102 protein-coding genes and 1 tRNA gene are annotated in these 115,343 nt (G+C 34.8%); 43 read left to right on the forward strand and 60 right to left on the reverse strand.

Going from position 1 to position 115,343, the window contains the following annotated elements; all coding sequences use genetic code 11:
- Window positions 1-301: 301 nt before the first annotated feature.
- On the forward strand, window positions 302-1,804 hold the full coding sequence (locus EGI24_RS16210; protein WP_255049181.1) for a sodium:solute symporter: 1,503 nt from the start codon (window positions 302-304) through the stop codon (window positions 1,802-1,804).
- A gap of 65 nt (window positions 1,805-1,869) precedes the next feature.
- Here EGI24_RS16210 and EGI24_RS16215 read toward each other — a convergent pair whose 3' ends face one another.
- Window positions 1,870-2,430 carry a hypothetical protein gene (locus EGI24_RS16215; RefSeq protein WP_255049578.1) on the reverse strand — a complete coding sequence of 187 codons (561 nt, stop codon included), beginning with the start codon at window positions 2,428-2,430 and terminating at the stop codon, window positions 1,870-1,872.
- Between the two features lie 157 nt (window positions 2,431-2,587).
- Between EGI24_RS16215 and EGI24_RS16220 the strand changes: the two genes are divergently transcribed.
- The 3 genes from EGI24_RS16220 to EGI24_RS16230 are packed head-to-tail and all read left to right on the forward strand — an operon-like array spanning window position 2,588 to window position 5,976.
- Entirely contained in the window at window positions 2,588-3,217 is a 630-nt protein-coding gene (locus EGI24_RS16220) for a DUF6134 family protein (RefSeq protein WP_255049579.1), read from the forward strand.
- Between the two features lie 11 nt (window positions 3,218-3,228).
- Window positions 3,229-4,506: an NAD(P)/FAD-dependent oxidoreductase gene (locus EGI24_RS16225; RefSeq protein ID WP_255049580.1), complete on the forward strand. Its 1,278-nt coding sequence runs from the start codon at window positions 3,229-3,231 to the stop codon at window positions 4,504-4,506.
- A gap of 6 nt (window positions 4,507-4,512) precedes the next feature.
- Entirely contained in the window at window positions 4,513-5,976 is a 1,464-nt protein-coding gene (locus tag EGI24_RS16230; protein ID WP_255049581.1) for a 4Fe-4S dicluster domain-containing protein, read from the forward strand.
- 11 nt (window positions 5,977-5,987) lie between these two features.
- Here the strand turns inward: EGI24_RS16230 and EGI24_RS16235 are convergent, their stop codons facing one another.
- The 4 genes from EGI24_RS16235 to EGI24_RS16250 all read right to left on the reverse strand — a co-directional run bounded on the left by EGI24_RS16235 (window position 5,988) and on the right by EGI24_RS16250 (window position 9,154).
- Complete coding sequence (locus EGI24_RS16235; RefSeq protein ID WP_255049582.1) at window positions 5,988-6,347, reverse strand: helix-turn-helix transcriptional regulator; 360 nt, start codon at window positions 6,345-6,347, stop codon at window positions 5,988-5,990.
- Complete coding sequence (locus EGI24_RS16240) at window positions 6,340-6,831, reverse strand: hypothetical protein (RefSeq protein WP_255049583.1); 492 nt, start codon at window positions 6,829-6,831, stop codon at window positions 6,340-6,342. Before EGI24_RS16240 ends, EGI24_RS16235 begins: the two co-directional genes overlap by 8 nt.
- 110 nt (window positions 6,832-6,941) lie before the next feature.
- On the reverse strand, window positions 6,942-8,657 hold the full coding sequence (locus tag EGI24_RS16245; protein WP_255049584.1) for a GMC oxidoreductase: 1,716 nt from the start codon (window positions 8,655-8,657) through the stop codon (window positions 6,942-6,944).
- An 8-nt stretch (window positions 8,658-8,665) separates the two neighbouring features.
- On the reverse strand, window positions 8,666-9,154 hold the full coding sequence (locus EGI24_RS16250; protein ID WP_255049585.1) for a gluconate 2-dehydrogenase subunit 3 family protein: 489 nt from the start codon (window positions 9,152-9,154) through the stop codon (window positions 8,666-8,668).
- Window positions 9,155-9,300: 146 nt separating this feature from the next.
- Between EGI24_RS16250 and EGI24_RS16255 the strand changes: the two genes are divergently transcribed.
- The 3 genes from EGI24_RS16255 to EGI24_RS16265 are packed head-to-tail and all read left to right on the forward strand — an operon-like array spanning window position 9,301 to window position 12,723.
- A complete protein-coding gene (locus EGI24_RS16255; protein ID WP_255049586.1) occupies window positions 9,301-9,993 on the forward strand; it encodes a glycosyltransferase family 2 protein in 693 nt (230 codons plus the stop codon).
- Window positions 9,990-11,435, forward strand: coding sequence for a cellulose synthase family protein (locus tag EGI24_RS16260; protein ID WP_255049587.1), 1,446 nt, complete (start codon window positions 9,990-9,992; stop codon window positions 11,433-11,435). Before EGI24_RS16255 ends, EGI24_RS16260 begins: the two co-directional genes overlap by 4 nt.
- Before the next feature lie 28 nt (window positions 11,436-11,463).
- Complete coding sequence (locus EGI24_RS16265) at window positions 11,464-12,723, forward strand: hypothetical protein (RefSeq protein ID WP_255049588.1); 1,260 nt, start codon at window positions 11,464-11,466, stop codon at window positions 12,721-12,723.
- Here EGI24_RS16265 and EGI24_RS16270 read toward each other — a convergent pair.
- The 3 genes from EGI24_RS16270 to EGI24_RS16280 are packed head-to-tail and all read right to left on the reverse strand — an operon-like array spanning window position 12,710 to window position 17,094.
- Complete coding sequence (locus EGI24_RS16270) at window positions 12,710-13,921, reverse strand: hypothetical protein (protein ID WP_255049589.1); 1,212 nt, start codon at window positions 13,919-13,921, stop codon at window positions 12,710-12,712. The genes EGI24_RS16265 and EGI24_RS16270 overlap by 14 nt on opposite strands.
- The gene (locus EGI24_RS16275) at window positions 13,918-15,285 is read right to left on the reverse strand and encodes an MFS transporter (protein ID WP_255049590.1); all 1,368 of its coding nucleotides are present in this window, start codon (window positions 15,283-15,285) and stop codon (window positions 13,918-13,920) included. The genes EGI24_RS16270 and EGI24_RS16275 overlap by 4 nt, the downstream gene beginning before the upstream one ends.
- A 33-nt stretch (window positions 15,286-15,318) precedes the next feature.
- A complete protein-coding gene (locus EGI24_RS16280) occupies window positions 15,319-17,094 on the reverse strand; it encodes an alpha-amylase family protein (protein ID WP_310586101.1) in 1,776 nt (591 codons plus the stop codon).
- A gap of 94 nt (window positions 17,095-17,188) precedes the next feature.
- Here EGI24_RS16280 and EGI24_RS16285 point away from each other — a divergent pair, with 94 nt between their 5' ends.
- The 4 genes from EGI24_RS16285 to EGI24_RS16300 all read left to right on the forward strand — a co-directional run bounded on the left by EGI24_RS16285 (window position 17,189) and on the right by EGI24_RS16300 (window position 22,669).
- On the forward strand, window positions 17,189-19,054 hold the full coding sequence (locus EGI24_RS16285) for a glycoside hydrolase family 13 protein (RefSeq protein WP_255049591.1): 1,866 nt from the start codon (window positions 17,189-17,191) through the stop codon (window positions 19,052-19,054).
- Window positions 19,055-19,065: 11 nt separating this feature from the next.
- Complete coding sequence (gene pgmB, locus EGI24_RS16290) at window positions 19,066-19,716, forward strand: beta-phosphoglucomutase (protein WP_255049592.1); 651 nt, start codon at window positions 19,066-19,068, stop codon at window positions 19,714-19,716.
- A gap of 18 nt (window positions 19,717-19,734) precedes the next feature.
- Complete coding sequence (locus EGI24_RS16295; protein ID WP_255049593.1) at window positions 19,735-22,044, forward strand: family 65 glycosyl hydrolase domain-containing protein; 2,310 nt, start codon at window positions 19,735-19,737, stop codon at window positions 22,042-22,044.
- A gap of 76 nt (window positions 22,045-22,120) precedes the next feature.
- Window positions 22,121-22,669 (forward strand): NUDIX hydrolase, encoded by a 549-nt coding sequence (locus EGI24_RS16300; RefSeq protein ID WP_255049594.1) that lies wholly within the window; start codon window positions 22,121-22,123, stop codon window positions 22,667-22,669.
- Here the strand turns inward: EGI24_RS16300 and surE are convergent, their stop codons facing one another.
- Window positions 22,670-23,446: a 5'/3'-nucleotidase SurE gene (gene surE, locus EGI24_RS16305; RefSeq protein ID WP_255049595.1), complete on the reverse strand. Its 777-nt coding sequence runs from the start codon at window positions 23,444-23,446 to the stop codon at window positions 22,670-22,672.
- 184 nt (window positions 23,447-23,630) lie between these two features.
- Between surE and EGI24_RS16310 the strand changes: the two genes are divergently transcribed.
- From EGI24_RS16310 to EGI24_RS16330, 5 genes are all read left to right on the forward strand, one after another.
- The gene (locus tag EGI24_RS16310; RefSeq protein ID WP_255049597.1) at window positions 23,631-24,260 is read left to right on the forward strand and encodes a deoxynucleoside kinase; all 630 of its coding nucleotides are present in this window, start codon (window positions 23,631-23,633) and stop codon (window positions 24,258-24,260) included.
- A gap of 111 nt (window positions 24,261-24,371) precedes the next feature.
- Complete coding sequence (locus EGI24_RS16315) at window positions 24,372-27,362, forward strand: protein O-mannosyl-transferase family (RefSeq protein WP_255049598.1); 2,991 nt, start codon at window positions 24,372-24,374, stop codon at window positions 27,360-27,362.
- A 127-nt stretch (window positions 27,363-27,489) separates the two neighbouring features.
- Window positions 27,490-29,823, forward strand: coding sequence for a TonB-dependent receptor (locus EGI24_RS16320; protein WP_255049599.1), 2,334 nt, complete (start codon window positions 27,490-27,492; stop codon window positions 29,821-29,823).
- Between the two features lie 46 nt (window positions 29,824-29,869).
- Entirely contained in the window at window positions 29,870-30,409 is a 540-nt protein-coding gene (locus EGI24_RS16325; protein WP_255049600.1) for a hypothetical protein, read from the forward strand.
- 100 nt (window positions 30,410-30,509) lie between these two features.
- The gene (locus tag EGI24_RS16330; protein WP_255049601.1) at window positions 30,510-31,802 is read left to right on the forward strand and encodes a hypothetical protein; all 1,293 of its coding nucleotides are present in this window, start codon (window positions 30,510-30,512) and stop codon (window positions 31,800-31,802) included.
- 1 nt (window position 31,803) lies between these two features.
- On the opposite strand, the gene EGI24_RS16335 is transcribed toward EGI24_RS16330, so the two are convergent.
- On the reverse strand, window positions 31,804-32,703 hold the full coding sequence (locus tag EGI24_RS16335) for a glycosyltransferase family 2 protein (protein ID WP_255049602.1): 900 nt from the start codon (window positions 32,701-32,703) through the stop codon (window positions 31,804-31,806).
- A 315-nt stretch (window positions 32,704-33,018) separates the two neighbouring features.
- Between EGI24_RS16335 and EGI24_RS16340 the strand changes: the two genes are divergently transcribed.
- From EGI24_RS16340 to EGI24_RS16350, 3 genes are read left to right on the forward strand one after another with little or no spacing between them, the layout of a single operon-like run.
- Window positions 33,019-34,143 carry an acyltransferase gene (locus EGI24_RS16340; protein WP_255049604.1) on the forward strand — a complete coding sequence of 375 codons (1,125 nt, stop codon included), beginning with the start codon at window positions 33,019-33,021 and terminating at the stop codon, window positions 34,141-34,143.
- Between the two features lie 37 nt (window positions 34,144-34,180).
- Entirely contained in the window at window positions 34,181-35,323 is a 1,143-nt protein-coding gene (locus EGI24_RS16345) for a glycosyltransferase (RefSeq protein WP_255049606.1), read from the forward strand.
- Window positions 35,292-36,434, forward strand: a complete 1,143-nt coding sequence (locus EGI24_RS16350) for a glycosyltransferase (protein WP_255049607.1) — start codon at window positions 35,292-35,294, stop codon at window positions 36,432-36,434. The genes EGI24_RS16345 and EGI24_RS16350 overlap by 32 nt, the downstream gene beginning before the upstream one ends.
- Here the strand turns inward: EGI24_RS16350 and EGI24_RS16355 are convergent.
- Entirely contained in the window at window positions 36,431-37,696 is a 1,266-nt protein-coding gene (locus tag EGI24_RS16355; RefSeq protein ID WP_255049608.1) for a hypothetical protein, read from the reverse strand. The two genes, EGI24_RS16350 and EGI24_RS16355, sit on opposite strands and share 4 nt — an antisense overlap.
- A gap of 242 nt (window positions 37,697-37,938) precedes the next feature.
- Here EGI24_RS16355 and EGI24_RS16360 point away from each other — a divergent pair, with 242 nt between their 5' ends.
- The 4 genes from EGI24_RS16360 to EGI24_RS16375 all read left to right on the forward strand — a co-directional run bounded on the left by EGI24_RS16360 (window position 37,939) and on the right by EGI24_RS16375 (window position 40,433).
- A complete protein-coding gene (locus EGI24_RS16360) occupies window positions 37,939-39,009 on the forward strand; it encodes an SGNH/GDSL hydrolase family protein (RefSeq protein WP_255049609.1) in 1,071 nt (356 codons plus the stop codon).
- Window positions 39,010-39,116: 107 nt separating this feature from the next.
- Window positions 39,117-39,431, forward strand: a complete 315-nt coding sequence (gene rplU, locus EGI24_RS16365; RefSeq protein ID WP_255049610.1) for a 50S ribosomal protein L21 — start codon at window positions 39,117-39,119, stop codon at window positions 39,429-39,431.
- Window positions 39,432-39,460: 29 nt separating this feature from the next.
- Window positions 39,461-39,727 carry a 50S ribosomal protein L27 gene (gene rpmA / locus EGI24_RS16370; protein ID WP_255049611.1) on the forward strand — a complete coding sequence of 89 codons (267 nt, stop codon included), beginning with the start codon at window positions 39,461-39,463 and terminating at the stop codon, window positions 39,725-39,727.
- Between the two features lie 109 nt (window positions 39,728-39,836).
- Complete coding sequence (locus EGI24_RS16375; RefSeq protein ID WP_255049612.1) at window positions 39,837-40,433, forward strand: NifU family protein; 597 nt, start codon at window positions 39,837-39,839, stop codon at window positions 40,431-40,433.
- 4 nt (window positions 40,434-40,437) lie between these two features.
- Here EGI24_RS16375 and EGI24_RS16380 read toward each other — a convergent pair whose 3' ends face one another.
- Together EGI24_RS16380 and EGI24_RS16385 are read right to left on the reverse strand one after the other, a co-directional pair.
- Entirely contained in the window at window positions 40,438-41,916 is a 1,479-nt protein-coding gene (locus EGI24_RS16380) for a helix-turn-helix domain-containing protein (RefSeq protein WP_255049614.1), read from the reverse strand.
- A 37-nt stretch (window positions 41,917-41,953) separates the two neighbouring features.
- Entirely contained in the window at window positions 41,954-42,400 is a 447-nt protein-coding gene (locus EGI24_RS16385; protein WP_255049615.1) for a hypothetical protein, read from the reverse strand.
- A gap of 36 nt (window positions 42,401-42,436) precedes the next feature.
- Between EGI24_RS16385 and EGI24_RS16390 the strand changes: the two genes are divergently transcribed.
- From EGI24_RS16390 to EGI24_RS16410, 5 genes are read left to right on the forward strand one after another with little or no spacing between them, the layout of a single operon-like run.
- Complete coding sequence (locus EGI24_RS16390; protein WP_255049616.1) at window positions 42,437-44,101, forward strand: T9SS type A sorting domain-containing protein; 1,665 nt, start codon at window positions 42,437-42,439, stop codon at window positions 44,099-44,101.
- A complete protein-coding gene (locus tag EGI24_RS16395) occupies window positions 44,098-44,292 on the forward strand; it encodes a DUF255 domain-containing protein (RefSeq protein WP_310586102.1) in 195 nt (64 codons plus the stop codon). The genes EGI24_RS16390 and EGI24_RS16395 overlap by 4 nt, the downstream gene beginning before the upstream one ends.
- Before the next feature lie 2 nt (window positions 44,293-44,294).
- Complete coding sequence (gene pxpB / locus EGI24_RS16400; RefSeq protein ID WP_255049617.1) at window positions 44,295-44,948, forward strand: 5-oxoprolinase subunit PxpB; 654 nt, start codon at window positions 44,295-44,297, stop codon at window positions 44,946-44,948.
- A gap of 6 nt (window positions 44,949-44,954) precedes the next feature.
- Entirely contained in the window at window positions 44,955-45,884 is a 930-nt protein-coding gene (locus EGI24_RS16405) for a biotin-dependent carboxyltransferase family protein (protein ID WP_255049618.1), read from the forward strand.
- Window positions 45,868-46,599, forward strand: a complete 732-nt coding sequence (locus EGI24_RS16410; RefSeq protein WP_255049619.1) for a 5-oxoprolinase subunit PxpA — start codon at window positions 45,868-45,870, stop codon at window positions 46,597-46,599. The genes EGI24_RS16405 and EGI24_RS16410 overlap by 17 nt, the downstream gene beginning before the upstream one ends.
- Window positions 46,600-46,604: 5 nt before the next feature.
- Here the strand turns inward: EGI24_RS16410 and EGI24_RS16415 are convergent, their stop codons facing one another.
- From EGI24_RS16415 to EGI24_RS16425, 3 genes are read right to left on the reverse strand one after another with little or no spacing between them, the layout of a single operon-like run.
- Complete coding sequence (locus tag EGI24_RS16415) at window positions 46,605-47,906, reverse strand: TolC family protein (protein ID WP_255049621.1); 1,302 nt, start codon at window positions 47,904-47,906, stop codon at window positions 46,605-46,607.
- Window positions 47,907-47,914: 8 nt separating this feature from the next.
- Entirely contained in the window at window positions 47,915-51,001 is a 3,087-nt protein-coding gene (locus EGI24_RS16420; RefSeq protein WP_255049622.1) for an efflux RND transporter permease subunit, read from the reverse strand.
- 2 nt (window positions 51,002-51,003) lie between these two features.
- Window positions 51,004-52,089: an efflux RND transporter periplasmic adaptor subunit gene (locus EGI24_RS16425; protein WP_255049623.1), complete on the reverse strand. Its 1,086-nt coding sequence runs from the start codon at window positions 52,087-52,089 to the stop codon at window positions 51,004-51,006.
- Window positions 52,090-52,274: 185 nt separating this feature from the next.
- On the opposite strand from EGI24_RS16425, the gene EGI24_RS16430 reads away from it, so the two are divergent.
- Together EGI24_RS16430 and EGI24_RS16435 are read left to right on the forward strand one after the other, a co-directional pair.
- Window positions 52,275-53,438: an NRAMP family divalent metal transporter gene (locus EGI24_RS16430; protein WP_255049624.1), complete on the forward strand. Its 1,164-nt coding sequence runs from the start codon at window positions 52,275-52,277 to the stop codon at window positions 53,436-53,438.
- A 72-nt stretch (window positions 53,439-53,510) separates the two neighbouring features.
- Entirely contained in the window at window positions 53,511-53,639 is a 129-nt protein-coding gene (locus EGI24_RS16435; RefSeq protein ID WP_255049625.1) for a hypothetical protein, read from the forward strand.
- A gap of 12 nt (window positions 53,640-53,651) precedes the next feature.
- Here EGI24_RS16435 and EGI24_RS16440 read toward each other — a convergent pair whose 3' ends face one another.
- From EGI24_RS16440 to rpsT, 3 genes are all read right to left on the reverse strand, one after another.
- A complete protein-coding gene (locus tag EGI24_RS16440) occupies window positions 53,652-53,930 on the reverse strand; it encodes a rhodanese-like domain-containing protein (RefSeq protein WP_255049626.1) in 279 nt (92 codons plus the stop codon).
- The gene (gene radC, locus EGI24_RS16445; protein ID WP_255049627.1) at window positions 53,930-54,625 is read right to left on the reverse strand and encodes a RadC family protein; all 696 of its coding nucleotides are present in this window, start codon (window positions 54,623-54,625) and stop codon (window positions 53,930-53,932) included. The genes EGI24_RS16440 and radC overlap by 1 nt, the downstream gene beginning before the upstream one ends.
- 83 nt (window positions 54,626-54,708) lie before the next feature.
- On the reverse strand, window positions 54,709-54,966 hold the full coding sequence (gene rpsT, locus EGI24_RS16450) for a 30S ribosomal protein S20 (RefSeq protein WP_255049628.1): 258 nt from the start codon (window positions 54,964-54,966) through the stop codon (window positions 54,709-54,711).
- Between the two features lie 203 nt (window positions 54,967-55,169).
- On the opposite strand from rpsT, the gene EGI24_RS16455 reads away from it, so the two are divergent.
- Genes EGI24_RS16455 through EGI24_RS16465 form a run of 3 tightly spaced genes read left to right on the forward strand, consistent with a single transcriptional unit; the run spans window position 55,170 to window position 58,022 of the window.
- The gene (locus tag EGI24_RS16455; RefSeq protein ID WP_255049629.1) at window positions 55,170-56,042 is read left to right on the forward strand and encodes a glycerophosphodiester phosphodiesterase family protein; all 873 of its coding nucleotides are present in this window, start codon (window positions 55,170-55,172) and stop codon (window positions 56,040-56,042) included.
- 3 nt (window positions 56,043-56,045) lie between these two features.
- Window positions 56,046-57,392: an amidohydrolase gene (locus EGI24_RS16460; protein ID WP_255049630.1), complete on the forward strand. Its 1,347-nt coding sequence runs from the start codon at window positions 56,046-56,048 to the stop codon at window positions 57,390-57,392.
- On the forward strand, window positions 57,393-58,022 hold the full coding sequence (locus EGI24_RS16465) for an L-threonylcarbamoyladenylate synthase (RefSeq protein WP_255049631.1): 630 nt from the start codon (window positions 57,393-57,395) through the stop codon (window positions 58,020-58,022).
- Here EGI24_RS16465 and EGI24_RS16470 read toward each other — a convergent pair.
- Window positions 58,019-60,145, reverse strand: a complete 2,127-nt coding sequence (locus EGI24_RS16470) for a Tex family protein (RefSeq protein ID WP_255049632.1) — start codon at window positions 60,143-60,145, stop codon at window positions 58,019-58,021. The two genes, EGI24_RS16465 and EGI24_RS16470, sit on opposite strands and share 4 nt — an antisense overlap.
- Before the next feature lie 137 nt (window positions 60,146-60,282).
- On the opposite strand from EGI24_RS16470, the gene EGI24_RS16475 reads away from it, so the two are divergent.
- Entirely contained in the window at window positions 60,283-60,780 is a 498-nt protein-coding gene (locus EGI24_RS16475) for a hypothetical protein (protein ID WP_255049633.1), read from the forward strand.
- A gap of 3 nt (window positions 60,781-60,783) precedes the next feature.
- Window positions 60,784-61,995 (forward strand): NAD(P)/FAD-dependent oxidoreductase, encoded by a 1,212-nt coding sequence (locus EGI24_RS16480; protein WP_255049634.1) that lies wholly within the window; start codon window positions 60,784-60,786, stop codon window positions 61,993-61,995.
- Here the strand turns inward: EGI24_RS16480 and EGI24_RS16485 are convergent.
- Window positions 61,984-63,357, reverse strand: coding sequence for a sodium:solute symporter family protein (locus tag EGI24_RS16485; protein ID WP_255049635.1), 1,374 nt, complete (start codon window positions 63,355-63,357; stop codon window positions 61,984-61,986). The genes EGI24_RS16480 and EGI24_RS16485 overlap by 12 nt on opposite strands.
- A gap of 81 nt (window positions 63,358-63,438) precedes the next feature.
- Here EGI24_RS16485 and EGI24_RS16490 point away from each other — a divergent pair, with 81 nt between their 5' ends.
- Entirely contained in the window at window positions 63,439-64,278 is an 840-nt protein-coding gene (locus tag EGI24_RS16490; protein WP_255049636.1) for a tyrosine-type recombinase/integrase, read from the forward strand.
- On the opposite strand, the gene pdxA is transcribed toward EGI24_RS16490, so the two are convergent.
- The 3 genes from pdxA to EGI24_RS16505 all read right to left on the reverse strand — a co-directional run bounded on the left by pdxA (window position 64,275) and on the right by EGI24_RS16505 (window position 67,343).
- Complete coding sequence (pdxA, locus tag EGI24_RS16495) at window positions 64,275-65,354, reverse strand: 4-hydroxythreonine-4-phosphate dehydrogenase PdxA (RefSeq protein WP_255049637.1); 1,080 nt, start codon at window positions 65,352-65,354, stop codon at window positions 64,275-64,277. The genes EGI24_RS16490 and pdxA overlap by 4 nt on opposite strands.
- A gap of 187 nt (window positions 65,355-65,541) precedes the next feature.
- Window positions 65,542-66,180: a Crp/Fnr family transcriptional regulator gene (locus tag EGI24_RS16500; protein ID WP_255049638.1), complete on the reverse strand. Its 639-nt coding sequence runs from the start codon at window positions 66,178-66,180 to the stop codon at window positions 65,542-65,544.
- 68 nt (window positions 66,181-66,248) lie between these two features.
- Window positions 66,249-67,343 (reverse strand): chorismate mutase, encoded by a 1,095-nt coding sequence (locus tag EGI24_RS16505; RefSeq protein WP_255049639.1) that lies wholly within the window; start codon window positions 67,341-67,343, stop codon window positions 66,249-66,251.
- 110 nt (window positions 67,344-67,453) lie between these two features.
- On the opposite strand from EGI24_RS16505, the gene EGI24_RS16510 reads away from it, so the two are divergent.
- The 3 genes from EGI24_RS16510 to EGI24_RS16520 are packed head-to-tail and all read left to right on the forward strand — an operon-like array spanning window position 67,454 to window position 69,563.
- The gene (locus tag EGI24_RS16510; protein WP_255049640.1) at window positions 67,454-68,647 is read left to right on the forward strand and encodes a proline dehydrogenase family protein; all 1,194 of its coding nucleotides are present in this window, start codon (window positions 67,454-67,456) and stop codon (window positions 68,645-68,647) included.
- The gene (locus EGI24_RS16515; RefSeq protein ID WP_255049641.1) at window positions 68,644-69,309 is read left to right on the forward strand and encodes a lipoprotein signal peptidase; all 666 of its coding nucleotides are present in this window, start codon (window positions 68,644-68,646) and stop codon (window positions 69,307-69,309) included. The genes EGI24_RS16510 and EGI24_RS16515 overlap by 4 nt, the downstream gene beginning before the upstream one ends.
- Window positions 69,306-69,563, forward strand: coding sequence for a hypothetical protein (locus tag EGI24_RS16520; RefSeq protein ID WP_255049642.1), 258 nt, complete (start codon window positions 69,306-69,308; stop codon window positions 69,561-69,563). Before EGI24_RS16515 ends, EGI24_RS16520 begins: the two co-directional genes overlap by 4 nt.
- Before the next feature lie 71 nt (window positions 69,564-69,634).
- Here EGI24_RS16520 and EGI24_RS16525 read toward each other — a convergent pair whose 3' ends face one another.
- The 4 genes from EGI24_RS16525 to EGI24_RS16540 are packed head-to-tail and all read right to left on the reverse strand — an operon-like array spanning window position 69,635 to window position 72,594.
- On the reverse strand, window positions 69,635-70,258 hold the full coding sequence (locus EGI24_RS16525) for a LysM peptidoglycan-binding domain-containing protein (RefSeq protein WP_255049643.1): 624 nt from the start codon (window positions 70,256-70,258) through the stop codon (window positions 69,635-69,637).
- Window positions 70,258-70,743, reverse strand: coding sequence for a 5-(carboxyamino)imidazole ribonucleotide mutase (gene purE, locus EGI24_RS16530; RefSeq protein WP_255049645.1), 486 nt, complete (start codon window positions 70,741-70,743; stop codon window positions 70,258-70,260). The genes EGI24_RS16525 and purE overlap by 1 nt, the downstream gene beginning before the upstream one ends.
- Before the next feature lie 4 nt (window positions 70,744-70,747).
- A complete protein-coding gene (locus tag EGI24_RS16535; RefSeq protein ID WP_255049646.1) occupies window positions 70,748-71,890 on the reverse strand; it encodes a 5-(carboxyamino)imidazole ribonucleotide synthase in 1,143 nt (380 codons plus the stop codon).
- Window positions 71,887-72,594, reverse strand: coding sequence for a hypothetical protein (locus EGI24_RS16540; RefSeq protein ID WP_255049647.1), 708 nt, complete (start codon window positions 72,592-72,594; stop codon window positions 71,887-71,889). Before EGI24_RS16540 ends, EGI24_RS16535 begins: the two co-directional genes overlap by 4 nt.
- 64 nt (window positions 72,595-72,658) lie before the next feature.
- On the opposite strand from EGI24_RS16540, the gene EGI24_RS16545 reads away from it, so the two are divergent.
- The 3 genes from EGI24_RS16545 to EGI24_RS16555 all read left to right on the forward strand — a co-directional run bounded on the left by EGI24_RS16545 (window position 72,659) and on the right by EGI24_RS16555 (window position 77,109).
- Window positions 72,659-73,972: a deoxyribodipyrimidine photo-lyase gene (locus tag EGI24_RS16545; protein WP_255049648.1), complete on the forward strand. Its 1,314-nt coding sequence runs from the start codon at window positions 72,659-72,661 to the stop codon at window positions 73,970-73,972.
- A 26-nt stretch (window positions 73,973-73,998) separates the two neighbouring features.
- The gene (locus EGI24_RS16550) at window positions 73,999-76,797 is read left to right on the forward strand and encodes a PD-(D/E)XK nuclease family protein (RefSeq protein ID WP_255049649.1); all 2,799 of its coding nucleotides are present in this window, start codon (window positions 73,999-74,001) and stop codon (window positions 76,795-76,797) included.
- Window positions 76,798-77,024: 227 nt separating this feature from the next.
- A tRNA-Ser gene (locus EGI24_RS16555) sits at window positions 77,025-77,109 on the forward strand.
- 154 nt (window positions 77,110-77,263) lie between these two features.
- Here EGI24_RS16555 and EGI24_RS16560 read toward each other — a convergent pair.
- From EGI24_RS16560 to EGI24_RS16665, 21 genes are all read right to left on the reverse strand, one after another.
- Window positions 77,264-77,419, reverse strand: coding sequence for a DUF4113 domain-containing protein (locus EGI24_RS16560; RefSeq protein ID WP_255049650.1), 156 nt, complete (start codon window positions 77,417-77,419; stop codon window positions 77,264-77,266).
- 282 nt (window positions 77,420-77,701) lie between these two features.
- Window positions 77,702-78,928, reverse strand: a complete 1,227-nt coding sequence (locus EGI24_RS16565; RefSeq protein WP_255049652.1) for a hypothetical protein — start codon at window positions 78,926-78,928, stop codon at window positions 77,702-77,704.
- Between the two features lie 5 nt (window positions 78,929-78,933).
- Window positions 78,934-79,377: a ubiquinol-cytochrome c reductase iron-sulfur subunit gene (locus tag EGI24_RS16570; protein WP_255049653.1), complete on the reverse strand. Its 444-nt coding sequence runs from the start codon at window positions 79,375-79,377 to the stop codon at window positions 78,934-78,936.
- A gap of 1 nt (window position 79,378) precedes the next feature.
- Window positions 79,379-80,590: a di-heme oxidoredictase family protein gene (locus EGI24_RS16575; protein ID WP_255049654.1), complete on the reverse strand. Its 1,212-nt coding sequence runs from the start codon at window positions 80,588-80,590 to the stop codon at window positions 79,379-79,381.
- Between the two features lie 362 nt (window positions 80,591-80,952).
- On the reverse strand, window positions 80,953-83,193 hold the full coding sequence (locus tag EGI24_RS16580; protein ID WP_255049655.1) for a multicopper oxidase domain-containing protein: 2,241 nt from the start codon (window positions 83,191-83,193) through the stop codon (window positions 80,953-80,955).
- 3 nt (window positions 83,194-83,196) lie between these two features.
- Window positions 83,197-83,403: a heavy metal-binding domain-containing protein gene (locus tag EGI24_RS16585; RefSeq protein ID WP_255049656.1), complete on the reverse strand. Its 207-nt coding sequence runs from the start codon at window positions 83,401-83,403 to the stop codon at window positions 83,197-83,199.
- Window positions 83,404-83,473: 70 nt separating this feature from the next.
- Window positions 83,474-84,037, reverse strand: a complete 564-nt coding sequence (locus tag EGI24_RS16590) for a DUF2911 domain-containing protein (protein WP_255049657.1) — start codon at window positions 84,035-84,037, stop codon at window positions 83,474-83,476.
- A gap of 19 nt (window positions 84,038-84,056) precedes the next feature.
- Complete coding sequence (locus tag EGI24_RS16595; protein ID WP_255049658.1) at window positions 84,057-84,788, reverse strand: hypothetical protein; 732 nt, start codon at window positions 84,786-84,788, stop codon at window positions 84,057-84,059.
- A 34-nt stretch (window positions 84,789-84,822) separates the two neighbouring features.
- Window positions 84,823-87,333 (reverse strand): heavy metal translocating P-type ATPase, encoded by a 2,511-nt coding sequence (locus EGI24_RS16600; RefSeq protein ID WP_255049659.1) that lies wholly within the window; start codon window positions 87,331-87,333, stop codon window positions 84,823-84,825.
- 4 nt (window positions 87,334-87,337) lie between these two features.
- Window positions 87,338-87,895: a 5-fold beta-flower protein gene (locus EGI24_RS16610; RefSeq protein WP_310586103.1), complete on the reverse strand. Its 558-nt coding sequence runs from the start codon at window positions 87,893-87,895 to the stop codon at window positions 87,338-87,340.
- Between the two features lie 99 nt (window positions 87,896-87,994).
- Window positions 87,995-88,555 carry an AraC family transcriptional regulator gene (locus EGI24_RS16615; protein ID WP_255049660.1) on the reverse strand — a complete coding sequence of 187 codons (561 nt, stop codon included), beginning with the start codon at window positions 88,553-88,555 and terminating at the stop codon, window positions 87,995-87,997.
- Window positions 88,552-90,003 (reverse strand): multicopper oxidase family protein, encoded by a 1,452-nt coding sequence (locus EGI24_RS16620; protein ID WP_255049661.1) that lies wholly within the window; start codon window positions 90,001-90,003, stop codon window positions 88,552-88,554. The genes EGI24_RS16615 and EGI24_RS16620 overlap by 4 nt, the downstream gene beginning before the upstream one ends.
- Entirely contained in the window at window positions 90,000-90,842 is an 843-nt protein-coding gene (locus tag EGI24_RS16625) for a DUF3347 domain-containing protein (RefSeq protein ID WP_255049662.1), read from the reverse strand. The genes EGI24_RS16620 and EGI24_RS16625 overlap by 4 nt, the downstream gene beginning before the upstream one ends.
- Window positions 90,843-90,943: 101 nt before the next feature.
- The gene (locus tag EGI24_RS16630; protein WP_255049663.1) at window positions 90,944-91,324 is read right to left on the reverse strand and encodes a hypothetical protein; all 381 of its coding nucleotides are present in this window, start codon (window positions 91,322-91,324) and stop codon (window positions 90,944-90,946) included.
- A 68-nt stretch (window positions 91,325-91,392) separates the two neighbouring features.
- Window positions 91,393-91,578 carry a hypothetical protein gene (locus EGI24_RS16635; RefSeq protein ID WP_255049664.1) on the reverse strand — a complete coding sequence of 62 codons (186 nt, stop codon included), beginning with the start codon at window positions 91,576-91,578 and terminating at the stop codon, window positions 91,393-91,395.
- Between the two features lie 180 nt (window positions 91,579-91,758).
- Window positions 91,759-93,807, reverse strand: coding sequence for a heavy metal translocating P-type ATPase (locus EGI24_RS16640; protein WP_255049665.1), 2,049 nt, complete (start codon window positions 93,805-93,807; stop codon window positions 91,759-91,761).
- An 8-nt stretch (window positions 93,808-93,815) separates the two neighbouring features.
- On the reverse strand, window positions 93,816-94,331 hold the full coding sequence (locus tag EGI24_RS16645) for a hypothetical protein (protein WP_255049666.1): 516 nt from the start codon (window positions 94,329-94,331) through the stop codon (window positions 93,816-93,818).
- Complete coding sequence (locus tag EGI24_RS16650) at window positions 94,321-94,704, reverse strand: DUF3703 domain-containing protein (protein ID WP_255049667.1); 384 nt, start codon at window positions 94,702-94,704, stop codon at window positions 94,321-94,323. Before EGI24_RS16650 ends, EGI24_RS16645 begins: the two co-directional genes overlap by 11 nt.
- Window positions 94,705-94,731: 27 nt before the next feature.
- Window positions 94,732-95,979 (reverse strand): efflux RND transporter periplasmic adaptor subunit, encoded by a 1,248-nt coding sequence (locus tag EGI24_RS16655; protein WP_255049668.1) that lies wholly within the window; start codon window positions 95,977-95,979, stop codon window positions 94,732-94,734.
- Between the two features lie 10 nt (window positions 95,980-95,989).
- On the reverse strand, window positions 95,990-100,330 hold the full coding sequence (locus EGI24_RS16660) for a CusA/CzcA family heavy metal efflux RND transporter (protein WP_255049669.1): 4,341 nt from the start codon (window positions 100,328-100,330) through the stop codon (window positions 95,990-95,992).
- Window positions 100,331-100,427: 97 nt separating this feature from the next.
- Window positions 100,428-100,751, reverse strand: a complete 324-nt coding sequence (locus tag EGI24_RS16665) for a DUF6660 family protein (RefSeq protein ID WP_255049670.1) — start codon at window positions 100,749-100,751, stop codon at window positions 100,428-100,430.
- A 470-nt stretch (window positions 100,752-101,221) separates the two neighbouring features.
- Between EGI24_RS16665 and EGI24_RS16670 the strand changes: the two genes are divergently transcribed.
- Window positions 101,222-102,244, forward strand: coding sequence for a YncE family protein (locus EGI24_RS16670; protein ID WP_255049671.1), 1,023 nt, complete (start codon window positions 101,222-101,224; stop codon window positions 102,242-102,244).
- Window positions 102,245-102,513: 269 nt separating this feature from the next.
- Here the strand turns inward: EGI24_RS16670 and EGI24_RS16675 are convergent, their stop codons facing one another.
- From EGI24_RS16675 to EGI24_RS16725, 11 genes are all read right to left on the reverse strand, one after another.
- On the reverse strand, window positions 102,514-102,852 hold the full coding sequence (locus EGI24_RS16675; protein ID WP_255049672.1) for a VOC family protein: 339 nt from the start codon (window positions 102,850-102,852) through the stop codon (window positions 102,514-102,516).
- A gap of 48 nt (window positions 102,853-102,900) precedes the next feature.
- Window positions 102,901-103,119 carry a GDCCVxC domain-containing (seleno)protein gene (locus EGI24_RS16680; protein ID WP_255049673.1) on the reverse strand — a complete coding sequence of 73 codons (219 nt, stop codon included), beginning with the start codon at window positions 103,117-103,119 and terminating at the stop codon, window positions 102,901-102,903.
- The gene (merTP, locus tag EGI24_RS16685) at window positions 103,119-103,736 is read right to left on the reverse strand and encodes a mercuric transport protein MerTP (RefSeq protein WP_255049675.1); all 618 of its coding nucleotides are present in this window, start codon (window positions 103,734-103,736) and stop codon (window positions 103,119-103,121) included. The genes EGI24_RS16680 and merTP overlap by 1 nt, the downstream gene beginning before the upstream one ends.
- Window positions 103,733-104,107, reverse strand: a complete 375-nt coding sequence (locus EGI24_RS16690) for a metalloregulator ArsR/SmtB family transcription factor (RefSeq protein ID WP_255049676.1) — start codon at window positions 104,105-104,107, stop codon at window positions 103,733-103,735. The genes merTP and EGI24_RS16690 overlap by 4 nt, the downstream gene beginning before the upstream one ends.
- Window positions 104,108-104,217: 110 nt before the next feature.
- Entirely contained in the window at window positions 104,218-104,421 is a 204-nt protein-coding gene (locus EGI24_RS16695; RefSeq protein ID WP_255049677.1) for a hypothetical protein, read from the reverse strand.
- 1,709 nt (window positions 104,422-106,130) lie between these two features.
- On the reverse strand, window positions 106,131-108,542 hold the full coding sequence (locus EGI24_RS16700; RefSeq protein ID WP_255049678.1) for an outer membrane beta-barrel family protein: 2,412 nt from the start codon (window positions 108,540-108,542) through the stop codon (window positions 106,131-106,133).
- A gap of 683 nt (window positions 108,543-109,225) precedes the next feature.
- Complete coding sequence (locus EGI24_RS16705; protein ID WP_255049679.1) at window positions 109,226-110,659, reverse strand: type I restriction endonuclease subunit R, EcoR124 family; 1,434 nt, start codon at window positions 110,657-110,659, stop codon at window positions 109,226-109,228.
- Between the two features lie 26 nt (window positions 110,660-110,685).
- The gene (locus tag EGI24_RS16710; protein WP_255049680.1) at window positions 110,686-111,309 is read right to left on the reverse strand and encodes a hypothetical protein; all 624 of its coding nucleotides are present in this window, start codon (window positions 111,307-111,309) and stop codon (window positions 110,686-110,688) included.
- On the reverse strand, window positions 111,309-112,574 hold the full coding sequence (locus EGI24_RS16715) for a DNA cytosine methyltransferase (RefSeq protein WP_255049681.1): 1,266 nt from the start codon (window positions 112,572-112,574) through the stop codon (window positions 111,309-111,311). The genes EGI24_RS16710 and EGI24_RS16715 overlap by 1 nt, the downstream gene beginning before the upstream one ends.
- A gap of 285 nt (window positions 112,575-112,859) precedes the next feature.
- On the reverse strand, window positions 112,860-113,873 hold the full coding sequence (locus EGI24_RS16720; RefSeq protein WP_255049682.1) for a serine/threonine-protein kinase: 1,014 nt from the start codon (window positions 113,871-113,873) through the stop codon (window positions 112,860-112,862).
- A gap of 1 nt (window position 113,874) precedes the next feature.
- Complete coding sequence (locus tag EGI24_RS16725; RefSeq protein ID WP_255049683.1) at window positions 113,875-114,330, reverse strand: hypothetical protein; 456 nt, start codon at window positions 114,328-114,330, stop codon at window positions 113,875-113,877.
- Window positions 114,331-115,343: the final 1,013 nt, after the last annotated feature.

A 115,343-nucleotide genomic window follows, 5' to 3' on the forward strand; every position in this document is an offset into this window, starting at 1 on the left:
CGACATTTGATTCTGTTGTCTGAGCGGAGTCGAAGACAAAAACGTCACTTCGGCTCCGCTCAGTGACCGTGGCGACATTTGATTCTGTTGTCTGAGCGGAGTCGAAGACAAAAACGTCACTTCGGCTCCGCTCAGTGACCGTGGCGACATTTGATTCTGTTGTCTGAGCGGAGTCGAAGACAAAAACGTCACTTCGGCTCCGCTCAGTGTCCAATGCGTTGTCTTAGCGATGGCCATTGAGCTTGCCGAAATGAGTCGAAGACAAACCCAAATTTAATATTCAACCCTATAAAAATAAAAAATGGCCCTCTTAGACATTTCCATAATTGTACTTTATCTGCTTGCCATGGTGGGTATTGGTGTATATTTTTCTAGAAAAAACAAGAGTACAGCTCAATTTACCACAGCCTCCAGCACCATTCCAGGTTGGGCGATTGGTATGAGTTTTTACGCTACTTTTTTAAGTGCAATAACTTTTTTGGGCGATCCTGGAAAATCATTCGGAAGCAACTGGAATCCCTTCGTATTTAGTATTTCAATGCCTTTTGCGGCTTATTTCTCTTCCAAGTTTTTCGTAAGTTTTTATCGAAATTCTGGTGAAATCAGTGCATATACACATCTCGAAAAACGTTTTGGGTCTTGGGCAAGAAGTTATGTCATGCTCTGTTTTATCCTTACACAATTGGCAAGAATGGGAACCATTTTTTATGCAATTGCCATCGCTATCAATGCTTTGACAGGTTTTGAAATACCTTTGATTATCGTTTTTTCGGGTGTTTGTGTGATTGTTTATACCGTTTTTGGAGGGATGGAAGCAGTTATTTGGACGGAAGTGGTACAAGCCGTTCTGAAAACTATGGGAGCGTTACTTATTTTAGGAATAATTTTGTATGCCATTGATATTCAAACAATTGTAAATGAGGGACTTGCAAAAGACAAATTTAGCCTAGGTTCCTTTAAGCCAGATTTTACTCAAAGTTCGTTTTGGGTGGTTTTTGTGTATGGATTTTTTATAAACTTGGTTAATTTCGGAGTGGATCAAAACTACATTCAACGCTACCACACTGCTCAAAATACCAAAGACGCACAGAAAAGCATTTGGCAATGTGTGATTTATTATGTGCCAGTTTCGTTCTTGTTTTTCTTCGTAGGTACTGCTTTGTTTGTTTATTATCAGCACTTTCCTGAGCAAATTCAAAGTTTGAAAGAATTGGTTTCTATCGAAAAAAGTATAGCATTTACTGATTTACAACCAGCAGATTATGGTGACAGAGTTTTGCCTCATTTTATCAAAACCAAAATCCCGACGGGTCTTTTGGGATTGTTGATGGCGGCTTTACTTTCAGCAGCCATGAGTACCATGAGCAGCAGTATGAACAGCTCGGCCACAGTTTTTTTGAAGGATTTTTACACACGATATTTCCATAAAAACTTAAATGATTTACAGCAACTCAAAGTTTTAAGAATTGCTACAGTTTGTTTTGGTTTGCTGGGAATCAGTTTCGGAATAGCCATGATAGGAGCCAAAAGTATTTTAGATATTTGGTGGAAACTCTCTGGAATATTCGCAGGAGGCATGTTGGGTATATTTTTGCTGGGTTTTTTGGTGAAAAATGCTGGAAAGGTGGCCGCTATTGGAGGAACTTTGGTAGGAGTGGTCGTAATCGCTTATTTATCCCTTCAAACCTATTTGCCAGAAAGCTTCAAAACCAATTTGGAACCTAAAATGACTGTAGCATTTGGCACGTTAACGATTGTTGGAGTTGGCTGGTTGATTACCAAACTTCAAAGCAATAAGTCTTAACATTTTCTCTTTAAGACGCTAATTCGTTATAATTTTTTAAAGTAGAAAGAACTCCCCTTTATGTTTCATTTCCAACCCCAAGGTTTCCAGGCTATAAGGATTGGATTTTTTAGGTCAAATTTTACGGTAAAAAGCCTATCTGAGCCAATTCTTCTAAGATTGTAGCTAAAAAAATCATCGTTTAGTTCAACCCACCAAACGTTTGTTGCAGCCAAGGGAAGCATTTTGGTAGTTTCATCATCTGCTGGAAACATTTGTAGGCCAATTTGGCCAATGTTCGAACTTGTGCCGCCATACATCGTCACTTTGTCTGGTTCACCATTTTCGTGTCTATGGTCGTGTTTGAGCTCAATTTTATCACCTTTCAAAGTGAAAACCCACGTTCTAGATTTGTCATCACCTACATAAAATGGAATTTTAATAACGTTTTCCTCGCAGCTAATGACTTGCATTACGAGCCTTTTGTTTTTGAAAGTATCATTATCGGCTCCAGCAATAGCTGTTCCTTCATAAGATTTTCCGCAATGTTTTTGCAAATTTTGCCAAAAGGCCAAACTATTTGTTTGGGCTTGGGATTTTCCCAAAATGGGAATTAGTAGCATGAATATAAATGTAACGCGTTTCATCCGAAAAGTTTTTCTTGGCAAATTATGATTTAATTGAGTAAAATAAGTGTTTAGTAAATAAATTATTCTGTTTTGTAACAAAGATGACAATCCTTTATTGTCTCAATTGCGTACTTTGATGAAAATTAATTATTTGCCATACCGTATTTCAAAGAAAATGAATCGATTGTTTTTTATTCTTTACCTCTTTTATAATATTCCTGTTTTTTCACAAGAAACTGTTGAAATGAAGAAGTATGCGATAGAAATGGCCGGTTTAAAAGTTGGAGAAATGTATGCTACGAAACACCAAGTGAGCAAAGATGTCGTAAATTATAAGGTCAAAAGTGATGTAAAAGTTAATTTGTTGGTTTTTACGTTAAAAATCAAATATGAAGTAAATAGTCAATTTGATAAAAACGGTCTGGTTTTTTCTGAGGCCAAGGTAAATTCAAACAAAGGTTATTTTTATACGACAACAACTTTTAAAAATGGGCATTATGAGGTGAAATCTAAACAAGAAAAAAAAGAGTTTGAAAAAATGTTGACTTCTTACATTACTTGGACTTCAAGTCGATTGTTTTTCGATGAACCCTCTCATAATCAGAAGTTTTATGCAGAATATTATGCTCTTTTCAACAACGTAAAGAAGAATAAAGATGGTACATTTACATGCCAAATAGAAAACAATATCGACAAATACGTTTACGAGAGTGGTAAATTGATAAAAGTTATAAAAAAGAACCCGATTAAAAACATAGAATTGAGGCTTATTTCAGCAAAAATGCAAGCCGATATTGGATTATAATTATTGAATTGATGTCAAAAAAAGTAGTAATTATAGGAAATGGTATAGCAGGAATAACCACTGCTATTGAACTCAGAAAACTAACGGACTTTGAGATTTCGGTGGTTTCCGACGAATCCGATTTTTTCTTCTCACGCACCGCTCTCATGTATGTTTTCATGGGTCACATGAAGTTTGAGCATACCCAGCCTTATGAAAATAGTTTTTGGGAAAAGAATAAAATTTCATTGGTAAATGGCCGAGCAAACGAAGTTTTGCCAGAGAAAAATACTGTTTCTTTGGAAAATGGTGACAAGCTGGATTACGAGTATTTGGTTATAGCAACAGGCTCTAAACCAAATAAATATAATTGGCCAGGACAAAATTTGGAAGGCGTTTCGGCTTTATATCATAAGCAAGATTTGGAATATTTGGAGAAATATTCTTCAAAAATCAAAAAGGCTGTGGTGGTTGGAGGTGGTTTGATAGGCGTGGAGTTGGCCGAAATGCTACATTCTAGGGGAATACAGGTTACTTTTTTGGTCAGAGAAAATAGTTTTTGGAGTATGGTTTTGTCAGAAAATGAAGGCCGTATGCTTGAAAAACATATTTTAGAACATGGAATAAACCTTAAACTAAATGCAGAACTTAAAGAAATAAATGGGAAAGAGGCGGTTGAATCTGTAATAACTTCTACCGGAGAAACCATTGAATGTCAGTTTGTTGGATTAACTGTCGGTGTAAGTCCCAATGTTGGTTTTCTTCAAAATTCAAGCTTAAAAATCAATAAAGGGATTTTGGTCAATGAATATTTACAAACTAATGTTCCCAATATCTTCGCAATAGGCGACTGTGCGGAAATTCAGCAGCCACAATATGGTAGAAGGCCTATTGAAGCGGTTTGGTACACTGGAAAAATTATGGGGCAAACTCTTGCAAAAACATTGAATGGTCAAAATACAGCTTATCATCCAGGGCATTGGTTCAACTCCGCCAAGTTTTTCGATATAGAGTACCAAACGTATGGTTTGGCTCCGTCCAACTTGAGCGATAATCAGGATGAATTTTATTGGGAAAAAGAAAATAAAGCAGTTAGAATAGTTTTTAACAAAGAAAATCAAGTTTTTGAAGGAATAAATACATTCGGGATTCGTATGCGTCAGGATTTCTTTGAAAAGGTGTTGGACAGAAAAGAAAGCTTAAGTTTTGTAATAAAAAACCTTGAAAAGGCGAATTTTGATCCTGAGTTTTTTAAGAAGTTTGAGAAAGAAATAAAACAAGAATTTTCAATGCAAATTACTCAAATATAAATATTTATGAAATTGGAAATTAACAAAAGCATCGGTTTAAGTTTGGGTTTTGGCGGAATGATAATTCTTGTTGCTACTCTTTTTAATGCATTGGGCGGTTCAGTTTTGTTATACCTCTCTTTGTGCATGATCTTAACAGGGATAGTAGTGTATTCATTTGGTGAATATTCGGGTGAATTGTCTGGAATAAAAAACAATGAAGTTTGGTTTAAAAGTGTTTCTTCAAAAGGAATTGTGGCTTGGATTCTGGGTTTTGTGCTTACTGCTTTCTATGTAGTAATCTATTGGTTTCCACAGTATTTGGGTCTTCATAAAGAAGGAAATACGGGTTTAGTTGCTTTTTTTGATCCTCTAAGCTTTGCTTTGAACGGACATGGTGCTAGTCAGTGGTTTGTTTATGGTACATTGTACACCGTGGCTATTTTAGGTTTTGGAGTGAAATTTATTCTCAAATATAAACATAACACCTACCAAATTGTAAGAACTTGCTCAGTCATGTTTTTCCAGTTGGCATTTGCATTTTTGTTGCCAGAGTTTTTGGCGAAACTCAATCCAGAATTGGATTATTTTGCAAAAGATCTTAAAAATATGTGGCCGCTCAACTACTATTTCTTCGAAGATTGGCATTTGAAGGCCATGTTGGGCGGCGGAAATCTCGGGATGTTTATGCTATTTTTTGGTATAGGCATGATATTTTTGGTTTCCCCGATTCTCACTTACTTTTTTGGTAAAAGGTGGTATTGCTCGTGGGTTTGTGGCTGCGGTGGTTTGGCCGAAACTGCTGGAGACTCCTTCCGTCAACTGTCAGATAAATCGGTAAAGGCCTGGAAAATAGAACGATGGTTAATTCATTCGGTACTACTTTTTGTTTTTATAACAACAGTGGCGGTTATTTATTCCTTTTTAATTAATGAAAAAGCCACTTTAAATCCCAAGCTTTTCTTGGTCGGAGTTATTATGTTTTTGGGAATTTTTAGCTTGTATGTTTTCAAAATTGGCTATAAAAAGTTAGCCAAAGATGCTAGAAAAGGCATTTATTGGGCTTCAGGGATAATTTCGGCTTTCTTGATTATCAACATGGCCATTGGAAATTCAAATGTGTTTTTTATTGATTCTTACACTTTACGCTCTTGGTACGGATTTTTTATAGGAGCTGCATTTAGTGGAGTAGTTGGCGTTGGTTTTTATCCGATTTTAGGTAGCAGAGTTTGGTGCAGATTTGGTTGCCCAATGGCCGCAGTTTTAGGATTTCAACAAAAATTGTTGTCGAGATTTAGAATTACCACAAACGGCTCTCAGTGTATCTCATGTGGCAATTGCTCTACTTATTGCGAAATGGGCATTGATGTTCGTTCTTATGCCCAAAAAGGTGAGGATATCGTCCGCTCATCTTGTGTAGGTTGCGGTGTTTGCTCGGCGGTTTGTCCTCGTGGAGTTTTGAAATTGGAAAATGGAAGGGTGAAGATTTGAAAAATTTACTTCTATTTTGAATACTTCTCAAATGCCTTTTCAATCTCGCAAACTATGTACGCTTTCAAATCAGTTTCATGAACTTCATAGGGTTTTGAACTTGTTAAGATTTGTATATTAAGCACCCTTTCAATTTCCCAAAGCGTTTCTGTGGTGAAATTATGTGTACCACTCAACCATCTGCTAATTTCTGATGGCTTTTTACCCATCATATAAGCAAACTCTTGATTCGTAAAACCTCTTTTCCGAAGGGCATCATCTATTTGAGCGGCCCGGCCCATTCTTTTCGAAATATTCTCTTTTGTTTTTTCTGGTATACCCTCTTTTATGCTTGAGATGAGAACTCCAGTATGTTTTCTTGCTCTATTCATCAGTTTCTAATATTAAATCACCACCTAATTCGTACTCATTAATCCAATATATCTGCTTCTCCTTCATTTTTTTGAAAATCAGTTCTGAAACTTCTCGTAAAATATAGTTTTCACTTTTTAGTTTTTCACTTTCTTGCAACGCTCTTATACTTTTGAGTTTGTGCCCTCCACCTCCTAATAATATTACGGTAGTGCCAAATCTAATACAATAGAGCCTCAAATTTGAGTTAGGGGAGTCGTATAGAGCACAAACTAAATCACCTAATTTTCCTTCATTTTCTTTAAAAAAGTGCCTTCTTGCTCCAAATTTAGTAGAAATTTGATTCAGGGTTTCTACAATTGAATTTATCTCGTCAGGAAATTCTCTCAAATTTTCAACCATAAAGTTTTCAAATAAAGTTTCATTATCATCATCCATAAAAATGGAATAAATAGTAGCTTTCGAACCTGAAAGTTCCGATAATTCAACTATTTCAAACTTCATTATGATGCACGTATTAACTTTATATGACAAATATAAGTAAATTTTGCGATAAAAAAATAGATTCTATTTATTTTAAACAGAATCTATTTACTAAGTTTTTAAGATTGACTTTACAAATTACCCTTCCGAAACTCCTCCACCGCATGATTAGCCGCTCTGGCTGTCAGTGCCATGTATGTAAGAGAAGGATTTTGGGTTGAGTTACTGGTCATGCAGGCTCCGTCTGTTACAAACACGTTTTTACAGTGGTGCAATTGGTTCCATTCGTTTAATTGAGAGGTTTTTGGGTCTTTGCCCATTATTACTCCGCCCATTTCGTGTATATCTAGGCCAGGATTCCAGCCATTTCTTCCACTGGCTTTTATATTGGTAAAACCCGCCAAAGTATACATTTCAGTCAATTGTTCTCTAAAATCCTTGGCCATTTTCGCATCATTGTCGTCCATGGCTACATTAATTCTTACCTGTGGAATACCCCATTGATCTTTTAGCGTTTCGTCCAATTTTACATAATTGGTGATTTTGGGAATAGTTTCTCCCATAAAATGTGAACCCACTCTCCAATTACCATATTTTTTCTCGAAAAGATTATTTTTGAGTTCTTCACCCCATCCATCTCTGTTAGTTATTTCTGTCCTACTTGCACTAAAACCAGATGCATAGCCTCTTAGGAAGTCTGTTTCCTGCTTTTTTACATTTCTAAAACGTGGAATATAACTGCCGTTCGGTCGAATTCCATCCGTCTTTTTATCTAAGAAACCTTCATATTCTCCAGAAATGGTGGTTTGGAAATTATGAAAATGTATGTACTTGCCCATCAAGCCATTGTCGTTGCTTAATCCATTTGGAAATCTGCTTGATTTTGAGTTGAGTAAGATAATGTTTGTGTTTACGGTTGAGCCGTTTACAAATATTATCCTTGCAAAGTATTCTATTTCTTGTTTGGTAATGGCATCAATGACTTTTACACCAACTGCTTTTTGTTTTTTCTCATCATAAATAATTGAATTTACAACGGAATGGTTTCTCATGGTCATGTTTCCGGTCATTTTGGCCCAAGGAAGTGTTGAGGCATTGCTACTGAAATATCCACCATAAGGACAACCTCTCTGGCATAAGTCTCTTTGCTGACACTTGGCTCTACCTTGTTGGTAATGAATCGGTTGAGGGTCAGTCAAGTGTGCACATCTACCAATAATGACTGGTCTTGCTCCATTATAATGTTTACGCATTTGGTCCGTAAAATGCTTTTCTACACAAGTTTGTTCGTGTGGTTTTAGAAATTCTCCATCTGGTAGAGATTCTAAACCGTCTTTATTTCCAGAAATACCAGCAAAAATCTCTACATGACTATACCAAGGTGCAATGTCGTCATAACCAATAGGCCAATGTACATCAAATCCATCACGGGCTGGTCCTTCAAAATCATATTTGCTCCATCGCTGCGTTCCCCTAGCCCAAAGGAGTGACTTACCTCCTGATTGATAGCCTCTTATCCAGTCAAATGGCTTTTCTTGGATGTAAGGGTGATCGGCGTCTTTTACAAAAAAATGACTTGAATCTTCTCCAAAAGCATAGCATTTGGTGGCAATGGGATTGGCATCTTTCATTTCTTTGGTGATTTGGCCAAGATGTTCAAATTCCCAAGGTTGCATCATAGTGGTGGGGTAATCACCGTGATTCACTTCTTTACCTCTTTCCAAAACTAAAGTTTTTAAACCCTTCTCGCTGAGTTCTTTAGCTGCCCACCCGCCACTAATACCTGAGCCAATCACTATGGCGTCAAAGGTTCTTTTCTTTTTAGAATCTATATTAAAATTTGCCATAATTCTGATTAAATCTCGACACAGCCATGGAAATATGCTGGTGCCATTTGATAGTTTTTATGATTGGTTAAATAAAATTCTGAACTTGTATATGACCTGATGGTCAAGTTTTTAAGAAACTCAACGGTCTTTTTATTTGAGGTGTTATTTTTTAAAAGATCAACTGCCTGTAGATTGTCAAGTTTTTCAAAAGGTTTTTGGTGCTTGGCAATGGATTCTTTGTTTAAAATCTCTAGCGTTTGCTTGACCTCATTTTGAATTTGCTCGGAATAACAGTCTTTTATCACTTTTTCGACATATAGATGAGCTCCGACGGATTTTGCACCTGGGATATTTGTTTCAGGAATTAAACAGTCAACTATTTTGCTAAATATTTCAGAATTCTCGAATTCTAAAAGCTCTAAGCCATCCGAATTCCAGTTATTTGCCCAGGATGGCAATTGTCCAAGCCCCAAAATGCCAATTCCTAAGGACTTAATGACGTTTCTTCTTTCCATAAAAGGTTGTTTTTGGGCTAAATTACAGCTTAGCTTTCAAAAATTCTACATTTTTAAAAAATATTAATAATTCAAAATCTATTCATTTAGAATAAAGTTTGAAAATACCCTTTTTCGAGGGTAAATTTGTATTAGAATCATAAAATATGTCTTCAAAAGTTAGCGTAATCATACCCGCCTATAACGAACAAGATTCCATTGGAAAAGTTATTAGTGAAATACCTTCTATAGTCACCGAAGTTATCGTGGTCAGCAATAATTCTACGGATGATACTGAATCGGTAGCAAGAAATGCAGGGGCTACTGTTTTAAAGGAAAACAAAAAAGGGTACGGATATGCATGCTTATTAGGTATGCAACATATTGCCAATACTGCTCCTGATACAGATATTGTAGTGTTTTTAGATGGAGATTATTCTGATTATCCAGAAGAATTGCTGTTACTAATAAAACCTATTTTTGAAAACAATGTTGATATGGTAATAGGAGCGAGGGTGGCACATTTGCGTTTACCCAATTCTATGACCCCGCAGCAGGTTTTTGGTAATTGGTTAGCTACTTTTTTGATGAAGATATTTTTTGGTGCAAAATTCACTGATTTAGGTCCATTTAGAGCCATAAAATACCAGAAGTTATTGGATTTGAAAATGGAAGATAAAACTTATGGCTGGACGGTGGAAATGCAATTGAAAGCTCTTAAACACAATCTTTCGTATGTAGAAATACCGGTGCGTTATCGCAAAAGAATTGGAATAAGTAAGGTTTCTGGAACAATAAAAGGTACTGTATTGGCTGGGTTTAAGATTTTAGGTTGGATATTTAAATATAGTTTTAAGTGATTTTTTTGTCAAATACTGCGGTGATTTTATATGGGATAGCTGCCTTTTTGGTATTGCTTTATTCCATTTCGCAGTTTTTTCTTTTTTATTCTTATTTAATACAAAAGCCCAAAAAAACAGAGGTGATTTTTGAAAAATTACCATCGGTTACCATCCAACTCCCAATATTTAATGAAAAATACGTTGTAGAAAGGCTTTTGAATTGTATAGAAAAGATTGATTATCCATTTCTTCAGATTCAAGTTTTAGATGATTCCACAGATGAATGTTTTGATATTTCAGAAGATTTGGTTGAGAAGTTAAAATCTAAAGGTTTTGATATCGATTTGATTCACCGAAAGGATAGGTCAAATTTCAAAGCAGGGGCTTTGAAAAATGCCTTGGAATCGTCAAAAGGAGAATTTATTGCCATTTTTGACGCTGATTTTTTGCCCGAGCCAAATTGGATAATGAAAACTATCCATCACTTTACAAATCCTGAAGTAGGAGTGGTTCAAACCCGATGGAAACACATAAATAGAAATTACGGAATTTTGACCAAAGTTTTGGGAATGGCACTTGATCACCATTTTACCATTGAACAAGTAGGGAGAAATCAAGGTCGGCATTTTATAAACTTCAATGGTACAGCGGGTATATGGCGAAAAGAATGTATTCTAGACGCTGGAAATTGGCAAGGAGACACCTTAACAGAGGACTTAGATCTAAGTTACAGAGCTCAGATGAAAAACTGGGAATTTGTATATTTAGAAGATGTCGAAACTCCCTCAGAATTGCCCGTTGTGATGTCAGCCATACGCTCACAACAGTTTAGATGGAACAAAGGTGGAGCCGAAAACTTTCGCAAATTTGGTTGGAAAGTTCTAAAAAGTAAAACTATTGGCCTAAGTCATAAAGTTCAAGGATTTGCACATTTGTTGAATAGTTCGGTGTTTGTTTGGGTATTTTTGATGTCAATTTTGAGTGTTCCATTGGTACTTATTCAAGAAACAAAGTTTGATGCACTTCTTATTTTCGGAACAACCTTAAAATATACGGTTATAATCCTATTTTTTGTTTTCTATACGAGTTTCAGGAAAGCTCAAAGTCCTAATTTAAAAGATTTTCAAAAGTTTTTACTTCAATTTTTGGTATTTTTTCCAGTTATATTGGGCTTAACTTTTCACAATTCTATGGCAGTTTTAGAAGGATATTTTGGTATTAAGTCTGACTTTATTCGCACCCCGAAGTTCAATATTATTTCAAATAAAGATACTTGGAAAAACAATCATTATTTGGGTAAAAAACTAACTTTAAATCTATTTATTGAGATATTATTGATTGCTTTCTTTTCTTTCGGGATATTTTTGGCTTTCAAAAATCAAAAATATGATTTCGTACCTTTTCACGCTCTTTTGGTTTTGGGATACAGCATTGTGGTAATTAAGTCATTTGATGAATAATCCTTGGAAAATATCAAATCCTTGGTTGATGAGCATTGCAGGAGCTTGTTGTATAATTTTTTACGTATTTGCATTCCATTTAGAAAGGTCAAATTTTAACCTACTTTTGACACTTTATTCAGGACTTTTCTTGGGGTATTTTTTTCTTATATCTTCAGATTATAAATACAAATTTGTTCTTGGTCTGATTTTTAGGATGGTTCTTGTCCTTCAAATCCCAAATCTGTCTCAGGATTTTTATCGTTTTATTTGGGATGGGCGAGTGCTGATTTCTTCCATTAATCCTTACTCTTTCCTGCCAATTGATATTGTTGAGAAGGTTTTTGATGGGCAGTTTTTATTAGATAAAATGGGAAATTTAAGTGGCCATAACCACAGTAATTATCCACCTTTGAACCAGCTTATTTTTGCAATTGGAGCTTTTTTATCACCAAAAAACGTACTAGGAAATGTTTTGGTTCTGCGGACATTAATCATTCTTGCGGATATCGGTATTTATATTTTCGGCAGAAAAATTCTAGAATTTTTAAATTTAGAAAAGGAAAAAATTCATTACTATTTCCTAAATCCTTTGGTAATCATCGAACTTACTGGAAATTTGCATTTCGAAGGTGTAATGATGTCCTTTTTATGCCTTGGTTTTTACTTTTTCTATAAGAATAAATATTCAATTTCAGCGGTTTTTATAGCTTTGGCCATCCTCACTAAGCTCATTCCCTTGTTGCTTTTACCTTTTTTTATTAAGAAAATTGCTACGAAAAAATTAATCGCTTTTTATGCGATTATTGGCAACCTATGTATTGCAGCATTTTTGCCTTTTTTTGATAGTAATTTATTTGAAAACTATTCAAAAACGGTGGGTCTTTGGTTCACCAATTTTGAATTCAATGGCAGTATTTATTATCTATTGCGGGAAATTGGTTATTGGATTACAGGATACAACATGATAGCCATAATAGGAAAGATTACACCTGTTTTTATTGTTTTTTATATCGGATATTTAGCCTTTACAAAGTCTAACTTTCTAGAAAATCAATATTTGGCTTTAATGGTTTACTTTTTTTTGTCGACCACCATACATCCATGGTACTTGATTTCAATGATTTTTCTGGGTGTTTTTCTTAATACCAAAAGCATTTGGTTTTGGTCGTTTACTGTCATTTTTAGCTATGCTGCTTATGGAGTAAATTACTTTCAGGAAAAACCCATTTTCCTAATTTTTGAGTATTTACCTGTATTCACTTTATTTTATTTGGAACACAGAAATCGTAAAATTAATTATTCTTAGGAGCTATAGTTCTCCATTTTGAGACCAGCTCATTTCCGATTTTTTCATGACCTTTGGCGTTGATATGATCGTCCAAAAAGTAGTAGTCTTGGGTAGTTAGTTTTCCACCCATATTTACAAAGTATAGGTCTTGGATGTTGTTTTCAGTTGCATATTTTTCAAAAACTGCAACTACATTTGGTTCAGTATAAAAACTCCCTGCATAAGTGAATATAATTGGCCCTGGGTAGGTTTCTCTAATTTGCTCTACAATTGTATAAAAGTCTTTACCAAAATTCGGTATTTTCTTAAATTCCGCACCTAAATTATTCCCTTTGGTATTAGGATCAAGCTTTGGACTTGGCGTAATAAAATCAATAATGGCTGCTTTTAGGTGCTTAAAAAGGTAGTATTTTTTTATTTTTGAATTATTATTTACTTGAGATTCAAAATCTGTTGCTGTTTTATTCCCGAGTTTTTTATTTTTTACCCAGTAATTATTTTCCTCTAAATCAGTATCGTGAAATTGAATGACGATAAGTTTCAATGAATCAGGACTTATTTTTTTGAAACTAAAGTACTCTCGAGCCGTTCCATATGATGAAATTCCTGAATTTAAGGTCTTTAGTTTTGTCTTATTTTCAAATACTTGGGCAAATGTTTTATCTTGGTCAATTCCCCAACCCATCGTAAACGAATCACCCAAAAACAGTACCTCAGGATGGTTTAAATCAGCTTCAGAATCTCTAAAACCTTTTGAATTTACATAATACTGATTATCAAATTCATAACTCGTAAATGTTGATCGACCAGGTTTTAAAGTGTAAAATAAGATAGAATCATATCTTGCACAATCTGCTTCAAATTGTATTAATGGCCTGTTGGCCAAAGAAACACGTTTAAAATGACCAAAAAAACCTTTTGATTTTATGGTTTCAGGAAGAAATTTTGGGCCAAAGTTGAAAACAAATAGATAGGTGCATTCCCAAAAAACAAATAGTGCTATAAATAGCCACCATTTCATTTTAAAAGCTTTAGCTAAAAAATAACCGAAAAGTAAAATAGAAAGAGAAATACCCCATAACGAGAAATAATCTTGCATGAAAGTATTGATTCGAGGGCGATTGGGAAAACTGAGTAATTCGCCTCTAAATACAATTATGGCAAAAAGTAGGAACGAAAATAATAGTCCTATGAGGTTTTTCTGTGATTTGGTCATGAAGCTGTATTAACAATCTCGTCTTTATCTTCCACAAAATTAACACTAATTGCCGCAATTAAGAAACAGATTCCACCAAGAATTAAAGCAAATATAGCCTGACCTCCAAATAAATATTTAACCAAAAGACCCCCAACTATTGCGTTTAAAATTTGTGGAATTGTGATGAAAAGGTTAAAAATACCCATGTAAACACCGATTTTGTGAGCGGGCAATGCTCCGCCCAAAATGGCATAAGGCATGGCCAAAATACTTCCCCAGGCTATTCCAACGCCTATCATTGACAGCAAAAGGAAGTTTTCGTTTGGAGCAAAGTAGATTGAAATCAGTCCAACTGCACCAGCAATCAATGAAAAAGCATGCGTTTTCTTACGTCCATATTTTTTAGCAATACCTGGTAGAATAAAAGCAAAAACAGCACTGACTGCATTGTAAACCCCGAAAATGATTCCTACCCAATCTCCTGCTTTGTTAAACATCACTGAAGAATGATCAGATTCTGGTAGACCATATATATGCTGAGCCACTGCTGAGGTCGTATATACCCACATACTAAATAAGCCAAACCATGAGAAAAACTGAACAACACCCAGCTGAAGCATGGTTTTGGGCATGGAAAATATATCTGCAAGAATATTTGAAGATTCATGTGTTTGCTCCACTTCGTCGAAGCTTTTGAGCTCTTCGGGCGAATATTCTGATGTAGTACTGATGGTCCAAATTATAGTGCCTAAAAGGAAAAGACCACCTATAATAAACGACCAAATTACGTTTGATGGAACTTCGCCTTCAGCTGCCGGAGCATCAAATCCCAGCCAGTTGGTTAAAATATAAGGTAACCAAGAACCTACTACAGCTCCTATACCGATAAGTGCAGTTTGAATGGCATAACCTTTGGTCCTTTGTGCGGAATTGAGTTTGTCTGCCACCAATGCTCTAAAGGGCTCCATAGCCACATTAAATGAAGCATCCATAATCATCAAGAAACCGGCCCCTACCCAAAGAGCTGGTAAATACTGGGTAAAACTACCTGCGTTGGGCATCAAAAATAAACCTAAAGCCGCCAAGATAGCTCCAACCAAAAAGAATGGCCTTCGTCTGCCCAATCTTGTCCAAGTATTGTCGCTCATTTTTCCTATGATGGGCTGAACAATCATACCTGTTAGAGGAGCAACAATCCAAAACCACGACAATTGGTGAACATCCGCCCCGAAATTCAACAGAATTCTACTGGCATTTCCGTTTTGTAATGCAAAACCCATTTGAATACCCAAGAAACCCAGACTCATGTTCCAGATAGCTGCGGTTGACAAATTTGGTTTTTTCGAACTAGTATTTTTTAAAATCGATCCTGAAGAAGCCATTTTTTATATTTAAGGTTAATGTTTATATTTCGTCTAAGGTTTTGTAATTTCGAAAATCTTAAATGAGTTTGGTTTAAGGTTTATAAGATCCGTTTGGGACTTATCTAGCGTTATTTTTTGTTTTTCTTTTCCTTCAAAAACTTGTTTTAGTTTTAGCTGAGTAACATTTCCAAACTGCTTTTCCAAAACCGTTTTAGGAAGTGTTATTTTTGTATTTATTTCGTTATTTAAATCGAAATTATATACAAAAAGCAATAATTGTTCATTGGTATATCTTAAATAGGAATAAACTTTTGAAGAATCATACCCTTCAGAATGGAAATTTAGATATTGCAAATCATGAAATTCCCCATCTGAAATCGCAGTGTTTTCTTGTGCAAAAACTAAAGTGTTTCCGTAGAATTCTCGGATTTTCTTTTGTTCTTTACTGAGTTTCTTGGTATCAAATTTTCCTTTATTTATCCAGTTTTGAAGCTCAGTTACTCCCCAAAAATCAAATATTGTGGTTCGACCATCGTTTCCTTGGAAACCTTCAGCTTGGTTGGGTTTTACTCCAAGTTCTTGTCCATAATAAACCATAATTGGCCCAGTATGTAATGTAGCCGAAAGCATCATGGCTGCTAAAGCCGATTCTGGCTTTTTCCCAAATTCATTTGAGGCTATTCTTTGTTCGTCATGGTTTTCAAGAAAACGGAGCATTCTGTTAGAGAAATTTCCCGATTCTTTTTGCCAAACAGCCGTGATATCATTGGCATTTCCATGACCTTCAATTAGCCTTCTAAGTGCATCATAAAGACCCACTTTATCGTATAAATAGTCGAATTTTCCTTTAAAAAGGTAATTTCCATATTCATTTGGATTATAAATTTCCGCAATAAAAATTACTTTTGGATTTAAGGCCTTGATTTCTGGAATTACCCAACCCCAGAATTCTACTGGGACCATTTCTGCCATGTCGCATCGAAATCCGTCTACACCTTTTTCACTCCAATAGGTTAGAATATTCTTCATTTGCAACCACGTATTAGGGATTGGATCAAAATGTGTTTTTTTGCCATTCAAATAATCCACTCCGTAGTTGAGTTTCAAGGTTTCAAACCAGTCATTGATACTTGGTTTGGCCGAAAAAACATCATTTCCAGTTGCTTTTGCCGGAAATTCGTTATATTTTTCTTTAAAAACAAATGGAGGATTCACGCCCTCCGGAATCTCAAATGCTTGATTAGGAAGGTAATAGAAATTGTTTTGAGCATCAAAAGTCTTTGATTTATCGTCCTTTTCACCAAAATCAGTAATTCCGTTTGGTTTTATATCCGAATTGTACTCTCTAGAAATATGATTGGGTACAAAATCAATTATTACTTTTAAATCAAGTTCGTGGGTTCTTTTTACCAATTCTTCAAATTCGGACATTCTATTTTCCACATTTTCAGCTAAATATGGATTTACGTCATAATAGTCTTTGATGGCATATGGTGAGCCAGCAATACCTTTTACAACCTGGGGATGGTCTTTTTTTATGCCAAATTTACTAAAATCGGTCATGGTTGCGTGCTCTATAATGCCAGTGTACCATACGTGACTAATTCCAAGCTCCTTTATTGACTTTAAGGCATTTTTATTGATGTCTTTGAATTTGGAAGTTCCGTTTTCTTCTAAAGTTCCGTTGAACTTGTTTGTGGTGTTTTGATTGGCAAATAATCGGGTAAAAATCTGATATACGGCTAATTTGTCCGAACTTTTAGTTTGATTTTGGGCAAAACTCATAATAGGCATTAAAACGATGAGGATTGAAGATAAAAACTTCATTTTTTGTTAAAGTATAATTTCAAAGGTAAATATGTTTTTTTTATGAAAAAACAGTCATAATGCTTTATTTTGTAAAAAAAATACTATTAACCTAATGAACAATAAATTACCCAATTTGTATTATCTTGGAATAATACTAGTTTTCTTTGTTTATTCGACTCAAGCCCAAAAAGCTGATATCACAAGGATAAATCCTACCAATTGGTTTGTTGGAATGAAAAATCCGAATGTTCAACTTTTGATTTATGGCAAAAATCTAAAAGCAAATAATGTTATTTTAAAACCTTATGTTGGCGTAAAACTAAAAAAAGTACATACTGCGGAGAATCCAAACTATTTGTTTTTGGACTTGGAAATTTCTAAAAATACCAAGCCAGGTAATCTTAAATTTACATGTAATGGGACAACTTTTGACTATCAACTTAAATCTAAATCTGCAAATCCTAGAGGCCTTAGTCAAGCAGATTTTATATACTTATTGATGCCAGATAGATTTGCCAATGGTGATGCATCAAACGATAAATTTGCCGACATGGCAGATCCAAATCATGACAGAAAAAATCCGTTTCTGCGTCATGGAGGTGATTTGAAGGGAGTTACTGAGCATTTGGATTACCTTAAAGAACTTGGAGTGACAGCCATTTGGATGACTCCAGTTATTGAAAACAATCAGTTTCTAACCGACGAAGGTGGCGTAATGCGAAGTGCTTATCATGGCTATGGTTTTACAGATCATTATAATGTAGACAAAAGACTAGGAGGAAATGAGGCATACAAAAAACTCTCGGATGAAGCACACAATAAAGGTATAAAAATGGTACAAGATGCTGTTTATAACCATGTTGGAATAAATCACTGGTTTTTAAAAGACATGCCCTCAAATGATTGGCTCAATCAATGGGACAAATACACCAATACTACTTACAAAGATCAACCACTTTTTGATATTCATGCCTCTGCAAAAGATACCAAGGAAGTAAGAAATGGCTGGTTTACCTCATTTCTGCCAGATTTGAACCAAAATAATCCTTTCGTAGCCAATTTCTTAATTCAACATGCCCTTTGGTCAGTTGAAACTTTTGACCTTGATGCATGGCGAATAGATACCTATATTTATAATGATTTGTACTTTATGAATAAATGTAACCAAGCTTTGCTTACCGAATATCCTAAAATTCATATTTTTGGGGAATCGGCAGTGAGTACAGTCATTAGTCAAGCTTATTTTACAAAGAATAATTTGGCTATTCCGTTTAAAAGTAATTTACCTGGTGCACTCGATTTTGTGGTTGAAGAGGCGATGTTTGAAGCATTAAACCACGATTTTGGTTGGAACGATGGGGTGAGCAGGTTATACACTGTTTTGGCTCAAGATTTGGCCTATGCAGATGCTACCAAAAATGTTAACTTTCTTGAAAATCACGACCATCACCGTTTTTTCTCGGTTATTGGCGAAGATTTCAATAAATATAAAATGGGAATAACTTGGTTGATGACTTTAAGAGGTATTCCACATTTTTATTATGGTACAGAAATTCTGATGAAAAATTTCAAAGATCCTTCCGACGCTGAGGTTAGGAGGGATTTTCCAGGTGGCTGGAAAGAGGATGCGGTTAATAAATTTGATAAAACTGGAAGAACTGAGCAAGAAAACTTGGCTTTTGATTTTGTGAAGAAATTGGCGAATTACAGAAAAAACTCAGATGCAATCTCTAATGGTAAATTTATGCAGTTTGTACCGCAAGATGGTGTTTACGTGTATTTTAGGTATACTGATAAGCAAAGGGTAATGGTCGTTTCAAATACCAACAAAATAGATAAAACATTGGACACGAGCAGATTTGAAGAAATGCTAAAAGGTTCAAAATCAGCAACAAACATTCTTTCTGATTCCAAATTAAATGATATTTCTACACTTAATATTCCTGCAAAAGGAGTGATGATTCTTGAGATTAACTAAAATACTAAATAATGATAAAAGCTTTCTTGTTTGATTTGGATGGAGTAATTGTAGACACAGCGGTATTTCATTATAAAGCTTGGAAAAGATTAACCAATCAGTTGGGATTTGACATTGATGAAGAATTTAATGAAACGCTGAAGGGAATAAGCAGAATGGATTCGTTGGATGCCATTTTAAAGCATGGTGGAGTGAGCATAAGCCAAGAAGAAAAAGAGAAATATGCTAAAATAAAAAACGATTGGTATCTGGAATTGGTTAACCAGATGACGGTCAATGATATACTTCCTGGAGTTGAAAACTTCTTGAAAGACTCGAGAGAGTTGGGAATAAAAATAGCCTTAGGTTCTGCCTCAAAAAATGCCAGTCTTATTCTCGAAAAAACAGGAATTTTAGGGCTTTTTGATGCCATAATTGATGGGAATCATGTTTCTAAAAGTAAACCTGACCCTGAAGTTTTCTTGAAAGGAGCCGAAGCTTTGGATGTAGAATACGACACTTGCGTGGTTTTTGAGGATGCCTATGCAGGCGTACAAGCGGCAAAAGCAGCTGGAATGGTGGCTGTTGGTATCGGAAGTGTCGAATTCTTGAACAATGCTGATTTTGTGGTAAAAGGTTTATTTGAAATGAGCCCAAGCGAAATAATTACGAAAATACTTTAATTACAAATAATACGAGAGATGAAAAGTTACATTAAGCATGACGAATGGAGAGTCGTTGAGAGTGGGTTTCATGCAGAATTTAATGAGATTACGGAGAGTTTGATGAGCCTCGGTAATGGAAAAATGGGCCAAAGAGGCAATTTTGAAGAAAGATATTCAGGTAAAACACTCCAAGGAAATTATGTAGCTGGTGTCTGGTTTCCAGACAAAACCAGAGTAGGTTGGTGGAAAAACGGGTATCCTGATTACTTTGCAAAAGTAATAAACTCCATCAACTGGATAGGTATTGATATTGAAATAGACGGAGAAATGGTGGATTTGGCCAAATGTGAGATTTTGGAGTTTTATCGAGAATTACACATGCAGCATGGTCATTTAATGCGTTTTTGCAAAATTCGTCTTCAGAATGGCAAAGAATTACACATTGAAAGCGTCAGGTTTTGTAGCATTACGCATGATCAAATAGGACAGGTTGATTACGAAATTATTCCCGTAAATTTTGATGGCAAAATAAAAATAACCCCATATTTGGATGGAAATGTTCAGAATCGCGATTCTAATTATAATGAATATTTTTGGGAGGAGATTTCAAAGTCAGTAACTGATAATAGAGCCTATCTTCAAGTTAAAACCAAAGAGAATAAATTTAATGTAGAAAGATTTGACATCTGTGCTGCAATGGATGTTGAAATTTTTCAAGGTGGCCATAAACAAGCTGTTTCTTTCAAAAATATTGAATCTGAGAAATACATAGGCTTGGAGTTTGAAATTGATGCAATCAAAATGCAATCAGTTAGGATTTTGAAGAAAGTGGCTATAAATAATTCAAACAATTTCTTTCCTGACTATTTGGTGGCTGAGTGCGAAAAGTCTCTAGATTCTGTTGCAAATTTGAAATTACAGGTTTTGCAAAGAGACGCTTGGAAATTGAAATGGGAAAATTGTGATATTAAAATAGAAGGAGATGAATCTGCTCAGCAGGGTATTAGATTTAATATTTTTCATTTGCTACAGACTTATACCGGGCAAGATGCTCGTCTGAATATTGGTCCGAAAGGATTTACTGGAGAAAAATATGGCGGCGTAACCTATTGGGACACAGAGGCCTATTGTATTCCATTTTATATGTCAGCGGCAGATCATTCTGTAGCACGTAATTTGTTGGTTTATAGACATAACCATCTTCAAAAGGCCATATTGAATGCTCAAAAGTTAGGTTTTAAAAAAGGGGCGGCATTATACCCGATGGTAACCATGAATGGTGAGGAGTGCCACAATGAGTGGGAAATTACCTTTGAGGAAATTCATAGGAACGGAGCCATTGCCTATGCTATTTATGATTATATCAACTACACTGGCGATGAAACTTATCTAAATGAGTTTGGCTTGGAAGTATTGGTTTCCATTTCTAGGTTTTGGTCCCAAAGAATAACATGGTCGGAGAATTTACGAAAATTTGTGATGTTGGGTGTAACAGGTCCAAATGAATATGAGAACAACGTTAATAACAATTGGTATACCAATTATATCGCCATTTGGACGCTCAAATATACTTTAGAAGCCATATCTAAAGTAAAAAATAGCCCAACTGATTACCTAAGAATCAAGGCAGAGTTAAATTTTGAGGAAAATGAAGAAACCGCCAGATGGATTGAGATTATAGACAACATGCACTTTCCTTATGATGAAGAAAGGCAAGTTTATTTACAACAAGACGGCTTTTTGGATAAAGAACTTTTGACTGTAGATCAAATCCCTCAGCATCGCCCAATAAATCAGAATTGGTCTTGGGATAGAATTCTTCGATCATGTTTCATTAAACAGGCAGATGTTTTGCAAGGATTATATTTCTTCGAGGACGATTTTGATATCGATACCCAAAGAAGAAATTTTGATTTCTACGAGCCAATGACAGTCCACGAATCCTCGCTTTCACCTTGTGTTCATACTATTTTGGCATGTAAATTAGATAAGATAGAAAAAGCTTACGAAATGTATGTTCGGACAGCTAGACTAGATTTAGATGATTATAACAATGATACGGAGGATGGATTGCACATAACTTCCATGGCTGGAACTTGGATGTCCGTGGTTAAAGGATTTGGTGGAATGCGGGTAAAAAATACCCAATTGCATCTTAATCCTATTCTACCTGCTAACTGGGCATCTCTATCGTTTAGGATTGGTTTGAAAAATAATCTTTTGGAAATTGGTATTTCAAAAGACGGAGTCACAATTAAGAACCTTTCAGAATCCGATGTTGAAATTTCGCTTTTTGATATTAAAGTACTAATAAAGGGAAATTCCGAGTATTTTAGTGTTGGATAATTTCTTGATATTTAAGAGAAAACAAATCTACCGGGATTTGTTTTCTCTTTTTATGTGAATTTTGAGGATGTAAAATATGGAAAAAGAAAAAAATAATTGGGAGAAAATATCTACTGTAGTTCCTTATTCTAATCCTTGGATTGAGGTTCAACACCATGAGGTTATCAATCCGTCGGGAGGTAAGGGAATATATGGCCAAGTGAACTTTAAAAATATCGCCATTGGCGTTGTTCCTGTTGATAATCAAGGCAATACTTATTTGGTTGGTCAGTTTCGTTTTCCTTTGGAAGAGTATTCTTGGGAAATTCCCGAAGGTGGATGTCCATTAGGTGAAGATATATTAGGTGCTGCCAAAAGAGAATTGTTGGAAGAAACAGGTTTTAGTGCTCAAAAATGGACCTTAATTTCTAAAATTCATACCTCAAATTCTGTTTGTAACGAAGTAGGATTCATATTTCTTGCTGAAGAATTGCATGAAGGGCAAGCTGAGCCAGAAGAAACGGAAGATTTGATAATAAAAAAAGTAAGTTTAAAAGAAGCCGTTGATTTAGTGATGAATAACCAAATAACGGATTCTATCTCAATTGCCGGAATCTTAAAAATAGCCAGGCTTAAAGGTTTATAGTCAGAACTCAATACCACTATTTATAAGTGATTCTATAGCAGAATAGTTTGTTAAATCGTATTGGCAAGGTACGACAGAAATGTAATTGTTTTCAAGAGCCCAAAGGTCATTATCTGTCGCTTCACTTTCTCTATTTACAAAATGCCCACCCATCCAATAGTAAGGCCTACCATGTGGGTCTTTGCGGGAGTCAAACTCCTCTTGCCAATAACCGTTTGTTTGCCTACATACTTTAATTCCTTTTATTTCTCCTTTTTTACTATTGGGAAAATTTACGTTAAGAGCTGTTCCTTTTGCCATGCCATTTTTTAAAACAAAATGGGCAATTTGGGATAAATATGGCCTAGTATGCTCAAAATCTGCGTCATAGTGAAAATCGTCAAGTGAAAAACCAATTGCAGGAATTCCTTCTATAGCTCCTTCAATAGCGGCTGACATTGTTCCTGAATAGATAACCGAAATGGAAGAGTTGGAGCCATGGTTTATGCCACTAACCAACAGGTCTATTTTTCTTCCTTTCAAAAATTCATGTTTTGCAAGTTTTACGCAATCAGCAGGAGTACCAGAGCATTCGTAAGAAGCAATATCTCCAAAAATTGGTGACTTTTTAATATGGATAGTGGTGTCAACAGTAATAGCGTGACCCATACCCGAATTTGGGCTATCGGGAGCCATTACGTACACTTCACCTATTTTAGACATCTCTTCAATCAATACTTTGATGCCTTTTGAAGTTATTCCATCGTCGTTTGTAACTAGTATTAATGGTTTTGTCATGTCTTATAATTTCTAAAAATTTGTTGAGTTAAATCCAAATAAAATGTAACTCAAAGGTAAGATTTTTAAATTTCTTCTAACTATCAATTCATTAAAATTTGTCATAAATTAGAACGTAAACTTATAATAATTGGTGAAATTTTTCCCAATTTGTGCTATTTTTGCATAAATATTAACAAATGAAATGCATATAGCTATTACTGGCAATATTGGAGCTGGAAAAACCACATTAGCTGAAAAACTCGCTGAGCACTATGGCTGGGAAGTTTATTATGAAGCAGTTGATGGAAATCCTTATTTAGCCCCATTTTATACTGATATGGCTAAATGGTCTTTTCATTTACAAATATTCTTTCTAAACTCAAGATTTGAACAAGTTCTGAAGATTATAAATCAGCAGGAAAAAACCATCATTCAGGACCGTACGATTTATGAGGATGCCTATATTTTTGCCCAAAATTTATACGAAAATGGACAAATGAATGAAACCGATTACAACACCTATCGGGGACTTTTTAATACCATAATGAAAGCTATATCTCCGCCCGATTTGATGATTTACCTAAAAGCGGATATTTCAAAACTTACAACCCAAATAAAAAAGCGGAATAGAGATTTTGAGCAAAATATCGACCCTAATTATTTATTAAGTCTTAATAAATTGTATGAAGGTTTTACTAAGGAATATCAGCATGGTAAATTGATAGAAATTGACGTCAATAATTTGGATTTTGTGGCTGAACCAGATGATTTCAAGAGTATTGTAGAAAGGATAGACAAAACAATAAATTTGGGTACACAGCTCAAAATTTAACTTTATTTATAATAATTATTTCGCCTTTATTGGTTCGAATTTTGTTATTTTGATAATAATTTAGAAAAAAGTCCTGATAAAAAAAATTAATCAATTGAATATTAATCACTTATGAGTTTTAGAAGTTTAAACAATATTGGTGGGTGGCTGGTTTTTGCCATTTCATTGATAACATTCACACTAACAGTAGAGCCAACGGCTAGTTTCTGGGATTGTGGAGAATTTATAGCTTGTGCGTACAAATTGCAAGTACCACACCCTGCTGGAGCACCTTTTTTCCTCCTTATTGGCAGAATCGCCTCCATGTTTGCAGGATCTGATGTTACCAAAGTGGCATTGATGGTGAACATGGTTTCTGTTTTAGCCAGTGCCTTTACCATTCTTTTTATGTTTTGGACAATCTCTTTGATTGGAAGAAAAATGCTTGGTAAAAATGCAGAAAGCATAACCACACCCGAGACTATTCTTGTTCTTGGTGCTTCATTGGTAGGCTCATTGGTTTACAATTTCTCAGAATCTTTTTGGTTTTCGGCTGTTGAGGCAGAAGTTTACGGGATGTCATCGTTTTTTACCGCAATAGTTGTTTGGGCGGCATTTAGATGGGAATTGATTGAAAACCCAGCCGCTCAAAATAAATGGTTGCTTTTGGTAGCTTATTTGGTGGGACTATCCATAGGTGTCCATTTGTTGAACTTGGTAACTATTCCTGCCTTGGCCATTTTATTTTATTTTAGAAAAACCGACAAAGTTTCTTTCAAAGGTGGTTTTATTGCGTTTCTTGTAGGTTTAGTTATATTAGGCGTTATAATGGTAGGTTTAATTACCGGTTTGCCAACTTTAAGTTTCTCTTTCGATAAACTTTTTGTGAATACCTTCGGATTGCCATTTGCATCTGGTATGATTTTCTTTATCATTGTTCTCATTGCCGCCTTAGCCTATGGAATTCACTACACGCAAAAACAGGGTAAGGCCATTGCCAACACTATTTTACTCTCTTTTGCTTTTGTTTTAATTGGTTATTCTACTTATACAATTGCTCTGATCAGATCTAATTATAATCCGCCCATCAATGAGAACAATCCGAGTGATGTATTAAACTTTACTTATTATCTTAAAAGAGAGCAGTATGGTTCTAGACCACTACTTTATGGACCAATATATACAGCACAATTGACTGAAATAAAAAAAGGTGAGCCCAACTACAAAGTAGGAAAGGATAAATATGAAGTGTACGATTATAACCCAGAATATGTGTGGGACAATAACGGAAAAATGTTGTTGCCACGTGTTTGGAGCCAGGATCCATCTCATATAAGCCTTTATAAAAGTAAATTGAATCTTGCAGACGGTCAAAGACCAGGTTTGTTCGATAACCTCAAATTCATGTTTAGTCACCAATTCGGACATATGTACTGGAGGTATTTTATTTGGAATTTCTGGGGAAGGGCTTCCGATATTTCCGATGTGTATGGTACAAATATCTTTGAGACAAAATCAGATTTGCCAGCTTCGTTTGCAAACAATAAAGGCAGAACCAATTATTATGGACTGCCATTGATTCTGGGTATTTTGGGCTTCTTTTTTATGTATCTAAAAAGGGGGAAAGACGCCATTGTCATGTTTTTACTTTTCTTTTTCACAGGTTTAGGATTGGTGATTTATTTAAATTCACCGCCTGTTGAGCCACGTGAAAGAGATTATATTTATGTAGGTTCGTTTTACTTCTTTGCGATTTGGATTGGTATTGGGGTCATGGGGATTGCAGAATATGTTTTGAAATTTATCAAAAACCTATCCGTTAAATCTGGAGTAGCGACAGTTTTGGGCTTGGCAGTGCCAATAATCATGGCAAAGGAAGCTTGGCCAGGCCATGATAGATCGGATAGATATCACCAAATAGATTTTGCTAAAAACCTATTAAATTCTTGTGAAAAAAACGCTATACTGTTTACAGGTGGCGACAACGACACATTTCCACTTTGGTATGTTCAGGAGGTCGAAGGTTTCAGAACTGACGTAAGAGTTTGTAATTTGAGCCTTTTGGGCACAGATTGGTACATAGACCAAATGAAAAGAAAAACTTACGAGTCAGAAGCATTGCCTATTTCGATGAATAGCGAAAACTATTACAAAGGAATAAACGACCAAATTCCTTTCGTGAAGAATCCGAATCCGCAAATTCAGGCTGGGATAAATCTTAAAGAGTATTTGAATTTGGTAAAAAACAACGATCCAGCTATTCAAATGCAGGTAAGTTCGGGAGAAATGATAAGCGTATTGCCATCACCCAATTTCTATATGGACCAAAACTCTGAAGAAATTGCTAGAGCCAATTTCGTTCCAGAGAAATATAAAGCTTTGGTAAAAGACAGAATAGAGTGGAATTTCGGAGAAAGAGATATTTTGAAAAATGACCTTTTGGTTTTGGATATGATTGCTCAAAACAATTGGAAAAGGCCAATTTATTTCTCTGGTACATTATCGCCTTCTTCTTATTTGAATTTGAAAGAATATTGCCAGCTCGAAGGTTACGCGTATAGATTGATGCCTTTCAAAGTTGCGGGTGCTAGGGATGGATTTGTCAATTCAGATATTATGAAAGATAGACTCCTTAATAAAATGTCTTGGAGAAACTTAAATAATCCAAATGTTTATTATGACTCTGAAACCTATCTTAAAGTACCGATGGTAACTGCTAGATTTGCATTCTTGAGGCTTGTGGACGAATTGGTCAGAGAAGGTAAAAAAGACGAAGCAGAGAAATTCTTGGACAAGTCTTTAGAATTAATGCCAGACAATACTATTCCTTTTGATCAATTGGTCGGTAATTATCCGATTTTCTATTATGAAATTGGTAAGCCAGAAAAAGCAAAGAAAATAGCCGAGTTAATGGTGAATAGGGCAGATGAGGAACTTAAATATTTTATAGAACAAAATAAAACTCCAGGTAATAGACAGTGGGGAGATGGAAATGTGCAGCAGTTGATTCAATCAAATATGCGAACCATTCAAATGTTATATTCAGCAGCCGAGCAATATGACAAGCCACTTTCAGAGAAATTTAAAAAGATTTATGATGGTCACTTGGCCAAAGTTCAGTAGATTTTTTGACCAAAACATTTTAAAAGCCTCGAATAAAATATTATTCGAGGCTTTTTTTATTACTTTTGCAATCATGTTGCAAAAAGGAATTTCAAACCTATTTAGTATTACTATTTTAATCCTTATTTTGTCTAATTTAACTTTTGGACAAACGCTCAATTGTACTTGCTTTGTCAAAGGAAAAATAATTGATAGACAATCTGGTGAAGTAGTTGTTGGAGCTTTGGTAGAAATAAGTGCCCAAAAAAAAGCCACTTTCACCAATAAAAATGGAGAATATCTAATTGAAAATGTTTGCGAAGGCAAATATGAAATGAATATTCGGATACTGGGATATGATTCTCAAAAGCTAGAAGTTAATCTTGAGCATGAAAATACCCATGATTTTAATCTCAATGAATCTGAAATACATTTGGATGGGATAAATATATCAGCCAAGAGAATTGAGAATATCAGTGGAAACGAAAAACAGCTCAGTTCGGAGCAGCTCAATAAGCTGACAGGTCAGAATTTAGCAACTATTCTTACCTCCATTTCAGGCATTTCAATTATTCAAACAGGTTCATCAATAGGTAAACCCGTAATTCATGGAATGCACTCCAATAGAATTCTTACCATAAATAACGGCATTCGGCACGAAGCACAGCAATGGGGAAATGAGCATGCTCCTGAAATTGACCCATTTTTAGCCAAGCAAATTACAATAATAAAAGGAGCCAAAAGTGTTAGATATGGACCAGAAGCTATTGGAGGGGTAATTGTTATCGAGCCCAATGAACTGAAACATTTAGACAAAATACAAACAGAAATTAATCAGTTTTTTATGTCGAATGGCTTACAAAATGGCGTTTCTGGCATAGTTGAAAGTTGTTTTCATAAAATAAGAGGATTAGATTGGAGAGTTCAGGCAAGTACCAAAAAAGGAGGAAATACCTCTACACCACTTTATAATTTAGCAAATACAGGTTCACAGGAATTTAATTTTTCCTTAGGTGCCAAGTATTCAAGAAAGAAAACTGACTTGAATCTTTTTTTTAGTCAATTTAATTCAAAAATTGGTATATTTTCGGGTGCTCATATCGGTAACACCACAGATCTGGCTTTGGCCATTGGTCGTGAAAAACCTTTGGATGTTTACACACCAGAGACATTTTCTTATAAGATAAATAAACCATATCAGGATATTCAACATAGCCTTTTCAAATTGAAATTGAATCAATTGCTTAGCAATAACCAAAATCTACAAATTACTTTTGGACAACAGTATAATTTCAGGGCAGAAGTGGATGCACTTAGAGGGGATAGAAATACCGCTCAGGTTTTTAAAATTAACACCAATACTTTAGAGGTTTTGTTCAATCATAAACCAATTATCAAACGCATTTCTGGAAATATTGGTCTTAACGGGCTCTATCAATACAATATTTCCACGGGCAGTATTAACGTTCCCCAAAAATCAAATGTTTTGATACCTAATTATACGAACTTTACAATTGGGGCTTTCTGGATTGAAAGATATGTCAAAGGAGATTTTGAATTGGAAGCGGGTATGAGATTTGACAAACGTTTTTTGGATGTTTATTATTTGAAAAGACTACAGAATCAAATCTCAAACGAATATTTTGGCAACCAGAATTTAACCAACACTTTTAGTATTTCTAGAATTTTCAAAAACAGAGTTAAATTGGGTTATAATTTTGCAACAGCCTGGAAACCACCTGTTGTCAATGAAATGTTTAGTGATGGAGTACACCATGGTTCTGCTTCGTATGAGGTTGGAGATGTGAATTTAAAAACAGAAAAGGCTATAGAGAACTCAATCGTGCTCAATTTTTCGGACAAATTTTATCAATTTGAGGTTTTGGGATATTTTAATTATCTGAGAAATTATGTTTTTCTGGCACCTACTGGCAATTCTGTTCTAACCATTCGAGGGGCATTTCCTGAGTTTAAATATACACAAACCAATGCTAGATTTGTTGGATTCGATATTTCAAATACGATTTCTAAGTTTCAAAAATTTACGGTTTCAAACCAACTTTCACTCCTTTGGGCAGATGATCTAACCAGAAATCAGCCATTAATATTTATTCCTGCCAATAAATCGGAGACAGTCATAAATTATAAATTCAATAAATCGTGGTTAAGTGAAATTAGTCTGAATCACCGATTTGTGGCTAAACAAAATAGAACACCGCAAAGTCAGATATTTGACAACAGCAACAGTGAAACAGCTCTTAAATTGATAGGAGGAGACTATTTGGCTGCACCAGAGTCTTACAATTTGTTTGATTTGTCAGTTTCAAAAAATTATAAGTTTAAAAGTCTTAGCACAATCAACATTATTTTGGAATGTAAGAATGTGCTGAATACGCAGTATCGCGATTATTTGAATAGGTTTCGCTATTTTACCGATGATATAGGAAGAAATTTTTCTTTAAGAACTAACATCAATTTCTGATTTTTTTATATATTTGCAACATAGTTGCATTTAAATTATTTTATCCATGAAAAAATCGAGTATTTTGTTGTTATGTTTTGTATTGGGCTTCTCTGCTTGTAAAAAAGAAGAAGAGATAGGAGAGGAGAACGAATTAATTACGACAATTAAATTGAATTTTAAAAACGGTAATGAAGTTAAGTCATTCAGCTACAAAGATTTAGATGGTGATGGAGGCATGGCCCCAGTAATTGATAAAATCAGTTTGGCTGTCAACACTACTTATGATCTTAGCATTGAGTTTTTAGATGAAAGTAAATCACCAGTGGTTAATATTACAGAAGAAGTAAGTGGTGAGAGTGATGAGCATTTGGTTTTGTTTTCTCCTTCTTCCACTTCATTGGGTACTTATACGTATTCTGATAAAGATGTTAACTTACTTCCCGTTGGATTAAAGGGGAAATACAGCACGAAATCAGCGGCAGCAGGAATGTTAAAAGTACAGCTTAGGCATCAGCCGCCAATTAACGGTAAAAACTCCAAAGACGGGACTTCAATTCCTGGGAGTGATGATATAAATATTGATTTTGCTTTAGAGGTTAAATAAGCTTGATCTAACTCCACACAATTTTTATTACAAATCAGCTTTTTCAAAAAAATGCTCCTAAGTGAAGATATTTCATTGTATTTTTGATAAATTTTTTTGAATGAAGTATATTCTAAATAAGTTTTTAGCTAATAGGGATGCTTTGGCTGTTGCTACTTTCGTTGCAGGCTTACCATTTATATATTTTCTTAGAGATGGTATAAAGCTAGCTCCAGCTAATACTTTTTTTGCCATTTTTTTGTTATTCTTACCTTATGCCTTGTCTTTGATTTTCAAAGATTTAAAGACCTTTGATGCTCCGAATAAAGTGGGTTTCACCCTTTTATCATTGTTTATTATTATTGGTTTTTCGTATTACCTTCTTCGAGATAGGTATTCAGCTGTAAATGCTGTTCGAGAATTTCTTAATTTTATACTGATATTTTTAATATACATTGGCACCATTTTCATAAAAAGAGAGTCGCTCAACAAGAATTTTATTTATTTTGTGATTTTCCTTTCTGTGCTAGGTGCAATTTCCTTGATTTATTTCACTTTTACTAACCCATTGTATCAGTTTGGGCAGCGTGCATCTATTGCATTAGACGAAGACGGAGCAACCGGTGGCAATCCCCATATCAATTCTCGAGGGGCATTTTATGGCTTGATAGCCAGTGTTTTGGCTTTAAAGTATAACAAACAGGTCAAGTTAGGCTTTATTATTCCTTTGCTCACGATTTTACTGTTCATAGTAGTTTTATTTTTAACACAAACCATGCTTGCTTTTTTAGCAGCTTTTATATTTTTGTCTCTTTTTCTGTTTTTTAATTTTAATCTAAGGAAGATAGGCTCTACCATTAAATTTTTGTTTTTTAAATGGTATGTTCTTTTGGCTTTGGCTCTGGGCATCACCAAAGGGGTTTCGTCCTTAGACAAAGATACCGACTTTATAACCCCTATTTCCAACTATATGGGTTATAGATTGAAAAGTATTATGGAGTCTTTTGACTCTTCTGATGGAAAGAAAAATAGCAAAAAAGTAGCAGGCGACGATTCTGCAAATACCAGAATAATGTTGATATCAACCGTATTTGAAAGGTTTGCCGAAAACATAGAAGAAGGTAAAGTTAGGTATGCGATTTTTGGTAATGGCTATCAAAGTTTGTATGTTGACGTTCCTCAAATGGAAGTTTTAGACTCCTACGGTATAATTATTTTTATTTTTTATTCAGTGATGTTTTTCCATTTAGTAAAAATTGCTTGGAAAGAAATCAAGAATCCAGATAGTATGGGTACTGAATTTATAGCCTATGCATTTATTTATTATTTTGTGGCCAATTTCACGGCCGGAGTCGTTGTAGATTATACAAGATTGGGTATGTATATTTTGCTTGTACGGTTTGTAAGAAAGTAATTTAGAAATTTATTCCCCATTTTTTTATTATAAACTCCTCAATTTTTCTCGAATCTCCTTCGCAAGCTTTTTCAATTTCATAAATATTTATGTCCACCACAATTCTGTACCAAAATGCTTGTAAAAAGTGGAAAATCCATCCTTTTGGACCATCTAAGAAACCTAACTGTATGATAAATCTCAAAAAGAAATAAATCATCGGTCTAAGTCCATAGGGTAGTTTGTAGTAAAAATTATCTTTGAGTTTCCTTTTTCTTTCTGCTTGTTTTGTAATATTTATATCTTTTTCAGTGTTCAACCCAAACGAGTATTTATTAGATAAAAAATCAACAGCTTCGCGTCTTGCATAATTTAAATGTTTGGCCGTCCACCAGTTTATATCGTTGAGATTTTCGTCGACAATATCATGCTCTAAACATATAATTTCTCCTGAATTTACGACGATATGTTCATCCATAAATCGTTCTTCGCTATATCCTTTACCAGTTTTCCAAATTCTGATGAGTTTTATTGGATAAAAACCTCCATGTTTGATCCACTTATTTTTGAAATACACACGTCGTTTTAATTCAATTCCAGCAATATTGCTTTGCAAAGTTTCAATTTTAGAATTAATTTCAGTTTGTAACTCCTTCAAAACATATTCGTCGGCGTCCATTCGCATGGTCCATTTTGAAGTAATATGGCAATTCTCAATGGCCCAATTCATTTGCTTAGAATGATTGTTTTCCCATTTGTTTTGAAAAACCTCCACATCTAATCTTTTACAAATCTCGAGCGTGGTATCAGTGGAATAAGAATCGACAATGCATATTCTCTCACAAATAGGTTTCAGCGAGGTAATACACCTTTCTATATGTTTTTCTTCGTTAAAAGTCAGTATTACGGCGGTTATACTCATTAAAAATTGAATTGGCAGGAATTCATTAATCTGTTATTTGAAACGCCAAGCGTCTAATTAATCAAAATTACAACCAAATATTCAAAATTTGGCCATATTAACTTTACTAAAAAAAAGTATGCTCAGATTTAAGACTAAATATTTCGAGACTTTTACCCTTTGCTTCAAATCAAGGAAAAGTTTTAATGAATAAATTTTCTATCTTTGGCAAAGAATATACGTTGACAAACTAAATTTTTACTTTTCCCAGATTAATTTTTTTGTTCAAAGAGGTGAATTTTTGCCTTCTTGAATTTTTAAACATTGTTTTATTTAATGAATATTAAGGTTTTAGATGGTCTCAGAGGATTGGCCGCTCTATATGTGATGATTGGTCACGCCAGGTGGTTACTTTGGGAAGGTTATAGTGAAGGTTACTTAAAACACACTTTAGAATACAGTTGGATGGACAAAATGTCGATGTATTTCCTTTCTATGTTTAAATTTGGACATGAATCTGTCTTGTTGTTTTTCGTGCTTTCTGGATTTGTGATCCATAAAGGTTATGTAAAGAAATTTTTAACAGACTCTTTGCAAAGTGTTAACATTGGACAATTTTATATAAAAAGAATAAGGAGAATATACCCACCATTCTTGTTTGCTCTTTGCCTTACTGCTTTATTAGATTTTGTTGGAAGGGATTTTGGGTTTTCTATTTATACGGGAAATACTCCAAATGAGGGTATTAACATCACTGTTGGTAATCAAAGTTTGACCTTAGTGACTTTTATTGGTAATGTGTTTTTTTTATTTAAAGAATATGTGCCCATTTTTGGCACCAACGGGCCCACATGGTCATTAAAGTTAGAGTGGTGGTTTTATATGATTTACCCCATTTTCTTGTTATTGTCTAGAAAAAATATTTATTATTCTACTCTTCTAATAGTCTTATTATTTTCATTGGTTAACTATAGTTATTTTTGGACGGAAACGCTTTCCAAGGCGGTATTTAGTTCAATAATAAGTTGGTGGGCAGGGGTGCTTTTGGCAGAAGTTTATTCTAAGAGGATAGGGATTGGCTTATTGAATTTTGCTGTGATCAACATTTTAGGGTTCTTTTTGTTGCCATTTTTGCCTATTTACAGCGATTTGTATGATTTCCGAATCGCTCTTTTACTGACCGCTTTGATTTGTTGTATTTTGTATTTTCAATCTAAAAATATCAGTTTCAAACTCATAGAGAATTTTAAGTTTTTTGGAGATTTTTCTTATACCCTCTACATAATTCACTTTCCCATTTTAGTCTTTATTTCTGGAATTGTTCTTAAACTCAATCAAAATCAACTTCCAAAACATTCATTTTTTGTCTTATTAGGCATAATTGTTAGTTTGGGGGTGGCTTATCTTACCCATTTTTTAGTGGAACTGCCATTTATGAAGCCAAAAACTTCCAAACAATAAAGATGATTTTGCTACAAAAAAATTACTTTTGCTAAACATGAAGGTTTTAATAATTCATAATATTCTCTGGACACATTATAAGTCCGTTTTGTTCGAGGCAATCGAAAAGCAAAAGACGGATAAAATGGAGATTTGTGTTTTGCAAATAGCCAAGAATGATATCTCGAGGAAAGACATGTCTAGTCCCGAAATCAATTACCAATACAACTATAGACTGCTTTTTGATGATTTTATTGAGAATATTCCTACATTCAATAAAGTTCAAGCAGTACTTAGATATATTTGGAGCTACAAGCCTGATGTAGTGAATGTTACTGGTTGGGCTGGAGACTTGTCCTTGACTTTGGCTATTGTGTTTTCTTTTTTTTTGGGAAAAAAAGTAGTTATTTCAAATGAATCTACCTCATTTGATCATCAAAGGTCATTTCTAAAGGAACTTTTCAAGAAAGTTCTTGTAAAAATGAGTAATGGTTTTATTGTTTTTGGCAAATCTTCTAGAGATTATTTGCTTGAATTGGGTGCAAAAACTGAACAGTTTATTGAACAAAAAGGGGCTGTCGTAGATGATAAAAAAATAAGAGAAGTCTTTGAAATAGCGAAAGAAAAGAATTATTTGTCAGATGTAATTAAGACTTCTCATAACTTTATTTATGTTGGAAGAATCATTGGCGTTAAAAACATACCTATTCTTGTCAAGGCTTTTCAAAATATAAAATCTAAAATTGTTGAGGCTGAAAATTGGGGCTTGATTATTTTGGGAAATGGGCTTCTGGATAAGGAAATTGAAAAATTAATTGAAGTACATCATAAGCATATTTACAAATTCAATGCAGTAGATTGGCAAAGTGTTCCTAAATATTTTAGCCAATCAGATTGTCTGGTTTTACCAAGCAACTCTGAGCCATGGGGTTTGGTAGTCAATGAAGCGATGATTTGTGGTTTGGGTGTAATTGTCTCAGATTCCTGTGGTTGTAAAGACGATTTAGTTCAAGGCAATGGGTTTGTTTTCAAGACTGGAGATCAAAATAGCCTTGAAAATGCAATGAAGTCATTTGTCATGGACAAGACCAAATTAGAAACTATGAAATCTGAATCTTTAGACATAATTAAGGATTTCAAAGTAGATGAAGTGGCCACAAGAATTATAAATGGTTTTCAAAGAATATATCAATCAGCCTAATATTATGCATTTTGTACATATTTTGTCTTATACTTGGGAAAACGGAGGAGCTTCAAAAGTGGTTTATGACCTAGCAAAATTCCAAGTTGAGCATGGTGACAAAGTGACCATTATCACAATGGATATGGAAGGTCAAAAAAGATATAAAGATATTGAAGGGGTAAATTTTATTTCTATTGTTCCACAATTACTCACCAAATTTCTGCCATTGTTTTCCACTGAATTATGGCATATTTTAAAGAAAAATGAACAGGGATTTGATGTGATTCATTTGCATGGTCTTTGGAATTTTACATTGTTGGCGGCACATTTACTCAAGTTGCATAATAATAGTATCGTTACGGTACACGGTTGTGCACATCCATATACTTTCATTGGCAATAGAATAAAACGTGGATTGTTTACTTATAGTTTTCAAAAAAACTTCTTGAAAAAAGCAAGAATGGTACATGTTCTTCATGGAGGTGAGCTAAGTGAAGTAAGTGATTATTTAGGCCAAACGACGTCAAATATTAGAATTATCCCTAACGGAATTGATGTACCAGAAATTAATTCTAAAACGCACAAAATAGGCAACCATGTACTCTTTTTAAGTAGACTCCATCAAAAAAAAGGGTTGGATTTGCTTTTGCCAGCATTTAAACAAGTTATAAATATAATTTCTGATGCTCAGTTGATTATAGCAGGACCAGATTTTGGAATGTTGGGTTTTGTCCAGGATTTTATAAAAAATAATGAGCTTGAAAAGTCAATAATTTACGTTGGATCTGTGGATGGTCAAGCCAAAATAGAATTATTGCAAAATTCTAAAGTTTTCGCACTCCCTTCTTATTCTGAAGGGTTCTCTATAGCAGTTCTAGAAGCATTGGTCTATCAATTGCCAGTGGTTGTTTCAACCGAAACGGGCCTTTCAAATGAGATAAAAGAAAATGAGGCAGGGGAAGTGATAGAGCTCAATAGTAACTCTATTTCCAATGCAATCGTGGAAATTCTTCAAAACCAACATTTGGCCGATAAAATGGCCTTCAATGGCAGGAAATTGGTTGAAGAAAGATTTGAAACTTCTAAAGTTTGCGGCCAATTTGACAGTGTAGTCAAACAGTTGTTCTAATTTTTCAAAGCTTGTTTGTCTTCAATTATCTTTATTAACGTCAATAATGTTGGAATAATTACTGGTAAAAGGTGCCTTTCGAAGCCAAATGCTATCGTATAGGGTATAAAATAAAGGCCAATTAAACTGATGTACTTAAGGCTGAGCGAAACGTGATATTTTCTGTTTCTACCTAAAAGTTTTAAAAATAAATAGATTAAACAAAACCATTGAAGGATTCTAAAAATGAGCATATAGATCATTCCAAGTAATTTCAGAGGAGTAATGAGCGTTTTTTCGAATCCAGGAAAAATTCCATTTGGACGGATATCAAACCAAATTGTCAGGATTTTGGTAGGCAATAATTCTAAAATTTCTTTTTGGTGATTTTCAAAATAAGCGATTGTTTTTTCTTTAAAAAATTCATTGAATTCCCATTCTGTTTTTACCGAATCTGGAATTTTATAATAATCCTCAAAATCTAAAATATCCAAAGAATATTTTGGATAGATAGCCGCGGTTCTTTCGTTGTTACCTTTATAAATATTAAACCATTCTAAAGAATATTTCAAAGTAAATCTTCCAGAGTTTTTTTGGTTAAACGAAGCCAATGAAAATGAAGAAATAACTAATAATAAAAGACTTGCGATAATTAGTTTTGTTTTTTTTCTATCTGTAATAAATATGATAACTGAGAGAATCGGAATAATATATAAGAAAGTATTCTTTGAAAAGAAAAGTAAAGAAGGTAAAACAATAAAATATGCTTGTTGCCACTTTGTAAATGGTTTATCATAGATAACTAAAAACCAATAGTATGCCAAAATGGGTATGATATACGATTCTTCTAAGTCTATTTGCAAACCATGTAAGAATAATTGCGGGAAACTCAATAAAAACCCAGCGATAATAACTTTATAAATAGGCTTGATACTCCTTTTGTTTATTCCTTCATGTAGAAATGGAATCCAAAGTAAAGAGAAAATTAGATTCTTCAGAAGTGCTACAAAAAGTATTTTTTGGGTGCAAAATATTTTACTTAAATAAGCTATTAAATAGGGAATAGCTGGAAGCCTGTGGGCCCTAAAATCTATATCAATATTATCTGCATATTTCCCCTCAAACTTGTTGTGGTTGATGATGTTTTCGACCACATCCCCAAAATTAAATGCAATTTCAAAAATCGAATGATTCCAATCTTTTAGATAAAATAAATGTAAGAAAATTGAACCTCCTAACAGATATATTAAAGTTAATAAAACAAGTTTGGCTTTAGAAATCATAAAGAATTGTTGATGAAACTTTCTTATTACTGAAAAACGTCCCAAAATTAGTACATAATCTCTTTGTTAGGGAAGTTTTTTTTCAGTCGGCGAGCGAGTCTACTTCCAAGTTTGTAATTTTAATAGCTCGATTTATTATCTTTGCCCACATTTTGCAAGATCACTTTAAATTGATGCAAGTTTTCAATGGATCTTATCCAAAATTGAAATTTCTTTAACCGAAGCTTAAATAAAAATTCTAAATGCTAAAAGGTATTTTCTCGAAAATCATCTATTTGTTCTACGTTTTGATCATTGTAGCAATAGCATTAGAGGTATTTCTTCGTTTTTTCTCTCCCGTTCCCGTCCGATTAAAGGGCAATGAAGTTGTCTTACCAAAAAATCAGAAATACACTTTACCGAATGAGAAGTTTACTAAATTATCCAAAAATGCAATTCACACCAAAAATTCTGTAGGGTTTAGAGGTGAAGAATGGGATGTTAACTCAAAAAGGACGAAGATTATATTTATAGGAGGAAGCACCACGGAGTGTTTTTTTATAGATGATAACAAACACTGGCCTTTTTTGGTAAGCAAAAAAATGGGCCCTCAATTTTTAGTAAATAATGCTGGGTTGAATGGCCACTCAACAAAAGGGCATATTGCTCTCCTAAATGGCTATTTGTCAGAGTTAAAGCCTGATTATGCATTCTTTTTAATTGGTATCAACGATATGGCCACTACTGAGAATGGCGGAAATAGTTTCGACGCTAAGCTTACTGAGAAAAATGCTGAATATTATGTGCTACAAATAGAGGAATATTCAAGACTTGTGAATTTAATTCATTCATTCTATAGAAGTTATCAAGCCTTTAAATTGGGCGTAAGAGACAATGCAGAATGGAATCTGAAAAAGCAATATAATCAGAAATATCTTAGCCAAGATGAAATGAATAAGGTCTTAAACCTGCACAAAAAAGCTCAAATTCATTATGCAGAAAGCGTGATGACCTTGATAAATATTTGTAAAAAGAACGCGGTTAAACCTATATTCATTACACAACCTCTGCTTTTTGGAGAAGGAATTGATCCAACTTCAGGTATAGATTTGGGTAGCTATGAAGTTTATAACATGAGCGGCAAACAATATTTCCAGAAACTTGAAATGTATAATCAAACGCTGAGTGATTTGTGTAAAGAACAAAACATTAAGTGCATCGATTTAGCGAAATTGCTACCGAAAGACAGTAAATATTTTTTCGATGATATGCATTTTTCAGATGCTGGTTGCGTTAAAGTTAGCGAGATCATTGCTGAGAATTGGAAAAACTAAGTTTTTTGTTCTAAATACAGGGTTTTATTTGACTTTCAATTTGTTTATTAGAAATAAAATCTTAATTTTGCACTCCAATTTTTTATTATCATTTAAATTTAGCTAAGATGTACGCAATCGTAGAGATAGCAGGCCAGCAGTTTAAAGTTGAAAAGGGTCGTTTCATTTATACCCACCGTTTGGCGGGAGAAACGAACGCTGAGCTTGTTTTTGACAAGGTTCTCCTTGTTGATAATGGCGGTGCAGTTTCCGTAGGAGCTCCAACCGTGGCAGGTGCAACCGTAAAATGCACAATTATTGAACACTTGAAAGGTGAGAAAGTCATCGTATTCAAGAAAAAAAGACGTAAAAGTTACCAAAAGCAAAACGGACATCGTCAATCGTTGACTAAGATTCAAATTGACGAAATCATTGCAGCTTAATTAATTAATATTTAAAACATTAAAAGACGATGGCACATAAGAAAGGAGTCGGTAGTTCGAGAAACGGTCGTGAATCAGAAAGCAAGCGTTTAGGCGTGAAATTATACGGTGGACAGTCAGCTATTGCTGGTAACATCATCGTTCGTCAACGTGGAACAAAACACAATCCAGGTCAAAATGTAGGCTTAGGTCGTGACCATACGTTGTTTGCTTTAAGAGATGGTTTAGTGACTTTCAAAAAAGGTCGTGATGGCAAATCATTTGTACATGTGCTACCTGCACCTGTGGAAGCTTAATTTCCGTTAAGAAATTTTGAAAAAAGAGGCTTAGCCTCTTTTTTTATGCCCAAAAATCAAACTTAATCAATAAAATTGGTGTTTTATAGTTTAGAAAAATGATAATTATATGTTGAAGAGAAATACAATGATTTATACGGAGTTGAGTCCAAATCCTAACTCAATGAAGTTTGTTTTAAACTTTGAAATAGTACCTGAAGGCCTTTCTTTCGATTATCCAGATATGGCATCGGCCATGGATGAATCTAAAGCTTCACCATTGGCAGCAGATATTTTTCAGTTTCATTTTGTTCAAAGGGTATTTTTGTCTTCCAACTTTATTACCATCACCAAAGATTCAGATATTGAATGGGAAGAGTGTTTATTTGATCTAAAAAAATTCCTGAAGATATTTTTTGATGAAAATAACACCGTTTTTGCTCAGAAAACGATAGATTCAAATACCTTAATTGTAGATGCTAATGACTCTTCCGTAGTTGCCAAAATCAAAGCTACATTAGATCAATACGTGCGTCCAGCAGTTGAATCTGATGGTGGAGCCATTAACTTTTCATCTTTTGACGAAGAATCAGGATTGGTGAAAGTGTTCCTCCAAGGGTCATGCAGCGGATGTCCATCTGCCACTATCACACTCAAATCAGGTATTGAACGTCTATTGACTTCAATGGTTCCTGAGGTTAAATTGGTTGAAGCCGAAGAGATTTAAGCAATTAAATCAGCTTTGCGATGGCCTCCTTCATTTGATTTATTTGCCTTTTTTTCTGTAGAATGGTTGGTGCGGCAACTCTTTCTTTACAATCGAAAATCGAACATTTTTCACATGTTTGATTTACCTTTTGGTGTTTTACCTTTGGATCACTCAAGAAAGCGATTTTTTGACTTACCTCTTGAGATATTTCAAAACCAATGCTTACACTTACATTGGTGCTTTCTAGTATATTTAGAGGTCTAGCGATAGATATTACAAAGTACTGATTACCAGCATCTTCATAATCTGAAACTTGAGCTTGTACAAGCAATTCGTCTTTTTTGTTTTTTTGTAAAGATGAGAGGTCGTCAAGTATCTTTAGAGAAACCCATCTGCGGCAATAGTTTTCGTTTTTGCTTTCTTGTGGGTCGTGCAATTTTGAAAGATGCAGCTCCTTTGTTAATACATAATCTTTAGAACCAATCGGTGCTTCAAACCTCAAGAAAAACAGTTTGTCAATTTCAAAACAATTAGGGAGAATACTAAAAACCCTGTGAAGTAAGGTCTCTGGAGTGGTTTGGAATTTATTTATTATATCAGTTAGTTTTTTCTCAGAGAATTTTTCTGATGCAAAAAGCTGTTTTAAACTTTGAACCAAAGGTTCTTTTTTAATGAGTATAGCTCCAGCAAAATATGAAGCTTGAAAATTGTTAAAAACCTCTTCAAAAGAGTTTACCTGTATCCAAGAAGAGGTCATAGGTCTCATTTTGAGATTCATGTGAAGGAAACCCAGTTCTCTTGCCAAAGTAAATGCTCTTTGGTCAGATGATATTCTTTTGTTGATTAAAAGTTTTTTCGATTTAGGGATAAATACTGACCTAATTGAACCTAAAACAGGGTAATCTTTCTCATCGAAAAATTCAATGATTATTCCATATTGATCAGATAGTAGGTTGGACAAATAAAACTCATCAATTACTTTTTCATCAGGGATATTGTTCTTTTTTAAAAATTCTTCTGCAATTTCTTCAAGCTCTGGGAAGTAGTTATTGTGCATTTCTTGGTAGGAGCGAAGCACTGCAAAATAAAACTGCTCTACACTCATACTGTAGCTTTTACCGATTTTTATGATGGTGTTGATAAAAGCACTTAATTTGGTAGGTGCATCTGAGAGCATTTCCAACAAATTAGCGGGGTCAATTCCAAAAAAATCAAAAGGAATTTCAGTTAGAAAATTCGATTTGAGTAAATTAGAAATAGGCTGTAGTTTTTTGTTTAGTTTGAGAGATACCAAACTGTCATATTCAATTCCTAAAGCCTCTGCCAAAGATGAAATTTTGTCTGCTTTTGGATATTTTTTACCTTTTTCAATTTCATTGATGTAAGACATTGAAAGGCCCGAAATATTTGATAAGTCTTGTAAGGAATATCCTTTTTCTTGGCGTAATTGTTTGAGTTTTAGGCCAAATATAAGTTTTATATGATCTGTGTTAAGGCTCATTATTATTTCGGAATTTTCTAGTTTATTGGCTGATTCCTTAGTTTTTCGATTCAATAAATTCCATGTTGATTTCGGACCCAACACCTGATAGGAAATTACCTGTACTGGCTTGCAAGGTTAGTTTTCCTTTGGAAAGCGTAACTATCTTAAATTGTCCTTTAAAGCTTGTGATATTGATATCCAAAACTGTATTTCCTGTCAATAATTCCCAAGTTCCTCTGTTTAAGATGTTTTTTGTGATTTTATCAACGGCTCTAGTCTCTTTATCTGCCCTGAATTCAAACTGTAGACCATATAATGCAATTGCAGCGATATTTAATTCAGCATTGGTCAAAGTTTTCCCATTTGAATCGGTATATCTACTTAATTGCCAGCTATTTAAAGATAGTAATTCGGACTGGCTTAAATTTGTTGGTTCTACTTTATCTTTCTTACAAGCCAAAGAAATGAAAGTAACAAATGCGATTATTAAGACTTTTTTCATTTTTTTTGAGTTAATTTTGTAATAAAACGAAATAGAATGCCTACAAATTTAGGAAAGAAATATTTAGGATATATTAATAGACAATTTTATATATTTATTTTTTGTATTTTCTCTATTTCTAGCTATTCACAGACTTGTTCACAGACCCTTGATTTTGACTTTAAACCCTCTCAACCGGGTAATGGAATCAATTGGTTACAATTTCCTGAGTTTGATTTACCGTTCAAAATCGTCTATGGTGGACCATCTAGGTATGTGAATACGGGGCTAATGTTTAAGCGTGGATTTACACATCTTTCGAATCCGAATTTTTTAAACCTCATACCAGAAAAAAATAGAGCATTTATACAGTATAGTGTTGCCTACACAAACCCAGCTCAACCTTGGATGACGCACAAATCACCTTTCAACAACGATTTGAGCGTTTCACAGAAATATTGGGACACAGAAATTACGAGAATGATTGGTGAGACAAATGGTAAAGATAGGATTGCTGCAGATATTTTTGTTTTTGATGTGGAAACTCAATTAAAATCTGATGACTCTATTTTGGTTTTGAAGAATTCCAGTGTGGTGCCTCAGCAATTTAGGAGTTTGACTAATCAACAATTTATTGAACAATACAAACGTGGAATTCAGGAGTTGTATGGAAAAGCCATGCAATATATTTTGGAAAAAGGTAAAGTGACCGCTCAAAATGTTAGTTCATACTCAGATACACCGATACTCAACACTTTCATTAATATTCAAGGCAAGTCATGGGAAGCGTGGAAAACAGATAAATCAGTGTTGAATTATGTTTGTTATGATTTTGATAAGAATCAGGTTGGTGGTTTGGCCTATAATTCACAGACATTTATGACGCCTTCGGCTTATTTTTATTATGACTATCCGCATCCTTTTGCGGGAGAATATTTGTCATATTTATTGTTTCAAATTGAAGCCAATAGAGCTTGGACCAATAAAGAACAAATGGTTTTTGTGTGGGGAAAATATAGCTTCAACAAAGAGTTTGTTTTGAAAAACATAAAGCCTTGGATGGCTGAGTCTATGGCTATTTTTCCGTTTTTTGCGGGTGCAAAGGGGTTATGGCTTTGGGAAGATCCTACCATAACAGAAAATGATATGTCTAATTATGAGTACTTTACAAAAGGTTTGTACAGGCTTTCTAAGTATAAAAACATGTTTGAGGGTGATTTCAAACTTATAGAGACCATATCTGCTAGAGCGTACAATGAAACCAAGAAGCCAATTTGGAGAGGTGTTTTGAAAGAAAATAAATTGCTTGTAGTTGCTCATAATCCGAACGCTAAATCAGAAACAGAAGAAGCTAAAGTATTGGTCAGTTATGGTAATTTTAGTAAAGAAATCACGCTAAAGGGTTATGAAATTTTCCTTTGCCAGTTTGACCTTTTATTGCCTACCAGTATTGAACCCAACATTAATTTTACCGAATTAAAATGTTTTCCGAATCCAACGTCGGAATACATTAGGGTACAATTTGAACTGAAATCTGCCTCAAATTTTAGATTAAAAATCACGGATATTTTGGGTAATTCTCTTTATAATGAAGAGGTTAAATCCAAAGAATTGGTTTTCGATAGATTGATAAACGTTTCAGACTTTCAAGCTAATGAACTCATAGTCAGTATAGAGGACGGTTCATCTATAGTATCTAAAAAAATTATTATAGCACAATGAATCACTTAGCTCATGAAACAAGCCCATATCTACTGCTATATAAAAACAGCCCAGTAGATTCGTATCCTTGGGGCCTAGAAGCTCTAGAGAAGGCTGCTGAAGAGGATAAAGTGATTCTTCTGCGTATTGGTTATTCAGCTTGCCATTTACCCGTAAAAACAGTTCAAGAAGCTTTAATACTACTGAAATAAGCATGAAAGGCCTTTTCACTTTATCTATTTTGTCAGAAAAAGCAATTTGCGTTTTTCTAAATAAAGAAATTGGGTTAGAGGCACATCGAGAGGTTCTAAAGTTAAAAGAAACAATTGAATCGCAAAAGTGGCCATGGTTGCTCGAAACAGTACCTGCTTATAACTCCCTAGGTTTATTTGTTGATATTAGTTTTTATGCGTCCAATACTTCTTTGTTGATTTTTTTTGAAAATTGGTTTTCTGAAAATATTATTGATGTGAATGACGCTAGTTTCCAAAAAACACTAATTAAATCAATACCTATAAAGTATGATGGTGTCGATTTGTCTTTTGTGTCAAACTACTGTAAACTACCTGTAAATGAGGTTATTGCGATCCACTCACAAGCAGTTTATACAGTGGCCATGATAGGTTTTTTACCAGGTTTTCCATATTTATTGGGGATGGATGAGAGAATATTTGTTCCGAGAAAAAGTACACCGAGGCTGAAAGTAACCAAAGGAAGCGTTGGGATTGGTGGTTTTCAAACTGGGATTTATCCATCTGAAAGCCCCGGTGGATGGCAAATTATTGGAACAACTGCACTTGAACTCTTTGATTTAGAAAATCTGAGTTATCTTTCTATTGGTGATAAAGTAAAGTTTAAACCGATATAAAATCCGATGAAAATTCTAAAAAAAGGCATTCTAAGTACTTTTCAAGATAAAGGAAGGTTTGGTTATCAGTCCGTTGGTATTAATATTGGTGGAGTCATGGACAATCTGAGCTTCAGATTGTTGAATATGATTTTAGGAAATCATTCAAATGAAGCGGCTTTAGAAATCCATTTTCCAGGTCCACATATTGAATTTGAAGAATTTTGTTTTTTTGCCATAACAGGTGCTGAATTTAATGCTACTTTGAACCAAAAATTGCTTACAAAGAATAAAATATATAAAGCAAAGCCTGGTGATCATTTGGTCTTTAAACATAAATCCAATGGAGAAAGGCTGTATTTCGGTGTTAAAGGTGGCCTTGAAGTTCCTGATTGGTTGAATTCAAAATCATCCAATTCTCAATTAAATTTCCCAGAGTTTTGTCAAAATTTGGCTTTAAATAATAAAGTTGAGTTAGCAATTGACCGTACCCAATACGGAGTGTCTTTCAATTACAACTTTACCAGTAAAATAATAAGATTTGTACCCAGTTTTGAATTTGAAAAATTAGATATTGCATCGAAGAAAAATCTTTTAAATTCAGATTTTTTAATCACTAAAGACTCAAATCGCATGGGTTATAGATTAAGCGGAGAACCCATGGTCCTACTGGAAAACAAGGAAATGGTTTCTGCCTCAGTTACAAAAGGTACCATTCAGCTTTTGCCTGATGGGCAGTTGATTGTTTTGATGGCTGATGCCCAAGTGAGTGGTGGATATCCTAAATTAGGCTTTGTTATTGAAAACGACGTTTCCAAGTTATCTCAGCTTGGTTTTCAATCAAAGATTGAGTTTGAAATGGTCAGCTATGAGCACGCAGTTAAAATTATGCTGCAGACCGAAAAGTCTTTTGATCTGATAAAAAAATCATTAAAACTTCGTGAAAAAGAAAATTGATATCAACTGTGACATGGGAGAATCTCTTGATTTTCTCCATTCGGGGCATGATGAAGCACTCATGACTTTCATAACTTCTGTAAATATAGCATGCGGTTTTCATGCTGGAAATGAGGAGATTATGCTAAAAACTGTTGAGAATGCACAAAAATATAAACTCAATATTGGAGCTCATCCAAGCTTTGATGATAAGGAAAACTTTGGTAGAAATGAAATGGATTTAGATTTCGAGGAAATTAAAGAACTCATACTTAAACAATTGAATATTTTGGACAAGGTACTGAAAGCGAAGGACTTAAAAATGCACCATGTAAAGCCACATGGAGCTTTATATAACATGTCAGCAAAAAAATCAGAATATGCTAGAGCAATTGCCGAGGCTGTTTTTGAGTTTAATAACGAATTAATTTTGTTTGGTTTGTCAGGTAGCCTAAGTATTTCTGAAGCTAAGAAAATTGGACTTAAAACTTATGATGAGTGCTTTTCTGATCGATCTTATATGTCAAATGGATCGTTGTCTCCTAGGAGTTTAGAAAATGCATTAAAAGTGGATGTTGAAGAAGTAAAAAAGCAGACCCGATCACTGGTAGATGGGTCTGCTTTTAGTACTTTAGACGGAAATTTTATTAAAATCAATTGTGATACCATTTGTATTCACAGCGATACTCCTAATGCTTTGGTATTTGCAAAAGCTATTTATGATATTGCAAAATAAAAATATTACTTCATCAATTGGCCACTGATAGTCAGCAATTCAAGTTGCGATATTTTCACATTAAACTGAGCACTTACCAAACGATTCAAAACGGTGTTGTAACGTGTTTGAGCATCATTTATTTCTAAAATAGTAGACGAACCCAGTTTGAATTTTTCTAATGAAATAGAAAGGTTTTCAGCCGCTATTTCTTTATTTTCCTTTTCTAATTCTAACAGTTTTTTATCAGTTTCATATTGGAAATATGAAGTAGTAAGTTGATTTTCAATTCTATTGAGTAAATCTGCTTTTTGTGCTTGGATTATTTCTCCATTGATTTTCGATGACTGAATATTTCTATTGATAAGTTGACCGTCAAAAATCCTCCATGATGCAGATACGCCAGCATTTAAGCCCACTGATTGGTTAAAAGTAATCAAACCCGCATTGTTTGAGTTAAAATTGTATCCAAATGAACTGTTCAAATTGATTCTTGGCTTTTTAAACGAACTCGCTTCTTTTTGACTCAGTAAGTTAATTTCCTCCGTTTTTTTCAAATTCAAGAATTCAGGATTCTGTGATTTTGCTTGATCTATCAAAAAAGACAAATCATACATAGGACTTGCAATCTGTTCTTTTTCCACTTCAAAATCTATCTTTGGATCACGTCCAAGAACACCGTTTAGGCTGATTTTTGCATTTTTTAGTTGATTGCTGTTGTTGGTAAGATTTGTCAACTGGGTACTTAAATCAGCTTTCGACTGCAAGTAATCTAATTTGGAACCTCTACCTATTTGCCATCTTTCTTCTGTAATTTTGAGCCTTTCTTCATAATATTTTATGATTTCATTTAAATATTCCTCAGTGTTCTGCAATCTTTGAATATCAAAATACACTTGCATAACATTGCTCAAAGTATTTTGTATAGCCAGCTGCTGTTGAATTTTAGATTGTTGCCCCTGAGTTTTAAGTCTCTCAAAGACAGTCTGCATTCTTCTCCCGTCATAAAGGGTATATGCCAAGGCCAAATTGCTGATAGGAGAAAGAGATCTACCAAAACGATTGATAACTCTCCCGTCTACAAAGTTCTGGTTTACTTGATTGAAAGAAGAGCTAAAACTCGTGTTCCAGTCTATTATCGGAGACATTCCTGCATTTGCCTTAAAAATTTGATTCTGAGCAAGTTCTACTTGTTTTTCAGATACTTTCAAACTAAAATTGTTTTCTAAAGCATATTTTTGAGCGTCACTTAATTTTAATAAACCCTGTGATGATGCTATGTATCCAATTAGTAGTAAAAATACTACTTTAACTATTGATTTTTTCATATATAATGTCAAGCTTCAGCCATTTCTTCAATGGCTTTCATTCTTTCAAAGTTTTTCTTTTTACTTAAATAAATATACATGGCAGGGATTACATAAAGTGTCAAAATCAACGACACAAGCAATCCACCGATAACTACAATACCCATTGAACGTCGACTAGACCCCGCTGAACCCAAAGCCAAGGCAATTGGCAATGCTCCAAAAGTGGTTGCCAAAGTTGTCATAAGAATGGGTCTTAAACGTAAAGTTGCAGCCTCAACTGCGGCTTTGGCCTTTGGATATCCTTTTTCTTGCAATTGATTTGCAAATTCCACAATCAATATTCCATTTTTAGTAACCAAACCTATCAACATAATCATACCAATTTGGCTGAAAATATTAAGTGTCTGATCAAATAGCCAAAGTGATAAAACGGCTCCAGCTATAGCCAAAGGCACAGTAAACATGATGATTAGTGGGTCAACGAAACTTTCAAACTGAGCTGCGAGAATCAAGAAAACCAAAATAAGTGCAAGTCCAAACGAGAATAATGTATTCGATGAGCTCTCCGCAAAGTCTCTTGAGGAACCTGTTAGTGCAGTTCTTACTTTTTCATCACCTAATTTATCTCTAATCTCATCCATGGCTTTTATGCCGTCGGCAATGGTTTTTCCTGGAGTTAAGCCTGCTGATACAGTGGCACTCATATAACGGTCATAATGGTATAATTGTGGTGGACTACTATTTTCCTCCACTTTCACTATATTATCTAACTGAACGAGTTCGCCTTGGCTGTTTTTTACAAACATGCTTTTGAGGTCAAGTGGCTCATTTCTGTCACCTCTTTCAAACTGCCCAATTACTTGGTACTGCCTTCCATTCATAGTAAAATAACTAAACCTCTGACCTGCGAAAGCCAATTGCATGGTTTGTGCAACATCAGCTACCGCTACTCCTAAGCTTTTCGATTTTTCTCTGTCTATTTTAATTGAAAGCTCTGGTTTACTGAACTTGAGGTTTACATCTGTAGTAGTAAATACTGGGCTTTTTTGGACTTCGTCCATGAATTTTGGAAGATATTCCCTAAGTTTTGCGAAGTCAGGAGCCTGTATTACGTATCCTACAGGCAAACCACCACGTTTGTTAACGGCAATGGTTTGTTGTTGATTAACAAATGCTCTAGCGTCTGGTAATTTCTTGAGTAAGTTGGAAACTACTTCTGAAACTTCTGCTTGTGATTTTGTTCTTTGGTCTTTTGGATAAAGTGCTATTCTACTGAACCCTGTATTTGAAGCCCCCGAACCACCAAATGACGGGGCAGTCATGGTCATTACACCAGCAAGTTCTGGAACTGAATCTTTCATCATCTTACCAGCTTTCTGAATATATTTGTCCATATAATCATAAGATGAACCCTCTGGGCCTGTGAATTGAACTTGCAATGCACTTCTGTCATCTAATGGTGCCAGTTCAGATTTTAATTCTCCCCAGAAAAAGTAAACCATTCCAAAAATGACCACCATAATAGGCATAACCAACCATTTCTTGGTCAAAAAATTCAGAAGGCTGCTCTTATAATTGGACTCCATGCCTTCAAAAAATGGCTCTGTCATGTTATAAAACTTCGACTTTTTGATAGTTTTTCTATTCAAATAAGCATTCAGCATAGGAGTCAATGTGAGCGACACAAAGGCAGAAATAAGAACCGCACTGGAGAGCACCACGCCGAACTCTCTGAAAAGCTTTCCAACAAAACCTTCCATGAAAATAACAGGTAGAAATACCGCAGCAAGTGTAATCGATGTAGAAATTACAGCAAAGAAAATCTCATTGGCACCTTTAACAGATGCCTCAATAGGATTCATTCCTTCTTCTATTTTCTTAAAAATGTTTTCTGTAACCACAATTCCATCATCTACAACCAAACCTGTAGCTAAAACGATGGCTAAGAGTGTAAGTACATTTATAGAGAAACCGAAAATGTACATGATAAAAAATGTACCAACTAAAGACACGGGAATGTCAATCAGTGGTCTAACTGCTACAATCCAATCTCTAAAAAACAAGAAAATAATTATAACCACCAAAATAATGGCAATAGCAAGAGTTTCCACAACTTCCTCAACCGACTGCTTCACAAAAGTGGTATAGTCTAATATAGTACCTAGTTTAATATCAGGAGGTAATGTCTTTTCGATTTCTGCCTTCCTTTTGTAAACTTCTTTGGCTATATCTAAATAGTTAGCACCAGGCTGTGGTTGAACAGCAATTCCGCACATAGGAATCCCGTTCCACCTTAGTATGGTTTCAAGGTTTTCGGCCCCAATTTCTGCGTATCCAATATCTCTAAATTTGATAATTCTATCGCCAATATTTTTAACTATCATATTGTTAAAATCTTCGGCATTGGTAAATCTACCAACCGTTTTTACTACAAGTTCAGTATTGGTACCTTGAAGTTTTCCAGAAGGCAATTCCACATTTTCTCTATCCAATGCAGATTTTACGTCTTGTGTAGTTACACCCATTGACGCGAGTCTGTTAGGGTCCATCCAAAGTCTCATGGCATACCTCTTGAAACCCCAAATACGTATTTCACTTACACCTTCAATGGTCTCCAAACGAGGAGAAACTACGTTTTCGGCATAATCACATACATCCAATATGTTTCTTGAATCACTATTTAGGGATAAAGATAGGATAGTTTCAGCGTTTGCGTCAGCTTTCCTTACCGTTGGTAAGCCATCTAAATCTCTAGGCAAAATAAATGCAGCCTGAGAAACTTTATCTCTCACATCGTTGGTGGCTTTCTCCATGTCCACATCAAGATTAAATTCTATAGTAATGTTAGAATTTCCTTGATTAGAACTAGAACTTACCGATCTAATTCCTTCAACACTGTTTAGAGCTTTTTCCAGAGGTTCAGTTATTTGCGACTCTATGATGTCGGCATTTGCTCCAGGATAACTGGTACCCACGTTAACGATTGGAGGATCGATCGACGGATATTCCCTTACACCTAAATATTGATAGCCAATGAACCCAAACAATAGTATGAGTAGGTTCATTACAATTGCCAAAACTGGCCTTTTGATTGATAAGGTTGATATTGACATAATTAATTGTTTTTAGTAAATACTGGACTTCCTGCTTTTAATGTCATTAATCCACTAGTAATTAATGAGTCTCCCACGCTTAATCCGCTCAAAACCTGTAAATTGCTGGCATCTCTTAGGCCAGTGATTATATTCACTTCTTCTGCTTTGCCATTTCTTTTTACAAATACTTTTTTACCGTCTGCTACAGGAATAACCGTTTCGGTTGGTATCATAATAGATTGCGATGTACTTAAATTCAACAAAACTTTTATAAACATACCTGGCATTAGATTATTTCCACTATTTTGTGAGATGGCACGCACTTTCAAAGTTCTTAGAGCCTCATCTACTTTCGGATCAATGGCAACTATTCTGGCAGAGTATTCATTATTTGATCCATCTGTTTGAAATTGAATTACTTTTCCAAGCTTAACTTCAGAAACATATTTTTCAGGAACAGTAAAGTCCAATTTAATTGGATTGAATTGGACAATAGTCGAGATCACTGTAGCTGGAGTTACGTAAGCTCCTAAAGAGATATTTTTTAAGCCTACCTTTCCAGAGAATGGAGCTCTAATTTCAGTTCTCTCCAATTGTACTTTTAATAGGTCTTTGTCTGCTTTAAGTGTAAAAACTCTGTTTTGCGAAATTTCGTATTCTTCTCTACTTATCGCATTAATGTCTAATAGTTTCTTCTGACGTGCTTCTATTTGATCAGCAAGTTTTTCCTCCAATTCTATTTTTCTTAATTGAGCAAGAATGTCATCGTCTTTGATTTTGGCTATTAAATACCCTTTTGGAACTACCGAGCCTTCGGGAATGCTGAGTTTTACAATTTTACCTGAAATTTCACTCTTTACTTCTACTTCTTCATTGGCAATTGTAGTTCCCGAAGAAAAAACTGTTTTTTGAGAATTTCCAAGGCCTATTACGATAGTAGTTACCCTCATAGGTTTAGTATCGCCGCCCTTTCCAGCTGCAGCCGCATTTCCTGGTTTTTTGTCTCCAGGTTTATCAGATTTTTGTTCAGAGCTTCCGTTAAAAAAGAAAATTTTACCTAAAATCAAGGCTAAAATCAAGCCAGCTGCTATTAAAAGAGGACGCATATGTGTTGTCTTAAATGGTTTTTTGCTACAATAACTATAAAAATGGCCAAAGTCAAACTATAGAATGGATAAGGCTTACATTTTTATAGACAAAAATAAGTTATTAAGAAACTAATAACAAGCCGTTTTTTTATTTGTCTTTTTTTGTCTTTATTTGATTTTTGTAAGCTGAATATACCTCATTTATGTTTAAAAAATCAGGAAAAGAGATAATGGCCGCTGCCTTATTGATGGCAACTTCCGCTATTGGCCCAGGTTTCTTAACCCAAACCACCGTTTTTACTGAAAAACTCCTATACAATTTTGGATTTGTTATCATTGTGTCCATAATAATTGACGTGGTCGCACAGGTTACCATTTGGCGAACCTTGACTTTCTCAAATCTCAAAGCCCAACAATTAGGAAATATTTTGCTTCCAGGATTGGGAAACCTTTTGGCTGTTTGTGTGGCATTTGGAGGCTTGGTTTTCAATACGGGCAATTTCGCTGGGGCGGGTATGGGTATTAACGCCATGTTTGAGATACCCAATGAATGGGGGATCTTAATCACCGCCATAATTGTTTTCTATCTTTTTTTTTCTGAAAATAGCCTTAAAAAATTGGACTATGTGGTAAAATTCTTAGGTATTTTAATGTTGGTTTTGATTTGCATAATGATTTTTACAGCCCAAGTAGATTTCGCAAAACTAATTGGATTTAGCCTTTTACCCGAAGTTTTTGATGTTAAATCTACCATTACACTTATAGGCGGCACTGTTGGCGGGTACATCACATTTGCAGGAGCTCAACGACTTATGGATGCAGGATTGGTAGGAGAGGAATATTCATCTGAAGTTATTAAAAGTGCCTCAATAGGAATTCTTTTTACAGGCGTCTTAAGGTATTTTTTGTTTATTGGCACACTCTCTGTTATACTTACTGGCTTGAGCTTAGATGCAGCAAATCCAACGGCATCTGTATTTACTGCAACTTTTGGCAGTGCGGGCAAAGTGCTTTTCGGTCTCATGATTTGGGCTGCTTCAATTACTTCAGTTATTGGAGCTACTTACACTTCAATTGCATTCCTGAAGGACTTTCACCCCGTTTTTGAACAAAAAAAGAAGTTATTTGCTTTAATATTTGTTTTGGTTTCTGTTACTGTTATCCTAGTTTTTGGAAAACCCGTGAACTTGCTACTTTTCGCTGGTTATATCAATGGATTCATTTTGCCGGTTGGCCTAGCAATAGTTTTATTAAGTATTAGAAATAAAAGTATATTCAAAAAGTTTAAATATCCAGTTTTCCTACAGTTTGTAGCTTGGATGATTTTATTGATATTGTCTGGCTTTGCAATATATAGCCTGTTTTGAATTTTATTTTAATCTAATCTATTCCTTTAGAAATATTTTTGTCCTAAATTTGTAGAAAAAAAGAAGAATAATATGTTTGGATATCAATTTCCCACTTGGTTACCTATTTTGTTTTTTGTTTTGTTGCTTTCTGGTGCATTTGTGATTGGCAAATGGTTGGTTAAAAACGATAGAGATTACAAAGGAATAGGAAGAAAGTAATTTTATATACTTTTATTGAAAAATCCCTTCACTCAAATGGTAAATATTTGCGTTGGGGATTTTTTTATGGATTACTCTAGCCATTATGCTGCTTCTGATGCCATTGGAACACACTATTACTAAATTTTCTTTGGTTGCAATTTCTGCTATTCTGTTCGTAATTTCATGGGCAGGAATGTTGATACCACCAATATTTTTCTCCAAAAATTCTTCCCGCTCCCGAATATCTACAACAAGGAAATTTTTCAATTTTTCAATTTCAAAAAGTTCGATTTCAATAATTTGTTTCATCACAATAAATTTTCGTCAGCAAAGCTAAAATACCCATTGTCAGTAAAAATAATATGATCCGATAACGTTATATCTAGAATTTCCGCTCCGTCTTTTAGCATTTTCGTGAGTTTTTTATCCGCTTCGCTTGGTTTTAGATTTCCACTTGGGTGATTATGGCTAATGATAATAGAACATGAAAGTTGCTCTAAGGCCCGTTTAAAAATCATTTTTGGATCTGCAACTGTACCTGTTACACCTCCAGAACTTATCTGAATCACCTTTATTACTTCAAGGTTTCTATTCAGACAAATCATCCAAAACTGCTCATGATTGAGATCCATCATGAACGGTTTCAAAATATCATAAGCTTCTCTGGAAAATTTAACCTTTTCTTTTTTTACTTTTTCGGTATCCTTTCTTCTTCTTGCCAGCTCCATGGCTGCTACTATACTTATCGCTTTTGCTTCACCGATTCCTTTAAATTTCATGAGTTCAGAGATACCCATTTTTGCAAGTTCATTGAGATTATTTCCGGTAGACTGCAATATTAGTTTGGACAATTCCACAGCAGACATTTCTCGATTCCCAATTCCAATCAAAATCGCTATTAATTCTGCATCTGAAAGGCTGTTTTTACCTTTGTTTAATAGTTTCTCTCGTGGCTGATCATCTTCAGCCCAGGCCTTTATACCAGATTTTAAGTTGTAGGACATGTTTTGTTATGTTTTTTTAATAAAACTAAACAAAAAAAGGCTGACTTAAAAAAGTCAGCCTTCAAAATAATATTTTAGAAAAATTAAGCCGCCAAAGCATTTACATGCTTAGTCAATGAAGACTTAAGGTTAGCTGCCTTATTTTTGTGAATTACATTCTTACGAGCCAATTTATCAACCATTGAAGAAACTGCTTTCAACAATGTAGACGCCTCAACAGCATCTTTAGAAGCTCTCAATTTTCTGATAGCTGTTCTAGTAGTTTTATGTTGGTAACGGTTTCTTAAACGTTTTGCTTCGTTTGATCTAATTCTCTTTAATGCTGACTTATGATTTGCCATCTGAAATATTTAATTAATTCTTATTTGTCTATTCTTTCGGACTGCAAAATTAAGAAATTATTTCGGAATCTAAAAAAATATCTAGAAAATATTCCCTAAAGATTTAAGTTTTCATTGATTTGTTGATTTTAGACATGCTTTTGAGATATTTTCAACCTGATTTGCCTAAATTTGTTCTCTATAATTAATCATTATCATTAACAATGGCAAAAAAACTAGGCCTTATTTTGTTGATATTCGTTGGGTTTTCCTGCAAAATATCACAAACCAATAAAAATTACACACTTGTTCCAGATTCTATTTTTGAATTTTTCCAGTATGAAAAATCAAAAAAAGCGATGGTTTCGGTACACCGAGGCGGAGGTGAATTGAAAAATTTACCTGAGAATTGCCTCGAATCGTTTGATTATATTTCCAAAAAAATGCCTTGTATAATCGAGTGTGACATAGAAATGACCAAAGATTCGGTGATGATATTGATGCATGATAAATCACTTGATCGTACTTCTACTGGAAAGGATTTGGTCTTTAAAAATACTTTTGAAACTTTAAGAAAACTCAAATTAAAGGACAATTTTGGAAATGTGACTGATTATAAAATACCAACTTTGGAAAAAGCATTAAAATGGGGGAAAAACAAAGTTATTTTCACCCTAGATGTAAAAAAAACGACGCCCTTCAAAAAGGTGATAGAAATGGTAAACCAGCAAAATGCACAAAACTATGCGGTGATTATAACTTACAATGCCAATGAGGCTATTGAAGTATACAAAATAGATCCCAATTTGTTGATTTCTGTTAGTATTATGCAATTGTCTGATTATGAAAGGCTTAGTGAGGCTGGAATTCCTGATAAAAACATGGTGGCATTTATAGGCACCAGAGAACCCAAACCAGAGCTCATAGATTTTTTGCATAATAAAGGTATAATGTGTATCTTGGGAGTATTAGGCAATTTAGACAAAAAAGCTGCTGCCCGTGGTGATGAATATTATAAGACCTTTATTGACCAAGGTGTGGATATTTTTGCCACAGACCGCCCAGAAGCTGTATATGGAATAATAAACAAACTATAGAAAATGAAAAAACTCGTAACCCTATCCCTATTAATGGGCTTATCACAAGTTCAAATTGTGGCTCAAACAAACATCAAACAAGCCATCGAACTCAAATCTAAAGAAATTGAGCAAAAAGTTATCGCTTGGCGTAGAGACTTCCACGAGCATCCTGAGCTTGGAAATCAGGAATTTAGAACTGCAAAAATCGTTGCAGACCATTTAAGGTCTCTTGGAATTGAAGTTACTGAAAACGTAGCTTTTACTGGAGTTGTAGGTATTCTTAAAGGAGGAAAACCCGGCCCAGTTATGCTTTTGAGAGCAGATATGGACGGTTTGCCTGTTACCGAAAGAGTGGATGTACCATTTAAGTCTAACGTTAAAGTAACTTATAATGAACAATCTACGGGTGTTATGCATGCATGTGGACACGATAGCCATGTGGCCATTTTGATGGGTACAGCTTCAGTGCTGGCAGGCATGAAAGACCAAATAGCTGGAACTGTAAAATTTGTTTTTCAGCCTGCAGAAGAAGGTGTTACAGATAAAAGCATAGCTTTTGGAGCCGATGGAATGATAAAAGCTGGTGTTTTGGAGAATCCCAAAGTGGATGTGGCTTTTGGATTACATATCAATTCTCAAACGCCTGCGGGTATGATTGTATACAAGCCAGGACCAACTCTTGCAGCTGTGGACGAACTTAATATCAAAATCAAAGGTAAACAAACTCACGGGGCTTATCCTTGGGAGGGTATTGATCCTATCGTAACTGCTTCACAGATAGTTATGGGCTTGCAGACTATTGTTTCAAGAAGCGTAAAGCTTACTGAGGCACCAGCTGTCGTGACTGTCGGAGCTATTCATGGAGGTATTAGAACTAATATAATTCCTGAAGAGGTAAAGATGATTGGTACTATTAGGACGTTGGGCAGGGAACAAAGGATATTGGTGCATAAAAGAATAGCAGCAATAGCTAAAAGTATTGGCGAAGGTGCTGGTTGTGAGGTAGATGTAAATATTGTCAATGGATATCCGGTTACCATTAATGATGAAGAACTAACAAAAATGATGGTTCCTACGCTCTTCGAATCGGCTGGAAATAATATGGTTAAAGAAGTTCCTGCTTCTATGGGAGCCGAAGATTTCAGCTATTTTCAAGAAAAAGTACCTGGATTTTTCTTCTTTTTAGGAGGAATGGATCCCAAAAAGTCTTCTAGCGACGCTGCTCCACATCATACACCAGATTTTTATTTGGATGAATCGGGTTTTACGGTAGGAGTTAAAACATTTTGTAATTTGGTTTTCAATTATCCTGCTCTTAAAAATCCAGCTCCTGTTTCAACAGCGACTGGTAAGAAAAAAACAAAATAAATGGCCGCTGAATTAGTAGAGGTATTTCCAGATAATCCTGATTATAGGGTTATTGACAAAATTGTAAGCTGTTTAAAAAACGGTGGGGTAATCATTTATCCCACCGATACGGTTTATTCTATGGGCTGTGATTCTAGTAATGTAAAAGCTGTAGAAAGGCTTTGTAAACTCAAAAATATAAAGCCAAGTCAGAATAAATTCTCTATCGTTTGTAGTGATTTGAGAGATATTTCTACGTATGCCAAAGTTTCGAATGAAGCATTTAGGCTGATGAAAAGATTACTTCCAGGGCCTTTTACATTCATTATGCCTTCTACAGGCGATTTGCCCAAAATACTACAAACCAATAGAAAAACTATTGGAATCAGGGTGCCAGACCATAAGGTTCCCAATCTGATTATTCAAAAATTAGGTCATCCCATTATCACAACTTCGGTTAAGGACGACATTGATGACATTGTGGAATATCCGAATGAAATAGAATTACTATTTGACCAAAATCAGCACAAAGTAGATATGATTGTAGATGCTGGTTGGTGTGGGGTTATTCCATCTACAGTGGTTGATGCCACTGAAAGTTCTAATATTCATGTGCTAAGGGAAGGTTTAGGAGAAGTCGGAGATATTTAAACATCCTTCATGCTCAAAGCGATTCTTTTTCTTTGAATATCTACTTCAATTACTTTTACAGTGACTTTTTGATGCACTTTTACCACTTCATTGGGGTCTTTTATAAATCTATTGGCCAGATTCGATAAATGGATCAAGCCATCTTGGTGAACGCCAATATCTACAAAACATCCGAAAGCTGTTATGTTGGTCACTATTCCTGGTAAAACCATGTTGGTACGCAGGTCTTTAATGTCATTTACATTACCAAATTCAAAACTTTCCAGTTGTTCTCTTGGGTCACGACCTGGTTTTTTTAGTTCATTCAGAATATCATTAAGCGTTGGCAATCCAACTTCTTTAGTCACATATAATTTCGGGTCAATACTTTTTTGAAGATTCTGGTTTTCAATAAGTTGCCTCAAAGTAGTGTTCAAGTTTTTGGCCATTTTTTCTACTAAATGATAACTCTCTGGGTGTACAGCTGAATTATCTAAAGGATTCTCTGCTCCATGAATTCTGAGAAATCCAGCTGCTTGTTCAAATGCCTTTTCGCCTAATCTCGGAACAAGTTTTAGATCTTTTCTGCTTTTAAATTTACCATTTTTGGTCCTATAATCTATGATATTTTGAGCTATAGAAGGGCCAATACCTGACACATAACTCAACAAATGTTTGCTGGCCGTATTCAATTCCACGCCAACAAGGTTTACACAAGACTCAACTGTGACATCTAACGATTCCTTAAGGTATTTTTGGTCCACATCGTGCTGATATTGTCCTACTCCAATGGATTTTGGGTCAATTTTTACCAATTCAGCCAATGGGTCCATCAATCTTCGTCCTATAGAAACAGCCCCTCGAACCGTCAAATCTTTATTTGGAAACTCTTCCCTGGCAATTTCGGATGCGGAATAAATAGAGGCCCCTTGCTCTGAAACTACGACTGTCATGACAGATTTCCCTTTTTCGAATGAAGAAAGAGCATTTTTCACAAAACTTTCAGTTTCTCTACTTGCGGTGCCATTTCCAATTGCTACCGCTTCTATTTTATGTTTTTCTACCAATGCTCTTACAATTGCTGCAGATTCCTGTTGTTTGGTTAATGGGAAAATGACCAAGTCTTCTATTAAATCACCCAATTCGTTCAAAACAACAGTTTTGCAACCTGTTCGAATACCTGGGTCGATAGACAAAACCCTCTTTTGGCCTAAAGGAGCGGAAAGTAACAGTTGTCTTAGGTTTCCAGTAAAAATTTGAATCGCCGCCAAATCGGCTTTCTCTTTGAGTTTATTATCAAATTCTTTCTCCAAGCTTGGAAGCAGTAGTCTTTTGAGAGAATCTTGTAAAGCTAAGCCTACTTGCTCCTTTGGCTCGGTAAATCCTTGTAAATAAATCCTTTCCAATACATCTATGGCATATTCAAGTTCAATATCAATGCCCACCTTTAGAAAGCCCTCTTCTTCGCCTCTTTTTATAGCCAGATATCTATGTGATGGGATTGTTTTACCCGCTTCTGAATAATCAAAATAGTCTTTGTATTTTACTGCTTCATTTTCTTTGCCTTTTTTGAGTTTGGAGCTTAAAATTCCACTTTTCTCGAAGATATTCCTAATTTTATTTCGGGCATTTATGTCTTCATTTATCCATTCTGCAATAATATCTCTTGCTCCAGCCAGAGCCTCAGCAGTATTTTTAACTTTTTCAGAAATGTACTTTTTACCAATAGTTTCTATATCTCGATCTTTTTGACCAAAAATAATCTTTGCTAAAGGCTCAAGACCATTTTCTATGGCTATGGTTGCTCTGGTTTTCTTTTTTTGCTTGTAGGGTAAATAAATATCTTCCAATTCATTCACAAAAAGTGTATTTTTTAATGAATTTTCAAGTTCAGGTGTTAACTTTCCTTGTTCTTGAATGGATTTTAATATCGCTTCCCTTCTTTTGTCTGCTTCTAAAAATTTCTCATGAAGTTTCTTAATATCCAATATTTCTACTTCGTCCAGGCTCTCGGTTACTTCTTTTCTATATCTTGCGATAAAGGGTACTGTGGCACCGTCTACCAACAATTCAACTGTTTTGGTGATTTGAGATGATCTAAGTTTGAGCGTTTCGCTTGAATATTGAATTTGTTTTGCGGTCATTCCAACTATTTGTTTTTATTTTTGGTCTTCTTTACAAAAATCAGAAGATTTTCTCGAAAACAAGTTTACCAATTGGGTTTATTTTTCAAGAAATTCGCAATTGCCTGATTGATATTAAATTATAAACTGGACATCCTATGAAAAACATTTTCGCCATCTTTTTATTGATATTCTTGGTTTCATCTTGTGATTTTATAAGTCCAGAGTCGAAATCTAAGGCTGATTTGTCAAACATAACCATCAAGTCGGGTCAAAGTTTTGGATTTTGCGTAGGTAAATGTCATACCGAAATGATCATTAAAGGCCAAAATGTGGAGTTCTTTGTGAAAGAGCGTAATTTTGAAACAGGGGTGTTGGAAAACAAAGAATACACTTATAATGAAGTTCTTACCAAAGAAAAATTAGATAAAATCAGTAATTTGATTGAAGTTGAGAAGTTTTTTAAGCTTGATGAGGTTTTTGGTTGCCCAGACTGTGCAGATGGAGGATCGGAATGGATAGAAATTACAACCTCAGATGACAAAACCAAGAAAGTGACTTTTGAATTCGGAAGAAATGTTCCTGAAATAGAAAAATTGATTAAATTGCTTCGTGAAGAGCGAGAAGCTCTGAATTCTAAGTACGCGAAACAATAATTGATGTTCGAATTTGATTTTCTTGTGATTGGAGGCGGTGCTGCAGGTTATTTTGCAGCTATTAATGCCGCTCGTAATTTTCCAAATATTAAAATTGCCATTTTAGAGAAAAATCGTGAGGTTTTACAAAAAGTAAAAGTCTCTGGAGGCGGAAGATGTAATGTAACGAATGCCATTACAGAGCCATCAGAGTTGATAAAAAACTACCCCAGAGGTCACGAGTTTTTGTTGGAACCCTTTGAACGATTTGGTTCTAAAGATGTTTTTAGCTGGTTTGAAAAACGTGGAATTAGGCTCAAAATAGAAAAAGATGGCAGGGCTTTTCCTGAAAGTAATTCTTCGCAAACTATCATAGATTGCTTTTTGTATGAATCCACCGGTATCAGGCTCTTTACTTCAGAAAGAGTGGAAAATATTGTGAAAAAGGGAAGTTTTTGGGAGATTTCGACCAATTCTGAGAAAATTTTTACTACCAAAAAAATACTGATAGCAACTGGCAGTGACAAAAGAATTTGGGAGATTTTAAATAATATGAATATAAAAATATCTCCGCAAGCTCCATCTCTTTTTACTTTCAATATTAAAGACGAAAAGCTCAATGAACTTCAAGGGGTAAGTTTTCCAAACGCTACCGTCCGAATACTGAATACTGAATTTGAGCAATCTGGTCCTTTGCTGATTACCCATTGGGGTTTATCTGGCCCTGCGATTTTAAAATTATCAGCTTGGGCTGCTTTAGAATTGAAAGCCAAAGACTACATTTTCAAGATTACCGTAAATTGGCTTCCTGAATTACAAAAAGATAAAGTTTTGAATGAATTTCGATTGAATCTCGAATCAAATTCAAAGAAAAATGTATTGGCCAATCCCATGTTTGGTCTTACCGCACGGTTTTGGAAATATATATGCGAAAAATCGGGTATAGCGGAACATCAAAAATGGGCGGAGACGGGTAAAAAGCACTTTCAAGCTTTAGCTGAAAACCTGCTTTCAGCAAAATATGAAGTCAATGGGAAAAGTACTTTTAAAGAAGAATTTGTGACAGCTGGAGGTATAGAATTGTCAGAAATTGAGTCAGAAACTTTTGCCTCTAAAAACCATGAGAATTTATTTTTTGCGGGTGAAATATTAAATATTGATGCAGTTACAGGTGGTTTTAACTTTCAAGCTGCTTGGACTGGCGGTTGGCATGTGGCAAAAAGTTTAGGATTTTGAGCATAAACTTCCGAAAATCATTGCAAATAAACTAATTCCAAATCCAAAAACTGCAGGAGGTAGACCTAAATCTATATTCATTGCAAATAACCAAGAAGTTGTACCCAAAATCATAGATAAAATTGCTCCTATATTATTGGCTTTTTTCCAATAAAGACCTGCTGTCAGAGGTACAAAAAGTGCCACCAAACTCAAGGCAGAAGCTTCGCCTACCAGTTCATAGATGTTGGTTTTTACAAAAGTCATAGAAACAGCAATAATAGTAATTACTATGGTAGAATATCTCATTATTTTTAATAAATCCTTGTCTTTTAATGACTTGCCGAAATAAGGTTTTATTATGTTTTCGGCCACGACAGTAGCCGGTGCTAAAATAGCAGCACTACAAGTACTTAAAATAGCCGAAATCAATGCACCAAAGAAAAGAATTTGCACAAAAAGATTGGAATGAGCCAATACCAATTCAGGAATAAACATTTGATTGTCAGCTTTTAAAAGCTCAGGATGTGAAACTGAACCAAATAATACCACTGATAAGGGAAGAAATGCCACGCTCAGATACATAAATGCGGATATAACAGATCCTCTCACAGCCGTGTTTTCTGATTTTGCCGACAAAACCCTCTGAAAAACATCTTGTTGGGGTATTGAACCCCAACCAATGGTTATCCAAGCCGAAAAGTACAATAGCCAAGCGTTTAAATTATTCTCCTTGGGAATCATCCTAAAAAAATCTTTTGGCATTTTTGATTTTAAATTGCTCAGCCCGCCAGAGTGGTCATAAAAATAGTAACTTAAATATGCCAAACCTCCTACAATCATAACGGTTTGGATGGTATCTGTTATAGATATTGACCACATACCACCAACAAATGTGTAAAAAAGTACGATAGATGCACATATTAGAACGCCATAAATCAAAGGAAGCCCTGAAACGGATTGTAAAATAATAGCCAAAGCAATTAATTGAGCTGCGATCCAACTGAAATAGGAGGGAATCATAAAAAAAGCCGAAATAACTTCCACCTTTTTGCCAAATCGCAGTCGGAAGTAATCACTGAAGGTATAAAGTTTGAGTTTGTAGAGTGGCCTTGCGAAGAACAAGCCAATGAGTAATAAACACAAAGATGCTCCAAAAGGATCTTCGATTACCCCTAATAAACCATTCTCGAGGAATTCTGACGATGCACCCATAACGGTTTCTGAACCAAACCACGTGGCAAACAAGCCAGAAGCTACAACGTAAGTAGGCATTTTTCTACCTGCCAACACATAGTCTTGCGAGCTTTTAACAAACCGAGAAGAAAACCATCCAATCAAAATGGTAATAAAAAGATATATTCCTATAAAAATTAATAACATGAAACGAAATTGCGAAGTTTTTAAGAAAAAAAATGTAAATTTGACATCAAAAGTAAAACATTATAAATATTCTCTTTAAAAGTGACCCATTTAATTGAACGATTTACTGAGCATTTAAAAAAAGGAAAGTATAATTCTGCTACTATAGCTGCCTATCGAAACGCTATTTTTGTTTTTTATAACCATTTCAGAGATTATCCACAAAGTAAAATTACCGATGAACTAATTTCTAATTATTTATTGGGCTTATCCAATAATAAGAACTCTAAACACGACGCAATTCAATCTGGAAAAGCCATTAAATTGTTTTATGAGGTTATTTTTAGCAAAAAACTAAATCTAAAATCTACCGGAAAAATCAAAGAAGATCAGGTTATTGATGTTTTATCCCATGAGGAATTGTTCCAATTGTTTAATGCCATTAAGAATATCAAACACAAACTTCTTTTGTTGTTTGTGTATAATAATGGGCTAAAAGTCAATGAAATAATAAACCTGGAAGTTGAGGACGTAGATATTGAAAATAACACCATTACAATAAAAAACGACAATCCCAAAAGAACGAGGGTGTTGAGACTTTCACCAAATCTAAATTGGCACATAGAAAAATACAAATTGAAACATAATCCCAAAAAAGTATTTTTTCCTGGATCAGGTGGAGAAGGCTACTATTCAGCTCGTAATATTCAGTTATTTTTTCAAAAAGCATTGGCAGATGCTGGATTAAATAAGCATGCCACGCTGAATACGCTTCGACATAGTTTTGCTGTACATTCGTTAGAGATGGGCATGGATGTACACATTTTACAACGAATTTTAGGACACAGCAATATTCAAACCACCACGGTTTACAATCAGTTTGTAAAAGTTAAGATAGAATCACTAAGAAGCCCCTTAGAAAATATTGAGATTTTGGGTTAATTTTTTTCTTTCCTCAAGCTATCGATATCAATTTTTTGATGTTTGAGAGCGTTGGTTTCTAAGTCAATGTATTCTTTTCGCTTTTTGGAAATATCTACAGCGGCATATATGGCATGCAACATTGAGCTTGCGTCTGCCTGGTTTTTTCCCGCTATGTCAAAACCTGTTCCGTGATCTGGTGAAGTACGAATACCCATCATACCAGCTGTAAAATTCACTCCAGTTTCAAATGCAAGCATTTTAAAAGGAGTTAAGCCTTGATCGTGGTACATGGCCAATATTCCGTCAAATTTTTTAAAATTTCCTGTTGCAAAAAAACCATCTGTAGGAAATGGTCCCATAACTAAATTGCCATGTTTTTTGAATTCTTCAATAACTGGATTTATGGTATTTATCTCTTCATCTCCCAATAAACCGTTTTCTCCTGCATGTGGGTTGAGGCCTAAAACAGCAATCTTAGGCTTTGTAATTCCAAAATCTATTTTAAGAGATTCTATCATTATTTTCAATTTGGAAGTAATCAGGTCTTTTGTTAACTTCTTCTTTACCAAGTCAATTGGAATGTGTCCGGTTACCACACCAATCCTTATTTCTTCCGAAATCATAAACATTAGAACGTCTTTTTTTTCAAATTCTTTGGCTAAATATTCTGTATGGCCAGGAAAGGTAAAAGAATCACTTTGAATATTTTCTTTAGAAATAGGAGCAGTAACCAAAGCATCAATTTCACCTTTTTTTAGGTCTTCTGTTGCTCTTTTTAAACATTCAAAAGCTAATTGTCCTGCTTTCGGATCTTTTTTGCCAAAATCTATTTCAAAAAACTCGCCTTTGCCACAGTTTATTAAGTTTGAATTTTTTGCATTCGCTTGTTTGGCTTCGCTTATAGTTACAAACTGCCAATGGTGTAAATCTACAAATTGCTTGTATTTGCTCAAATGTTTTCCAGACCCATAAATGATAGGATTGCAGATTTTATTAACTCTTTGTGTGGCCAAAGCCTTCAAGAGTACTTCGGGGCCAATTCCGTTTATATCGCCTATTGTGATTCCTATTTTTGGTAAAAATTCGTTCTCCATTTCTAAAATTTCAACATGTTTGTTGCAAAATTAGTAAATTTTTAACGCTGATTTTTGATTATTTCCATTGAAAGCGATTAATAGTTTCCTCAGAAATAGAAAGCGGTCATTTTAAATAGAAATATTAATTTTCAAGAATTAACAATTTATCAATATTGGCTAACGGTTATTGCTAATTTTTGAAACTTCAAAGAAGTTCTATTTTGTTTCTAGAAAGTTTAAGTTTTCCAATTTTCTCGAGTTGTTTGAGCAATCTAGATACTACTTCGCGAGATGTAGCCAATTCTGTTGCCAGTTCTTCATGCGTACAATAAAGTATCTTTGTACTACCAGAAACCTTTATTTTTTTCTTTATCAGAGATAGAAGCCTTTGGTCTAATTTATTGAAAGCAATGCAGTCAATGGTTTCTAAAAGGCTATCAAAGCGTTTTTGATAAGTTTGAAATACAAAAACTTTCCATGTATTGAATTTGCACATCCATTCTTCAACTTTCTCAAAAGGGAAAGACAATAATTTGGTATTTTCATCGGCATAGGCAGAAATATCGCTGATTTTTGATGAAAGACAACAAGTAAGAGACATGGCACAACTATCAAGACCAGATAAGTGATAAAGTAGCATTTCTTTGCCGTCTTTATCCTCTCTTAGAATTTTGATTGTACCTTCTAAGATTATCGGAACGGATTTGATATATCCGCCTGCTTTCATTAGATAACTTCCAGCTTCTATTTCCTGATATCTTCCGAATTTTTGCATCTCAGCCAAAAGTTCGTGCTCAAATAAACCCTTGAAGTGTTTTTCGTAAAAATCGATTTCTTTCTGCATAATTTGCCTTTGATTTACAAAAATAACAAAGTTTCAAAAAAAAAGCCTTCCGAAGAAGGCTTTAATTATTATGCATTTTGTTGATTCATAACTTCGGTTTGTTTCCGAATAGACTCCATATGTATCAGTTTGAATAACTCCTCCACAACTTCTGGGTATAGATTCAGGCTTTTTGCCCAGTCTGCACGTGATTCGTGAACTTGTTTCCATCTATTTAGTTGAAGTACAGCCACGTTGTTGTCTCTCTTGTATTCGCCCAATTGCTCTACAACAGACATTCTGCTTGCCAACACTTCTAATAATTCTCTATCAAGATTGTCTAATCTTTCTCTCAATCTATCCAATTCACTTTGGAAATCGCTTCCATAAGTTGCTTTTCTAAATTCGATTGACTTTAACATTTCTGCCAAAGCATCTGGAGTCAACTGCTGCGAAGCATCTGACCATGCTTCGTCAGGGTTTCTGTGAGATTCAATGATTAAACCGTCATAGTTTAAGTCCATGGCTCTTTGCGTAAGTTCAGCCAAATATTCTCTTTTTCCTGCCATGTGGCTAGGGTCACCTATCATTGGAATTTGTGGGAAGAATGTCTTAAATTCAACCGCTATTTGCCACATTGGAGAGTTTCTGTATTTTGTTTCTTGTGCGTTTGAGAAACCTCTGTGTATGGCTCCCATTTTATTGATACCTGCACCAGCAATTCTTTCAAATGCACCTAACCACAAAGCTAAGTCTGGGTTTACAGGGTTTTTGATTAATACTGGAATGTCCACGCCTTTAAGCGAATCTGCAAGATCCTGAACATTAAAAGGGTTTACTGTAGTTCTTGCACCAATCCAAAGAACATCAACTCCATATTTCAATGCTAACTCAACGTGTTGAGGAGTGGCCACTTCAACTGCGGTTTTCAATCCAGTTTCAGCTTTAGCTTTTTGTAACCAAGGAAGTGCTTCTTCGCCTTTACCTTCAAAACTACCCGGTCTTGTTCTTGGCTTCCAAACACCAGCACGCAAAATATGAGCAAAACCGTTGTTGGCTATGCCACGAGCTGTTTCCAATACTTGTTCCTCTGTCTCTGCACTACATGGCCCGGCTATAATAAGAGGCTTTCCACCGGTGTTTACCCAACTATCTAAAGGTAAAACATCTAAATTTGCTTTCATCTGTATTTAATTAAAAAAAACCGACACTATGGTCAATTGTATATCCCTAAACATTATTATTTAAATCCTAATAGGTATCTTTGCAGCCTTATCGACAAACATTCATATAAATGAAACGCCTAGAAATTGATTTTTCAGACACAAAAATTGCCTTTGAAAACCAAAGTATCGAAAAACTCAAAAAGAACTATGCTATTTTTGCTCTAATGAACCAAAATTGGCTCGTAAAGATAGGTACTTTTTTTATTAAAAACAGTTTAAAATTTGGTTTGCCTATAAAAAAATTAATAAAAGTAACCATTTTTGAACTATTTTGTGGTGGAGAAACCATAGAAGATTGTAAAAATACTATTCAAACACTTAATAAATTTTCAGTAGGTACTATTTTGGATTATTCCGTTGAAGGAGAAGATGATGAGGATAGTTTTGATGCCACTGAAAAGGAAATATTGGATTCTATTTCCTATGCAAGTTTACACAAAAGTGAAATTCCATTTTCGGTTTTTAAGGTTACAGGGATAGGTTCAAGAGATTTATTGACTAAAGTTCAACAAGCCAATGAGCCACTTTCGGATTTGGAAAAGCAGAATTGGAATAATTTTAATAGACGCTTTGAAACTATTTGTCATAAAGCAGCTAAATCTCAAATTAGATTATTCATTGATGCAGAAGAAACGTGGATTCAGTCAGTAATTGATGGTTTAGTGCTAGATATGATGGAGAAGTATAATATAGACGGCAAAACTTTTATTTTCAATACCTATCAGTTGTACAGAAATGAAGGTTTGGCAATATTAATGCACCATATATCTCAAGCGAAAACCAAAGGTTTTAAAGTTGGTGCTAAATTGGTCAGAGGTGCTTATATGGAAAAGGAGAGAAGAAGAGCTGAGGAAATGAAATATCCCGACCCTATCAACGAAAATAAAACCAAAACTGATGAGCAATTTAATCTCGCTTTGGAAGCTTGTTTTGATCATATAGATGTAGTAAGTGTTTGTTCTGGAACACATAATGAGGCAAGTTGCAAACTTGGAATAGATTTGATGAACAAAAAAGGTTTGGATTCTGGAGATCAACATGTTTATTTTGCTCAACTTTTGGGAATGAGCGATAATATCTCCTACAATTTAGCAAAAAAAGGCTTTAATGTAGCAAAATATGTTCCTTATGGTCCAATTGAGGCTGTAATGCCGTATTTATTTAGAAGAGCCGAAGAAAACACCTCAATTGCGGGTCAAAGTAGCAGAGAGTTTTTGTTATTAAAAAAAGAACTAAAAAGAAGAAGTAAAGAAAAAGTATGAAATTATCTTATAAGTATTTTCTATTCACCGTCTTATTAATTATAATTGATCAAGTACTCAAACTCTGGATGCATTTTGTGGTAGTTCCACAGCATTTTGGGAATATTGACTTGATTCCTGACTTTCTAAAATTACATTACGTTACCAACCCTGGAATGGCGTTCGGAATAGAACTCGGTGGGGATTATGGCAAATTGATATTAACAAGTTTTAGGCTTGTGGCTATGGTGGCGATTGGATGGTATCTCAATCATCAAGCACAAAAAACTCCCGAAAATGGCCTTTTGTGGGCTATTGGAGGCATTTTGGCTGGAGCCATAGGCAATTTAATCGACAGTATTTTTTATGGCGTTTTGTTGAAAGGAAACGTCGCAGATAGTGCCTCAACACCGTGGTTTCATGGGCAAGTAATAGATATGTTTTATTTTAATTTCTTGGATGGTGTTTGGCCAGAATGGGTTCCAATTGTAGGCGGAAATTACCACTTAACGCCTATTTTTAATTTTGCCGACGCATGTATTTTTTGTGGAGTGGCGGCAATCTTAATATTCCAGAAGAGATTTTTGGAAATGAAACCGTTAGATGACGAATTTGTTAAGCATTTGACCGAGGAAGAGACAACAGATAATATTGATAACAACCAGAAATCAGAAGAAATATGAATTTTACAACTCAAAACACCTTGAAATATCTAAAAATAGGCGTGGCTTTGTCTATTCTTACTGCTTTGTTTATGTCTTACCAAATACCTCAAAGTTTTTATAAAACCTTTAAGTTAATCTTTTTAATATTATCATTATTGGGTATGTTCTTGATTATGAACTACAAATCAGAAAAGCCCAAAAGAGTTTGGAATATAGTTTTAAGTTTATTTATCTTAGCTTTAGCGGTTTTAACATTCATGGAAAAGTCTTAATTTGACATGGATACAAAAGCAAAAAAGCCTGATAATTTCCAAATTATCAGGCTTTTTTGATGAAAAGTCGACTATTCTTTAACCTTTCTTGGTATTATTAACTTTTCTCCTCTTTCTGCAAAGTTCTTTGTTTTTCCGTTTGCGTTCATGATAGCTTCAACACTTATATCATATTTTTTGGCAACAACCTTTAAAATATCTCCTGGTCCAACGATATGGTATCCTTGAATAGGCACAATTAGTTTCGTAATGCCTACCTTTATTCCGTTTGCTTCAACTCCAGGGTTTAGCTTTTTCAAAGTATTGGCCGAAACATTGAATTTATTGGCAATTCCGTAAAAAGTCTCGCCATCCTTTACCGTATGAGATAACTTTTCTCCGGTAATATTTACAGGTTTATTATCATCTTTATTTTCTTTAACCGCTTCCTTGCTATCTGTTTTTGGTTGTTCTGCAGGAAGAGAGGCTGATTCAAGAACCATTGTGGTATCAGTATCCACAACTATAGAGTCTTGCATTTTTTCAACAACTACTGGTTCTTGATTTAGGTCGGTCACTTTAGAAGCATCATCAGACATTAAATGCCATCCTGCATAAAGCAATAAACAAATTATTCCTACAAGTACTAGCAACACTGCCATCGGCAGTCCACTATTTGGGGTTTCTGGTTTGGGGTTTCTGTCTTCAAATTCCATTATTTTGCACTATTTAATTCAACATTCATTTGATTTACTTTCTCTTTTAATTCCTCCTTATAATTGTGTAGTTTTTTTCTTAAACTGCTATCAGCGGTACTCATAATTTGAATTGCTAGTAATCCAGCATTCATGGAGGCATTGAGAGCTACAGTGGCTACAGGTACACCGTTAGGCATTTGAAGAATGGACAAAACAGAATCCCAGCCATCTATAGAGTTACTTGATTTTACAGGCACTCCAATTACTGGTAATATGGTGCACGAAGCAACCATTCCCGGTAAATGAGCGGCTCCACCAGCTCCGGCTATTATTGCCTTTAATCCTCTTCCTTCAGCTTCTGAAGCATAAGACACCATTTTTTCAGGTGTTCTGTGGGCTGAAACTATTTCTATCTCATATTTTACCTGAAACTTCTCTAATATATCTACAGCACCTTGCATAACTTTAAGGTCTGAAATGCTTCCCATTATTATACCTATCATATATCTACTTTTTTGAAATTACCCTCAGGTTTTGCTGTACAAAATTGACCTTTTCTTTTAATTTTTCAAAGTCATCCGCTAAAATACTCACATGGCCCATTTTTCTGAAAGGCTTTGTTTTTTTCTTTCCATAGAAAAAAGGGAAGATGTTTTCTTGCTTCATTATTTCTTCTAAGCCCACTATTTCAGCTAGACCTTCATGGTTTTCGGCCCCAAGAATATTTACCATTGCTGCCATCGAAATATCTTTGGTATCCCCAAGTGGCAAATTCAGAATGGCTCTCCAATGCTGATCATATTGTGAAACAAGGTTGGCCTTTTGGGTATGGTGACCACTGTTGTGTGGTCGAGGTGCAACTTCGTTTACCAATAAATCACCGTCTTTGGTTAAGAACATTTCAACAGCCAACAAGCCCACCAAACCATAAGCTTCAATAGTATTGATGGCTATTTTATTCGCTTTTTCTGTAATTTCGCTAGATATAGCGGCAGGAGAAAATAAATACTCTACTAAGTTGGCCACGGGATGGAAAACCATTTCAACAACTGGGAAAGTCTTAATTTCACCGTCGGAGTTTCTTGAAACTATTACTGCTAATTCTTTTTCAAAATCAACAAATTTTTCAAGAATGCCTTCAGCATCAAAACCTTTATCTATATCTTGTTCGGTTTTGATGGTCTGCACCCCTCTACCATCGTATCCACCTATTCCAATTTTATTTACAGCGGGCAAGAAATTGATGTTTGATCTAATTTCGGATAATCCACTTACCAAAATAAATTCAGAGGTTGGTATATCATTATCTTTGAAAAACTGTTTTTGTGTACATTTATTCTTGATATTTTCGACAATATGTGGTTGTGGAAAAACCTTTTTGCCCTCTGTTTCAAGCTTTTTTAATGCTTGGATATTGACATTTTCTATTTCGATGGTAATTAAATCCAAGTCCTTACCAAATTCATAGACTGTGTCATAATCTGCAATATCTCCTTGAACAAATCTGGTTGAGATAGATTTACAAGGACAATCGCTGTCATAATCTAATACACTGATGTCAAGGTCGAGGTCTAATGCTTTCTGAATTAGCATTTTACCCAATTGGCCACCACCAAGAATTCCTATCTTTTGGGAATTATTAAAACTCATTTTATCTCGAAATCTTTAGCCTTAAGTCCTTTATTTACTTTTATCGATTGTAACTCATTGCTAATTTCTCCCATTTGAGTGGTTTGTTTTTTCACTACAGGAAACAGAATATCACTGCCTTTGAAAGCCTTGTAGTTTTCTATTAAAACAGTAGTTTCAAAAGAGCCTCTTGGAGATTCCATTTTTACCCATGATTTATCTTTAAATCCAGTTTTTGAGTTATAGTAATCTTTCCAAGTTTTTCCTTCAGAATCTTTGAATTCTACTACATAAAAGTCGCCTTCTTTAGGCAGTAAATTAGCAGAAAATCCTTGATTTTTATAATCCAATTCAAAAAACGGATTTGATTTTTGAGCTTCTGCTTTGGCTGCATTACCAGTTTTAGGCTCTTGTGGGGCATTATTTCCAAAACTACTTTTTCTTGCTAATTTTTCACCATCGTAAACGGTTGACATCAATTCCATACCATTTGAAAAAATACTCATATTATATTTCAATGGAAACTGATATTTAATTTCGGTTTCGGCAACACCTCTGGGCGATTCTGAGGTATAATTCATTACCAAGTCGGTTATGGATGCTGCATTTGCTTTAATTTTGGTAACTTCAAGGTATTTATCAATAACTTGGTCTGCCGATGTAAAATCTTGTGCATGAGCACTGATAAAACAAAAACTGAGGATTGCGAAAACAATAGCTTTCATAATTGGGTTTGGTTTTGTTTAAACATTGTTTATAGCTCCAAAGTTACTTCAAATAATGTAATATATGAAAGAAGAAATAGCTATATTTTGGTTTAGAAGAGATTTGAGGTTAGATGACAATGCTGGCTTATTTAGGGCCTTAAAATCTGGTTTGAAAGTGCTTCCGTTATTTATTTTCGACAAAAACATACTGGATAAATTAGAAGAAAAAAAAGATAGAAGAGTAGATTTTATTCACCAGGCGGTATTTTCAATTAAGAAACAGTTAAACATGCTTGACTCAGACCTTCTTGTTAAATACGGTTTGCCCAATGAAATTTGGGAAAGTTTGCTTGGGGAGTTTTCCATAAAAAAAGTATTTTGTAATCATGATTATGAGAAATACGCAACAGATAGAGACCTCGTCATAAGTAATTTATGCGAAGAAAATCATGTGGAATTTTACAGTTTTAAAGATCAATGTGTTTTTGAAAAATCTGAAGTACTTTCTGCTACAGGTACTCCCTATACAGTTTTTACTCCTTATATGCGAAAATGGAAGGAGAAAATGAATGGATTTTACAAAAAGAGCTATCCAAACGAAAAGTATTTCAACAAATTTTTAAAGATTGAAAATTTAAATATTCCAAGTTTGAAAGATATCGGATTTGTGAAAACTGAAATTTTATTCTCTAAGCCAACACTTTCCAAATCAATTCTAACCGGATATAAAGAAAAAAGAGATTTTCCTGGAATAAATGCAACTAGTAGGCTAAGTATTCATTTGAGATTTGGAACAATCAGTATTAGGAAATGTGTCCAATATGCTGAAATGTTTAGTGAAACTTGGCTTAATGAACTCATCTGGAGAGATTTTTACATGAATATTTTGGCCAATTTCCCCCAAATCAATGCCCGTTTGGCTTTTAAAAAAGCTTATGACAAAATTCCTTGGAGAAATAGCGAAGCAGAGTTTAAAGCTTGGTGCGAAGGAAAAACAGGATATTGGTTAGTAGATGCAGGCATGCGAGAATTGAACAATACCGGATTCATGCACAACAGAGTTAGAATGGTAGTGGCAAGTTTTCTTTGCAAACATCTGTTGATTGATTGGCGGTGGGGCGAGGCTTATTTTGCTCAAAAACTAAATGATTTCGATTTTTCTGCAAATAATGGAGGATGGCAATGGGCTTCTAGTAGCGGCTGCGACGCGGCCCCATATTTTAGAATTTTTAATCCTGAGTCACAAACGCTTAAATTCGATAAAGAACTCACCTACATCAAAAAATGGGTGCCAGAATTTTTGAGTTCAAACTATCCGAAGCCAATTGTAGATCATAAAATGGCGAGAGAAAGAGCTCTAAAAGTTTATAAAGAGGCTTTGAATGAAGCTGAATAAGTCTGATATTGCACAAAAATCATGTAATGCAGTCTTTTTTAGAATTAGCGGCTAAATCTATTTTTGAAAGTCATAATAAAAATGACTTGCAAAATCTTCAGGTTATTTTACCTAGTAGGAGGGCTGTGTTTTTCTTTAAAAAGGCACTTTCAGAATTATCAGAATCTCCTTTTTTTGCTCCAAAAATTGAATCAATCGACGATTTTATTTTAAGAACAGCCGATTTTACTACACTCGACAACGTCGATTTATATTTTGAAATTTATGGTATTCTATCGAAAATAGATCCGAGCCAGAGTTTTGAGAAATTCATGTCATGGGTTCCTACTTTATTGAAAGATTTTGAAAATATTGATTTTTCTTTGGTTGAAAACCCTCACTTGCTGTTCAAATACATGAGCGAAGCCGATGCCCTGAGTAGGTGGGAACTCGACAATGATTATGTATTTACATCCACTGCACAAAGTTATTTTAGTTTTTTTGATAGAATATCTGAAGTTTATGAAAAACTAAACGAAAAACTATTAAAAGACAAAAAGTGCTACAGAGGCATGGTTTACAGGAAAGTTGCTGAGAATCCCGATTGGCTTCTTTCAAATGAGATTAAGAAATACTATTTCGTGGGATTAAATGCTCTCAGTAAATCTGAGGAAAAAATCATTGAAACCTTAGAAAAAGCAAATATGTCTGAGTGTATTTGGGATACCGATGATTTCTACATGAATTCTCAGAATAAGGCTGGCAAAAAATTAAGAGGATATAAAAAATCTGGAAAATTTGGTAAATGGAATTTTCAAAATAGCCATTTGAAAAACTCCGAAAAAAAAGTGCGAATTTTTGAGCTTAACAACGATAGTTTACAGTCAAAACTGATCTACAACCTTGCACAAGAAGCTCGTAATCAAAAACATGTTATAGTAGTTTTAGATGAAAATCAGTTTTTGCCACTTTTACTAAACATTCCCGCTTTACAACTTCCATTTAATATTTCTATCGGTTTACCCATTTCAAGTAGCCATTTTTCGGAAGTTTTGAGGCTTTTGATAGGATGCTATCAAAACCATGAACACAATGATGACTTAAAAATTCATAATTCGGTATTAAGTAAAATTTCCGATAATCAGATTTTTAAGAGCTTAATAATTAATGAAATATCTCTTGATAAATTTGATCTACTTCAAACAAAAATCAGAGCCAGCAAAAAACTTTTTTATGATTATAATTGGTTCATAAATCAAGGTTTGAGTTGTGATTTGCTTCAAAACTTCTTCAGAAAAGGTTCAGCTTTGGATTGTATTGAGTCATTGGAATTTATTCTAGGAAAGTTTTTTGATATACAGGGTTCTGATTTTAGAGATTTAGAGTATGTTTTTGCAAATGTACTCAAGAACAAATTGAATCTAATCAAAGAGAAATTAAGGTTAGGGATAGCTTTAAACCTAAAATCCTTTAGTGCTTTGATAGAAGATTTGCTGAAAAATGAGCGTGTGCCTTTTGAAGGTGACTCTGACACGCCTTTGCAAATTATGAGTATGCTAGAAACCCGATGTCTTGATTTTGAGTGTGTTACAATATTATCTTTCAACGAAGGGAATTTGCCATCTATAAAGAAAACAAATTCTTTTTTCCCTTTTGATGCCTGCAAGATATTTGGATTACCGCTTTATTCTGATCAAGATGCCATCATGGCGTATCATTTTTTTAGATTAATGCAAAGAGCTCAAACACTCAATTTTTTATATCTAAATGGTGCATCGGAGGCTTTAGGAAACAAAGAAAAAAGTAGATTTATCCGACAAGTTGAAGTGGAACTTTGTATATATAATCCAAAAATAAAAGTAAGCTACCCTTCCGTAAATTTTAAACATTCAGAAAATAATAAATCAGGTTCTGATATAATAGTAAAAAAGGAAAGTTTATCGCAAATTACTGATTTTCTAGTCAACAAAGGACTAAGTGCAAGTTCCATCAATGATTATTTATCTTGCAGTCTTAGGTTTTATTGGAAATACATTCTCAAAATCAAAAACGAAGATGAGCTCAAAAGTCAGATTGGAACAGATGTTTTTGGGACAATAGTTCATAAGGTTTTGGAAAATCTGGATAAACCATATTTAGATTCGAAAAATCCAATTGATAAAGAAGTTCTACAAAATCAAAAAGATGAAGTTGAAAATCAATTATCTCTCATCAAAAACGAGCATAAATCTTTTGATTTTGATTCAGGAATGAATTTAATTCTGATTTCTGTCGTCAAGAAAATCATTGAGAAATATTTTTATAAAAGAGAATCTGAGTTTGGAGGAAACTTTAAAATATTGGGCATTGAAAAGGAATTGACTTCAATCCAAGCGATAAACAATGTGGAACTAAAGTTGAAAGGTGTTATTGATAAAATAGAATTACATCCGTTTGGCCTTCGAATTATTGACTATAAAACTGGAAAAGTTGAGTTGAAGGATTTGCATTTGGACAAAGATAATGACCTAGCAGAAACATTATTGAATCCAGAAAAAAGTAAACTTAGGCAGTTGATCATTTATTATTTTTTGATCTTCAGTAACAAGACTGGAATGGAGCAGGACTTTGGGCTGAAAATCATTCTGGAAGATTTGCAGTTGGTGATTTATTCATTTAGAAATCTTGGTGCCGACATATCTTTTAATAAAAGTATGTTTACCCACAATGAAATTATTGAAGCCGTTAATCTATTACTGACTAAAATAGTGTCAGAATTACTTTCTACAGAAACTTGCTTTGTTCAAACGCAGGACAAGAACCAATGTAAATACTGTGATTTTATAAATGTGTGCCAAAGAAATTAGGCTTTTGAATTTATTTATGTTGGCTGCATAAGTCCCAAAGCTTTTAAAAACGCGGTTTTCAGATTTTATATTAAATATTTTTTCAAAAAAATATTCATTCAGAAATAGTTGACAATTAAATACTTCTATTTTTTTTGATTTTTATTTCACAAAAAATCTAAAATACGATTTGACAAGTTAGAAAAAACTACTATCTTTGCATCCGATTTAAGAACGACCATTCAATTAGAGAGATGGCAGAGCGGTCGAATGCGGCGGTCTTGAAAACCGTTGACTGTCAAAGGTCCGGGGGTTCGAATCCCTCTCTCTCTGCTGAAAGCCCTTCTAGGATACCTAGAAGGGCTTTTTTCTTAAAAATAGCCCGCATTTAGCCCCACTTTTTAGAATACCCCAAATATCTAGTGTTGCTTGCCGTTATGTTTGAAAATTAGGAGAAGTGAGGCGTTTGACATTTCAATTTCTCCGTTTATTCGAATCGCACCTCAATAACTTCGCTCAGCTTTGTTGTAAATCGTCTAGAAAGCTTCTCCTGCTTCATCTTCCACACCCGATCCTTGTCTTGTATTGCCAGCTTCACTTTTTGTTGCCCAATGGCCGTTTTAAGCTTATCTACTGTCTTCATTAATATTTTGTGTCGAGGATCAAGTATATCGAAGAGTGTATGTTGTATTTCATTTTCGTTACAGAAATCTAGTAACATTACCCCAGCTTTTTATATCCATAACCTACTTTGCAGTTATATCTCTAGGCTCCATTGGCTTACTATAAACGGAATGGCTAGCTCACCTTCAACGGAATATGCATTATAGTGGCGACGTTTCCAAGAAACAACTCTTTTGAAAGACGGATAACAATTTTTAATATTCTGTTTGAAGATATGATTAAAATATTGAATTTATAGATTTTAAAAATAACTCGACAGACCAAATTGAATAATACCACTGTTAGCAGGTGGATTGCCTAACAAATCCCATTTTTTTTGGTGACGATAATTGAGTCGAACAACAGTAGATGTTATGGGTCTCCAACTTATAGCTGGCATTATAGAGATGGTTTCATCATATATTTTGCTTGATGTTTCAGTAAATTTCCCTGTATTCCAATCGACTCGATCTAAACGACAAGACACATAAAAGGTAGAGTTTGGAAAACCCATCAATGGTTTTTTGAAAACTGGCTGAACTATGTCAAGAAAACCTCCATTTTGCGTATTGCCATATTGTACAGCATAATTGTTAGGAAAATCAACATTTATCCAAGCCCATTCTGCTGTAAAAGCGGTTTTGGTCTTTTTTAGTACCGAATTAAAGTCTATTGCAAGCACTTTTAAGGCTCTTTTGGGTGCCAAAATGAAACCATCGTCTTGAAATTTATTATAAACTCCACCCATGTACGACAGCCCCAATTCTCCAACTTTCCGGTTTCTAAGAGCTACTTTCCCTGTCAACAAAGGCTTACCGTTACTACTTTCTTCAAAGCGGTCTCTATTGGCTTTTGCGGCTGATAATGATGTACGGCTAAAATCATTGTCAATGATGGAGTCATCAAAGCCGTTGGTAAGATATGCTTCGTAAGCAAATACCCATTGCTTGGTATACTTTTTGCCATAAATGCCCATTCCGACATTTGAAAACGTGGCTGGAAGCAGCTCAGTGGCAGACATTGGTCGATCTATAAACTCCCATTTCGGTCCATCGTGATTTTGATTAAAAGCACCAATGGGATTCACAACTACTCCTCCTCTAAAATTGAAAATATTATCAAACTGAAAATCAATAGCGGCAAACTCAATATTTATTTCTTTTGTGCCGTCTTCAAATTCTATTTCTGACATAAATTTTATTTTCGGATGCAAACTTCCTCCCAAAAACAAGGTCATTCTTCGCATTTGAAAAGACATTCCTTCACTTATACCATCTGTAACACCATAGTTTGTATTTAGCTCAGCATAGCCCCCAATACCTAAAGGTGTGCGACCGACCTGTAAAAATGGCCGGTTGTAAACCGCATCGATATTCATTTTGCTTGAATCTGTCTTAGGTATACGTTTGAATAAAGTACTGTCTATTTGGGAAAAAGCCCTTTGAGAAATAACTGATAATAATATAAATAAGGCGTAATGTTTTAACATCTTTTTCAAGCTAAATTTATATAAATATTGTCTTTGTCTGTAGTCACATTAAAAGTTCGTAAGGCTTTTTCAGCAGGTCCTTGCAGCACTTTCCCTTGATTGTCAAATTCGCTTCCGTGTCCTTCGCAAATCAGAAAGTTGCCATGCGGCCGTACTTCGTTGCCTTGATGGGTGCATTCTAGATAAATAGCAGAATATTGGTCTTCAGCAACTCGAAAAACGGCAATCGGAAATCCCAATTTTTCATATTTGGCTACTACTACATTTCGTAAACTCTGAACCTCTTTCTTGATTTCAACAAATTCGCTCTTCTTGATAACCAATTTATTCTCTCTCAAATCTACCTGCTGAGCAAAATAGGCATGGCTACAAGCCTGCAAAGTCATCAACATGGCACCACCACCCAAACAAGTGAGACAACCAGATTTAAAAAAATCTCTTCTTTTCATATTAAAGGCTTTCTAAAAATTTAATAAGTAATTGTTTTTCGTTTACCGTCAATGCCAAATACCGCTGACGGCTATTGGCTGCTTCGCCTCCGTGCAGAGTGATTGCTTCATCTATACTTTTTGCCCGACCATCGTGCAATAAATGCATTTTGCCTCCTTGCGAATCTTTCGACAGACCTAAGCCCCAAAGTGGTGTCGTTCGCCATTCGTAAGTTTTGGCAGTCCCTTCCGTATAATTGTCATCTAGGCCATTGCCCATATCATGCATGAGCAGGTCGGTGTAAGCCGCAAATGTTTTGTTATTTATTCCAGCAATGCTCGATGGCCCAGTTGTCATTTGTGGAATATGACAAGAGCTACATTGGCTTTTGATAAAAAGACCCTTACCATCTTTAATATCTTGATTTGTGGAGTTTCGCTGTAAAGGAGCTTTTAGTGTTTGTAAATAAAGCACCAAATCTGCGATTTCATTATCGCTTACCTCAAAGTCTTGGTTTTCTCCGCTAAAAGTATCCCTTGCTGAAAACGAACTTACAACGCCCATGTCTTGATTGTAGGCATTAACCGTTTGATTCAGAAGATTATATGCTCCGGCTTTTCTTCCAAAACGACCGATATATTTTCCATTTTTACTGATTGCATTCGATTTTGGTTTTACAAAATCTGCTAACTCTATCCAGTTGGGTACACCCGAAATACCATCGTGATCTTTATCTTCTGGGTCAGACAGAGCCAATATATCAGCATCAGAAACTGCCTCTAAAAACCCTAAACCTGTATTTGCTGGAGCAATAAATGTAGAATGCGTAGCACCAGATGGTATGGTTTCTGGCATAAATCCCACAATGGCTCTGTGCTGTAATTGTGGTCCTCCTTGATTCAGAAATTGATTGCCAGTTTCATTAATTTGGCCAAAACGCACTAAACTAGTTGATGGATGTCCTTTTCCGTCACCAGCATGGCAACTGATACATGAGTTAGAAACAAAAAGTGGCCCAAGACCTGTGGTTGAAGTAAAAACTCTTGCAAAGGCAACATCTCCACGCAAAAACTTTGCGGTTTCGGCAGTTGAGAGTGCATCTATTGTTCCGTCTAAAACTTCATTTTCTTCGGGTGAACTGGGCAATATTTTTTCACAAGAAGTTGACAATAAACCAATTCCTGAAATAAATAAGTATTGAAAAAGTATTTTCATTTTATATCTGGTATTCATGATTTGAGTACAAAGATATAAAATTTTAGAATATACTAAAATATTTGTTAGAATAATCTAACTTATTTATTATAATTATCTTTCAAAGAATTCCATTAGAATCCGAAAAATACAAAAACATCATAAAATCAGATAGTTAAACCCCTGGGGTGCTAGGCTCGGTGGTGTAGTTTTTGTTAGAATAATCAAATTCCTATGGGGCTTTGATTATCAATTACTTAACAAAGTAAAGTGTCAAAATTAAACTTTCCTGAATGCCATTAACTGAATTCTATTGTGGTAAATTCTATAAATTTTCTCTTGAATAACCTTAAAAAAATGAAACACAAACATGTAGGTTCGTTTAAAAAATCAGCTTCCAATTAATAATTCAGTATCAAGCCGATTCCCAAGCCCATATCACTATCGTAATGCAAATTCATTCCTAGATTTTTATTTACAATATATTTTAAACCTGCCATATATTCTTTATCTGTATTTACCATCAGACTGGCTCTGAGCCGTTTAGCAATCGGTATATCCTCACGCATCAATTGTACTCTCAAGTTTCCGCCGTGGTAAACTTCGGTTTGCAAAATAAATAACATGGGCAATGTGTAAGCTAAACCCAAGCTAAACTGTTGGCGATTATCCTTTGTATTGGTCTGTCCAAAAATATTCTTTTCATACTTTGTCAAGCCCATTTCATCCATATCAAATTTCCGGTACCGCCAATCAAAACCTATAAAAGGCATTAACCATTGCATTTTGCCCAAATATCTCCCTAAATGTGTTTCGGTTTCGTAGCCGTGTTTATCATGATATCCGAGTCGCCATTCAGTTCCCATCATCCAACGGGTATTTTGAATCATAAACATGCCATCATTACCATTGGTGGCAAAATCGTTTTCGGCCATTAAATGAAATCCTCTATCGTCTGCAAATAATTTCCTTTGGGCCAATTTAGGATTGGGAATTAAAGGATTTGGAGCTTGATTTTCATAGGTCAAAACCCTTCCCATTCCACTCATCATGTGGTATAAAATATGGCAGTGAAAAAACCAATCCCCCTCAGCATTGGCATTAAATTCAAGCGTATCGGTTTCCATCGGCATAATATCCACTATGTTTTTAAGGGGTGCATGGTCTGCTTTTCCATTCAGTAATCTAAAATCATGGCCATGCAAATGCATGGGATGACGCATCATAGAGCCGTTGTAAATTATGATTTTTATGTTTTCCCCTTTTTTAATCAATATCTTGTCGGATTCAGAAACAACCTTGTTATCCATGCTCCATACGTACCGATTCATGTTGCCAGTAAGTTCAAACTTTAGCTCCTTAACTGGCACATTATCGGGCAAATTGGTTTTTGTTGTAGATTTTAGCATTGCATAGTTAAGGGTTACGATATCTGCAAGGCTATTGGCGTTGTACCTATTCGGGTCATCATCTGACTGTTTTGGCTTGGAGTTTCCTGTAATTTCAGGATACATCACGACATTCATATCCATTTGGTTGAGGCTCATTCTCATACCCATATCATCCAAATCACCGTTTATTTTCATCATCGAATTCATCATTTTCATTCCCTCAAAATATTTGAGTCGAGGCATTGGCGAAATAAGTTGTTTGACACCATCACCAAAATAAATAGAAGCAGAGTTTGTACGATCTTCGGTGGTAGCCAGAAACTCAAAAGCTGTACTTTCAGTGGGAATGGTAATAACTACATCGTAAGTTTCTGAAACAGCAATGATAAATCTATCCACTTCGACAGGTTCTACATCGTTGCCGTCGTTGGCTACTACAATCATTTTACCACCTGCATATCTCAACCAAAAATAGGAAGACGCTCCTCCATTAGAGATTCGTAAGCGTACTTTATCTCCAGCTTTCAAAGGTTTTCCATCTATGGTTTTTATGTCAGTTGATGGCTTCCCATTCATAAAAATTTTGTCATAATAGACATCACTAACGTCCATGGCCAACATTCTTTTGCCTTCATTGAGTAGTTTGGTTTTAAGATGCCCAGCTTTAATAGCTTCAGAATAACTTTGCGTAGCATTTTTTCTTATCGCAAACCAATCCGTGGCATTATGCAACATTCTATGCACGTTTTCGGGCTTATAGTCTGTCCATTCGCTCAGCACTATGGGAACAGTCGGCAAATCATCTATGCCTTTTCTAAATGACGGATCTTTTTGCTTTTTTAACATCACAAAGTTTCCATACATACCTATTTGTTCCTGCAAACCGCTGTGGCTGTGGTACCAATGCGTGCCATGCTGAATGATTGGAAATCTATAAATATGTGTGGTATTGGGTTTTATGGGCATTTGTGTCAAATTCGGCACACCATCTTCTTTATTGGGCAATAACAAACCATGCCAGTGAAGTGATGTGGTTTCCTTTAACTCATTGTAGACGTGGATTTCTGCTGTGTCACCTTCTGTAAAAGTGAGCGTAGGCATTGGTATTTGTCCATTTACAGCAATTGCATGTTTTTCCTTACCATTAAAATTGACAATGGTGTCTCTGACATACAAATCGTACCGAACCACTTTTTGACCAGCAACCGCCAAAGAGACTACCAACAACACTATCAGACATTTAGCTTTCATATTTTACTTTTTTAGTGTGGTTGAATCTGGGTTTTGTGTAACTGGCTCGGTTAAATCCATTCCACAATCTGAGCATTTTTCGCCTTCTTTGCCGATGATTTCGGGATGCATTGAGCAAGAATAGGACTGGGCCACTTTTGAAGATTCAGTTTTGGCTGAATTGCAAGACCCCATCATTAATATTAAGGCAACAATTATTAAATTTTTCATTTCAATTATTTACAACAATTTTTGATAAACATTTTCTTAAAAATCCATTTGAATAGATATACTATTTTCTTCATTTCATATTCTCAAAATCAAACGCTACACTCAAATATTCCCAGCTCATTTTTATTTTTCCTTTTTTGTCATTTGTGGCCAATACTTCATAAGTCAAAGCCTCTGTTATTTTCTTACTTTTGCTTGGCTTCACGCTCAATCTTAAAATGTCATTTTCTTGTTTGTAATCATCCGCAAGGTGCATGTCCCAAGTTTTGCTAAGAATAATCGTCCACGTTTTATTGTTGGGAATAGTAAAAAATCCGTACTTGCCTTTTGGAATATGTTTGCCTTGAATCATTACATCTTGCGAGAAATCAATCCAAGTAGCATGGTGTGCTCCCGTTGCCCATACTTGGTTGTAGGCCACCAAGCCGTTCCAAATTGACCTCCCTCTTACACTCGGAGAGCCATATTCAATGTGTACATGATTGTTGCCCACCATTGCCATGGCTGTCATTTTGGGGCTTTTGGGCTTTACGGCTGTTTTGGTAGTATCAGCTTTAGGTTGATGGTTTTCGTGCTGAGCAAACACGCAGTTTGATAAAATAATGCTCAAAATGATTAAGATGTTTTTTTTCATTTTCTTTGATATTTAAATATTATTTTCTTTTACGACTTACAAAAAACAGAATGAATCCAGATAGAATAGAAAATAGCCCAAACACAGAAAACACCCTTAATAACCAATTAGAAATATTGTCTCTGCTTTGGTAGTCCATGGTGTGCATCATCCATAAAAAATCAAAAACCCTCCATTTATTGTTTCTGAATTTTTGAACAGATGCTAAATCGGCGGCAACATAAACCGTAGTATGGGAAGGATGATTAAAAGTGACTGCATACGCTGGTAAAGGCTGCTCACGGTATTCATGGTGACCATTTGTGGTCGTTAAATATTCCACTTGTTTTACTTTGGCATCATCAGCGAAATTGGCTTTTGCCATATTCACGGCCTCTTCTTTCGTTAATGGAGCACGCAAAGCACCTGTTTGGGCATAGGCCAATTGTATTTTTCTTCCCCTGTCATGAGTCTTCGAATAGGTAATTTGATATACTGGCTCACCAAAAATCTGAATCAACTTTAGGTCAAAAACAAAATTAATACTATCCTTTTCTTTTATTTTCTCAATGATACTTTGCGGATTTGCCAAATTCAAATCCACTCCCAAGGGATGAATATGAGCCTTTTGATGATCGCCATGGATTTCGTCCATGTCTGACCAACTGAAATACAAACCGCCTATCGTCCAGAATAGAAACTGAATACCTAAAGCAACACCCAAAAAGCGATGTACTTTCCTGATTTTTCTTTGAAACTCTCCTTTTTTCATTTATAATGGTTTAAAATTAGTCTTTCAATATTCGCTATAACTTAATACTTTTCAACCTTAAAGCGTTTGCAATAACCGAAACTGAACTAAAACTCATGGCCAATGCTGCAATCATGGGTGATAATAGAATACCAAAAAACGGAAATAAAACCCCTGCTGCAATTGGCACGCCAAGTGTGTTGTAAATAAAGGCAAAAAATAAGTTTTGCTTAATGTTTTTCATCACAGCATGGCTTAAATTTTTAGCTTTTACAATTCCTTGTAAATCACCCTTTACTAAAGTTATTTTGGCACTTTCAATGGCCACATCTGTTCCTGTTCCCATAGCAATTCCCACATCCGCTTGTGCCAATGCAGGTGCATAATTGATACCATCGCCAGCCATTGCTACTACTTTTCCTAATGCTTGGAGGCGTTTTATTTCTTTCAATTTATCCTCAGGCAAGCATCCAGCTTTAAATCCACTTAAACTTAGCTCACTCGCCACTGCTTTTGCCGTATTTTCGTTATCGCCTGTTAGCATGATAACTTCAACACCTTGTTGCATCAGTTCTTGTATGGCGGCTTTACTGGTTATTTTAATGGCATCAGTAATGGCTACAAATCCTTCCGCAATGCCATTAATAGCAATGTAAGACACCGTTTTACCTAATTTTTGTTCATTAATAATCTTGCTTTCTAATTCCTCAGAAACGCTTGCTCCAACTTGTTCCATGAGGGCTATATTACCAAGAGCGACTTTTTTATTCTTGACGGTTCCAACTACCCCTTTTCCTGCAATTGCTTCAAAATCTTTCACTTCTATTAATGAAATGTTTTTTTCTTTGGCATATTTTACAACTGCTTCGGCTAATGGATGCTCACTATATTGATTTAATGAAGCGATGTCTTGTAGTAAATCTTCATTTTGTTGTGTCGCATATATTTTTTCTACCGAAGGTTTACCCTCGGTAATAGTACCTGTTTTATCAATGATTAAAACATTTACTTTGTTTAAATTTTCTAAGGCTTCGGCATTTTTTATTAAAACGCCTGACGATGCACCCTTTCCAACACCAACCATGACCGACATGGGTGTAGCCAAACCTAATGCACACGGACAAGCAATAATTAAAACGGCTATGGCATTAATAAAACCGTAAACCAAGGCTGGTTCTGGACCAAATTTTGCCCAAACCAAGAACGTAATGATAGAGATAGCTACAACAATTGGCACAAAATATTTGGCAATGCTATCTGCTAATTTTTGGATGGGTGCTTTTGAGCGGCTGGCATCATTGACCATCTGAATTATCTGTGAAAGCAAGGTTTCAGAACCTATTTTTTCGGCAATCATTACAAATGATTTGTTGCCGTTGATTGTTCCCGAACTTACAGAATCTCCCACTTTTTTATCAACTGGGATAGGCTCACCCGTAATCATTGATTCGTCAATAGAACCTTCGCCAGTAGTTATTTTTCCATCCACAGGAATCTTATCGCCAGGTTTTAAGCGTAACAAATCCCCCTTTTTAATGTCGTGAATTGAAATTATTTTATCTTTTCCATCAATCACCAAAGTGGCTTCTGTTGGGGCTAATTTTAGTAATTCTTTGATAGCTCCGCTTGTTTGACTATGAGCCTTTGCTTCTAATAATTGACCTAATAAAACCAAAGTTAAGATTACTGTTGTAGCTTCAAAATAAAGATGGACAGTTCCAGTTTCACTTTTGAATTCGTTTGGAAAGAGATTTGGGAACAACATTCCGACAACACTAAACAAAAAAGCCACTCCCGTTCCGATACCCACAAGGGTAAACATATTTAGATTCCAAGTGATAATAGATTTCCAAGCACGCACAAAAAACATCCAACAAGCATAAAAAACTACAGGAAGTGTTAGTACAAATTGCACCCAATTCCACTCAGCATGTTCCATTATTTTCATTAATGGATCATTGGGTATCATGGCGGACATAGCTATTGCAAATACTGGAATCGTAAATGCAACAGCTATTTTCATTTTTCTTATCAAGTCTTTGTAGGTCTTGTTATCTTCCGTTTCGCTTGCTGCTATCAGGACTAAATCCATTCCACAAATTGGGCAGGCACCTGGTTCATCACGTATGATTTCGGGATGCATAGGACAAGTATATTCAGTTTTTTGCGAAATACTTGCTTGTTGTACCAAATCCATACCACATACGGGGCAATCTCCAGCTTTATCATATAGCTTTTCACCCTCACAGTGCATCGGGCAATAGTATTTGCCATTCCCATTATTAAGTAATGATTTTGTTTTATCAATAGCTAAATCGGGTTTTTTATTACCGTCATTTTTTGAAGCAATCTTCACTGCATTGGCATCCTCTATTGTATAATTTCCAACCGCCGAAAGAGAGGTTTGAAATTGTTTGGTAGAAATGTGTTTCTCCATTGTAATGACTGCCATTGGTGGTTCTAATGTCACAACAGCAGAAACACCCTCTATTGTATTAAGGGTGTTTTCCACTTTTGTACGACAACCATTACATGACATACCAGTTATTTGATAGTTATGGGTCATGCTATTATTTTTTACTTGCTTTTGTTAACTTCATTCCACACTTGTGGCACTTATCACCTTCCTTTCCAGCAACCTCTGGGTGCATGGGGCAAGCAAATTTTGCATCTCCTGTCATTTTTACATGGTCTTTCATATCCATATCATTTTGAAAACAATACAAAACGCAAGCCATTCCTTTGTAACTAGAATGCACATTGCCTATTTTCTTGCCAGAAGCATCAAATACATTACAAGTCTTTCCATTGTCTTTAACACTAAATGTCAAATCACCATTAACATTATGATAGGTTTTTCCATCTTTACCCATTCGACCCATAAGGTTTCCTTTTGCATCAACTAAATTTCCTTGACCATCGACATAGGCTATTTTATTACCTTTTGCATCATTTATTATGTTGTCCTTCGTGACCTGACCTATAGTAACCCCTTCTCTTTTAACAGTGCCTTTGGCATCAATACTGGTCATTGGCTGTTTGTAATTTCGAGATTGAGCTTTTGTAAAAAAAGGAACAACAAACACAATCATAATTACCACCAAAAATAGTTTTTTAATATTTTTCATCTTTGTTTTTATTTATGATGTAAAGGTATCTTAGACGAAATATCAATCTATTACATAATTTTAGCTAATAGTTGTAAATTTTTTAAAATGCTTATTTCTCTAAATAATACCTATTGATTTTCGCCTATTGGCTCCCATTTTTTTAAACTCGGATGGAGTAAGACTGGTAGTTTTTTTAAATTGATTGCTTAAATGACCAACACTACTATAATTCATTTTATAAGCAATTTCACCCAATGTCAATTCATTGTAGGCTAATAACTCTTTGACCTTTTCGATTTTTTGAGAAATAAAAAAGTGTTCGATAGTGTAACCCTCGATTTCTGAAAATAATGAGGTTAGATAATGATAGTCCAAACCCAATTTTGATGTTAGATAATCTGATAGATTTATTCTTATTTTATCTTCATCTTCTTGAATAAGCTTTACAATTAAAATTTTTACATTTTCAACTGTAATTATTTTTTTGTCAATCAATAGTTCAAAACCCAAGACATTTAAAGCTACTTCAAATTGCCTTTTTTGCTCTTCCTCTAACTCATTTACCAAATCAACCTCACCAAAATCAATCTTTTGATAAGGAATCGAAAGCTTATCTAACTCTATCTTGACAGCTAAAATACAGCGAGGACAAACCATATTCTTGATAAATATTTTCATTTTACTTCAAAATTTAACATCATCCCATCGTCTTCATGCTCCAGATTATGGCAGTGGAGTACAAATTTCCCTTTGATTTCAAATGTCATTGCAACTTGTACTTTCTCACCAGGAGCTACCAGAATCGTATCTTTCCATCCTTTTTCATGCGGTAGAATGGCATTTCTTCCTCCCGTTCGAGAAACAACATGAAACATAACACCATGAACATGCATCGGATGGGCTTCGTCTCCAGTAGAATTATCAAACTCCCAAAGCTCAGTGGAGCCTAGGTTAACCGTTTCATCGATCCTACCTGATTTATAAACCTTTCCATTTATTTTATGCATACCTTCACTGCTCATCATGTCCATTTTTAGCGTAAAAACCCTCTTATTATTTGTTGAAGGCAGTTTCGGAACTGGAATCAAAGCATTCGGCAGTTTGAAAGTATCGCTTTCTAGGCGTTTAACATTAAAAGCCATGATTTCGAAAGGTTGGTTGCCTTGGGCGTTTCCCATTGTAAAAAATGTCTCGCTTTTTAGGAAAACCATCTCTCCAACCTTCATCGTCGAAAAGTCTACCAGAATGTCTAACCTTTCACCCGAACCCAAAATGACATTTTTTACTTTTTCAGGTTGAAGTAAAATACCACCGTCTGAACCAATTACATAAAATTCGGCTGAATTACTGAGACTTAAATTATAAATTCTTGCAGAAGAACCATTTAGAATTCTGAATCGATAGAATCGGGTGGAAACGTCTAAAAAAGGCTTATGCGTGCCATTGACCAATATATTCTCTCCCAAATAACCCGACATAATTTCCGTCATGGTAGGGCTATATTTTATCGTACCATCATTTGCTATTCTTTTGTCTTGAATGATTAAAAGCACTTCAAATTCGCCACTAGGTAAAGACAATGATTTTTCTTCGTCAGACTCCACAACGAAAAGCCCCGCCAAGCCTTGCGTAACTTGCTCTCCAGTAGATTCGTGTAAATGTGGATGATACCAATTTAATCCTGCCTGCTGGTTGATGGAAAATTGGTAATTGAATGTCTCATTAGTCATTACCATTTGGTCGGGATGTCCATCCATATCAGCAGGAATCTTTAAGCCATGCCAATGGATATTTGAATGGTTAGAAAGTTTGTTAAGCAAATTGATATTCACTTTATCACCTTTCCTTACTCTGATTGTGGGGCCTAAAATACCATCACCATATCCCAATACACTTACTTTTGATGCTGACAAAAGAGCCTCTGAAGTATTTTGAGCTATTAAAGATGTATTTCCAGAAACCGTTTTCGGGATTTTTAATGGATTAATAAACAATCCGGCATTTACTTGAGGAACAACAGCATCACCATGGTTCATGCCGCTCATACAAGAGGACAAAATACCTGAAGATGTGAGCAAACTCGCTGAACCAAATCCTAAGGTCTTTAAAAAATCTTTTCTTTTCATTTTATAGTTTCTATTGTGCTACCGCAGGTTAACATCATGGAACCATAATATGGGTTCTTTACGGAGTTTTCTTTACTGAGCCAATTAGCTCCTTTGCCGTCATTGGCCATTGGGCAGAATTGATAATAAACAGGCGATGATTGCTTTGATACTTTTATTAGTTGATACATATTTTTTGATAAAGGGATAAAATGCTCTCTTTGATGGCTTGGATCCTTTGTATCTGCAATATGCTCTGCATCAATACCCAAATCCTTTACAACCTTCATCCAAACAGTATGTTCTTCAGTCGTTAATTTTTCCATCTTTACAGCACCTATTGCTGATAAAAGAGAATTTGCTTTGCTTGATGCTATACCTCCATCTGTTTTTACCAAAGCATCTTTCAGGCCAAAATAGTTATCAAAAACTGCTTTCAGCTGTTGTACTTCCTGTTTTTGTTCGGGTATGGCGGCATGGTCGTGCATTTCAGTTTTAGAAACTGAGGTTGTTGTTGATTCTTTGGTTTCCTTCAATTTTGCTTTCCTTTCATATTGACAGCAAGAAGGAAGCTGAGAATAAGTATCAAGTGGAGCAAGAAAGCTGTCGCTGTCATAGCCAGCCAATGCAATCCGCTTTAAGATTTCATCTCGATTGGTCTTTTTTGAATCAAAAGTAAGTGTAGCCATTTTTGTTTCTTCGTTCCAATCTACTTCTGCTATTTTTTTTATGTTGCCTGCTTTTTCAATGGTTGCCTCGCACATTTCGCAGTTTCCATAAATTTTCACAGTTTCTGAAGAGGCATTTTTTATTTGAGCTTTACATGCTACACCTGACAACAATACAAAGATTGTTATCAATATTTTTGGTATTGATTTCATTTGGATAAATTAAAATAATTAAATAAAAGAAACGGGGTGACAGTCTCAAAAAGACATAATTATCCCTTGAATCGAATGAATCAGCTTATTTTTGGAGGTTGCCAATTGCTGTAAAAACCAGCGGTTGTGTCCGAAACTTGAAGGTAAGAAATAGAAATCTTTTTGTATAAAAATTGAAGATCGTATTTGATTTCTAAGGTTGCTGGTAAAACAGACAGGGAAAATAAGGCTGCACATTTGCAAGATGGATGGTTACAATTTCCACCACAATCATCATGCTTTTTTTGATTTTCAGCTACTTTTTTTGTCTTACAGCAATCCTTCTTCTTTTTCTTCCCAGATTTGCAACATGACTTTTTTTCAGAAGTGTCTTTCATTTTACCACAAGCTGCAGCATCTAATGAACTAAATGAAGTCCCTAGAATTATGAGTGCGAACAGTATTTTGAAAAATTTAGTCATTTGAATAAGAACAACGAGCAAAAATAAAAAATGTTTCTAATAATTTAGAAAAAGCCGAACAGATATTTTTATCCCAAAAAGCTCAATAGACATTCTGGCGAAATAAAATTTGGCAAAATAGCTATGACGAGCATCGAAAAACCTATCGAGATAGGTTTGCAGAGGCTCGGAAATTGATTTGAACCAACGGGGTCGCCTTCGACTTTTATAGTAGCCGATTTTCTAATGAGTTTTTTGGGTTTATTGCTCCACATTTATTTGCAAAATCTCACTTAATTCTATTTTTAATTATTTCCAGAATGATTTTTCTAGCATCTACAAATTAGACAAAAAAAAACAAAATGCTCATTTTGAGACAAAACCAAACAAAATCCAAGCTTTTTAGAAACGGAATCAAGTAAGTAAACTTATAAGTTTTCCCAATTTCTGCCGATTCAAAACTTCATATTCTGAATTCTAACAGCGTTCAAAATTGCCAATAAAGCCACACCAACATCTGCAAAAACGGCCTCCCACATGGTAGCAAGCCCACCTGCACCTAATACCAGTACGATAGCTTTCACGGCAAATGCCAATATGATATTTTGCCAAACTATCTTTTTGGTTTGTTTACCGATATTGATGGCCATCGGTATTTTTGATGGCATATCGTCTTGAATTACCACATCAGCAGTTTCTATTGTGGCATCGCTTCCCAAGCCTCCCATGGCTATGCCCACATCGCTTAGAGCTACCACTGGAGCATCGTTTACACCATCACCAACGAAACATACCGTTTGATTGAGAGCTTTTAATTCTTTAACCTTGTTAACTTTATCTTCGGGGAGTAAATCACCAAACGAGTTGATTATGCCCAATTTATCAGCTACAAATTTTACAACATTACTTTTATCTCCACTGAGCATTACTGTATTTACTCCTAATGCTTTTAGTTTATTCACTGTTTCTTGTGCATCTTCTTTAATACTGTCAGCAATGGTAAGGTAGCCTACAAATTTTTTGTCATAAGCAATGGCAATCAAGGTATAAACAATCGTTGTAGGGTCAATATCGTAGCTAATTAAAAACTTATCCATCAATTTGAAATTTCCAACTAATAATTCTTTACCGTTTATTTCGGCTTTCAATCCATGACCCGATATTTCTTCTACATTTTTTAGTTCGATATTGCTATCCACTTTTCCTACAAATTGATGAATAGCAGTAGCCACAGGATGTGTACTTTGGCTTTCCAAAGTATTTACCATTGCCAAGATTTCATCTTTATTGAATTCTGGTTTGAGAACAACTTCTTGCACCTTAAAAACACCCTCAGTCATGGTGCCTGTTTTGTCCATTACTACGTTTTGGATATTGGCTATAAGGTCTAAGAAATTGCTTCCTTTAAATAGAATTCCATTTTTTGAAGCTGCTCCAATTCCACCAAAATACCCCAATGGACTAGAAATAACCAAGGCACAAGGACATGAAATAACCAAAAAAACTAGGGCACGATACAACCATTGGCTAAACTCATAATCTTCTACAAAAAAGTAAGGCAACCCAGTTATGAGAATCGCCAAAAGTACAACAATTGGGGTATAAATCTTGGCAAATTTTCTAATAAATAGTTCAGTTGGAGCTTTTTGAGCAGTCGCATTTTGCACCATTTCCAAGATTTTGCTCAGTTTACTGTCCTTATAAGCAGTAGTAACTTTTACTTGAGCAACGGTATTTAAGTTTATCATTCCTGCTAAAACTGTTTCTCCTTTTGTTTTGGTATCTGGTTTACTTTCGCCTGTAAGTGCTGCCGTATTGAAGGAAGCGTTTTCTGAAAGTAACTCTCCATCCAAACCCAATTTTTCACCCGCTTTTAGTTGAATAATATCACCAACATTTGCTGAAGCTGCTTTGATTGTTTTGGCTTCATTATTTTGTAAAATCGTTACTTCGTCGGGGCGTTGGTCTAGCAAACTTTTAATATTTGCCTTGGCTCTTTTTACGGCCAATCCTTGAAAAACCTCCCCTACCGAATAAAATAACATCACAGCTACACCTTCGGGATATTCACCGATGGCAAAAGCCCCAACGGTAGCAATAGACATCAACAAAAACTCTGAGAATATTTCGCCCTTAGCAATACTTTCAACAGCTTCTTTTAATACAGGAAAACCTACAGGCAAATAGGCAATGCTATACCAAATAATGCGAACCCAACCCGTAAACCAAGACTGAGGGATATAGTTATCTAAACCAATGGCTATGAGTAGCAAAACCAAGCTAATGATGGCGGGCAGAAACATTTGTAATGTACCATCACTGATTGGGGAATGGTCGTGTCCATCTTCCTCTGTATGCTCATCGTTGTTTGGCTCATCGGTGGCACAACAGCCCACTTCCTTATGTTCCTTCTTTAATTGCTGATTGGCAATATTATTTATTTTTTCTTCTTGTGTACAACAAAGCTGCTTACCATCTTTGTCGTAAATGTGTTTATGTTCCATTGTTAATTTTATTTAAATTGAATATTTTTTTTAATAATGATTTGCCATCTCTTCTGTCTGAATTTATAAAACGATTTAGCCCAAGCCGTAATGATACCAGTTAATATACCTCCGTAAATAACTATTTCATCTTCATAATAAATACTGTTATTAGTTAGCGTTTTTAAAGAAATCTTGTGATTCCAAATCTTTGCGGCATCGTCCCATTCCTTTGTTTGCAAAATTTTGTTTACAGCATCTATTTTTTCAAAATATAAAGTGTGTGTTCCTCCAAAAGGGAAAAAACCAAAAATTAACATCTTCGTTGAAACCGTCTCCAATTCTTTCCAACTATTTGGAAAATGTCCTCCTATTGGCTTGAATTTTACTTTTGGTTTACAAACGAATTCTAATAATTCACTTTTTTGCAGTTTCTCCCAAGCTAAATCACTATTGATTGACATTTCTGAAGAAACGGTCAGTTTATGACCTAAAACTTCATTTCCTTTATAGTCAATTTTTAATTTTTCAATTTTAACGTTCATGTTTTATTGAGGTATTTGCTTCTAAAATTAATTTTAAATCGTCTGGTATTTCCATTGGTTTTAATGGAGGAACATTTGCACCGCCAGTATTTCCAATAGGCACATTTCCAACAAATGATTTAATCCCTCCAAAAATCAATCTGGTTATTTGCCCGAGAACTTCTTTTGTACTTTTTATTTTTATGCCAAAAAGAAGCATTTGCCAATGTACAAAGGAATGCTGCAATGGATATCGTTGGCCAATAATATGTGCTCTTTCGTAATGCAGCCAGCATTCTTGTAATTTACCTTCATGCAATAGTTTTGTAGCTTTATCCAATTCTATTTTATAGAATGGATAAAGCTTCTTAGGCATATTAAAGTATAATTTCATGATTTTAGTATTTTTAAGAAAATAATATCAATGTCCATGTTCATCATCACCTTCGGCATTACTCATAGTCGCTTGCAGATAATATGCTCCTTTTGTTACTATTTTAGCTCCTGCTGGTATTTCTTGTAGAGAGGTAACTTGCACAAAACCCAATTGAGTAGTTCCAGTTTTTACCTCAATTCGCTTGAAATGTACGCCTGTATCAGTATTTTCTTTTTCATTTTCTTCATGTTTTTCGCCAGCTTCGTGCTTTTCATCGCTTTCTTGAATAAAAATAAACTCTTTACCTTCTGCTTTGGCTATGGCATCTATTGGTAGGGTTTCTACATCATTTTTGCCAATATCAATCAAGGCGTTGACATACATGCCAGGAATCAGCCCGATGGTAGAATTGTTGATGTCCGCATGAACTGCTACCGATTTTGATTCATTCTGAAAAGACTTTCCAACGCTAAAAATTCGCCCGATAATTTCTTGATTCCCTTGATTGGTGAGTACAAATCGTACACTTTGCCCAACTTTTATGCGAAACAAATCTTTTTCATAAACCAATAAATCAACGTGCATTTTAGAATTATCAACTATGGAAAATAGCGTATTATTTGCTGAAATACTGCTTCCTATTTTTATCTTCACCTCTGTAATATAACCCGAAATCGGTGCTGCAATACTCAGTATTGAAGTACTCTCATTCCCACCAAGCGAAAGGTTTTGTTCTAAAATAATGATTTGATTTTCGGTGTTTTTGATTTTATTTTTGATTGATTCAAGTTCTGAATTGATTTTCTGAAAAGTTTTTTTTGCCGTTACGTTTTCATCACTCAATTCTTTCTGACGAGCAAATTCCAATTCCAAAAAGTCTTTACTTACCTTAGCTTGCTGCAATTCTTCGGTTAGCTTTGCTTTTTCTAAGCGAATATTATTAAACTCCAGACTCTGAAATGTTGCCAATGTTTGACCTTTTTTTACAAATTGCCCTTCGATAACAGCTATTGTTTTGATAATCCCACCCAAAAACACCGAAACATCGGCTTGATTTTGTGGTGGCAGTTTGGTATAACCATTAGCTGTGATAACTTCACTTAAGTTTTTCTTTTCAAAATTCCCAAAAACTATTTGGGCTGATTTTACCTGCATTGGAGTCAATTCGACTACGCCACTTTCATCGTGATGTTCTTCTTCTTTTTCAGTTTCTGCGGCTTTTTTATTGCAAGAAACCAAAAGTAACAAACTGAACAAACCCACTAAAAATTTATATTGATGATTGATTTTCATTTGCTTAAAATTAATTGTTTAACAAATATTGAATATTGATTGCATTTTGGTTGAAAGCATTGATTGCGTGCAAATAATTTTGTTGAATGCTCAACATCGTTTCCAAACTTTGGAGATATTCCACATAACCCACTTCACCACTTTGATAGGCTTTTGTGGCGTTTTTGGCAATTATTTCGGCATTGGGTAGTGCCGTTTGTACATAATAATCTATCAAAGATTGATTTGTTTTTTGCCCTTGAATTTGCTGTAAAAGTTGGCTATTCAACTGATTTTTAAGGTATTCTGTATTTTTTTCTTGCAACTGAATCTCGGTTTCCGATGCTTGAATTCGAGCTTTATTCGCTTTGCCAAAAATAGGAATGCTCATACCTAAATTTACACCTTGAAAACGAGGCATACCATTATAGAAAACTGTTTTATCATTTACCTCTTGATTGCCTGTGAGCGATTGTAAAAAATAGCCAGCCATAAATTCAGGTTTTACCAAAGCCTTTTCCACGTTTTTATTTGCCGATGCAATTGCCACTTGTTGCATTGCCAAAGCCAACATAGGATTTTGATTGATATATGTAGAATCTGATAAAATTGCCATTGAAGGCAAAAATGTAGTTTCTGCAATCGTGAAATCGTTTTTGATATTCAAAATACTTTTTAACTTGATTTTTTCACCCAAAATCAAACTTTCATTTTGTTTTCTGATTTGAATCAAGCCTTGCTGTTTGGTGTCGGCTGTCATTTTTTCTAACAATGTACTTTCACCAGTTTTGAGTTTTAGATTTGCAGCTTTTACAAATTGCAGTAAATACTCATCTTGTTTGACCAATAATTGATTGATTGCTGTCAAATACAAAATTGTATTCCAAGATTGGCGAACTTGAAATGCAATGTCGTGCTTGGTTACAGCCAATTTCAGCTCACTATTTTTGATATGCACGTTAATGAGCATCTTTTTTGCTTGAAACTGAAACGGACTAAACCCCTGCGAAATACTAAAATTCTGGTCAAAACTTCTGGTATTGTATTGCCCCAGCATGGCATTTACATTCGTTTTTGGAAGTTCTTTTGCAGTTGGTTTTAGCTGATTTTGCATCTTTATTTCCAATTCATTGGCTTGTACCAAATTATTATTTTTAGTGCCTAAATCAATGGCTTGTTGCAAACTAAGAGTCGTTTGAGCATTGGATAAACTACAAGAAAGCAAAAAAACTAAGAGTATTACCGAAGTTGTTTTAGTAGTTTTTGGCTTTTTTAGTCCATTTTCTACTAAAAAATATAAAATCGGTAACACAATTAAGGTTAATAAAGTAGCTGTAATTAAACCGCCAATGACAACGGTAGCCAAAGGTTTTTGCACTTCTGCACCCGAACCATTACTCAAAGCCATTGGCAAAAAGCCTAATGAAGCTACTGCGGCAGTCATTATTACTGGTCGTAGTCGTACTTTTGTACCTTCTTTGATTCGTTCCAAAACATTTTCCCAACCTTCGGCTTTAAGTTGGTTGAAATAGCCAATCAGTACGATTCCGTTTAAAACTGCAACGCCAAACAGAGCAATAAAACCAATGCCTGCCGAAATACTGAACGGCATACCACGTAACCAAAGGGCAAAAACACCTCCGATGGCAGATAATGGGATTGCCGTAAAAATCAAAATGGATTGTTTGATAGAGTTGAACGTGAAATAAAGCAAGACAAAAATCAACAATAAAGCTACGGGTACAGCAATCGAAAGGCGTTTGTTGGCTTCAACCAAATTTTCAAATTGTCCACCATAAGTTACATAGTATCCTTCGGGGAGTTTGAGTTTGGTATCTAATTTTGCTTGAATATCATTGACAACACTTTTCACATCACGCCCACGTACATTCAAACCAATTACAATTCTACGTCTGCCATCTTCACGGCTGATTTGTGCTGGGCCTTGCTCAAAATTCACATCGGCTACTTGTTCCAACGGAATTTGATTTCCATTGGGAAGGCTCACAAATATGTTTTTTACATTAGAAATATCTTGACGGAAATCTTTATCGAGCCTAACGACCAAATCATAACGTTTTTCGCCTTCATAAACTGTTCCTGTGGCTTCACCTGCAAAACCAGTACGAACGACTTTGTTCAAATCGCCTACATTTAAGCCATACAATGCCAGTTTATCGGGATTATATCGTACCGTAATTTGCGGCATACCCGTAACTTGCTCTGCTTTAATGTCAGCAACGCCTTCTATTCCACCTATTTGGCCAAGAGCCGAGTTGGCCGTTGCTGCCAATTTTTCTAAATCTTCACCAAATATCTTTATAGCAATGTCGCTCCTTACCCCTGTCATAAGCTCGTTGAAACGCATTTGAATGGGTTGAGAAACCTCAAAACCTACACCTGGTATTTTTTCCATTTCTTCTTTCATCATATCCGCCAATTCGTAGAAGTCTTTGGTGGTTGTCCATTCTTTTTTGTCTTTCAGAATGATAATCAAATCACCTGTTTCAATGGGCATAGGGTCAGTTGGAATTTCAGCGGAACCAATTTTAGAAACTACTTCAACTACTTCTGGAAACTTAGATTTTAGAATTTTTTCTAATTTTGTAGATGTTTCGATACTCATGCTTAAAGAACTTCCATTGGCATTTCTAAAATTGATAGCATAATCTCCTTCTTCCAGAGTTGGAATAAATTCACCACCCATTCTACTGAAAACAAACAGGGCAACCAAAAACAAAGCAACGGAAGCACTTAAAATAATTGTTTTTAATTGTAATGCTTTCTGTAAAATTGGCTGGTAGAACCTATAAATAGTATCTATGATTTTGTCAGAAATATTCTTTTTATGACTAATGTTTTTACTTAAAAATAATGCAGAAGCCATCGGAACGTAAGTCAGCGATAATATAAATGCCCCAAGAATAGCAAATGAAACCGTTTGAGCCATTGGCTTAAACATCTTGCCTTCTGTGCCAACCAATGCCAAAATAGGCAGATAAACAATCAAAATTATAATTTCGCCAAAGGCTGCACTACTTCTGATTTTTGTCGATGCCTGTAAAACTTCTTCATCCATTTGTTGAGCTGTTAGTTTCCCTTCTTTATTAAGGTGCAAACGATGAATGACCGCTTCAACAATGATAACTGCTCCATCTACAATCAAACCAAAATCTATCGCACCCAAACTCATCAAATTTCCACTTACCCCAAACAAATTCATCATTATTACGGCAAAAAGCAGAGCCAATGGTATAACTGATGCCACTACTAATCCTGCTCGCCAATTGCCGAGTAATAAGACTAATACGAAAATAACTATCAAAGCCCCTTCTAAAAGGTTGGTTTCAACTGTTCCAATGGCATTATTTACCAGTTTTGTGCGGTCAATAAAAGGTTCTAACAATACGCCCTCGGGGAGTGATTTTCTGATTTGCTCAACTTTTTCCTTTGTTCGATTTACAACTGCCGAAGAGTTTTCGCCTTTGAGCATCAATACCATTCCACCCACTACTTCACCCTTTCCATCTTTGGTAACTGCACCATATCGTAAAGCTGACCCTTCTTGCACTTTTGCCACATCACGAATAAGAATGGGTATGCCATTATTGGTTTTGACAACTATCTTTTCAATATCTGCCATCGTTTTTACCATGCCCAAAGCCCTGATGAAATAGACGTAAGGCTGTTTGTCAATGTATGCACCTCCTGTATTTTCGTTGTTCTTTTCGAGTGCATCGAAAATGTCAGTAATAGTGGTATTCATACTTTTTAGTCGGTCGGGTTGCACCGCTATCTCGTATTGTTTGAGACTACCGCCCAAAGTGGTTACTTCGGCAATTCCAGCTGTGCCTAAAAGTTGTGGCTTAACAATCCAATCTTGAATACTGCGTAACTTTGAGGCATCATATTGGCTTTCAAAGCCTTTTTTTGCATAAATCACATATTGGTAAATTTCACCAAGTCCTGTACTAATGGGTGCTAATTCAGGAATTCCTGCACCTTTGGGAATCAATCTTTCAGCATCTTTGAGCTTTTCGCTCATTTGTTGCCTTGCCCAATAAACATCTACGTTTTCCTCAAAAACAAGGGTAATGACACTCAATCCGAAGCGACTTAAAGAACGCATTTCGACGATTTTGGGAATCGTCTTCATGGTCTGCTCGATAGGGTACGTGATAAACTGCTCAACCTCTTGGGTTGCCAAAGTGGGTGCAGTTGTAATGATTTGTACCTGATTATTTGTAATATCAGGCAGGGCATCAATGGGCAGTCGGCTCAAATTATAAATACCAACTAAAACCAGTGCCAAAGTAGATAAACCCACAATAAACTTATTATGGATAGAAAAATGAATGATTTTATCTAACATATTTTAAATCTAATTTTGAAAAATTGATTGATAGCCATAAAAAAAAATCCTACTGAGGATAATTTCAGCAAGCTTAATGGCAATAAAATTTCAAGAATCAGATTTTGGGCGGTTGCCAAATATTTTCGTAGAAATCAGAAATAAACGTAGTATTATAGAAATTACTTTTTACCTTTTCGGATAAAGCACATTGGGCTATTTCAGAAATAAGAGGGGAGAATGAAAAATTTAAGACAAAGTTTGTTCCACAACAAGCACATTTACAAAAAGGGGGACAGGTTTCGGTATCTTCTTGGTGGTTGGTATGATTGGTTTCTGAAAAAGCTATTCGTTGATTATCCACTACTGTACAATCTTCCATATCTCCACAGGGCAGACAGGAAAGTACAAGGATATACATCGAGAATAGGAATGAAAACATTTTCATATTGCAAATATAAATCAAATACAAGTGCAACAGGTTTTCAAAAAGGAAATATTACACCAAACTGTCCAAAATTTGTTGTTTGCACTTAAAATTGTGTACAAACAAAAAGTATCTTCATCTTACTATTTATTTTACTGCTTGGTCTTGAATTTTTAGAAAAAAGCGGAATTAAAAGTATCTTTTCATGAACTTTGTAGTTTTCCTTAAGTATTAGCCTTTGCAGATTTTCATTGAAACCTCTATTGATTGGATTGAATATCATTATTTCCAAGAATCCTTGTTAAAAAGCTTGTCAAAGAGAAAATACAGGAGGAAAGTTATTGTTTTGAAAAATAACTCCAAATTGTTTTTCTTTTGAATAAAGAAATAAAGGTAATTTCAACTCGTATTAATAAAAGAGGGAGAAGTCGAAATAACTCCATATTAATAATAAAATTAAAAATTCTCTATTAAAACAATATAAAATGTTTGCTAAATTTTCTTTTCTAACGTTGGTTTCACTTCTTTGTTTTTCATGTAGAAACCAAACCTCTCTCATTAAAAACAATACCGCCATAATTATTAACGGTGGAAATAATACCCTTGACATTTTAGACCTCAAACGAAATAAAATAAAGTCTAAAATAGAAGTTGCCAAAGATAAAAATAGTTTTGCACATCATGTTTATTTTTCCAAGTCAAAAAAAATGGCATCAATTGCTTTACCTGCCATGGATTTTTCAAAGGGTCATGATGGTATGCACATTATGAATGTTCCCGGAAAGATTGTGGTGTTAAACACTATCGATGGTAAGGTTAAAGTTCAAATAGATGTACCGATGGCAAACCACAATGCCATTATCTCTCCAGATGAAAAAGAAGTTTGGACAACAGGTATGAGTCACATGGGTAGGGTTTTTGTGTATGATCTTGAGACTGGAAAGCTTAAGGATATGATTGTAGTGGACGCAGACCCTTCCGAAATTATTTTTTCAAAAAATGAAAAATATGCGTTAGTAGCCTGTGGAGAGAGCAGCTTTATCAACATAATAGACATTGGCACTAAGAAAATCATTAAGCAAATCAAAGTAGACCCTAATCCTAATAATGTATGGGCCGGTTTTGATGACAATATATTTGTTGAGAACTCTTTACGTAAAACGCTGAATATTATTGATTTGAATACATTTAAAGTAATTGATTTTATTGATTTCGACTTTATTCCTGGATTTATGGTTTACAATGAATTAAACCGTGAAATCTGGATTTGTTCAAAATCAGATGACAATGTCTATATTTATAGGAAGGAAAATGACAAGTGGGTAAAAACTTCCACTTTTGGCTCCTCTGGTGGTCCACACATGATTGCCTTTTTTGATGATTTTTTTAAAGCTCTTCTTATCAATCAATTTGAAAACACAGCCATAATTATCGATTCTAAAACCAAAAAAGAAATCAAAAAAATAACCACCAGTGATAAACCAAACGGAATTGCCGTTTGGGAGTAACTCTGAGTTTTTGTAATTGTTATAGAATACCTATGAGTTTGGAAGATGCCACTTAACCAAAAAAATATTCTTATATACTTTATTTGGATTTGAAGGTTATTAGGTAGCCTTTGTCAATGGTTGACATAAGACCACAAGGATATACATTGAGAATGAAAAGGTTTTCATATTGCAAATGTATATCAAATACAAGTTCAACAGGTTTTCAAAAAGGAAATTTAAATTTCTTATAAATTATAAAAAAACCAAACAAATAATTTTATACTTTTTTATTCAGCTATTTTTATAAGATTGCAGTCTGGGTCAACAATTGCAAATTCTCTTCCCCATGGCAGTTTTTCTAATTTTCCATTTGGATGAACGCAATTAAACTCTAAACATTTTTTGTATAAATCATCTAAATTATCAACTCCTAGATAGCAAGCACAATTATTTGTCTTTTTATTTACAGAGGGTAGTTTGCTAAAATGAACCTCTATATTACCGTTATTCATTATAAGGTAATCATCGTGTTTTCCATCCGTTTTGAAGCTCAAAACCTCTATCCAAAACTTTTCTGTTACATCAAGGTTAGATGAGATAAAAACAGGAGTAATATTCTTTATCATTTTCATTTGATTAAAATTATGAGGCTATTTTGGTATAAATAACGATTACTATGTTGACTTGCAGCAACTAGAACCGGCTTGTATTGGAGGACATGCCACAGTTCCATAACTACAAAAAACACAGCAATCTCCATCAAGTGGCTTTAAAACTTGCTTACAGCATTCACAGTCGTAAAAAAACTGGCAAGAATCTGTAGACATAACTTCATTTTTTTTATAGCCACAATTCGGACAAGTGATTTCAGATTCCAACTTTATTATTGACATTATGATATGATTTTATTTTTCACAACTTTATAGCCTGTTGAATTAATGGCTTTTTCAATTTCTGCTATAGTTGTTTTAGAGGAATCAAATTTTACAAAAGCATTACTTTTTTCGTAAGAAACCTTTACATCCAAAATTCCTTTCAGTTTACTTATTTCAGATTTTACGTGATGTTCGCATCCCGTGCAAGTCATCCCTTTAATTGTAAATTCAGCTTGAGAAAAGTTGGAAGTCTGACCTGTAACTGCATAATTTTCTGCTTTTTTAAAAAATATATGGGAGTAACTCGGAAATGTAAGTAGCAAAATTGATAGGAAAGTAACCATTGTCAAAAATGTTTTCGTTTGAATAAAAGTAATATTATCGTTTGTTTTACAATTGCAATCGGGCTGTTTTGTATTCAATTGCTTCTTTTGGTTTAATTTTTGATACCAAGCAAACCCCAAAACCAAGGCTGTCGAGCCAATAAAGTAAGGTCGGGCAGGGTCGAGCCATGCAAAATTTGAGGCTATACCAGTAGTACCTGCAAGAATAGCCAAAACTGGCATAATACAACATAGTGATGAAGCTAATGCAGTTAAAATACTTAAATTTGGAAGTGAAATCGGCGTTTTCATATTGCTAATTCTGGTTGTTTAATATGTTGAAGCAGAGGCTCTATGACGAATAGATGGTTAGATTTTAAGGAGTAAAAAATAGTTTGCCCAACCTTACGAAACTGAATAAGGTTAGCATCTTTGAGTTTACGAAGATGCTGAGACACAGCTGGTAGACTCATTTCTAGAATATCAGAAATGTCACAAGGACAAAGTTCATTCTCATGTTTTAATAAATACAAAATCTTTAAACGAACCTCATTTCCTGCTAAATCTAGCACTTGGGCAAGATTCGCAAACGAGTTTTGGGCATCTTTAAGTTGTTGCTTACAGTTGTAAATCTGAACTTGGTCGGCAAAAGCTCTAATGCAATTAATTTCTTTACTGTCCATCTTCAAATTATTAATTGTGCAACAAACATATTAATTAATAATTATTTAAGCAAATCCTTAATAACATTATTAAAGAAATTCCACTATAGATACTATAGTGGAATCTTGATTTATTTACGATATGTAATCACACAACCCTTAGCTATTGTTGAATTTACCTTAATTTCCTCTTTTGCCACAATAGAAGCAATAGCAGTTTCTACATATTTTGTAGTAATCTTGGACTCGTCTCTGTTGTCATCAATGGCACCAATGTATGCAATTTTGTACTCTCTGCATATTCCAGTGAAAGTGAGCCAGCCATTCCGATTCAAAGTGAGCCATCTGCAAATATCTCAATTGTATGACAAGAAGAAGCTGAATATGACAATTTATGAAAATAGGAAAAAGGCTATATTAAAAACTTTTTAGATAATAAACATGAATAGTTGAAGTTCAGTTTTAATACTCCATAAAAAAACAATCGCTTCTTTATTCTTTAAATCGATGATAATGCAACATTGAACTCACTGAAAATTCCTAAAATTAAGATTTTGATAATATTAGCATTAAATGCAATAGGAAAAATTATATGGAATTGATTGATTTTAAGCTAAAAATCAACAAAAAGTTCGAAACAAATATTTAGAAGCATATGTAGATGACATTTTCAAAAAATGGACAATCTTGGTATAGCATCAAATTAAAAAAATATTCTACAAAAACTTCAGATAGTTCATAAAGTCGATGATTTTCGCTTTGGATAGGGTAGTTGCATGCTGGCTGATTCAACGCCCCAGAAGTCCTCAAATTGGCCTTAAACTTAGTCAATAAGGCTAACGTAATCATCCTGTTCATCTGGCTCACTTTGAACCGGAATGACTTACTTAATTCCTCGAAAATAGAAGGGTGACCAAGCATATTAAATTATCGACAATGAAAATCCAGAAGATATTGGAAAAATACAAACCTTAGAAACATAAATAAAGACCTAGAAGGCATGAACACAGAGCTAAAAAAGTAAATAAACCTCCATTTGGTAGAGATCAAACTTCGGCTGAGACATACTTTAATATAACACGAACCGCACACACCTAGTGTGTGCGGCCAAAATACGGCTTAAAATGACCTACACACCATGCACACACTTTTGTACACACCCCGCACACAGGGTGTGTACAAATGGCAAAATTAGCCGCACACACACCATTTTTAGAAACTGCACACACCATGGACAATACGCACACACATCGTTTGTCCGACAAATTGCAAAGGACTAAGTCAATCTAAAAAAAATACAATAAATAGAATCCGAAATAGAAAGAAATTTGGAGCATAAAGTTGAGGCCAAAGCTCATCATTTAACAAACAAAAACATTTGGAGTGCTACAAGTATGAATATGGACAAACATTCAACTTTATATGCTCCATTAAAAAAGGAAAGTACAGCCTACAACACACCGAAAGTTCGTTAAATGAAATTTTTGAGTATTTCATATTCGAATGTTGCAAGCAAAATGAAATGGTATTGATTGATGAATACAACAATATTCTCAAAATTTGCGAAAACAACTGTTTAGAGGCATATGAAGATGACATTTTCAAAAAATGGAGAATCTTTTTGTGATATCCATTTAAAACCAAATATTTAGTAACAACCTCCTGCAGCTTCGTTAAATCGAGATTTTTAGCTTTGACTAGGCAATACAAGAGTGTTCGCTATTTCTATGCCCCAGGAGCCCTCAAATTGATCTTAAACTTGGTCAGTATTCGTAATTTAGTGTTTCTGGTTCAGTTGGCTCACTTTTAGCTGAAATACAAGGCTCAGTTTCAATGCAATTTGCAACCACAAAACCACCTACTTATACTCCTACTGATAATATGGCCGAAATCTACTGAGTGGCTACTTTTTGGACTGTGAAACCTCACTACTTTCGCCGAACACCATATAGCCAAATGCCCCCATCTTAGATGAGCTTTAGTGGGGGCATTCTTATAAATAGCTAAATACTACCTGCTGACGTTTTGCGTGTCATTTGTTTTGCTAAAACTTGTAACTATACCCAAATCTTATCACTTGTGTTTCGTAATAGTCGTTGCTAGTATATGTAAAACCTTGTCCGATTATTTCTTTTCTAATTATCATTGTGTTGAGCAAGTCTGTGGCATTAACAAACATTTCACCTTTCCCTTTTTGAACTGCTTTTTTAATTCCAAGGTCTAATGAATAACGTGATTTTATTTTTCCTTGCGGTATAATGTCGCGTACTAAATATATTGCTGTTAATTGTGCATCAATGCTTTTTGGAAAATGAAAAGTATTGTTCAGTTTAACATTACCAGAAAATATTTCTTGTTGGTCGGCTGAAAATGTATGTTTAGTTGGATATTTGTTTTCAATTGTAAAAGCATCAATTTGATTTCTGTATGCGTTTAGATTGATATTAAATGAATACATTTTAGAGATTTCTTGTGCCAAAACCATTTCAATTCCCGTATTGTAACTTTTATTTACGTTTTGAAAAGTCGCATAAATTAAATTACTTGGTGGAACTGTGCTTGAAATTCTTGTAATTGTCCCATCTGCAAAACGGTGATAAATTGCGTTATATAAACTTCCATTTTCCCAATTTGTTTTATAGCCTAACTCAATAGAATTAGTAAATTGTGGTCTCAATGCAGGATTTCCTACCTTAATAATTTCGGCATCATCGTACTTTGGAAAAATACGAATATCTACTTCGTTTGGTCTGTCTACTCTTCGATTGTAGAATATTGAAACTTTATTGTTGTCGTTGATTTTGTATGCCAAACGCAAGTTTGGAAAAGGTTGCGTATAATTATAACCATCGCTTTTATAAACAATATGATTTGGATTTACGTCATACTGAATTTTCACATATTCAATTCGTAATCCTAATTCGGCTTCCCATTTTTTGTTTTCAAAAATGTAATTACTGTAAACAGCAGGAATTAGTTCTTTATAAGTTGCCCAACCACCCGCATTGGTGTCTAATACAGAATTTCTGCCTGGAATAAATTGCATATTTGTTGGAATGTTTCTATTTCGAAATTTAATTCCTGTTTCAATTCGTCCATATTTTAATGGTTTTATGTAGTCAAAATTAAAATCATAAACTTGCTCGTCTGATAATAATTTAAAAGCATCTGTTCCCGTTGAATTTGGCAAAATATTATCGTAAAAATATTTTTCGTCTTCTCTGTGAAATGTATAATTGAAACCAATATTTAATAAATGTCCTGCTTCTATAAATTTGTGTTGATAATTTGCTGTTGCCATTATTGTAGTTTTCAATTCATCTTCTAAAAATTGCCAAAGTCTTTCTTGTTGCGATAAGTCACCATTAAAAAACGGCTGGTCGCCTCGGTCAATTATTTTTTCACTTCCAAAAAGTCCTGAAATTGTCAATGAATTTTGGTCGTTAATCGAGTAATCAAAACCACTTTTAAGTGTCGTGAAATGTGTATTTCTATTGCGTTTTAATTGTGAATTAATAATATTCCCATTGTCATAATTTCGAGTTACAAATTCGTTTTTATTAAGCGTTTCTGTATATAAATAATCTCCTTGAAAAAAAGTATTGAATTTGTTTTTTCTATAGTTAAGTGATACGCTTGGATTAATTTTTGGGGTAAATGTGTATTGGGGTCTAATGGTTGGTAAGTTTTCTTTTCGTACCCACAGCGAACCTACACCTGTTGAAAAACCAACCTTTCCGTTAAATCCGTCTTTATTATTTTTCTTGTAAATAATATTGATAATTCCTGCATTGCCATTTGCATCATATTTTGCAGATGGATTATTGATGATTTCAATTTTTTCAATAGCAGAAGCAGGAATATTATCTAAACCTGTTTGGTTTCCAAAACCCGTTAAAGCAGTTTGCTTGCCATCAATTAGTACGGTTACTTTGTCGTTTCCACGAAGTTGCACTTTTCCATCTTGTACGGTTATACTTGGCAAATTTTGAATTGCTTGTAAAACCGAGCCACCAGTTTGACTAATATTGTCTTTTAATGAAAAAGTTTTTTTATCCATTTTTTCACTTATTTCATTTGTTTTAGCTGATATAACAACTTCATTTAGTGATATTGCTGTCTCTTCTAACTCAATGAATTTTATGTCCAAATATTCGGCGAGATTACCGACAAATAAAGACTGTCTTTTTGTTATATAGCCTATGTAAGTAACTTCTAAATAGTAGTTGCCTGATTTTATTTTTGATAATGTAAATCGACCTTCTTCGTTAGTGACGGTTCCACTTACAAAAGTGCTGTCTTTTTCAGTTTTCAATACAATATTAACAAAAGGCAAACCAACTTTGCTGTTTTTGTCTTTTACAATTCCTGAAACTGTTATGTTGGTCTGTGCATTTGAAAATGAAATTACTAATAGTTGAAAAATTAGGGTCAGAATTATTTTAGTTCGCACCATAAAATTGGTCTATTTATTTTGTCGTCAAAGTTAGTAAATATGCTGACTCTTTATCAGCTGTTTAAGTCAGTTCGGAATGCTAGCAGTAGCTCATAACTAGCCACAATATTTGCAGTAGTTTTTGAATAGTATTGTTTTTTTTCGACAAACGAATGCATTTTGGCGACAGTATTTACTTTAAATCTTGTCTTTCATGTGTTTAAAGGTGATGTTTTGCTCTCTTAGGCAGAGCAAATCGGTTATTATTGGCCTTGATTCATTCACCGATAGCAACTTCTCTAAGAAAGAATACTCTGTCATTACATCATACAGCTCCTAAAATCGAGGCTTTCGACTACCACTAGAAGTAACTATTGTTTTTGTTCATTCGATGGCCACAAGCCCTCAAATTGGCCTTCAACTATGTATTTATGGAAATGTAAATTGCCCATCTCAAGTGGCTAACTTTGAACAGGAATGGCTGGCTCACTTTCACTGGAATATCCAGTTGTAGATAACTAATTACTAACTAGAATATCTATAGTAGTTTTTGAATCATATTGTTCTTTTTCAATAAACTTATGCATTATTGCGTAAATACATATTTTCTTCAAATATAATTAATTTGTCAGATTATCAACGCTTTACATATACGAATAGTCGATCTCAATTTTTGATTTATCAAAGGTAGCACCATCAATTTTTTACACCCCCTCGATAAAAGTCTCGATAAACTCCAATATCTTATCTTTGATTCTTGAGAAGGTGGAGTTTCGGTCTCTTAGGCCGGGCATTATCGTTAGCATTGGCCTGATTTCGTTTACTAATGGTAACTTCTGAGAGAACAAATATTGTGCAATAACCTCCTGAAGCTTCGTTAAATCGAGGTTTTCGGCTTTTGCTAATGAAATTAGTGCGTTAGCCCTTTCGAGGCTCCAGAACTCCTCAAATTGGCCTTCTACTTGGTCTGCCTCTGTTATGTTTGGCAGGTTTTCGTTGATAAATTCCTCTATCAGTATTTTTTTGCTTCTCAGCTGGATTTGGCCTTCTAATAGCTCCTTTATTTCCTTTTTCTTCTTTTCAAGGTCTTCTTTTGTGCCTATGTTAAGTTTGGCCAAAAGCATTAAGATATAGGCCACATTTACTTCGTCTCGGTGTATTAGCTCCAGCTCAAAATCCACATCGTTGAGGATCGATACTTTTTCTTTAGCTGATGTTTTGGCTTTGTCGTGTATGTCCAAGTATTTGCTTTTGTAGTCTTCAAAATCTTGACTTGGCATCAATAGGTCTAGCTCTTCGTAGTCTGCAAAGGTGCTTAGTGTGTTTTTTATCCGAATCAGCTCTCTGAATTTCTGTACAAACTCCAAAATATCATCTTCTGATGCCAAATCGTTCACACTTTCAACCGTTGGGGTGATTTTTAGTAATTCGGCATATACCTGATTGAAGCGATTGATATATTCTCCATAAGGTTTCAATATGATGTCTTCCTTTGCATTTTTGTTTGAAAACAAAGCAATGGCGTCATCTGTGGCGTTTTTAAGGTTTCTGAAGCACACAATATTTCCATGCGACTTCTTGTCGTCCAATATCCTGTTGGTGCGTGAGAAAGCCTGAATGAGGCCGTGGTATTTGAGATTCTTGTCAACAAATAGCATATTCAGTGTTTTGCTGTCAAATCCAGTCAAAAACATGTTTACTACCAACAAAATGTCAATTTCTTTGTTTTTTACTCGCTTCGATATCTCGTTGTAATAGTTGTAAAAAGCTTGACTGTCTTTGGTGGAGTGCTTTGTGCCAAACATTTTGTTGTAGTCGCCAATGTACTTTTCTAGCTTGTCACGACTGTGCATACTCAGCTTTTGGTACTTTTCTTCTGGTTCGGCCACTCTATTGAAATCAAAGTTATTTAGCTCATCCAGTTCAATGTTGCCATTGTTGTCTTTTACATATTCGTTGGCCACATAGCTGAAAACCGTTGCAATTCTCAGATCGTGCTTACCTTCTAACTTCTTTTTGGCAAAAATGTCATAATACTGTGTAAGAATATCCACCGAACTCACACAAAACATTTCTGCATAAGCTCTAGAATGCGTCTTTTGGACATGATGGGCTATGATGCAGTCCGCTTTTGCCAAGCACGTATTGTGTGATCTCCATTTTTCTATTTTATTCTGTTTACCTTTTCTTCGGTTATAATTTGATTACTTTCAATAACTTTCACAGTGGGTGGTTCAGAAAATTCAAACTCTTTTAATTCAAAAATTAGTTGATTAAAGTCTTCTGATGTCGCAACAATCACATCGTCAAGTCCAATTACATCTCCCATTTTAATTTTTGCTTTCACACTTCTTGCTTCATTTTCTTCAAGTGTTATCAAATAGCTCAAGGCTTTCCTATGAACATATTTTAGTGCAATTGCTTCTAAATCTGCTTGTTTATATCTTTCTCTTAAACTTGTTTTTACACTCCAACAAATTGGACCTCGTTCAGTTGTGTAAAACATTAAGTCATAAATTACGTTTGGAACAAATGCAACTTTTGAACTCATATAAATCGGCAAAATGCCTTCTCTGACACAAAGAGTTGCTAAAATATATTCAAATACTTTTCCATTCAGATTGTTGTTTCTTTCAGGGTGCATCAAAAATGCGTTCCAATATTTCTGAATATATTCGTTTGGTTTTTCGTATTCTAATTCTAAAAAGTTTGGGAACAAACTATCGAAAACAATTTCGGCTTTGTTATCTCGCCCTATTGTAATACTTAAATCGTTTAATTTCCCCACTATAGTATATTGATTAATTTTAAAATTTCCTTTGCAGTTGCTTGAATAGCAGGTACGGCAACGGAGTTTCCGAATTGTTTATATGCAGATGCATCAGCAACTGGAATCAAAAAATCGTCTGGAAAACCTTGTAATCTTGCCCATTCCCTTGGTGTCATTTTACGAATTCCTTCACGATTTACAGTTCCTTTGATATGAGTTGTTGGTGTGAAATCTGTAATTCTGAGGTCTAAAACTAAATTTCTTTCTCTTCCCATTCCGCCCACAACAATTGCGTTGCTAATTCCGTCATCGGGAATTATAGCAAATCCAAAACCGTTTCCTTTTCCTTCGTGTCGAGCCTTGTGATTTACCAAGGTTTGAACATATTGAGTGGAAAGAAAATATTTTGTTTCTGGAACTTCCTTTTCTTTAATATGTGCAAAGGTCATTTTTTTGTCCAAAGGTTTTGGATAATTAAATTCCGCAACATTTGTACTTGGGTGAAAACCAACAATGTAAATTCGTTCCCTGTTTTGAGGAACTCCAAAATCTTTCGCATTAATAATTTGAGGTTCAGGAACAAAATACCCTAAATCGTTTCTTAACACGTTTAAAATTGTCGCCAATGTTTTTCCGCTATTGTGGTTTCGTAAACCTTTTACATTTTCAAGAAAAATTGCCTTAGGTTGTCTTCTTTTTATGATTTCAGCAACATCAAAAAATAACGTTCCTCTTGTATCTTCAAAACCGCCACGTTTTCCAGCAATTGAAAACGCTTGACATGGAAAGCCTGCACAAAGCAAATCAAAACCATCTGGAATAAAGGCTTTTGTTTCTTCTTTGGTAATGTCACCAAAAGGTCTTTCTCCAAAATTTGCTTTGTAAGTTCGTTTTGCTTCTTTGTCCCATTCGCTTGTAAAAACGCATTTTCCGCCAATATTTTGCATTGCTAAACGAAACCCGCCAATTCCAGCAAAAAGGTCAATAAACTTAAATTTAGGATTTTCAACTGGTGGGAATGGTATATCAAAAGTGTCAAAAATCCCATTTTGTAAAGCTTCTTCAGCTACAATATTTGAAATTTCTTCTTTTGGGTATTGGTATTGCAAAATTTCTTTCGTGTATTTGACAGCATCTTTTTTGAAAAATTGAGAAACTCCATTTTTGCTATTATGTAAAAAGTGAGTAATAACCGCTTCCTTATTGGTTTCAAGTTCAACAAGTCTTGCTTTGTATTCTTTTTCAAATACTTTTTCAAGCGATATTTTCTCTTTTAATTTCATGATAATTTTTCAAATTATTTTAAGATGCTAAAATACAAAAATTATTAGAAATGATTTTCGTTTGACTTTGATTTTGTCCTCAGTTCAATGTTTGCAGGCAATTTGGTCAGGCTGTCGCACAACCATTTGCCGTTTTGCAAAGGCAGGGGTTTTGATCAATAAACTTCATTAAATACACTAATCTTGGATTTATCATTTCAATGTTATAGACGCTCGAAACCCTCGCTTTTTCAAAATGGCTGATATCGGTTCGGTGTTCTTTACTTTCGTTTCTTCCAGTCAGGTTTAGAATAGGTTAGTGTCCTTAATTATTTTGAAAAATTCTTCTTCAACTTTGTCGTCAGGTAGATTAGCAAAACAATGATCATTTTTGCGAATTCCGTTTTTCTTGAAGTCAATAAACCAACCTGTCCTTTTCTTGTATTTGTTTAGAGTAAAATTATCTCCGTTATTGTGCCCGGTCCAATTATCATCATCAAGGTAAACCCAATCAATATTGAAGTTTAATTTTTCCAATGCTTGCCTGAATTCTGTGCAAGTTTGAAAACGTGTCGATTTCGCTTTGTGAATTGATTTGCTTAGAATTTTTAAAACTTTTTCTGGGATATGAATTAAAAATTGTCGGGGTGGAAATAATTCTTTTTTAACAGCTTTCAACCATTCGTCTTTTGTTTTGAATGTAAATGGAAGTTTATTAGTATTGTTTAGTAACCTGTAAAAGGTGATACCAGTTGCATAAATATCACTTAATTTATCCATTGGATTTCCTTCAATTACTTCCAAAGGTTGATGAGGTCTATAACCTAAAACATCGCTTGGATCTGAATGATAATTTATAGCTAAACCAAAATCAGAAAGTTTGGCTTCTCCATTGTCACCAAACATAATATTTCCTGGTTTAACATCTCGGTGTAAAACGTTGTTGTTGTGGGCTTGTTCAAGCCCTAATAAACTTTGCTGTATAATTTTACAAGCTTCCTTAACCGAGATAAATCGCTTTTCTATATGCTTCTGAATTGAACCTTTAGATAAATACTCCATAACAATGATAACAACAGGTTCAGCGTCGTAAAGAGTTGCCCTAACATCTTTTACATCAACAATATGCTTGTGGCGGCATAAGTCCAGAGTTTGACCTTCCTTAACTGCATTTACAAATTTTTCTGGGTCAGGAACTTTTATTACTTTAACAGCAATTTCTTTTTGCAGAAAAGGGTCGTAACACAAAAAAACGTGTCCAAAAAAACCATTGCCCAAGTGGTCAATAATTTGAAATTTATCGATAGTTGTTCCTGTCATTTTATAATAGATTGAACCAAGCAACTAATACGGCTTCTTTTGTTGGTTTGTCCCAATATGGTGGATGAGTTCCAATGATTGGGTCAATGTATGCAAATACGTCAGTCTTATTAGGTTGTCCAAATTTAGTCGCATTTATTGCCAACGCAGAGTAATTGTTTATCGAAATATTTTTCTTTTTTGCAAGTAAATTCAAAATTGCTTGTGGATAGCAAGATGTTTTTATTTGATCTAATGTCGTCAAGTTCAACGAGATTTTATGAGAGATTTGGTTTGGTTGATGCTTGTCGATAATTAATGAAAGTTGAGTTTCAAACCATTCCATTAAGTCAGCTGTGTCCATATTATTTGGATAAACAATTTTGTTCTTCTCAATGATTGTCGGTGGATTTGTTGTCCCGTCAAGGACACAAAATCTAAAGTCGTTTTTACTAAAGTTGAAACCAATTATTTTCATATTTCCTTTTATTGTTTGTCAAGGTGTTTAAAGTCAGCATTTTCGTCTGTTCACTGACCGACAACTCATAATAGACGCAATATTTGCAGTAGTTTTTGGATTGTATTTTACTTTTTCAAGAAACTTATGCATTTTTGCGTAAATACTTATTTTTTTCAAATATAACTAATTTGTAATATTATCAATGTTTGAGATGTAAGAATAGTCAATTTGTATTTTTGATTATCCACTGAGAATACTACAAAAAATCACGTTACACTTACACCCCCTTCAGTAAATTCCTATAAATCTTAAAATATTGTCTCCGATGCGTGAAAAGGGGGGGGGCGGTTTTTTAGGCTAAGCATTACGGATAACAATTGCCTCATTTCGTTTTCTAATGGTAATTTCAGTGACAACAAATACTCCCTAATAACCTCCTGAAGCCTAATTAAATCTATGTTTTCGATTTATGATATATCAATAAGTGCTTTGTTAAATATACCTAAGAATCATATATAAATCACCCAAAACAAAGCTTTCTGAGGTGTTTTCAGAAGAATTGTTTGTATCTGTTTCTCTTACATCTTCATTTTGGCTATCTCACGCAGCTATTTGGCTAAAAAGCTCCCTCGGTTTAAGCAAATAGCCAAAAGCCTGTAAAGTTTCCTACTTAATGGCATGAAGAAACTCTTGACCATCCAGTGTATTTTCGTTTATTAAATGATATTTTATTGCTTCATCCGACTCCGAAAGGATTTTTTGGCGTTAAGGTCCATTTTTTCCGACTAGTAATTGTAGAATATGAAGCCATAATGGGGTCATGGAACTCATTTGCTACCATAAAGCCACCGAGCCTATTGGCGATATTCCAAAGTTGTTATTCAAGTTGTTTTTTTGTAAACTGATATGGGTTCTTTCTAAAAAAATAATGATTTTGTAAGGCTTTGGGTAAATATAAGAAAATATTGAGCGAGTTGAAACCGACCCTACTAGCCAAAGGTTAGTTTTTGCAGAAATGCCTGAAAATTTTG

This window comes from Lacihabitans sp. CS3-21, assembly GCF_024343675.1.
In the GTDB taxonomy this organism is placed as follows: Bacteria; Bacteroidota; Bacteroidia; order Cytophagales; family Spirosomataceae; genus Leadbetterella.

Coding starts and splice junctions, on each gene's coding strand:
- EGI24_RS16210 (WP_255049181.1), top strand. CDS start 302: ATGGCCCTCTTAGACATTTCCATAATTGTACTTTATCTGCTTGCCATG.
- EGI24_RS16215 (WP_255049578.1), bottom strand. CDS start 2,430: ATGAAACGCGTTACATTTATATTCATGCTACTAATTCCCATTTTGGGA.
- EGI24_RS16220 (WP_255049579.1), top strand. CDS start 2,588: ATGAATCGATTGTTTTTTATTCTTTACCTCTTTTATAATATTCCTGTT.
- EGI24_RS16225 (WP_255049580.1), top strand. CDS start 3,229: ATGTCAAAAAAAGTAGTAATTATAGGAAATGGTATAGCAGGAATAACC.
- EGI24_RS16230 (WP_255049581.1), top strand. CDS start 4,513: ATGAAATTGGAAATTAACAAAAGCATCGGTTTAAGTTTGGGTTTTGGC.
- EGI24_RS16235 (WP_255049582.1), bottom strand. CDS start 6,347: ATGAATAGAGCAAGAAAACATACTGGAGTTCTCATCTCAAGCATAAAA.
- EGI24_RS16240 (WP_255049583.1), bottom strand. CDS start 6,831: ATGAAGTTTGAAATAGTTGAATTATCGGAACTTTCAGGTTCGAAAGCT.
- EGI24_RS16245 (WP_255049584.1), bottom strand. CDS start 8,657: ATGGCAAATTTTAATATAGATTCTAAAAAGAAAAGAACCTTTGACGCC.
- EGI24_RS16250 (WP_255049585.1), bottom strand. CDS start 9,154: ATGGAAAGAAGAAACGTCATTAAGTCCTTAGGAATTGGCATTTTGGGG.
- EGI24_RS16255 (WP_255049586.1), top strand. CDS start 9,301: ATGTCTTCAAAAGTTAGCGTAATCATACCCGCCTATAACGAACAAGAT.
- EGI24_RS16265 (WP_255049588.1), top strand. CDS start 11,464: ATGAGCATTGCAGGAGCTTGTTGTATAATTTTTTACGTATTTGCATTC.
- EGI24_RS16270 (WP_255049589.1), bottom strand. CDS start 13,921: ATGACCAAATCACAGAAAAACCTCATAGGACTATTATTTTCGTTCCTA.
- EGI24_RS16275 (WP_255049590.1), bottom strand. CDS start 15,285: ATGGCTTCTTCAGGATCGATTTTAAAAAATACTAGTTCGAAAAAACCA.
- EGI24_RS16280 (WP_310586101.1), bottom strand. CDS start 17,094: ATGAAGTTTTTATCTTCAATCCTCATCGTTTTAATGCCTATTATGAGT.
- EGI24_RS16285 (WP_255049591.1), top strand. CDS start 17,189: ATGAACAATAAATTACCCAATTTGTATTATCTTGGAATAATACTAGTT.
- pgmB (WP_255049592.1), top strand. CDS start 19,066: ATGATAAAAGCTTTCTTGTTTGATTTGGATGGAGTAATTGTAGACACA.
- EGI24_RS16295 (WP_255049593.1), top strand. CDS start 19,735: ATGAAAAGTTACATTAAGCATGACGAATGGAGAGTCGTTGAGAGTGGG.
- EGI24_RS16300 (WP_255049594.1), top strand. CDS start 22,121: ATGGAAAAAGAAAAAAATAATTGGGAGAAAATATCTACTGTAGTTCCT.
- surE (WP_255049595.1), bottom strand. CDS start 23,446: ATGACAAAACCATTAATACTAGTTACAAACGACGATGGAATAACTTCA.
- EGI24_RS16310 (WP_255049597.1), top strand. CDS start 23,631: ATGCATATAGCTATTACTGGCAATATTGGAGCTGGAAAAACCACATTA.
- EGI24_RS16315 (WP_255049598.1), top strand. CDS start 24,372: ATGAGTTTTAGAAGTTTAAACAATATTGGTGGGTGGCTGGTTTTTGCC.
- EGI24_RS16325 (WP_255049600.1), top strand. CDS start 29,870: ATGAAAAAATCGAGTATTTTGTTGTTATGTTTTGTATTGGGCTTCTCT.
- EGI24_RS16330 (WP_255049601.1), top strand. CDS start 30,510: ATGAAGTATATTCTAAATAAGTTTTTAGCTAATAGGGATGCTTTGGCT.
- EGI24_RS16335 (WP_255049602.1), bottom strand. CDS start 32,703: ATGAGTATAACCGCCGTAATACTGACTTTTAACGAAGAAAAACATATA.
- EGI24_RS16340 (WP_255049604.1), top strand. CDS start 33,019: ATGAATATTAAGGTTTTAGATGGTCTCAGAGGATTGGCCGCTCTATAT.
- EGI24_RS16345 (WP_255049606.1), top strand. CDS start 34,181: ATGAAGGTTTTAATAATTCATAATATTCTCTGGACACATTATAAGTCC.
- EGI24_RS16350 (WP_255049607.1), top strand. CDS start 35,292: ATGGTTTTCAAAGAATATATCAATCAGCCTAATATTATGCATTTTGTA.
- EGI24_RS16355 (WP_255049608.1), bottom strand. CDS start 37,696: ATGATTTCTAAAGCCAAACTTGTTTTATTAACTTTAATATATCTGTTA.
- EGI24_RS16360 (WP_255049609.1), top strand. CDS start 37,939: ATGCTAAAAGGTATTTTCTCGAAAATCATCTATTTGTTCTACGTTTTG.
- rplU (WP_255049610.1), top strand. CDS start 39,117: ATGTACGCAATCGTAGAGATAGCAGGCCAGCAGTTTAAAGTTGAAAAG.
- rpmA (WP_255049611.1), top strand. CDS start 39,461: ATGGCACATAAGAAAGGAGTCGGTAGTTCGAGAAACGGTCGTGAATCA.
- EGI24_RS16375 (WP_255049612.1), top strand. CDS start 39,837: ATGTTGAAGAGAAATACAATGATTTATACGGAGTTGAGTCCAAATCCT.
- EGI24_RS16380 (WP_255049614.1), bottom strand. CDS start 41,916: ATGAGCCTTAACACAGATCATATAAAACTTATATTTGGCCTAAAACTC.
- EGI24_RS16385 (WP_255049615.1), bottom strand. CDS start 42,400: ATGAAAAAAGTCTTAATAATCGCATTTGTTACTTTCATTTCTTTGGCT.
- EGI24_RS16390 (WP_255049616.1), top strand. CDS start 42,437: ATGCCTACAAATTTAGGAAAGAAATATTTAGGATATATTAATAGACAA.
- EGI24_RS16395 (WP_310586102.1), top strand. CDS start 44,098: ATGAATCACTTAGCTCATGAAACAAGCCCATATCTACTGCTATATAAA.
- pxpB (WP_255049617.1), top strand. CDS start 44,295: ATGAAAGGCCTTTTCACTTTATCTATTTTGTCAGAAAAAGCAATTTGC.
- EGI24_RS16405 (WP_255049618.1), top strand. CDS start 44,955: ATGAAAATTCTAAAAAAAGGCATTCTAAGTACTTTTCAAGATAAAGGA.
- EGI24_RS16415 (WP_255049621.1), bottom strand. CDS start 47,906: ATGAAAAAATCAATAGTTAAAGTAGTATTTTTACTACTAATTGGATAC.
- EGI24_RS16420 (WP_255049622.1), bottom strand. CDS start 51,001: ATGTCAATATCAACCTTATCAATCAAAAGGCCAGTTTTGGCAATTGTA.
- EGI24_RS16425 (WP_255049623.1), bottom strand. CDS start 52,089: ATGCGTCCTCTTTTAATAGCAGCTGGCTTGATTTTAGCCTTGATTTTA.
- EGI24_RS16430 (WP_255049624.1), top strand. CDS start 52,275: ATGTTTAAAAAATCAGGAAAAGAGATAATGGCCGCTGCCTTATTGATG.
- EGI24_RS16435 (WP_255049625.1), top strand. CDS start 53,511: ATGTTTGGATATCAATTTCCCACTTGGTTACCTATTTTGTTTTTTGTT.
- EGI24_RS16440 (WP_255049626.1), bottom strand. CDS start 53,930: ATGAAACAAATTATTGAAATCGAACTTTTTGAAATTGAAAAATTGAAA.
- radC (WP_255049627.1), bottom strand. CDS start 54,625: ATGTCCTACAACTTAAAATCTGGTATAAAGGCCTGGGCTGAAGATGAT.
- rpsT (WP_255049628.1), bottom strand. CDS start 54,966: ATGGCAAATCATAAGTCAGCATTAAAGAGAATTAGATCAAACGAAGCA.
- EGI24_RS16455 (WP_255049629.1), top strand. CDS start 55,170: ATGGCAAAAAAACTAGGCCTTATTTTGTTGATATTCGTTGGGTTTTCC.
- EGI24_RS16460 (WP_255049630.1), top strand. CDS start 56,046: ATGAAAAAACTCGTAACCCTATCCCTATTAATGGGCTTATCACAAGTT.
- EGI24_RS16465 (WP_255049631.1), top strand. CDS start 57,393: ATGGCCGCTGAATTAGTAGAGGTATTTCCAGATAATCCTGATTATAGG.
- EGI24_RS16470 (WP_255049632.1), bottom strand. CDS start 60,145: ATGACCGCAAAACAAATTCAATATTCAAGCGAAACGCTCAAACTTAGA.
- EGI24_RS16475 (WP_255049633.1), top strand. CDS start 60,283: ATGAAAAACATTTTCGCCATCTTTTTATTGATATTCTTGGTTTCATCT.
- EGI24_RS16480 (WP_255049634.1), top strand. CDS start 60,784: ATGTTCGAATTTGATTTTCTTGTGATTGGAGGCGGTGCTGCAGGTTAT.
- EGI24_RS16485 (WP_255049635.1), bottom strand. CDS start 63,357: ATGTTATTAATTTTTATAGGAATATATCTTTTTATTACCATTTTGATT.
- pdxA (WP_255049637.1), bottom strand. CDS start 65,354: ATGGAGAACGAATTTTTACCAAAAATAGGAATCACAATAGGCGATATA.
- EGI24_RS16500 (WP_255049638.1), bottom strand. CDS start 66,180: ATGCAGAAAGAAATCGATTTTTACGAAAAACACTTCAAGGGTTTATTT.
- EGI24_RS16505 (WP_255049639.1), bottom strand. CDS start 67,343: ATGAAAGCAAATTTAGATGTTTTACCTTTAGATAGTTGGGTAAACACC.
- EGI24_RS16510 (WP_255049640.1), top strand. CDS start 67,454: ATGAAACGCCTAGAAATTGATTTTTCAGACACAAAAATTGCCTTTGAA.
- EGI24_RS16515 (WP_255049641.1), top strand. CDS start 68,644: ATGAAATTATCTTATAAGTATTTTCTATTCACCGTCTTATTAATTATA.
- EGI24_RS16520 (WP_255049642.1), top strand. CDS start 69,306: ATGAATTTTACAACTCAAAACACCTTGAAATATCTAAAAATAGGCGTG.
- EGI24_RS16525 (WP_255049643.1), bottom strand. CDS start 70,258: ATGGAATTTGAAGACAGAAACCCCAAACCAGAAACCCCAAATAGTGGA.
- purE (WP_255049645.1), bottom strand. CDS start 70,743: ATGATAGGTATAATAATGGGAAGCATTTCAGACCTTAAAGTTATGCAA.
- EGI24_RS16535 (WP_255049646.1), bottom strand. CDS start 71,890: ATGAGTTTTAATAATTCCCAAAAGATAGGAATTCTTGGTGGTGGCCAA.
- EGI24_RS16540 (WP_255049647.1), bottom strand. CDS start 72,594: ATGAAAGCTATTGTTTTCGCAATCCTCAGTTTTTGTTTTATCAGTGCT.
- EGI24_RS16545 (WP_255049648.1), top strand. CDS start 72,659: ATGAAAGAAGAAATAGCTATATTTTGGTTTAGAAGAGATTTGAGGTTA.
- EGI24_RS16550 (WP_255049649.1), top strand. CDS start 73,999: ATGCAGTCTTTTTTAGAATTAGCGGCTAAATCTATTTTTGAAAGTCAT.
- EGI24_RS16560 (WP_255049650.1), bottom strand. CDS start 77,419: ATGAAGACAGTAGATAAGCTTAAAACGGCCATTGGGCAACAAAAAGTG.
- EGI24_RS16565 (WP_255049652.1), bottom strand. CDS start 78,928: ATGTTAAAACATTACGCCTTATTTATATTATTATCAGTTATTTCTCAA.
- EGI24_RS16570 (WP_255049653.1), bottom strand. CDS start 79,377: ATGAAAAGAAGAGATTTTTTTAAATCTGGTTGTCTCACTTGTTTGGGT.
- EGI24_RS16575 (WP_255049654.1), bottom strand. CDS start 80,590: ATGAATACCAGATATAAAATGAAAATACTTTTTCAATACTTATTTATT.
- EGI24_RS16580 (WP_255049655.1), bottom strand. CDS start 83,193: ATGAAAGCTAAATGTCTGATAGTGTTGTTGGTAGTCTCTTTGGCGGTT.
- EGI24_RS16585 (WP_255049656.1), bottom strand. CDS start 83,403: ATGAAAAATTTAATAATTGTTGCCTTAATATTAATGATGGGGTCTTGC.
- EGI24_RS16590 (WP_255049657.1), bottom strand. CDS start 84,037: ATGAAAAAAAACATCTTAATCATTTTGAGCATTATTTTATCAAACTGC.
- EGI24_RS16595 (WP_255049658.1), bottom strand. CDS start 84,788: ATGAAAAAAGGAGAGTTTCAAAGAAAAATCAGGAAAGTACATCGCTTT.
- EGI24_RS16600 (WP_255049659.1), bottom strand. CDS start 87,333: ATGACCCATAACTATCAAATAACTGGTATGTCATGTAATGGTTGTCGT.
- EGI24_RS16610 (WP_310586103.1), bottom strand. CDS start 87,895: ATGAAAAATATTAAAAAACTATTTTTGGTGGTAATTATGATTGTGTTT.
- EGI24_RS16615 (WP_255049660.1), bottom strand. CDS start 88,555: ATGAAAATATTTATCAAGAATATGGTTTGTCCTCGCTGTATTTTAGCT.
- EGI24_RS16620 (WP_255049661.1), bottom strand. CDS start 90,003: ATGAAAAGAAAAGATTTTTTAAAGACCTTAGGATTTGGTTCAGCGAGT.
- EGI24_RS16630 (WP_255049663.1), bottom strand. CDS start 91,324: ATGACTAAATTTTTCAAAATACTGTTCGCACTCATAATTCTAGGGACT.
- EGI24_RS16635 (WP_255049664.1), bottom strand. CDS start 91,578: ATGTGGAGCAATAAACCCAAAAAACTCATTAGAAAATCGGCTACTATA.
- EGI24_RS16640 (WP_255049665.1), bottom strand. CDS start 93,807: ATGGAACATAAACACATTTACGACAAAGATGGTAAGCAGCTTTGTTGT.
- EGI24_RS16645 (WP_255049666.1), bottom strand. CDS start 94,331: ATGAACGTTAAAATTGAAAAATTAAAAATTGACTATAAAGGAAATGAA.
- EGI24_RS16650 (WP_255049667.1), bottom strand. CDS start 94,704: ATGAAATTATACTTTAATATGCCTAAGAAGCTTTATCCATTCTATAAA.
- EGI24_RS16655 (WP_255049668.1), bottom strand. CDS start 95,979: ATGAAAATCAATCATCAATATAAATTTTTAGTGGGTTTGTTCAGTTTG.
- EGI24_RS16660 (WP_255049669.1), bottom strand. CDS start 100,330: ATGTTAGATAAAATCATTCATTTTTCTATCCATAATAAGTTTATTGTG.
- EGI24_RS16665 (WP_255049670.1), bottom strand. CDS start 100,751: ATGTTTTCATTCCTATTCTCGATGTATATCCTTGTACTTTCCTGTCTG.
- EGI24_RS16670 (WP_255049671.1), top strand. CDS start 101,222: ATGTTTGCTAAATTTTCTTTTCTAACGTTGGTTTCACTTCTTTGTTTT.
- EGI24_RS16675 (WP_255049672.1), bottom strand. CDS start 102,852: ATGATAAAGAATATTACTCCTGTTTTTATCTCATCTAACCTTGATGTA.
- EGI24_RS16680 (WP_255049673.1), bottom strand. CDS start 103,119: ATGTCAATAATAAAGTTGGAATCTGAAATCACTTGTCCGAATTGTGGC.
- merTP (WP_255049675.1), bottom strand. CDS start 103,736: ATGAAAACGCCGATTTCACTTCCAAATTTAAGTATTTTAACTGCATTA.
- EGI24_RS16690 (WP_255049676.1), bottom strand. CDS start 104,107: ATGGACAGTAAAGAAATTAATTGCATTAGAGCTTTTGCCGACCAAGTT.
- EGI24_RS16700 (WP_255049678.1), bottom strand. CDS start 108,542: ATGGTGCGAACTAAAATAATTCTGACCCTAATTTTTCAACTATTAGTA.
- EGI24_RS16715 (WP_255049681.1), bottom strand. CDS start 112,574: ATGAAATTAAAAGAGAAAATATCGCTTGAAAAAGTATTTGAAAAAGAA.
- EGI24_RS16720 (WP_255049682.1), bottom strand. CDS start 113,873: ATGACAGGAACAACTATCGATAAATTTCAAATTATTGACCACTTGGGC.
- EGI24_RS16725 (WP_255049683.1), bottom strand. CDS start 114,330: ATGAAAATAATTGGTTTCAACTTTAGTAAAAACGACTTTAGATTTTGT.